The sequence below is a fragment of the Enterococcus sp. DIV1208 genome (genome assembly GCF_050530455.1).
GTDB classification, from domain to species: Bacteria; Bacillota; Bacilli; order Lactobacillales; family Enterococcaceae; genus Enterococcus_B; species Enterococcus_B hirae.
This window is the reverse complement of the sequence record NZ_CP172887.1, coordinates 2,200,172-2,315,514: the sequence shown is the minus strand read 5'-3', so window position 1 is coordinate 2,315,514 and position 115,343 is coordinate 2,200,172. Positions and strand designations below refer to the sequence as shown.

Below are 115,343 nucleotides of genomic sequence, written 5' to 3'. Positions count from 1 at the left end.
CACCTCAGCATGGATCATTTTGACGGGGCGCCTTTTTTGTAATCGGGTATATTTAGCTCCTGTCCCATGATTGTGTTCTGCTAATCTTCTTGAAAGATCCGTCGTATAGCCACCGTAAAACGTGCCATCTTTACAAGCTAAGACATAAAAATAATGCTCATTGGCCATAAAGAATTTCTCGGATTTCATTTGTATAGTTCCCATCAGGCATGTATGTGATCAACGGTGCAGCAACTTTAAAGCCATCTAACTTGCCTTCTTTGATTCCTTCGATCAACAAAATATTTGCCTCTTTCCCCATTTTTGGATAAACGAATTGAATTTTTTTAGGGGCGATACGGTGCTTTTCTAGTAACTGAATAATTTCTAAAAAGCGGTCTGGGCGATGGACCATTGCAAAGCGTCCATTGGTTTTTAATAATTTACTAGAAATTTGGATCACATCTTCAAGAGTAGTATGGATTTCATGTCGAGCAATCGCTAAATGCTCATTTGGATTTTTTTTATTGGTTGGTAATCCCTTAAAATAAGGGGGATTACAGACGACTAAATCACATGAATTATGACGAACAACGGATAAACTTTCTTTTAAATCAAGCGTATGGATGGTCATTTGGTGTGTTAGCTCGTTTAATTGGATACTACGTCTTGCCATATCCGCTAAACGTGGTTGAATTTCGATGCCATCAATCAACGCATTCGTTCGTTTGCTCAAAAAAAGACCGACTGCACCATTTCCTGCACAGAGGTCAACGATTTGTCCTTTTTTCGGTACACGTGCAAAATGAGCAAGTAAAACAGCATCTAGTGAAAAAGAAAAAACGTGAGGACTTTGAATGATTTTAATATCATTTGCATATAATTGATCGATCCGTTCATCTTCGTGAAGCATGGGTTCCCTCCAAAATGAAAAAACTAAGTGATTGTATTATACTATTTTTATAAAAAAGAACCAAGGTACCTTGTAAAGTTTCCTAAATTTAGGCATACTATGACCATACACCTAGAAAGGAAGAGACTATGTTCTATCGATTTATGAGAGGGCTAGTCCGAGTGATCTTAGCAGTGATCAACGGCAATGCCCGATATGAAAATAAAGAAGTTTTACCACAAGACGAGAATTATATTTTGGTAGCGCCACATCGAACTTGGTGGGATCCTTTATATCTTGCTGTAGCAGCTTCGCCTAAAGAATTTAGCTTTATGGCAAAAGAAGAATTATTCAAAAATCCAGTATTACGCTTTATTTTGACACATGCCCATGCGTTTCCAGTAAAAAGAGAAAATCCAGGACCTAGTGTCATCAAAACGCCTGTTAAAATTTTAAAATCTACTCATTTAGGTTTGATCATGTTCCCAAGTGGAACAAGACATGCAACGGAATTGAAAGGCGGAATGGCATTGATTTCTAAAATGTCAAAAGCAAAAATCGTTCCTGCTGTCTACCAAGGACCATTGACTTTGGGTGACTTATTCAAGCGCAAACGGGTGGTTGTGCGTTTTGGTGAACCGATCGATTTGTCTGATATCAAAAAAACAGACAAAGAAGGAATGGCAGAAATCGAACGTAGAACACAAGCCGCTTTCGATCAACTAGACAAAGAAGTCAATCCTGACTTTAAATATGAAATCAAAAATAAAAAGTAAATGATTCTTTTTCAATAAAAATCAAAGCGCAAGGTAATGATAAAAGTTGCGGTTCTTTCTAAGCATGGGACTATCTATGTTTATACGGAATCAGCAACTTTTTTTCATCGTCTATTTGTTTTAGTCCGTAATGATCCTAGGTATCATGTAATGAGGGGAAGTGTTATAATAATTAGAAGGACATTTTTTGAGGTGATGAGATGCGTTTTTTACATACAGCTGATTGGCATATTGGAAAAAAACTACAAGGATACGATCGAATCAAGGAACAAGAGCATGTTTTAACCCAGATCTTAGCAATTGCAAAAGAAGAAAATGTTGATGCAATCGTGATTGCGGGAGATCTTTATGATCGAAGTGTTCCGTCGGTGGATGCCATTGAAGTGTTCAATCAATTGATGGTCGAATGGAATCTACGGGAAGGATTTCCGATTTTTGCGATATCCGGAAATCATGATAGCGGTATTCGTCTTTCGACAGGAACACCTTGGTTCAGTCAGTCCGATTATTATTTACAAACTAGATTGGCAGAAGCCTTTCAACCAATCATATTCAAGGATACGCAATTTTTCCTTTTGCCTTATTTTGAACCAATCTCAGCGAGGATATATTTTGAAGATGAGCAGATACGCACCATTCAACAAGCAATGGAAAAAGTCATTGAGAAAATGAAAACGCAGTTTGACTCAACGAAAAAACAAGTATTAGTGAGTCACTTTTTTGTGACCGGGAGTATGAAATCAGATTCAGAAACCAAAATTGAAGTAGGCGGATTAGATGCTGTTCCAGGAGATTTACTTGAACCATTTGATTATGTCGCATTAGGACACCTCCACAATCAAGCAGCATTGAATCAAAAAAATGCCCGTTACAGTGGGTCGCCTTTAAAATTTTCATTGTCAGAAATCAATCAAAAAAAAGGTGTTTGGATCGTAGATTTAGAAGAGGACGTCTCTTTGAATTTTCGAGAACTGACCCCGTTATATGATATTGAAGAAATAACAGCAAGCTTTAAAGAGCTGTTGAATCCAGATTTTTATCAGACAATCAATCGTGAAAATTATCTCCAAATTTATTTGGAAGATCGAACGATTATCCCTAACATGATGAATCAATTAAGAAAAATCTATCCACGGATACTTGGTGTGGAACGTTCAAACGGTCGAGTAGAACTGAAACAGGGAAAACAAAAAAAGATGATGACAAAGGATCCACATAAGATCGCACAAGGCTTTTTCAAAGAAATGACCAAGGAACAGTTGACGAACAAGCAGGAAATCTGGTTAAAAGAAACGCTACAAGAACTCACGGACAGGAATGATCAGTAATGAAACCCAAGAAATTACGACTAAAAAATTTTGGTCCTTTTATTGACGAGACAATTGATTTTGCGAAATTGACCGAAGCACCACTATTTTTGATTACTGGAAAAACAGGTGCAGGAAAAACGACTCTTTTTGATGGAATGACTTATGCATTGTTTGGTGAAACTTCTGGCAGAATCAGGACTGGTAAAGAAATGCGGTCTCTTTTTGCTACGCCTGAAGAAGAAACGTGTGTCTTTTTTTCATTTGAGCATCAGCGGCTGAATTATGAGATTGAACGTAAGCCAGAACAACTCTTGGCCAAACGTAAAGGTGAAGGCAATCGAAAGCAAGCAGCAAAAGTTTCTTTGACGATCTTTGATGAAGCGGGCAAAGAAATGCGCCAATACACGAAACGTAGTGAAGTGGATCAATTAATCAAAGAATTAATGAATCTGGATGCGAAACAGTTTTCTCAGATCGTTTTACTACCTCAAGGAGAATTTCGTAATTTTTTAATTTCATCAAGTAGTGAGAAAGAAATTGTCTTACGTAATTTGTTTGGCACGCAATTTTTCCAACAACTTAATGAACAATTGAAAGAAAAAGCCAAAGAACATCAAAAAAATTTAGATCATCTTGAGCAAGAATTGAGTTTGCTGCAAAAACGGTTTATCCCTTTGGACACAGGAACGGTTCCTGAAACCTTAAGTTTTGATGCGTTATTCACTTATTGGCAGGCAGAGCAAACAACATTACAAGAAAGACTTCTCCAAGAAAAAAATAAACTGGTTCATTTACAAGAACAACAAAAGAAATTAGAAGATACCTATTATCATTCGCAAACATTGCAAACACGTCAGGAAGAAAAGCGAAAATTAGAGCAAAAACATGCAGAATTGATCCAGCAAGAAAGTGAAATCAATGAAATAAAACAATGGATCACTCATTATGAATTTGCTGAACGACTGGTCGATACGTTGACACGAAGTCAAGAATACCAGAAAGAACAAGCAGAACTGATTGATAAAGAACAGACTTGTTCTGAAACATTCGTGCAACAAGAACAAGCGTATGCACGGTGGCATAAAGAGGAACCTGAAAGAAAAAATGCCCAACAAGAAATGGAACATGCAGCGAATCGATTACAAGTCATGAAGTCATTGATCCCAATTGCGGAAGAATGGCAAAAAAAGCAAAATGAAAGTGAAGAGTTACAAAAGGCTAAGAAAAAAGCAGAAGAAAAAGAACAAAAAATTCTTCAAGAACAAGTCCAGTTAAAAGAAGAAGAACAAAGACTAGCAGAACTGCTGCTTGACCAAGATCGCTTGCACAGTGATCAATTGTGTTACGAACAACTTCGGCATGAGCAAGAAAAGTACCAAACTATCCTTACAGAAAATCACCAGAATACAGAACAGTTAAAGATGAATCAAACCAAGTTGTCCGAACTGATCACAAAACTCCAAGCTCAACAAGTAATGTTAAGCAAACAAAATAATCAAGTTGATCTTTTAAAGAGTCAATGGGCAAGCCAACAAATTGCGAAGTTACAATTGCTATTATTACCGGGGCAACCTTGTCCAGTTTGTGGGTCAACGGAGCATCCTAAACAACAAAATGAGCATGTATTGCCCAAACAAGAAGAGTTTGTCCAACTGGAAGCAAACTTAGCAGAGGCAGAAACAAACCTTGAACAAATCAATCAAGAAATAGGGCGTAGTGAAGCAGAAAAAGCACAAATAGAACAAAAAATAGCTGACTTGGAAAACTTCGGAACAGAAAAACAAGTAGAGATCCAAAAAAGCAAAGAACGATTACAACATTTGATCCAGCAATCGTTTAAATTTGCCATAGCAGATGATCCTCTTGTATCCTTAGAAAAAATCCAGCATGATTTGGATTCGCGTGCAGAGGTCATCACACAGGCAAAAATCGCTACTCAAACACTAACTGAACGTTTAAGTCTTATCGAAGATCAGCGAAAGAAGATCACCGAACAAATCAGCCAAAACAAAGAAGAGCTCCAACAAGTACAAGGGGAGCTTGTTACCTTGACGAAACAGTTAGAAGGACAAAATACTCAGACTTTGATTGAGGATGTCAACCAATTAGAAGAAAATGTTGCGATGAAAGCTCAATGGTTAGCAGAAGAAAAAACAAAAGAACTTCATTTTTCTCAAGAAATCAGTTTGTTAAAAGCGCAAATGGCTAATATTCATGAACAACAGGCAAAAATTGAAAATAAAATTCAGCGTATCCAAGAGCAAATTTCAGCAAAAATAAAAGAGCAAGCTTACTTTAAAGAAGCAGATGAGGTATTGGCATTTGCTAAACAAACAGTTGAATACCAAGAGAAGAGTCAACTGGTCAACACATATGAGAAAGAACGATTAATCGTTGAAGACCGCTTAAGCCAGTTGAACCATGTTGCTTTAGCTGAAACACTTCCTGATTTAGAACAATTGGAGCAACAACTAGATGAGCTAAAAGCTGCGGTTCAAACACAACAGGAACATTGTTATCACTTGCAAGAGCAAGAACAGCAGAATCAGCAAATCATCGAAGAATTTTCTTCGATTTATCAAGCGAGTCAAGAACAATTAGATGAATTGATCCAACTACAACAATTATCGCAAACGATGAATGGGGAAAACCCTAGAAAAACCAGCTTGGAAAGATACGTACTACAAGTGTATTTACAAGAAGTACTACAAGTGGCAAATGTGCGATTGCAACGTCTGACGAAAAATCGTTACCAATTTGAGCTTGCAGATGAAGTGGGAAGTTACCGTGGGAAAACAGGGTTGGAGATCAATATCTATGATGATGAAGCAGGTCTGACACGTGGGGCTCATACGCTATCTGGTGGCGAAAGTTTTATTGCAGCTTTATCCTTAGCGTTGGCTTTAGCTGAAGTGATCCAGACACAAGCCGGTGGTGTGTTGATCGAAGCGTTATTCATTGATGAAGGATTTGGATCGTTAGATGAAGAAGCACTTGAAATGGCGATTGAAGCATTAGAAACAATTGAAAGTGAAGGTCGTATGATCGGGATCATCAGCCATGTGAGAGAATTAAAAGAACGAGTAGTACAACAAATCAGAATCGAAACAGAAGGTAGCGGACAAAGTAAAGTACGCTATCATCTTGGATAAGAGGGGGATTAACTGATGAAATGGAGCATTCCAGAAAAAGTCATTGCAAGAGGACGTCAATATCTGCAAGAAGGACGGGTATTATCGGTTGTCCCTGACCAAGAAGAAAAAGTTTGGCATGCGGAAGTCTTAGGCAGTGAATTGTATATGGTCGATTTAGATGGGACAGCCAAAGAAGTCGATTTCTGCCAATGCCCTTATTGGGAAGAACATCATTATTGTAAGCATACAGTGGCAGTCGAACTGTACTTGCGCTCTAAGAATCTTTCACGAATAATCAAGGCAGATCAACCTACGTTAGAACCAGTCAAAAAAAGTAGCGAAGGTGAAATTTTAACGAAAGGTTTTTCAAGACTAACTGTCAAAAAAAATTCACCACGGACGCAACCATTGATTGTGGAATATCAAGTAGAAACGATTGAGACCAATCATTATCATCCGGAATTAGCTATTTTAGCCGTTTATTTGCGGATTGGCTATTTAGATCAGCCAAAGAAAACGTATATCGTTAAAAACATTTTTGATTTTTTACATTCCTATATGGAAAATGAACGCTACACTGTGAATAAACAATACCAGTTCCATCTAGATCAACGAGCTTTTCAAGGAGAAGATCAAGTAATCTTAAAAACGTTAGCTGAGTGTGCCCAAACGCAACTTCTTTTAGGTGCAAACGGCCTACAAGTCAAAGGGAAATTAGATAAACGTTATTTGTTATTACCGATCGAACAAGCAAAAACATTGTTAGAACAGATGAACCAAACGACAAAACTCCAAATGAAGATCGGAGAAGTGAATTATCAAGGGGTTCGATTTTCTGATAATGAGCCTTCCTTAGAATTTGAAGTAACAAAAAAAGAAGAGGCCTATCAATTAAGCGCACTGAATGACTTTGAGTTGTTCTTTACTCATTATCAATGGGGAATGATCCAAGGAACTTTTTATTCATTAACAAAACGTCAACAAGCAGTCTATTTAACTTGGAAACAGCTTATGAGAAGATTTGAGAAACCAGAAGTATTGTTTCTTAAGCAAGAACTATCCTCCTTATTCAAAGAAATCATTCCATTGCTATCTGAAATTGGTCAAGTGAGCATAGCGGATGAAGTGAAAGCAGAAGTTGCTGACGTGCCAGTGGAATTTATTTTCTTCTTTAGAAAATCGAAAGGCAAGATCCAGGCGCGTGTTGATTTTGTCTATGATGAAGTCGTTTTTTCAACAGATAAAAAACATGAAGTTATTGCTGAAAATGCTTCTGAAGTATTAAGAGACAAAGCCCAAGAACAACGCGTATTAGACTTGTTCAAAATGTATCGCTACCAACGAAATGATACAGGCTATGAACGTTTATTGCCGACAGGAGAAGAGTTGTATACTTTTTTCCGTACAGAGTTAGCCGTTTTTCGTCAGTTTGGTGAGGTCCGCCTTGGGAAAAAACTTCGGGAATTATATTTAGATGCACATCGACATCAACCGAAGATTGAAGTGGAAGAAACCAGTTCATGGTTAGATATTCGTTTTGATGTGACTGGGATTGAGGAACAAGAAATCAATCAGGTCTTACAAAGTTTGTTGCGAAATGATGCTTTCTATACGTTAGAAAATGGGCAAGTACTGTCCTTTGATTCCGAAGAGTTTCAGCAAACAAGTCAAATCTTGCAACAATTCCGTGAATCGATCCGTTCAGAATCTGGAACGATCCATGTGCCTAAAAACCAAGGATTGATCATTCAAGATAAGTTAGCAGGAAGTTCAGCAACTTTTGGTGACTCCTATCAAAAAATGATCCAAGATCTAATACAACCTGAACAATATCAAGTATCCTTGCCAGCAGGTCTACAAGCTGAATTGCGTGATTACCAAAAACAAGGATTTCGATGGTTGAAAATGCTGGGAAATTACCAGTTTGGCGGAATTTTAGCAGATGAAATGGGTCTAGGAAAAACCCTTCAGACAATTGCCTATTTGCTTTCAGAAAAAGAAGAAAAAGGCGAACTCTCTGCTTTGATCGTCGCTCCTGCTAGTTTGATCTATAACTGGCAAGCAGAAGTGAAAAAATTTGCTCCTTCTTTGAGCATCCAAGTAATCAACGGGAATAAAAAGGAACGAGAAGAACTATTAGCTCGTAAGGCAGATATCAGAGTCACTTCTTATGCTAGTTTAAGACAAGATTTAGCAGATTATCAAAAACATGCGATTAATTATTTGATCCTTGATGAGGCTCAGATGGTTAAAAATAGTAGTACTAAAACAGCTCAAGCGCTACGAGAATTAAGCGTACCGCAACGTTTTGCCTTAAGCGGGACGCCAATTGAGAATAATTTGGAAGAACTATGGTCGCTCTTTGCGACGATTATGCCGGGATTTTTCCCGAATAAGACCCGCTTTAGAGAGCTGGCACCTGAAGAAATTGCCCGAATGATTCGTCCGTTTGTGTTACGAAGGGATAAGCAAACCGTGTTAAGCGATCTGCCAGAAAAAACCGAGATGAATCTTTATTCTGCATTGACAGAAGAGCAAAAAACCGTGTACTTGGCTTATTTACGTCAGATGCGAGAAGAGATTTCTACTATGGACTCAGAAGCTTTTAAAAAGAATCGTATCGGTATTCTAGCTGGTTTGACACGATTACGCCAAATTTGCTGTGATCCAAGATTATTCTTGGAGGATTATGAAGGTGGCTCAGGAAAGCTAGAACAAGTCAAAGATCTACTGGTCGCAGCCAAAGAAAACAATCGGCGGGTTCTGTTGTTTTCTCAATTTACAGGTATGTTGACCATCTTACAAGAAGAACTAGCAGAATTAGGAATTTCTACTTTTTACTTAAGAGGAAGCACCAAACCGCAAGATCGTTTAACGATGGTAGATGCATTCAATGAAGGAGAACGAGATGTCTTTTTGATTTCATTGAAAGCTGGCGGAACCGGACTCAACTTAACGGGAGCAGACACGGTAATTCTGTATGATTTATGGTGGAACCCAGCCATTGAAGAACAAGCGGCAGGACGTGCGCACCGTATCGGACAAAAAAATGTGGTCGAAGTTTGGCGCATGATTGCAGAAGGAACGATTGAAGAGCGGATGGATTCGTTACAACAAGAAAAAAGAGAGTTATTCCAAAAAGTCATCCAAGGAAATGAAGACCAATTAACCAAATTAACGGAAGATGATATCCGGATGATTCTGAGTGTCGGAGACCTGGAAGACTAAAAATTTTGAAACAAAAAATAATTAAATCTTAAGACTCAATAATAAAAAACTCTCGAAACAAGATTATGTTTCGAGAGTTTTTTAGTTATTTGTTTTGCTAGGAGCTGTGCATGGATGCTTTAGCTGAAAATTACTTTCATCGTTTCTAATAATTGATCAAATGAGGTGATTTCGATATCACAGTTCAATGGACCATCAACTTTTCGCTCACGATGGTTAAACCAAAGCGCTTGCCAACCAGCTCTTTTAGCACCTAATACGTCATTGTCGTAGTTATCGCCTACATATAGAGTTTCTTCTGCAGTTAGATTGAAACGTTCTTCAGCAAGTTGAAAAATCTCTTTTTCTGGTTTCTGAAATCCTGTTGCTTGCGAAACGATCATATGCTGTGAAGGAATCCAGTTTGCTAATTGAAGTTGATTCAATTTTTTGGTTTGATGATCGGTGGGACCATTGGTAATGATTCCGAGCGGGATATTCATTTCAGTCAAGAAGTCCAATGTTTTCTTTACTTCCTCATGAAGACAGATATTATCTAATTCTTCTTCATAAACTTGTTGGAAATAAAGACCTTCTTCTTCAGTAATATGTGGATAATCTAAGTCTTTTAGTGATTGGCTGATTCGATGTGCACGCATATACTCCAAGGTCCATTTTCCTGCCATCACTTTAGGGAAATTTTCATCACTGTGATGACGGAACCGGAGATATAATGGTCCCATATCTATATCTGAAACAAGCGGCACTACTTTTTTTACCGCATTTCTAAATGGCTGTTGTTGATCGTACATCGTATCATCAACGTCAAAAACAACTGACTTAATCAAATTCTACACGCCTTTCGGTTTTCATCATTTTTTTCATAAATCCTCGACTATTGTATCAGAAAAATACCGGTTAAAACGTTGTTAAATAAAGGTTTTTATTACTATATTTCGCTTTTCTTGACAGAATAAGCTTTTTAAGTTTCAGTTTTTTTCACTAAAATAGTAAAATTGAATATCATTTGATTATCTGATGAATAAATTAATCCTCGATGAAACGAAATTCTGACTAATTTTAATAGAATAATCCTATTTTACTTGATAAAGAATGTTTTTTTTAATACAGAAAAACGAAAATGATTAAAATATAAAATAACACTTAATGATGACGATAAGGCGTTTTGTAGTGATTTTCATTTTATAACCATTGTAATATAAAAGGGTGCTTAATTAGCGGACAAAATAAGGGTTAGGTTCAATTAAAAGGACTGTTGTAATAGCAAACAAAATAAAGCAGACAGAAATAAAAAACATAATTTTTTCAAAGAAACCGTTTTTTTGTAGGATGAGTAATAAAATAATAGTACAACTTTAAAGCCTGTTTCAATGGCAGGTTATATTTGAATTAAATTTGAAAACTCTCATTTTTTAATTGCTAACTAAACGTAAAGCGTTGGTTTTACGGAATATAAATCTTAGATAACTTTCATTTTTTTGATAAAATATTATGAAAAAAGCTAGCTATTTAAAAGTTGATTATGTATAATAGAAACAGATGGAAGATTATAATGATCTTCTGTTACAAAAAAGTGACATTAGTCATGAAAAGGAGTGGTGCACGTTGTTAACACTATATACTTCCCCAAGTTGTACTTCCTGTAGAAAGGCCCGTGCGTGGTTACAAGAACATCAAATTCCATTTGTTGAACGAAATATCTTTTCTGAACCATTAAATAGTTCAGAATTAAAGGCAATCTTACAAATGACTGAAGATGGCACAGAAGAAATTATTTCAACACGTTCAAAAGTTTTCCAAAAACTAAACATGGATCTTGATGATTTACCATTGCAAGAACTGTTAGAACTCGTTCAAAATAACCCTGGATTGTTGCGTCGTCCGATTATGATCGATGACAAACGCCTACAAGTTGGTTTCAATGAAGATGAAATCCGTCGTTTCTTACCACGTGATGTACGTCAATTGGAATTGCGTCAAGCACAATTAATGGCTGGATTATAGAAAATAAACGTTAACTTAGAAAAACTATTTTTGTAGTTTTTCTAAGTTTTTTTTTACCAGAATAGAAAGTACATATAACTAGATGTAACATGTAAATGAATTTTATTCTTTTGCTGATAGCAAGATTTGAGAAGACCAAAATACTTGGTATCAAAAATTCGATTTATTGTTAAGGATTACTTTTTGAATGCCGTTTATTCGTTCTCGCATTAGGAGTGGCTTTTTGTCCTAAGCTCTTTTTTACGTTTAGCTAAGTGAAAAAAATGATGTCAAGGTTAAATTAAAAACTTATTTTGATTTTAAATGGTAATTTTTTTTCTTTACATTTAAGCTTATTTCGCTACAATGAAGTTATATTGATAGTTGTGGCAAAGTGAGGTGTAGCCAGATGGAAATGGAACATATTAATGAAAATACGATCCGAGTAATGATCGGTCATGAAGATTTAGAAGAGCGAGGCGTCTCATTTTTAGACTTGCTTGGTAACCATAGAGAGATCGAAAATTTTTTCTACAGTATTTTAGAAGAAGTTGATATTGAAGATGAGTTCCGCAGTAGCGAAGCTGTTACATTTCAAGTGCTTCCTAAAGGAGACGGTTTAGAACTTTTTATTAGTAAAAACTTACCGAATGAAGAAATGCTCCAAGAAGACGAAGACTCTTTAGATTCTGATGATGTAACTGAATTTATCCAGCAACAAATCTTAAATAATGAAGAAGAAACGACTGAACGCATTTCCGATGAAACAGAACACCAAGCGATTTTTGCTTTTGAAGACTTTGAACAAATGATTCAACTAGCCAATGATGTCGAGTTGGAATCAGCCTGGACAGATTTGTATTTACTAGATGGTATCTACTATTTAGCCGTACATTTTTGGATGGAAGATTTAAACCAAACAGATGTCGCTAATGAAGTAGCTCGAATTTTAGAGTTTGCAGAAAGAAGCGATCGGACCATTGAAACATTGAACGAATATGCGCAATTACTTATGGAACGAAATGCTTTGGAACGTACAAAATTTTATTTTGCGTAAGCAGCAAATAATCAAAGAAACAATTTGAAGAATCTGATCAATGAAAATGATCAGGTTCTTTTTTGACGTATTTTCTTTTAGAAGGGGGGCAGTTAATTTATGATGGTTGCAATCGATAAACATGGAAAAAGATTTCTGGCTACAACATGTACGAAACGGCAAAGTCTTTTCTGCCCAGCTTGTAAGGAACCAGTGATATTAAAAACTGGGCAGCAAAAAACAGCACATTTTGCTCACAAAAATTTACAGGATTGTTTTGGTTTTAGTGAGAAAGAAACAACGGAGCATCTCCAACTCAAAAAATATTTTTTTGAGTGGTGTAGACAATTTGTTACTCATCCGCCTGTCTTAGAAGCCTATTTACCAACCCTTCGACAAAGACCAGATATCCTTTGCGGGGATCTAGCCATAGAAATTCAGTGTTCAGTTCTCGCTTATGAACGGATGAAAGAACGAACAAAAGGATATCTAAGCAAAAACTATCGTGTTTGGTGGATCTTAGGTTCTGCTTTTTTCAATAATGATCGTTTAAAAACGAGAGAAAAGTACTTTTGTATGTACAATGACACTATGGGCACTCATTTATGGAAAATCGATTGGCTAGAAAAAAGATTATATTTGTTTTGTCATTTGGCAGAATTATTTTCTGGAACAGTAACCTATGAAACAATCAGCTGGCCTTTCTTTAGTGAATCTCCTGTAAGTCTATTAGAAAAACAGATGGAGAATCAAAATCGGCAAAAAGTTCTTACTAATGTTGGCTGTCAAAAATGGTTACAAAAAAAATTATACTATCGTCAGTCTAAATACGTTCATTTACAAAAACAATTCTATCTTAGAAAAAAACATTTACTTTATTTATCTCCGTGGATGTACGCAGAAAGTCGATTTTTTTTTATTTTCAAGAAAAAGTTTTCTTTTATCGTCTTTTATTTGAAGAAATCATCAGTGAACAAGCAGGCAGAAGCCAACAATGGAAGTATCTCAATTGGCTCCAAAAAATTGAACCAAATAAAACAACTTGGCTTTATCCAATGGTTGATAAGAAAAAGATTTTCCAATTGCTTTACCAGGAGTGTGAGGAGATATTCTTGATGTCATACAGAAATAAATTATGATACACTAATTAAGAGTAGCTGATTTTAGAGGCTTATTCATTTTTCTATTTTCAATATGAATTAGAAAAAAAGAGTGAAAACAATAAAGGAGTGTATGAAATGAGTAAAACAACCCAATTACCAAAACGAGAAGAATTGCCTGAAGAACTGACTTGGGATCTCACCAAAATCTTTTCTAGCGATCAAGAATTTGATGAAAAATACCAAGAATTAACAGAAGAATTAAAAAATTCCGATCAATATAAAGGAACATTAGCAAAGGGTGCGACAGAATTTCTGAATGCGCTTGAATTTGTTTTAGATGTTTACCGAAAAGTGGAACTCATTTATGTCTATGCTCATTTAAAAAATGACCAAGATACAGCAAATACGACTTATCAAGCGTTATATGCGAGAGCAGGAAGTTTATTTTCTAAAGTAAGTGAAGCAGTCTCTTGGTATGAACCAGAAGTCCTTCAACTTTCGGATGAGCAGATTTGGCAGTATTTTGAGCAAGAGCCGAAGTTAGAACTGTATCGTCATTACGTAAAACAAATGGTGGATAATCGTGCGCATATATTATCTGCAGAACAAGAATCATTACTAGCTGGAGCAGGAGAAATTTTTGGCGCTTCCAGTGATACATTTGCTGTTTTAAACAATGCCGATCTAGAGTTTCCTACGATCGTGGGAGAAGATGGGAAAAAAATCCAGCTTTCTCATGGTGTCTATGGTCAATTGATGGAAAGCACAGATCGTACAGTTAGAGAAGCTGCATTCAAAGGGCTTTATCGTGTCTATGATCAATTTAAAAATACGTTTGCTTCAACATTGAGTACCCATATCAAAGGGCACAATTACAAAGCAAAAATTCGCCATTATCATTCTGCTAGAGAAGCTTCTTTGAGCAACAATCATATCCCAGAAAGTGTTTATGATACATTGATTGAAGTAGTCAATAAAAATCTTCCGCTATTGCATCGCTATATGGAATTACGCAAACGTCTTTTAAATGTAGAAAAACTGCATATGTATGATCTATATACACCAGTATTAGGAGAAGCTCCTATCAAGTTCACTTACGAAGAAGCGAAACAGAAAGCTTTGGAAGCTTTGGCACCAATGGGGGAAGAATATCTGTCAGTGGTAGAAAAAGCTTTTGCTGACCGTTGGATCGATGTGATCGAAAATAAAGGGAAACGAAGTGGCGCTTATTCTTCAGGAAGCTATGATACCAATCCTTATATTTTAATGAACTGGCATGATACGTTGGATCAATTATTTACGCTCGTACATGAAATGGGACATAGTGTGCATAGTTACTTTACTCGTTCAAATCAACCGTTTGTTTACGGTGATTATTCCATTTTCTTAGCAGAGATTGCTTCAACAACTAATGAAAATATTTTGACAGAATACTTGCTTGAAACTGAACAAGATCCACGTGTTCGTGCATATGTCTTGAATCATTATCTTGATGGATTCAAAGGAACGATTTTCAGACAAACACAATTTGCAGAATTTGAGCATTTCATGCATGAAGAAGATGCCAAAGGTGTACCTTTGACCAGTGAATATCTAAGCGACAGTTATGGGGAATTGAATGCCAAATATTATGGATCAGCGGTAGAAAAAGATCCGGAAATCAAATATGAATGGTCTCGTATCCCACATTTCTACTATAATTATTATGTTTATCAATATGCAACAGGCTTTTCAGCTGCCTCTGCTTTGGCGCATAAAATTTGGGGTCAAGAGCCAGATGCTCTAGAAAAATACCTTACTTATTTGAAATCAGGAAATAGTGATTACCCAGTTGAAGTCATGAAAAAAGCAGGCGTCGACATGACAAAAGCTGATTATATTGAATCAGCTATGACTAAGTTTGAACAACGATTAAATGAATTAGAGGAACTAGTTGAAAAATTGTCATAAGTGTTCGAGACAAGAATGCGTTGATTATCAAGAGATAGCTTCTGTTTCTTTTATCTGATCTAAATAGCTGAAACCCACAAAAGTCCTATGTGGATTTCTGTGGGTTTTAGTTATTTACCTCATAATTAAAATAAATAAGAGCATTTTATTTTTTTATAGTTGCTTGTTTATATTGACGTAAATTTTATTTTTTCTTATGCTATAGAAAATAATTTGTCTGATAGATGTTGGGGATGCCTATCAATACTTCTAAAAATACATAGATGGTATTCAAGTGTCAACTCTATGAAATAAGCCAAAATTTTTCTTATTTGTCAGAGAAGTTGCACAATATTTTTGTACCATACACATTCAAAAAAGAAATGGAAGGATGAATATGTCTTTTTGGGGATTTGAACAAGAGTCAGATGAAGTAGTGTTAACTTATGTCAATTGTCATGTACGTTGTCTGCGAGAAGCTGCTCGCTTGGAAATGAAGAAAAGAAGAGCAAAGAACGCGAAGAATAAAAAACAGAGCTATAATAGGAAGAAGGTGAGCCAGAAATGATGGAAGTACAAATCACTAGAAAAAGTGAGTTAACAGAAGGTGGTTGTAATGCCTGTGGTATCGTAGATGCTGCGATCTATTCGCTGCAATTAGGAACGAAAACAGCAATCATTGCTGATTTGACTGTGAGTTCGTTAGTTGACAGTCTAGCACTACTAGAAGGATATGAAGGTGAGGACATCTATGAAATGTTAGGAGAAGTTCGCCAGTTGAGTAGAGCGGGCAAGACGATCAATGTTTCTGAAGAATTAGGGAATGTGACTTTTTGTACAGCTGATCAGCAACTGACCGTCAAAAATAGGATGGAGCGTCCAGCTTTATTTGAGCAAGTGAGTCAGATCCTTCAACAGTTTTTTGAATTAGGACCATACAAATTTAAAGAAATAGCCACTGTACCAAAACATGATCCTGAATGGCAAAAACGAATCGAAGATCAAACGGATCATGCGTATTTATTTCAATAATAGTAGATGTTTTATTGAAATGGATAAGGTGAGAAAATTAGCTGCAAAAAGACCGACCGCCAAAAGTTGTTTAAATGAACTTTTGGTGGTCGGTCTTTGTTTTGACACTTCAGGTAGCATTTCATGATTATTTGTTTTTTTTGAAAAGTGACGATCATAATTTTGCTTTATTCTTTTGAAACGTAACGTTGAACTACCTTACATTTCTTTCATTGGATTAAGCTGAAACACTTTCTTCCATAATCTTTGTAGTACCATTGCCGATGTGTGCCACATAAAATTCTGGGGCGTAGCCAACGACGTCTAAGTATTCATCATAGACCTTGTTTTTAAAGTTAGGGATATTTTCTTCTTTGACTAATGCGATCGCACAGCCACCGAAGCCAGCTCCTGTCATACGGGCGCCTAGGACACCTTCTTGTTTTTGAGCTGCATCGACTAATGTATCAAGCTCGATACCAGTTACTTCATAATCATGTCTCAACGAATCGTGTGAAGCATTTAATAATTGACCAAAAGCAGCCAAGTTTCCTTGTACCAGTTCAGCTTTAGCTTCTAATGTTCGTTGGTTTTCAGTAACTGCATGACGAGCACGACGAATCAATGTGTCATCACCAATCAAATCAATGTTTGCTTCAAATGTTTCTTCGTCTAAATCACCTAATGCTTGAATAGCTAATTTTTGTTGGAGACGTTTTAGTGCTTCTTCACATTCACTACGTCGTTCATTATATTTAGAATCAGCTAATTCACGACGTTTATTTGTATTCATGATTACTACTGCATAGCCATCTAATTTTACTGGAACCATTTCATATTTTAACGTATTTGTATCAAGTAGAATAGCTTTGTCTAATTCGCCAAAGCCAATCGCAAATTGGTCCATGATCCCCGAGTTGACACCGATAAATTCATTTTCTACTTTTTTACCAATTTGAACTAATTCAAGTCGATCAATGGATAAATGGAATAAGTCTTCTAAGGCAACACCGACTAACAATTCTAAGGAAGCGCTACTTGAAAGTCCTGCACCGTTCGGGATCGTCCCTTCAACTAAGAGTTCAAAACCATGTTCAATTGGGTAGCCTGCTTCGTTTAGTTTAACGATCATACCTTTGACATAGTTTGCCCATCCTGCTTGTTTGTCGTAATCAAGTTGGTCTAAAGTAAAGCTGATGACACCGTCGTCTTCAAAGTTTGTTGAGTAGACCAATACTTTATTATCCTCACGAGGTGCGGCAACTCCTTGTGTGCCATAAGTGATGGAGGCAGGGAAAACATGACCACCATTATAATCTGTATGTTCACCAATCAAGTTGATTCTGCCTGGAGAAAAATATTGTGTGGTTTTTTTAGGTCCAAAGATTTCTGCGAATTTTGTATTTAAACTGCGTTTGATTTCCATAGTTAGATACCCTCTCTTGTGTCGATTTTAAATTCTGTAGTTGTTTCAAATGGTGTGTGTGCTGCTAAATGAATATTTCCAAAAGCTGGATACTGTTCTGCTCCGGGAGCGATTTGAGTCTCAAACGTGATACCACCGTGGTTGGCTAGTTTCTTTCCATGCATTTCTGGGGTATCTTGCCCAAAGTTAGCAGTGAAGATCACAACACTAGGTGAATCGGTCATGATGCTTACTTTGATTTGTTCATCGGGACTTAATAAATAAGCCGATACATGATTCATACCTGGGTTATTTAAAAAGAAAGGATGATCGATCCCATCAACAAGTTGTTTTTGTTCAAATTGACTAGTAAAGACGGTGGCTAGTTTTTGAGGTGTTTGAAAATCAAAAGCTGTTTGAGCAACACTCGCTTTTTCGCCAGTTGGTATACTATCAGGTCGTAATGGAGCGAAAGACTCACTGTCTAGCCAAAGTGTATGCTGATCAATTGATTCTTCTACATCGCCACTTAAATTGAAATACACGTGGTTGGTCGGATTGAAAAGCGTATCCTGATCACTGATTGCTTGCGTTCTAACACGCCAAATGTTGTCTTCTGTCAAAGTATAACAAACTTCTACGGATAGATTTCCAGGAAAACCATGTTCTCCGTCGGGACTGGTAGTAGTAAATGTGACTGAACTTTCTTTGTCTGTTTCACTTAGTTGATACGTCCATTTTTTCTGTTCAAATCCTGGTGTACCTCCATGAAGTGAATGCCCTGTCTGAGGATCGACACTCAATTGATAGGTTTGATCATTCAAAGAAAATTGGCCTTTTTCAATCCTACCTGCTGTTCGTCCAATCGTTGCTCCGATATAAGCATCTTTTGTCAAATATTCTTGTGCGGAGTCAAACCCTAAAATTAATTCCCGATCATTAGCAGTTAGTTGAACGATCCGTGCACCTAAGTCAGTGACGGCTAATTTAAGTCCGTGAGTATTGGATAATGTGATCAAATGGTACCCCTGACCAAAGTCTTTTTCTGTAATCGTCATAATATAATTCCTTTCTTAATGTTGTGGAATGATAAAGTCATCTTCTAATTCAGATGCGAGTTCTTCATGTGAAGCTAATTTATTTTCTAGTTCTTTGACGATTTGCGCATGTTTTTTCTCTGTCAAAGTGATCTTCCAAGCAAAAATGATGGCAGAAAAGAACATCAATGCTGCAGGAACATAAAATGCATACGCTTTAAAAGTCATGATCCCATGATTGGTAATATCAGCAGCAGAAGCATTTCCAGTCATACCAGCTGCGATTGCGACAAACCCAACGATCCCATTAGATAAAGCACCTGCAATTTTATCGAGCAGTGGGCGAATCGATAAAGTCACAGCTTCGTTACGAATCCCATTTTTCCATTGTCCATATTCTACAGAATCAGTGATCGTCATCAAGGCAGATAAAAAGATCAACTGTTGTGGGAAGTAAAATAAAACAAGTCCAACGATCACGATCGGTAAGCTAGTGCCTGCGATAGAGAAGAAGAAGTAAGAACTGATCATCATCGCAATACCGCCGATATAGACATAGCGTCTAGAAATCAATCGTGTCAAAGCAGGGAATAAAGGCACAGCGACTAGTCCAAGTAAAGCTGCTACTAAACCGACAATCCAGAATTGAGTTGGTTGACCTAAGACATATTTGAAAAAGTAGAATAAAACGGCAGTTGTTGCTACATTGGCAATAGCATAAGCAATGTAAGAAAGTGCTAACCACATTAATTGGTCATTTTGGGCAATTGCTTTAAAGACATCTTTGATGCTTGCTTTTTCATTTTGTTGACGAATCGCCGTGTCGACTTCTTTTGTTCCTAAAGCTGTAATAATTGCAGTTCCTCCAGAGATCACAGCGGTAATCACACCGAACCAGAACCAACCTGAAGCGCCTTCAACATGATGAGCAGTGACTAAATAAGTGAAAAATGTGACGATTGGTACGACGACCAAAGTGGTCCCGTTTGCTCCTAAGGAAGAACCGAATCGAGCAAAAGTCGCGAATTTTTCTCTTTCTTTGGTTTCAGTACTTAAAGCTGGAATCATTGACCAAAAAGCAATATCTTTAAATGAATAAAAACTATCTAATAATACAAAAACAATGGTAAAAAGGATGATAAACAAAGTTGTATTGTGAGTAGCAAGGCCAAAGAAATTAGTAAAAAGAAAAATCAAAAGGAATGAACTAACTAAACCACCAATGACCAGCCATGGTTTAAATTTTCCATATTTTGTTCGAGTATTATCAATAATCCCGCCAATCAATGGATCGAAAACGATTTCAATTAAACGAATACCAACGACTAAACTGGTCACCGTAGCGATCATTCGAGCAGTAGTTGCTTTATCTGTACCTGCAAACATCTCGCTTGTTACAAAAACCATAAAATAAGTGCTGAGAGTAACATAAAAAGTATCATGACCGAATGCGCCTAAAGCATAAGAAACCCGTTGTATCATTTTGTTCTTCATAGTATCTAATCCCTTCTTTGTTAAATATACAATAAAAAGTTAACCGGTTACAATAAATAAATAAAGTTCTTTTTCTACTATTGACTTTATCAAGAAAACGATTCCTGATGAATATATTTTTGTGACTAATATTTAACTTTTTGTTGCACGTTGTAGAACAAGAAGAGTAAAGTAAAAACAAAGGAGTGAGAGCGATGGAGCAAGCAATATTTTTAAAAAAAGAACGTCAAGAATTAGCTAAAGGGTGTTATTTTGACTTTTGTGGATTTTCAAAAACTTTGCCATATCATTCTTTCGGTCCAGCAATCAGACAAGATTATGTGTTACATGTCGTGATGGAAGGTAAAGGAACTTACCATGTGAAAGAACAGCAATATCAATTGCAAAAAGGGGATCTGTTTTTGATCCGGCCAGGGGATTCTACTTTTTATTTAGCAGATGGTGAAGAGCCTTGGGTCTACTGTTGGTTGTCTTTTGGTGGGCCATTAGCGAAAGAGATCATTGAACGTTCCTTATTCAAAGAAGATCAGTATACAATGGTTTCTGCAGGTATTTCGGCATATATAGATATTATTTTGGACTGTCTTCATTATTCACAAGACGGTTTAGCAGATGAATTAGAATTGACGGCTTTGACTTATCGCTTTTTATCCGTATTACTAAAAGATGGCGGGAAAATCGGTTTGGGAAATCAAAAAGTCTCTTCGCCACTAGCAATCGAAGCGGTGAAGTATATTGAAGAACACTATCCAGAAAATTTAACAGTAGAGGAAATTGCTCGACAACTGTCAGTCAACCGGAGTCATCTATCAAGAGTCTTTAAAAATCAATTAGGAACGAGTATCAAAGAATATTTGATTGGCGTGCGAATCAACCGAGCAGCATTTTTATTATCGTTGACTGATGATTCAGTAGAGAGTATCGCTTATCAAGTTGGTTTTAATAGTTTAGTTGTATTTAGCCGAATGTTCAAAAAGACAACTGGAGAAACAGCAACAAATTATCGGAAACGGATGAAAAATGAAGCGTCCAAAAACCTTTCATTAGGTGCTTTGAAGAAAGAATTAGAAGAACAAGAGATTGTTTCCTGGTCTACTTAACCATAAGGCAGGAGACTAATGACATTTTGTGTTCTGTGCTAAACTAGGAAATAGCAAGAATGAAGAGGAGTCAAGAAATGAGAACTTTGATTATCGTTAGTCATCCTACGATTGAGACATCATTGAACCAACAGTTTTTCAAAGAAGCAACTGAAAATTTAACGGTTACTTGGCATCATTTGGAAAAACATTACCCAGATTGGACGATTGATCGTGATACAGAACTTGAATTATTAAAAACACATGACCGGATCATCTTCCAATTCCCTTTGTATTGGTATAGTGCGCCAGCTCATTTAAAACTATGGGAGGACACTGTATTGGAACACGCTGACGAATTTCTTAAAGGCAAAGAATTAGGGATTGTCGTAACAACTGGCGTTTCTGAAAAAGAATATCAAGCAGGCGGGAAAGAAGAATATACCATTTCTGAATTTTTAAGACCGTATCAGCGGATTGCCCACAAGTTTGAAATGACTTTTTTACCTCCATTTGTGATGGCGCAATTCATGTATCAAACAGAAGAAAAGCGTTGGGAGCGTTTAGTGGCGTATCAACAATACCTGACATTAGTAGGCAAACCGACCTTGATCCAGCGAATAAACTGGTTTATTGAGCGACTAAGCAGCAATCATTCTTTACAACAACTAGATCAGACCAAGCAAGCATTCTTAATCGACTATTTAGAGAATGAAAAAGAAGAGATTGAAGACCTCACATTTATCTTACAAGAATTAAAGGAGCAATAAAATGGTGGAAGAATGGTTTGTACGACAATTGGAAGAATTAAGTACATCGGTAGATTATGAAACAAAAGCTGTGTTGCATGAAACAAAAAAACTTTTACTGGAAATTTCAGAACGAAAAGTCCAATTACAAGGAGAAATCGATGGAGAATCCTGGAATCATCAAAAATGGTGAGTTTTGTTTATAAATAACACAGTTTAAAATGTTCAGAATGATGATTATTTGCTACAATGGGATTAAAGTAGGATTGAGAACGCTATTTTATATACTAATGGGTGGTGAAAGAAATGAACGAAGAAAACGAGCAAAGAGTCAATGTCCGAATGGCTCGTAGACAACAACAGAAAAAAGAAACGCAACGCCGATTGATCAAAATTGGTTCGGCTGTTGCTGTTTGCTTAGTCCTTATAGGTGCTGTTACAGCTCTTTATTTTCATGGAAAGAATAGTTCGAGTGCAGAAAGCTCGGTCGCAAAAACAAGCGAAACTACCACAAAAAAAGCTTCTTCCACAACGAAACCAAAAAATAAAGAAACTGCAAGTTCGACTCAAGAATCGAAAACAGGCACACTGATGGATCAGTTACAAACGATTATGACAGATTATACAAAGAAATTGGAAGAACAAACGCCTCGTTTGATCGAAGAATACCAAGCTGAGATTCAGAACAATCAAAACGGTGTGATGGGGTTGTCTGCGATTGCTAATCAAAAGGCTCGAGCGCTACAAGCTATTTCTGATGAAGGGATCAGCAAACTACAAGCAACGTATCAAGCAGCGCCAACCAAAGAAGGTATAGATCTTGCAAATTGGATCAACCAACTTTCAGCAGATTATACGGAACAAGTAGCTAAAATTTCTGATATCTATCTCCGAACAAGTGCTTCGGTACAAGCAGAAACGTCAAGCAGTCAAACAACTAGTGAAACGGAAACTAGTGTTTCTCAGACGACTGACTCAACGACACAATCTTCCAGTCAAGCTACCCAAGGAACCGAAGGACAGACAGCAAGCGCTACTTCAAATGAACAAGCTGCTACTACTGTCGTTCAACAAGGAGAAGGTCCCAACCAGATTGCGGAACGTACAGGGATACCAGTTGATAAGCTTTTATCATTGAATGGGATGACGATGGACAGCTATTTCTTCAGTCCTGGAGAAGTATTGAAATTGAATTAAGCCACTGACAAGATGCCTTGATCAGCAAAAATAAGCTAGCGACCAATCAATTGATTGGACACTAGCTTATTTTTTTGAATTGAAATGGTTTATTTACGTATATCGTAGTTTGGAGTAAGCCATTGACACAGAAATCATTGGGAGCATTATTCGATGAGAAATTTTCTTAATTTTAGAAAGTCGTAAACATTGAAAAAAGTCCGTCTAGCGCCCCTTAGCTTTCAAAAAAACGACTAAGTGGTTAGCTATTACAATGAACTTCTATCAATGCGTATATCAATCATTTGTCTTGCTTATTTTAAGTATGTTGAAAATCACTTATCTAATTGCTTCGCTTAAATTTCCTCGAAGTTGAACGTATAGGAAATTTAATGAAAAAAACGGAAAAATTGCTTGATTAGAAAGCTTTTTCGTTATAAAGTAATTTTATAAAAATAACAAGAAGATGATAGTCGTGTTTAAAAAAAGTAATTTTATTTGTTGCATAGCTATTTTGTTGTTGGGATTAACTCCACTAGTTACTTTTGGAACTAATGTTTATGCAAGTGGAATAGTAGATAATAGGTCGGATCCAATCGAGTTTTATAAAGAAAATTCGGATTATTTCGATGTTCAAGTAGAAGAGGACAGCACAATCGTAACGATAACAGACAATAATTTAAAAGCGTTTCTTGAAATGAAAGGATTGGATTCTTCATTTCTTTCTAAAAAGCAGCTCACACCAAGAAGTAATGGTGTCACTAAGATTGTGTGGCATGGACAAGCTAGAAAGGGGAATGTTGATATATATATATTAGTAAAACTTGGTTGAATAATATAAGTAAAGCCGGTATTGGAGCAATTATAGGAGCTCTAGGCAGTTTACTCCCAGGCGCTGGTTGGGGTTCCGCCATAGGTGGGATATCAGGTGTTATAACTGGTGGTAATTTTAAACATGGTAGAGTTTTTGTAGTAAGAGGATTTGTATATCAATACTATTATTTACAATGATATCTGAGTAGATATTATTTTTTAGGAAGTGTTTATGTATGAAGAAAAATCAGCATGAAGTTTTAAATATATTATCAGCTTTTATAGGCTATATAATTGTCGGCACAATAAAGGCATTGATTGATGGAACACTGAATTTTTTATCATTTTTTAATGATATATTTCTTTCAGGTCTACTTTTTATTGTATTTTATTCAATTAGTTATCTTCTAATCATGAGATTAAAAAAATGATTATTAAAAATGGGAGGCAATTAGGATGAAGAGTTTTGGATTAGGAATTCCACTTATTTTTATATTTTGTTTAGTTGGATTAGCTGTTCCAGTTGCAGCAGAACAAAATACAACGACAGATCATTTATTTATATACCTAGATGAAACGGAAAGTGAAATTGCAACAGATGTATATGTAGTTGAGAACAATGATAATATTGTAGAAATTACTAAATCTAATCATTTAGTGAGAGTTAGTCCAATCTTTTCAGCCCAAGTTTGGATGAAAGTAGGATCGACTTGGGGTGGGAAACCTGCACAAAGTAAATATTGGTATGTTGAATATGTAAGTGGTCGAAAGTATCAAGGGTATGTTTATTGGACAGGAGACAAAAGAGTAGCAAATTGGGGACCACCACCACAAATGGAATTTAAATTCCAAGGAACTTTAGATTTAGTATAGAAAAATTTCTATTTGTTTCAAACAATAAAAAACGCTATTTGTGCATTTAACTAAAAAAGAGTAAAAAAGCAGGGTCCCACTTGATGGGAAGCCCTGCTTTTTTGATGAAGATTAGCGACTTTTCAGTCTTCGTTCACGTAGAAAATAATGAATCGTCATGTAGCACAAAAACACGAGACCAATAATCAATGGAATTCTTGTTTCTTGATTGATAAACATAAAAATCAAGACAATGGCTAAAAATAATAAAGTAAGATAATTGGTATAAGGTGATAATGGCATTTTAAATGGATGATCTCTCATTTCTTCTGGGTGTTGTTTTTTAAATTGGATCTCACTAAGTAAGATAACCACCCAAGGAACCATCCCCGGTAAAATACTGGAACTATAGACAAAAACGAAAATATTTTCTGCATGATTCACAAACAAAGGTAACAGGTAATTTAAAACTAGGCCAATCAATATCCCGCTAGAAATCGCTACGACTGGATAAAAAGGTACGCCATGACGGGTTAGTTTTAAAAATTTCCTCGACATTTTTCCATTGATTGCTAAGGTGTAGATCATTCGACTGGCACTGAAAATACCCGAATTACACCCAGATAAGGCAGCCGTCAAGACGACGAAATTGATCAATCCGGCAGCAAATGTGATCCCGATTTTAGAAAATGTTTGAACAAATGGGGAACCTATTGTGCCTAATTGATTCCATGGATAGATACTAACGATAATAAAAATAGCACCAATGTAAAAAATCAAGATTCGTCCAATAGTTGATTGAACAGCTTCAACGATCGTTTTTTTCGGATTTGCAGCTTCTCCAGCGGCCATTCCGATCAGCTCGATTCCTTGATAAGATGCAACAACAATGGATAGCGCAAAAAAGAAACCTTTTACTCCGCCGGTAAAGAAACCGCCGTTTTTCCAAAGATTAGAGATCCCGACTGCTTGGCCTTGATTTCCTAAGCCAAATAAGATGACACCTAGCCCTACCAGAATCATCAAAACGATCGTGCCGACTTTAATCATTGAAAACCAAAATTCTAGTTCACCAAAAGCTTTAACAGAAGCTAAGTTGGCAAGCATCAAAAAGAGGATGACGACAATCCCAGGAATGATTGTTGGCAGATGAGGCCACCAATAATTCATATATTCACCGACTGCAATGACTTCACTGATCCCGACAACAATAAACTGAAAGATGTTACTCCAAGCAGTTAAATAACCAGCGACAGGATGAAGATAATTACTAGCATAATTCGCAAAAGAACCCGTTGAAGGATCGACATAAAGCATTTCGCCAAGTGCTCGCATGATCAAATAAAGAAAGAGACCTGCGACAGCATAGGCAACCATTACTGAGGGACCTGTCCAACGAATGGTTGAGGAAGCACCCATAAACAATCCTACGCCGATCGTTCCTCCTAGTGCAATCATCTGAATGTGACGGGCACTAAGGCTTCGAGTTAATTTTTCTTCTTCCATACTAAAACTCCTTTCATTTTTGAGTAAAACAAGCAAATACGAATAAATGATAGACATTAATAACAAATAAATGATCAATAAAGACAATTTGCTTTTAAAACTCTTGATGTGATTTTACAGAAAGTTCTCATAAATTGCGAGCCTTTCTTGTAAAAAAATCATGCGGGATACTTGAAAATGCTTTCGTCTTTAGTTAAACTATAGTTAAATAAAAAGTTAGGTAAACCTAAAAGGAGTGAAGAATGTGTCAGAAGCGATCATTAATATCCAGCAATTAACCGTTGCTTATCAAGGAAAGTTAGCGTTAAACGAAGTTGATGTAATGATCCAACCCAAAAAAATCACTGGGATCATCGGTCCAAATGGTGCGGGAAAATCAACTTTTATGAAAGCTATACTGGCTTTGATTCCCAAAGTATCTGGAGAAATTTCTTTTGGTGGTTCATTGCTAAAAGAAGCACGTAAAAAAATCGCTTATGTTGAACAACGAAATGAATTGGATCTCTCTTTTCCAATTGATGTGTTAGGTGTGGTCTTATTGGGGACTTATCCATCATTAAGGTTGGGACAACGTCCGGGAAAAAAAGAAAAAGAACGAGCACAGCAAGCATTAGAAAAAGTCGGTATGGCTTCGTATGGGAAGCGACAAATAAGCGAATTGTCGGGTGGACAGTTACAACGTGTTTTTATTGCCCGCGCATTGGCGCAACAAGCAGAATGGATTTTTCTTGATGAGCCATTTGTAGGGATTGATGCCGTAAGTGAGAAAAAAATTTTTTCAATATTGAAAGAATTAAAAGCAGCAGGTAAAACGATCATCATTGTTCATCACGACTTGCACAAAGTAACAGAATATTTTGATGAAGTGATTTTATTGAATCAGCAATTGATCGCTGCCGGACCTGTTGCAACGACATTTACTTCAGAAAATCTGAAGATTGCTTATGGTGAAGTGATCGGGCAATTAGTGAAAGGAGCAAAAGAAAAATGATCCAATCGTTTATTGAAGGAATGATGAACTACCAGTTTTTACAATATGCATTGTTCACATCAATGCTCGTTGGTTTGGCTTCCGGGGTGATCGGATCTTTTATCATCTTACGAGGGATGTCGTTGATGGGAGATGCTATTTCACATGCGGTCTTACCAGGAGTAGCAATTTCCTACATGTTTGGCTTTAGTTATATTTTAGGTGCCACGGTCTTCGGCATGTTGACGGCAGGACTCATTGGTTTTGTTACCCAACGAAGTCGATTAAAGAATGATACAGCAATCGGTATCGTCTTTAGTTCATTCTTTGCATTAGGAGTCATTTTGATTTCTTTTGCCCAAAGTGCTACGGATCTGTACCATATATTATTTGGAAATGTGTTAGCGGTGAGAGAAAGCGACCTGCAGATGACGGCGATCGTTAGCGGTATTGTGTTATTGTTTGTGTTCATTTTCTATAAAGAACTCAAAATTACTTCTTTTGATCCGATGATGGCTAAAGCTTATGGGCTAAATATTACCTTGATCCACTATTTGCTCATGTTTTTCCTGACGTTAGTCGCAGTGGTTAGTTTACAGACAGTAGGGACGATCTTAGTGATTGCGATGTTGATCACACCAGCTGCTACAGCTTATCTATTAACGAATAGTTTAGTGAAAATGATTGCTATCTCATCAACAGTTGGTGTATTAAGTGCAATCTTGGGGGTATTTTTTAGTTATAGCTATAACTGGCCTTCCGGTGCAACCATCGTTTTAGCTTGCGCGCTATTCTTTCTGTTGGCATTTTGCTTTTCACCTTCTAAGGGAATCTTTTTTGCTCATAAACGGGTCATAAAAAGCGAGTAAAAAGAATGATCATGTAAAAAAAATCATTTGAAAAAAGGAGTAATGAGATGAAAACCAATAACTATCGGATTTTTTGGGTAATGTTCGCAAGTTTCTTTTTGTTAGTGGGCTGTGGCAGTCAAGAAAAGCAGGAAGCTAATAAAGAAACGACTAAAGAAACATTGAATGTTGTAGCAACCAACTCTATCTTAGCGGATATGGCAAAAGAAGTAGGAAAGGAACATGTAGCTGTTCATAGTATCGTGCCTGTAGGAACAGATCCTCATGAATATGAAGTGTTACCAGAAGATATCAAAAAAGCGAGTGATGCCGATGTGATTTTATATAATGGGCTAAATCTAGAAACTGGTAATGGCTGGTTTACGAATTTAATGGAAACCACACATAAAAAAGAAGAGAAAGATTATTTTGCAGTGAGTAAAAAAGTAACACCCATTTATTTATCAGGTGGGAGTTCCAAGAGTAAAGCTGACCCTCATGCCTGGTTAGATTTATCGAATGGGATGAAGTATGTAGAAGAAATTACCCGTATTTTTTCAGAAAAAGATGCTGAAAATAAAGCAGTCTATGAAGAAAACGCAAAAAAATATATTGAAAAGTTGAGCGAATTGGATGAAAAAGCTAAAACAAACTTTCAAACAATTCCTGAAGATAAAAGATTATTAGTAACGAGTGAAGGAGCTTTCAAATATTTTTCCAAAGCTTATGGAATCCCAGCAAGTTATATTTGGGAAATCAATACAGAAAGTCAGGGAACACCTGAACAAATGAAACAAATCATCAATCAAGTAAGAGACTCTGCAGTACCCGCTTTGTTTGTCGAAACAAGTGTTGATCCTAGAAGCATGGAACGTGTAGCGAAAGAAACGGGAGTAGCTATCTATGATCGATTATATACAGACTCTATCGATAAGGAAGGCAAACCAGGAGATTCTTATTATAAGATGATGGACTGGAATATCCGAACGATCCATGATGGGTTGACTCAAGAAAAATAAATGGTACAAAATAACTTTCATTCAAAAAAACTAGAAAAGAATGCGTGCTAAATAGCCAGCCGAAGAGATCAAAATCAGTTCGTTAGATTTTGGTTTCTTCGGCTTATTTATGCTAAAAATCAAGATTCAAAAAACAAGAAGCAGGAGGATTCATTTACCCTGATTTATATGGAAAGGAGATCAAGCGAAGGCTCACTTATTTTGCAAGTAAAAAAATAAAAAAAACGTCTGCTTTTTGTTAGTTTCGGATACCTTTTTTTGTTGTTTTCCGTTATAGTTAAAGATAAGAAAGGAAGGTAAAGCTATGAATTTTACGCGTAAAGATAAACAACTAATCAAAGAAGAAATCCTTAAAGTGATCGAACAACAGGATAGCTCTGATAAAGATCAAGACCTTCAATTTCTTGAAACAGAAATGGCTAAATTATTCATAGCAAGTCCAAGTGAATCGGATGTAGAAGAACGTTATCCGGGGAAATGGCTTTTTGATGAATTTCAGCCATTAGATGAACAGACTGGAATTGGTTATTTTGTCTCGATTTCTTCTGTTGGATTTATTCCAGGAGTATTAGTGAAACAAAATAATGAAATCAATATCAAGGCATGGCCAGCATTATTTTCCACAATGGGGACAGAAGGGGTCATTGAAAAAATTCAATCGGCTTATTATAAAAGTTCGTTTATTGCAAATAGTAAACTAATGAATACATTCTATAATCGTTTGGTTTTGATTGCCCGCCCAGGAGATATTCCACAAACATTTACCTACTCGCAGCAAAAGAATCTCTACGAAGAAACATTATATTCCAGAGATTTATCCACTTTTTCCGCAGTAGAACAGGTTCGATTGCATGAATTGTTGCATACTAAGCCAGTATCGCTCAACTTTTTTCAAGCGCTAGATAACCAAAGAAAATGGTTGTCTCTCAACTATTGGGAAATCTTTGCTACTAGAAAAAGATGGATGGAAGAACGAAAGATCGCAGATCAACAGATCCAATTTGTCCAGCTAAAAAGAGATCGGCTTTATTACGGAATTTATAGTCGCTAGCAATTATTTGAATAGGTGGAAAAGATGACAAAAACCTTAAAAGAAGAAATCATTGAAGAAAGCAAACGTTTAGGTATTGATAAAATCGGATTTACGACGGCAGAACCCTTTGATTATTTAAAAGAGTCTTTAGAAGAACAAAAAGCCGCTGGACATACTTCGGGATTTGAACATCCAGTAATTGAAGAACGTTTATATTTAGAAAAAACTTTTGATCGCCCACAATCGATTATCGCTATTGCTTTAGCTTATCCAACCAAGATCCATGAAGAGGTCCCAAAAGATGAAAAAAGAGGACAATTTGCACGGGCATCTTGGGGAATCGATTACCATGATATTTTACGTGACCGTCTCAATCAATTGATTACTTTTATCCAAAGCAGAGCAAGTGTCTGGCAACAAGAAGAAGCTTGGCGGTTTGCCCCACAAGTGGATACTGGAGAATTAGTAGATGTGGCTGTTGCACAAAGAGCAGGACTAGGATTTATTGGTCGAAATGGGTTGCTGATCACAGAAGAATACGGTTCATTCGTGTATCTTGGAGAAATTGTCACCAATATCGTATTTGAACCTGATGAACCAGGTGTTTTTGGCTGTGGTGATTGTACTCGTTGTGTGACAGCTTGTCCGACAAAAGCTTTGTTAGGCGATGGCAGGATGAATGCACAAAGATGTTTATCTTATCAGACCCAAACCAAAGGGCTAATGCCAAATGAGTATCGGAAAAAAATGCGAAATGTCATTTACGGGTGCGATATCTGTCAGTTAGTCTGTCCTTATAATCAAGGGAAAGATTTCCATTTCCATGAAGAAATGGAACCAAAAGTAGAAGAAGTCTATCCGAAATTAAAACCAATGCTTTCTTTATCAAATAAAGAGTTTAAACAACAGTTTGGGCATTTAGCTGGTTCATGGCGAGGGAAAAAACCATTGCAAAGAAATGCTTTGATTGCTTTAGCAAACCTTGGGGATACTTCGGCTTTACCTGAGATCGAAAGTTGCTTAAGTGATGTTCGACCGGTTATTCGAGCAACCGCTGCTTGGTCGATTGGGCGTTTAGGTAGAAAAGAACCAGAAAAATGGTTGGAAACTTTAGAGCAAATGAAACAACGCGAAGAAGATCAAGAAGTGATCACAGAAATTATAGAAGCGCAAGAAATGTTAGCCAAGAAAACGAAGCGAAAAAAGAGGACATGAAAGAAGCGGTCAGCTCCGAGCGAATAAGAGAAAATTTTATGTACAAGATTCCTTTCACTTCTATAATAAGAAAAAAATAGAGTATTATGCTAAAACAAGCGTAGTACGACAAAGAGACTAGGACAGTTAGTTTGTTCTAGTCTTTTTATTGATTAAAGTAAAATAATGGATCATAACTAAATAATAAAAAGAATCTGTATTAGAAAATTTCAATACTTAGAGTAGTATAATCCACTGAATGTTCGACTTGTTTATAATTGAAGCAGTTCAAAAAATAGAATACTATCGTTTTTTTAGCAAAAAATCTAGAAATACCAGAAATTTCAAAAGTATTAAAAAACTTATCCTAAAATTTTTTAGTAAAGGTTGTAATAATTACTCAATTTTTTGTCGTTTTGACACATAATTACTAAAAAAAAGGATAAATTAAATAAAAAAATCAAAAAAGTTAAAAAAAAATACTAGAAATATTACAAAATATAAGATTTTCTAAACTTTATAAGAAAATGTTAAAAAACGGTTTCTTTCTTATGATATAAGGGTTCTAGGACTTTAGTCGTACTTTTTTGTCCAGAGCTATGTTACAAATGTTAAAAATTAGGATATTTTGTCATTAAATGTCATATTTCTTTTACCTATGAAATATTTCTAGATGATAAAGTTAATGACGTTGATAAATACATGGAAAAAAAAGGAGATAAACATGAATTCAATTAAGAAGATCGTTTTAGGAACAACTTTTGCTGCTGGTGCAACTGCAATGTTTGTAGGAACAACTGCTCATGCTGACGAAGTCTATACAATTAAATCAGGTGATTCACTATCAAAAATCTCACAAAAATTTGTTGGAGATAACTCATTGATCGATGCAATCGCTGAAAAAAATGGTATCAAAGACATCAACCGCATCTACGTTGGCGAAGAATTAACGATCCCGACTTCAAGTGATGCTTCAGCAAAAACAGTCGAAGCACCAAAAACAACTGAAACAGTAACGGAAGAACATACATATGTTGCTCCAGTTAAAACAGTTGAAGTAACACCTGCTGCTCCAGCTGCTCAAACAGCAACAGCTCCAAGCAATTCAAGTTCTGCAAAAGAATGGATTGCGAATAAAGAATCAGGCGGTTCTTACACAGCAACTAACGGCCGTTACATCGGACGTTACCAATTAGATGCATCATACTTAAATGGTGACTATTCTGCTGCAAACCAAGAACGCGTAGCTGATCAATATGTATCATCACGTTATGGCTCATGGGATGCTGCTCAAGCATTCTGGTTAGCAAACGGCTGGTACTAAGTCGATTATTGAATACTAATAAAAAGACAAAACCAAGAAATCGTGTCATTCGATTTCTTGGTTTTTTTGCTGTTTAGGGATGAGACGGTAATGACGAAAAATAAATGAATGAAATAGTTATCTCTTTGTTCATCTTAGGTTTTCTTGATGTAGTTATGGAGATCTTTTTGATAGTCCGTTCCATGCCACTTACCAGTGTTTATAAATTCAGCTAAGAGATAACCGATATAAGGACCAGTCGTTAAACCAGAAGAACCGAGTCCACTTGCGACGATCAGATTTGGTTCATCGAATAAAGGACCAAAAAACGGAGCAAAATCAGACGTATATGCCCTCGTTCCTACTTGTAACTGATAAGGCTGTGAAAGTAATTTTTCTGGTTGTACAAAAAAAGCTTTTGTCTGTTCAGCCAACTGTAAAAATGCTTCATTAGTAGGAGTCAGATCCCATCCTTGCTCATTTTCATGTGTAGCGCCCAATAAGATTTTTCCGTCATTGAAGGGAATGAGGTCTGCTTCTCCATCTAGCATGGCAACAGGCCATTTTTGGCTTTGGAACTGATGAGTAGTAAAAGCGATCAACTGCCCTTTTTGAGGACGAAGATCGACCTGATAGCCTAATGGTTCCAATAAAGGCTTCAAGGAAGGACCAGGAGTCAAAATGACCCGGTCAAACGGTTCTTCACCAAATTCTCCGAGGATCAGCCAATCATCACTCCTTTTTTGTAGGCGAATCTTATCGTTTATTACTGTTACACCAGCCCTTTTCAAGCGTGCCGTTAAATAATGAAGGTAAGCTTTTCCGTCTAAACGGCCACCACCAGTGATGAATAAAGAGGGGGTCGGTTTTAATAAAGGAAGTAAATCAGCTGTTTGATCCGCTTTTAATAAATGGATTTCTCCGATCTCAGGTGCCTCTTTTTTTCGTTCTTCTGCAAGATCAAGTAATTCTGCTAATTGTTCTTTTTGTCGAAGCAAGAGTGTACCGGAACGAGCATAAATGGTCGGATCAAGTGCGAAATCTTGCACTAATTTTGGGAAAAATGCCGCACCGTCTTTGGCTAAACGATACCATGTTTTATTTCTTCTTTTGGATAACCATGGAGAAATGATTCCCGCACTTGCTTTGGTTGCCTGACCGATTCCATGGTCAAATAAGGTGATGCTGTATTTTGTGGTATCTACATAATTGGCTAATGTCATACCGATGATTCCACCACCGATAATGGCGATTTTTTCCATGTTTGATTCCTCCTTTACTTACAAATTGTATTTTTGCACAAAAAAACGGCAGTTGCAAACGACTGCCGTTTCAATCAATCATGAATGTTTTGTAGTTAAACTATAACGAATAAATAAGATAAAGCTGATAACTAATAGAAGAAGTAATACACCTAAAGCAACTTGTGAACCGAATGTCGTGGCGACTTTATAGCTCAAATCAGCATGCGCTTGAATAAGGTTGATAATGATTGCCACTAATGAAGTAGCAACGGCACCAGAAAATTGTTGTAAGGTATTAAAAACAGCATTGCCATCACTTTGATAGTCATCCGTTAAAGCATTCATCCCAGTGGTCATCATATTGCTATAAGACAAACCAATCCCTATCATATAGATCACGTGGCAAGTAATCAACAATAGCAATGAAACATGTCCTAGAAGAAAGACTAGTGCGGACCAACCAACAAGAGCAAGGAGTAATCCGGCAAAAATCGGTTTTTTGGGACCGTGTTGATCAAGCAGTTTTCCAGAAAACGGCGATAATACAGCGCCAATCGTAGCTCCTGGCAACATGGCGATTCCAGCGATGAAAGGACTGTTTCCTTGAACAATCTGAACAAAATTTGGTAAGACAAAAGAAACGCCTAGCAATAAGAACTGGTAGATTAAAAAGCTAAATAAGAACAAGCGAAATGTTTTATTAGAAAAAATGGTTAGTTGTATCAATGGATAATCGGCTTTTTTTGTTCGTTGGTAAAAAAGGATCCCACCAATAATCGCTATTAGTAACGCAAACCAACTAAGCGGTTGTCCTAGCATACTCAAAAACGTTAAGCTACCGCTAAATAATAAACACAAACTAAATACACTCAACACATCCAAACGTCCACTTTTTTGAACGGGCATTGAAGGAATAGCAACCAAGCCGATGCCAAGAGAAAGAATCAAAATAGGAATCAAGAAAAGAAAGATATGATTCCAAGTGAAATTTGAAGTTAAGATTCCCCCATATGTTGGCCCGATAGCCGGAGCAATTGCTGTGGTCAGTGTTCCCACCCCCATCATCGCGCCGCGGCGGTTCATAGGCGCAAAGGTCAAAATAATATGGAACATTAGTGGTAAAGCAATCCCGGTAGCTGCCCCTTGTAAAAGCCGACCAAGTAATAAAATGAAGAAAGTCGGAGAAAAGAAGTCAACAATGATTCCTGCTAAAAAAAGCAGGTTTGAAAGTAAAAAGAGACTTCTAAGGCTGAAATTTCGTGTTAAATAAGTTGATAATGGTACGATGATCGAGATCATCAGCAGGTAAATCGTTGTCACCCATTGAACTTGTGCAGTCGTTAATTGAAACTGGTTGATCAACGTTGGAAATGTGACGTTCATTGCTGTTTCGATCAACACTCCCGCAAAAGACATCATGCCGGTTGCGATGACTGCAGGTACTAAGAGTAATTGTTTTTGTTTTGTCATGTCCTCACCTCAAAAAATTTCGTAAAAAAAGAGAGTGATTTCTATTATAAAAATAGAAACCGCCTCTCTCTCGACACGTAATATACGTGTTATCTGTACGATTTATTTCCATCGCTTATTCTAGCATAGAGGTAAAAAAAGTGTCAACCAGGTTAGCCAAGTCTTTTGAAAAGAGTTATGATAGTAGAGAATAAATCATCGCAGGAGGAAAAAATGGCTACGATTGATTGGAAAAAAACGGAACCAGGTTATAGTAGTAAAAAAAAGCCACAGATCTTAACGTTATCCCCACAGAATTTTTTTAGCATAAAAGGAGTAGGGGATCCAAATGAAGACGATTTTCAGCGACGAGTGGCAGCTTTATATGCTGTTAGTTATGCGATCCGAATGGCCCCAAAGAAAAATTGGCAGATTCCTAACTATCTTCCCTACACTGTTTATCCATTAGAAGGACATTGGGGATTACAAGAAGCTTATTTGCAAGAAAAAGTAATGAAGAAGAGTCATTTTGCTTATCAGATTATGATCAAACAACCTGGATTTGTGACGAAAGAAGTTGCACATGAGGCTCTACTACGTGTAGCGGACAAAATTCCCAATGATTTGTTCGACCAAGTAGTATTTAGTAGCATGGATGAAGGATTAGTCGCTCAGATGCTTCACGTGGGACCATATGAGGATGAGCCACAAACCTTTGAAAAATTAACAACGTTTATCGAAGAGCAGGGGTATCAACGGATAGCTAAAGAACATAAAGAAATTTATTTAGGGGATCCGCGCAGAGCCAACCCAGAAAAACTGAGAACGATTTTGCGTGTCAAGATTGCGCCAAAAAATCAACTAAAAAAATAAAAGTAAAAAATACCAAAAAAGGCAGAAAAACGATTATTTTTTTGCTATAATCAAAGACAAGAGGTGTCCGCTATGAAAAAAATCCAACGACAAGCATTGATTCGTCAAATCATCACAGAAAAACCAATCAGCACACAAGAAGAACTATTGCTTTGTCTTCAAGACGCAGGGGTGACAGCCACTCAAGCAACTATTTCTCGTGATATCCGTGAGCTGAAGTTAGTGAAGTCTACGGATGAAAATAAGCAAGTTCGTTACAATCTGTTCAGTCAGCCTGCTGAAACGTTACATGAAGAACGACTACAAGCAGCTGTTAAAAGAGAAGTTTTGAAAATACAAGTTGTTCAATTTATGATCGTGGTGCTAACAGAAAAAGATGGGGCGGATGTCGTAACCAATTGGTTAGATGAAGTCGCTTATCCAGAAGTTGTTGCAACGATTGCTGGAGTGGATACATTCATTGTGATTTGCCGTTCGGAAGAAGAAGCACAAGATTTTGCAGAAAAATTAGAAAGAATGAGGGAATAAAAGAAGGGAGAATGATTTATGTCTTTGTTGAAAGCGCTACAAAACGGATCTGATATTCGAGGGATTCCCATGACGACGGAAACACATTCAGCTAATTTGACACCAGCTGAAATCCAAGAAATAAGTTGTGGCTTGGTTAATTGGTTAAAAAGGGATCATCCACGCAAATATCAAGAAGGTAAATTAACGGTAGGAGTGGGGCGGGATAGTCGAATCAGTGGTCCAACGTTAGAAAAAGCGCTGATTGACGGATTAATCGAACAAGGCATAAATGTTCTTGATTTTGAGTTAGCTACGACACCGGCGATGTTTATGGCTACTCAGTTTTCTCAATTCCAGTGTGATGCAAGTGTGATGCTAACAGCTAGTCATTTGCCGTTTTACTTTAACGGCATGAAGTTTTTTACAGCTAATGGCGGCGCAGAAAAAGAAGATATCGCATTTATTTTATCAGAAACAACACCAAATAAAACCAATCATAAGGGGACAGTCCAAAAAGCCGATCTGTTAACACCTTATGCAGAAGACTTAGTTCAAAAAATCAAAAATGGTATTAGAAAGAAAGGAATGTCTGACACAAAACCGTTAGCTGGCTGGCGGATCATCGTAGATGCAGGAAATGGCTCCGGTGGTTTTTTTGCTGAAAAAGTACTACAACGATTAGGGGCAGATACGACAGGTTCGCAATTTTTAGACCCCGATGGTCATTTTCCGAACCATATCCCGAATCCAGATAATGCTGAAGCCATGGCAAGTATCAAGCAAGCTGTTTTGGAAAATCAAGCCGATTTAGGAGTGATCTTTGATACGGATGTTGACCGTTCGGCAGTAGTCAGTGCAAGTGGTCAAGTGATCAATCGTAACAATTTGATCGCCTTATTAAGTACGATCGTGTTAAAAGAATACCCTGGAGCGACGATCGTAACTAATTCACCAACGTCTAATCACCTAGAAACGTTTATTGAAGAAAAAGGTGGCAGACAAGATCGTTACATTTCAGGTTATCGTAATGTCATCAATCGTGCAATTGCATGCAATAAAGAAGGGATCGATGTTCCGTTAGCGATTGAAACAAGTGGACATGCAGCATTCAAGGAAAATTATTTTTTAGATGATGGTGCCTATGTCATTGCAAAAATTTTGATGCTTTTGCCAGAACTGAAACAAACAGAACAAACGTTGGAAGAGATTATCCACGACTTAAAACAGCCACAAGAAGTACAAGAAATTAGGTTAAGGCTTAGTGGAGAGGATCCGAAAAAACAAGGGGCAACAATTATTCAAGGGCTAGCGAACGAATTGAACGAAGAGGGACTGGTATTTCATCCGGAAAATGAAGAAGGAATTCGTTACGATCTAAAAGAACCATATGGGAATGGCTGGTTTTTATTACGAGCAAGTTTGCATGAGCCATTACTGGTGCTCCAGATCGAAAATGATGAAGTTGGAAAAAATCAACACGTTTTACAGCTACTTGCGGAACATTTAAAGAAATACTCAAATGTTGAACCACTGATAGTGGATACTAAGGAAGCGAAGGGAAATGAAAAGTAAAAATGGTTGCGAACATAGTAATTTTTTTGACTGTATTAGTTTATGGTGTTAATTTTTTAGTTTTTCTTTATCTTAGAATCAATCATATCAAAAATTGTGTAGAGAAATTAGCTATTTATTTGGGAACAAACATGACTTTATTATTTACGAGTGGTATTTTTCTCTTTTTTGGAAAAATCATTGAAGATGGCATCCTTGTTTTTGAATAAGTAACTTTCATGAGAAAATAAACTAAAATTCTCATGTTAATCAAGAAGTCCTCAATCGTTGCAGTATGAATCTAGGAGCAGAATTTTTGAACAAATTGCTAGATATGCTTACACTGGTAATAGACGAAGTGTCATATCGAAAGGAGCAGTACAATGAAAAAATTATACGAAACAGCGATGATTAATCATGGCGGACGAGAAGGCGAAGTAGCAGCACCAAATGGTTCGATGCAAATGAAGATCACTCCTCCAGGCATCCATGCTGAAGGAACAAATCCGGAACAACTATTTGCTGCGGGCTATGCCTCATGTTTCAATGGTGCACTGCAACATATGATCAAAGAAGCTAATTTGTCCGTAGACTCCACAGTTAAAGCACGGGTTTCACTTTACACACTTGATGAGGGTGGTTATAAAATCGGTGTGGTCTTAGAAGTACATGTTGACGATGTGAGCGAGGAACAAGCCAAGCAATTAGCGGAAGATGCCCATGATTACTGCCCTTATTCAAAAGCGACAAGAGGAAATATTGATGTTGAGGTAGTGACAGTTTAAACGATTTTTCTATCTGAGGAAGAAGTAAGTACCTTTAGATAAGTACTTTTTTATAAAAAACAGGACCGGTAGAATTTTCTATCGGTCCTAAAAATGATGGTGACGAGTCTCAAACTATTCTTGGCTTATAAATGCCAATAGAAGCTAAAAAATGATCGACCAGCAAGCATTTCTACTGTCTTTAGTAGGACAGCAATGGCTTGCAGGTCGATCATTCTTATTTTTATTCTGTTGAGTGGTAAGGACCCAAAGGATGTTGGACATAACCACTTTTGCATGTTTTATTTTTTACTTGGCGGTGTTCCATACATTTTTGGTGTAACCCGTTGTAATTTTGGTTTATCACCTTCAATTTTTGGTTCTGCTAACCATTGGTATTCGACTTCACCATCTAAGGCTTCGCCACTTGCCCAAGAGCCTTTACTACTTTCATCACCTTCTGAGAAATTATAAAAGTCATAGGCGATATCTTTTCGTTCGTTTTCACGATTGAACGTACTTGGTACAAGAATGGAGCCTTCATTTTCTTCCAATTCTTTCACGGCACTTGCCCATAAGTTTTGATGATAACTATCTCTTGCAAGCAAGACTGCCAGTAAATCTTTGACGCCACGGTCATCGATCATTTCATAGATACGAGCAACTTGTAACCGTCCTTGAGATTCAGCATTTAGATTGGCACGGAAATCAGCTAACAAGTTTCCACTTGCAACGATATAACCTCCACTCCAAGGGTTGCCAACACTATCAGCAGGGCGTGGTCCTAAGCCAGCGACAATTGCATGCTGAGGATTCATACCAGAGATGATTGCACCGATCGTAGGATCTTTTTTCATTGCTTCTTCTTGGTCTTCAACTGGCGCATCTTCTAATAATCGTGCGACCATCGTTGCTAACATTTCGACATGTCCAAGTTCTTCTGTTGCGATATCCATTAACATGTCTTTATATTTTTCTTCTCCTCGGCAGCTCCAACCTTGAAACAAGTATTGCATTGCCACACTCATTTCTCCGTATTGTCCACCGATAAGCTCTTGTAAATATTTTGCGATTAACGGATTCGGACGATCTGGTTTTGCTTCAAACTGTAATTCCTTTTGGTGTCTGAACATCAAAAATTCCTCCTAATCTTTTATTAATACATTTACATTCTGCACTTTAAAATGAGAAAATACAAAGGAAATACTTAGAAAAAATATAGTGGTAGATTTAATCTGATATATGAGTAGGCACGCCTAATAAATTGTTATTTTCTGATTAAAATGATATCGGTTGCAAATGACAAAAGATAACCTTTTTATTAAAAAACGGAGGGATAAAATGAAAAAGTTGTTAGTTACTGGGGTGCTGGCAAGTACAGCATTATTTTTGTTGGGAGGTTGTGGTTCAAGTAGTGCAAAGTCAAACGCAGCTAGTTCATCTGAAAAAACAAGTGACGGGAAGAAAACTATTGATTTCTGGTCATTTTGGGGATCAGGAGCACGTAAAGAAGTGATCGAAGAGATCATTGACGAGTACAATCAATCACAAGATAAGATCCAAGTAAATTATAAATACCAACCGTGGGGGGATATTTGGACCAAATCATTGTCAGCGATTACAGCGGGGAATGCACCAGACGTGATTGTTCAAGATATCAATTCAGTTGCTCAAAGAGCTGAAGCGCAACAGGCCACAAACTTATCTAAATATGTAGATGAAGAGACCTCAAAAGATTTTTATCCACAATTATGGGATACAGTGGAGTACAAAGGTGATCCCTATGCGATTCCGTTCAACACAGATACTCAAGTTATTTTTTATAATAAAAAATTATTTAAAGAAGCAGGAATCGCTGAAAAAGATTTACCAACTACATGGGATGAATTAGAAAAAAACGCCCATCAATTGGATAAAAAAGATAAAAAAGAATTCACACGAATTGGATTTTATCCTTTATGGAATTTAGGGGCAGATGTCTGGGCATTAAATGCAGATAATGGGACAAGCTGGTTTGATCAAGACGACAAAATCAAAATCGATACGAAGAATAAAGTTGAAGCATTAGAGTGGATCCAAGATTGGCAAGACTATTATGGGAAAGATACGATCAATAAATTAGAGGCAGAATTTGGCTCAGGTGTTTCTGATCCATTCATCTCAGGTTTAGTCGCAATGCGTGCCCAAAATATCAATTATTATTCGAGCTTGATGGAAAATGCTCCAGAAGATTTTGATTTTGGTGTCATTCCGCTTCCAGAAAAAGAAAAAGGTTCTGGTCATTGGTCATGGGGCGGCGGCTTTGTACTCGAAGTACCTTATGGGGCAAAAGATCCAGAAGCTTCTTATGACTTTATCAAGTACCTTTCTTCACCAGAAGTTCAAGAAAAATTTGGCGAAAAGAGTTTTGATATCATGGCAAGTAAAACAGCCAATGAGAACTTAGTGAAGAATGAACAGCTAAGTGACAAGGGACGAATGATCTATCAAATGGCTGATGAGAATTTCAAAAATACGGTCATTACACCTGTCCCATTAGCAGCACCAGATTATACGACACTAGTGAACGAACAAATCGATCAAATTCTCTTAGGAACAAAAACACCGAAAGAAGGTTTAGCTGATGCTCAAAAAGCGGTGGAGAATCTAGTAAAACAAAATAACTAATCAACTGTTGACTAATTGAAAGAAAAAAGGAGGCAAGAAAATGAAGCGTTTATCAATCCGAAAGAAAAAAGAGGCAAGATGGGCCTATTTATTTATCTCGCCTTTTATTATTGGCTTTGTCGTCTTTATGTTAGGGCCCATGCTTTTTTCTGTTATCGGAAGTTTCACTGATTATAATTTGACTTCTAAAATGAATTTCATTGGATTAGCTAATTTTAGACGGATGTTTCTACACGATGATCTTTTTTGGAAATCATTATACAATACAGTGTATTTCGTCCTATTCAATGTTCCTTTAACCACAATGTTTAGCGTATTTCTAGCAACGATTTTAAACCAAAAGATCAGAGGTATCAGTATTTTCCGAACGATGTTTTATTTACCTGCAGTCCTATCTGGTGTTGCTGTTTATATTTTATGGATGCAGCTGCTTTCACCTTCTGCCGGGTTGATCAATACGTTTCTAGGTTGGTTCAATATTTCTGGACCAGCCTGGTTGTTTGATCCTAACTGGACAAAGCCAGCTTTGATTTTAATGAAAATCTGGAGTTCTGGCGGAGCAATGTTGCTTTATTTAGCGACTTTGCAAAACGTTCCACGCTCTTTATACGAATCAGCAGCGATTGATGGTGCTGGCGTATGGGGGAAATTTAAAAATATCACGTTGCCATTGATCACACCGATTATCTTTTACGATGTGATTACTTCAACGATTGGTTCTTTTCAAATTTTTCAAGAGGCTTATGTGATGACTAAAAATGGAACAGGTGGACCAGCTAACTCTTTACTATTTTATAATCTTCACATGTGGAATAAAGCTTTTGTCGCATTCGACATGGGGTACGCAATGGCGATGTCAATGATCCTATTTTTGATCGTGTTAGTATTGACTTTTATTAATTTGAAACTGGCACCTAGATGGGTCTATTACTCTGGAGGTGATGGCAAATGATGGAATATTTCAAAAGAACAAGTGTTAATCGCCAAACAAAAAAATCGTTAGTTATCTCCTCATGACGGCTATCGGGCTCGTATTGATCATACCATTATTGTGGATGGTATTTACTTCTTTAAAACCAATGGAAGAGATCGTACGTTATCCTCCAACTTTTTTTCCAGAAAAAATTGTTTGGCAAAACTATCTGGATACAATTACTGCTTTCCCCTTCTGGCGTTATGCAAGGAATACTTTATTGATCACAGTCTTAGTGGTATTTGGCAATGTTCTCTCGAATTCCTTCATTGCTTATGGGTTTGCGAAATTAGATTTTCCAGGAAAAAAGCTAATGTTTGCTTTAGTCCTTTCTACGATGATGATTCCAGGTTTTGTGACCATGATCCCCCAATATGTTCTATTCTCAAAAATAGGCTGGGTAGGAACTTATTTACCATTGATCGTTCCATCATTCTTCGGCAATGCATTTAATATATTTTTGATGCGTCAATTTTATTTATCCATCAATGATGAATTAATTGAAGCGGCAGAAATCGATGGAGCAAATCATTTCTATATTTGGAGCCGTCTGATGCTGCCGCTGACTAAACCAGCGTTAATCACGATTGCGATCAATTCATTCAATGCGGCTTGGAACGATTTTTTAGGGCCGTTATTATACATCCAAGATCAAGAGAAGTATACTTTACAGATTGGGTTGCAAGTTTTCCAAAATCAGGCGACGACTCAATGGAATTATTTGATGGCAGGAGCCACACTTGTTTTGATCCCAATGATTTTGATGTTCTTCTTTGCGCAACGTTACTTTATTGAAGGAATGGATTTGACAGGAGGGTCAAAAGGCTAAATGAATAAAATTCATAGTGAAAAAATCAATCAGCATTTTTTGACAGTCATTGAATGGATTCCGTCATTGCTTATTTTGCAATTCTTATGGCTATTAACTAGCTTACCGCTGTTGACAATCGGCAGTGCTAGTCGTACGGTTATGTCTACCATTTATCACTACCACAAAAACGAAGAGAAAAAGATCCATACGTTGTTTTGGCAAGAACTTCGTCATAATTTTTTGACCTATCGTAAGCAAGACCTCATAGTCAGTTTCTATTTATTGCTTTTACTAATTGATAGTCGTATTTTTCTTTACTGGGGCGGAGCATGGGGATTGATATTGATGTATGCTTCGTTAAGTGTCCTTTTTTTAAGTATCGTGATGGTTAGCTACCGTATGTTGCTCCAACTAGAGAGAGCAAACGAAGTCCCTCTTTTTACTGCTTTTATTTTATTTTTTTATCAATGGAAAAACGCTCTCTTACATTTAGGGGGAACACTGCTACTACTGCTTTTTTTATTCTTCCTGGGACCTATTTATGTGGTTTTAGTCGGAGGAAGTTCCTTGCTTTATTTACAAACTTTTTTGTTTTTTGGACGGAAAGAAATAAAGAGCCCTTCAAAAGTTTAAGAATAGTCAAAATATTTGCGATGAAAGAATCAACTACGTGACTAAATATTGAGGAATAAACCCATCGTTTCAGATGTAAGGCGTATGGAGAGGGAAATAGTTGAAAATATGGTTACTTGTCACGTTCGGCCTTCTTTGTTATGGTTATAGCAAGAAAGAAGTAGGAGGACAACAAGATGGCAAAAATTATGGTTGTAGAAGATGAAGAAATCATCCGCCAACTCATCATGGAAGAACTGGAAAAGTGGCAGTTTGAAACGTTCGGTACCTCTGATTTTAATCAAGTATTTGCAGACTTTGAAAAAGAAGAACCTCAACTTGTTTTATTAGATATCAATCTTCCGGTCTTTGATGGCTACTACTGGTGTCAAAAAATTCGAGAAGTCTCCAAAGTGCCGATTATTTTCATCTCCAGTCGAAATACCAATATGGATATGATCATGGCGATGAATATGGGCGCAGATGATTTTGTCACCAAGCCTTTTCAAATTGATGTGCTGATTGCCAAAATCAATGCTTTATTGCGACGTTCATACAATTATGGGGAACTGTCGAGTGAAGTCATGAGTCATAATGGGATCACGTTGAATGTTGATAATGGGAGTATGGAAATCAACGGTGAAATCATCGATTTAAGTAAGAACGAATACCGATTATTATTTATCTTGATGAAGCAACATGGGAAAATCCTTAGCAGAGAAAAGTTATTGAGAGCATTATGGGATGATGAGCGGTTTGTTGATGACAATACATTGACAGTCAATATCAATCGTTTACGTCGGAAAATCGAACAAGCAGGGATCAAAGGATATATCGAAACAAAAGTCGGGCAGGGCTATATTGTTCTCTGAAAGGATGAAAATAAATAATGAATTTCTTTAAATACTTAAAGGATCAATGGTCGTTGCTCTTAGGCTGGCTCTTTTTTGTCTTGCTAACGATTTTTGTCATGTGGTTAGCACCTAATATTTTAGTCGACTGGACTATGGTTGGCTATCTGGCGCTTATTCAAGCCGTATTTTTGTTTTTTTATTTACTTGTCCGTTATTTAAGTAAACGTCATTGGTGGGAAAAACTTGCCGATCTCAAACAAATATCTCCGCTACAAAGTTATTTGAGTGGCGGTCATACAGAAGAAGAAAAATTAGTCGAAGATTATATCAATCAATTGATCCGTGAGCACCAAGAAGTCATGCAAGAGGCGATTAGTAACCAACAGGATCAAAAAGATTACATTGATTCGTGGGTCCATGAAATCAAGGTGCCTTTAGCAGCCTCTGAACTCTTGGTGCGTTCGATTGAATTTGATATTGATGATCAAAAATATACCCTACTAGAAAACGAACTAGCCAAAATCGATGAATATGTAGAACAAGTTCTTTATTATGCACGGTTGGATAGTTTTTCGAGAGATTATTTAATCCAAGAGTATGAATTAAAAAGCATCATTCAGCCAGTGATTCGCAGTCAGGCGAATTACTTTATTCAAAAAAATCTTCGGTATGAGATTATTGGGGAAGATCAAAGAGTTTTAACAGATGCCAAGTGGGTAGCTTTTATATTCAAACAAATTTTGAGCAATGCGATTAAATATACACCTGACCATCGAGAAATCATCATTTCGATCGAAAAGAACCAACAAGGGATCTCTTTAGCCATCAAAGACTCGGGCATCGGTATTCCTAAAGAAGACTTGTCGCGGATTTTTGACAAAGGATTCACAGGTTCTAATGGACGATTGAGTAAAACACATTCTACTGGTTTAGGGCTTTATTTGGCTAAATCCTTAGCTGAAAAACTTGGGATCCAACTACTTGCTGAATCAATTGTAGGAGAGGGAACAACGATGACCCTGTTTTTCCCAATCTTAAATTTCTATAATGAGAAACGTTAGAAAATAGTTAGAATCGAAAAAAACTTCTTGTGTTGTGAACGTTTTCGCTGATAAGTTTCATATCATGTGAAATAAAAGGAGATTAGTTATGGAAATTTTAATAGCATTAATCCCTATGGTAGCATGGGGAAGTATTGGTTTAGTAAGCGGGAAAATTGGTGGCGATGCCAATCAACAGACATTAGGGATGACGATTGGTGCATTTATCTTTTCATTAGTTGTCTTTTTCATCGTTAGCCCAACAATCACACCATGGATTTTCTTGATTGGATTCCTCTCTGGGTTAGCTTGGAGTGTTGGTCAAAACGGACAGTTCCATGGAATGAAATTTATGGGCGTTTCTGTTGGTTTGCCTTTATCGACTGGTTTTCAATTAATTTTGAATACGATTGCGGGAGCCGTTTTCTTTCATGAATGGACACAAACGAAAGATTATGTATACGGTATCCTAGCTTTAGCACTTCTTGTTAGCGGTGCCTATTTAACAGCACGCCAAGATGATGAAGGAAAAGTTGATACTGACAATAAAATGCTTGATTTTGGTAAAGGGTTTAGAGCATTGATCTATTCAACGATTGGTTATGGTGTTTATACGATCATTGTGAACTGGGCTAACTTGGATGCGATGTCAATCATCTTACCTCAAAGTATCGGAATGATCTTAGGTGCAAGTTTCTTTGCCTTTCGTAAAGTGAAAGTGGATCAATTTGTTTGGAAGAACATGATTTGTGGTTTGCTATGGGGAATTGGGAACGTGTGCATGCTCTTAACTGTTAAATCACTTGGTTTAGCTGTTGGATTTTCATTATCACAGATGGGGATTATCATCTCAACTTTAGGTGGTATTTTCATTTTGGGAGAAAAGAAAACGAAAAAAGAACTTGTTTACGTTATTGTCGGTTGCCTTTTAGTCATTTTAGGTGGTATCATTTTAGGGTATATGAAAACGGCTTAATGGCCGTTTTCCAACCTAAAATAGGGAGGTACTGCCATGGATTTGTTTCGTAAGAAAGAAATCAATCTCAACCACACAAGTGGGATGAAGAAAGATCTGAAAACGTCCGATTTAATTATGCTTGGAATTGGCGCAATTATCGGCACAGGAATATTTGTAGTGACAGGGGTTGCGGCCAATCAAAATGCGGGTCCAGCACTGTCACTTTCATTCGTTTTAGCTGCAATCGTTGTCATTTTATCGGGGTTAAGCTTTGCTGAGTTTGCCTCACGTGTGCCAGTCATTGGTGGCCCGTATGCGTATCTTTATGTTGTTTTTGGTGAATTTGCCGCCTGGTTAACAGGTTGGTTGTTGATTGGCGAATTTCTATTAGCAGTTTCGTCGGTTGCTTCCGGCTGGTCTGGTTATGTTCAAGGGTTCTTGGAAGGTTTTGGAGTCCATTTGCCACAAGCCTTGACCAGTGGTTATAATCCTGACAATGGCACCTATGTCGATTTGATCGCAGTGTTCGTTGTCATATTTGTGACATACATCGTTTCTTTAGAAGCCAAAAAAGCATTAAGATTGAATAATATCATGGTTTTTGTGAAATTCGGTATTATTGCATTATTTATCGTTGTAGGGATTTTCTTTGTAAAACCTGAAAACTGGCAACCATTTACACCATTTGGTTTTTCAGGCGTTTTAGATGGAGCAGCTCTAGTCTTCTTCGCTTTCTTGGGATTTGATTCAGTTGCAATGGCAGCCGAAGAAGTGAAAGAGCCACAAAAAGACGTTCCTCGAGGGATCATTGGTTCGATCTTGATTGCCACAGCTTTATACATCGTAGTTACCTTGATTTTAACGGGGATTGTTCCGTTTACTGAATTAGGGGTCAGTGACCCAGTTGCCTTTGCGATGCGTTACGTTGGTCATGGAACAATCGGAGCTGTGATTGCAGTCGGTGCCATTTTGACGCTCTTGACCGTAACGATTTCTATGATGTATTCGCTAGCTCGGTTATTGTTTGCTGTAAGTAAAGACGGTCTTTTACCTAAATTTATGACAGAGATCGATGAAAAGCATCGGACGCCTAGAAAGGCGACTTTTGTAGCTGGGGTAGCGGCTTTATTTTTCGCTGGTTTCTTCCCATTGAATATTCTCGCTGAACTAACAAACATCATGGCGTTGACCTATTTGATGTTAGTCAGCTTAGGATTACTTAAACTAAGAAAAATGTTTGGTAAACCAAAAGCCGGTGAATTTAAAGTGCCATTTGTACCGATATTACCGATTATATCTATCGGTACATGCTTGGTATTGATGCTTCGTTTACAACCAGTCACATGGATCGTCTTCGGTATCGTGACGGCGATTGGATTAGTGATTTACTTTGGTTATGGGTACCAACATAGTAAAATGAATCAACAAAATTGATGCTTCGTTCTATTCGATTAACCTAAGCTTAAAATAGTTAAAATATCTTTGATAAGACGAGTGTAAGACATCTTGAGTCCTTCGATGAATTGGTTAGCCAAATTCATTTTGAAGGATTTCGGGGTGTCTTTTCTATCCTTTTAAAGCATAAAAAAGATGTTGGCGAATTTCACCAACATCAAAAATCTAGAGCTTTTTTGATTGATCCATATAGATCATTCTTATTGTGTTAAATCGAGTAATTTTTGTTTCAAGTCGTCTTCCATATGACCAAGTTCGACTTCTGCATGACGACGTTTTTCTTTTCCTTCTTTTTGGATGCGTAATGTTTCTTGGATCGTTTCGATCAAATCATTTTGAGTTGTTTGTAAGGTTTCAATATCAACGATCCCACGTTCATTTTCTTTTGCTGTTTCAATAGCAGAGATTTTCAACATTTCTGAATTTTTCTTCAAAAGGTCATTAGTTGTCTCAGAAACTTGACGTTGGGCAGTTACCGCATCTTTTTGGCGAAGTAACGTCAAGGCGATCACTACTTGATTTTTCCATAGAGGGATCGCTGTTGCGATTGATGCTTGGATTTTTTCTGCTAACGCTTGGTTAGTATTTTGGATTAAACGGATCTGTGGTGCTTGCTGGATAGTGATCTGTCTTGCCAAACGTAAATCATGGGTTCGTTTGTCTAAACGATCTAGAAATTGAGTATAATCATTTGCAATTTGAATATCCATTTGATCGCCTGTTTCTTCGGCTTTTTTCATTGCTTTAGGAATGATCGTTGTTTGAAGTTCTTCCATCTTCAATTCGCCAGCTGCGATATAAATATTCAGTGCATCAAAATAATCTTTGTTTTTTTGATAGAGTTGTTCGAGCATCAAATTATCTTTTAAAAGCCCGTCTTTTTCTTTTTCTAGTTTAACAGAGATTTTATCGATTTGGGCACCGATCTTTTGATATTTTGCAGTCACTTCATAGATCGATTGTTTTACTTTGCCAAACATCCGTTGGAAAATATTGCCTTCGCCAGCTCGCAATTCATCAGGATTTGCTTCTTGCAGACGATACATCAATTCAGTCAATGAATCTCCGACAGGACCAATATCTTGTGCCTGTACATGATTTAACATGGATTGTGAAAATTCACTTAACTTCGTTTGAGCAGCAGAACCGTAGCTGATCACCGACTGTGCATCTGAAACATCGATTTTAGCTGCTAGCTCTTTGGCTTGCTCTTGTCGTTCAGCAGGTAGTTTATCAATCAAGCGTGCAGCGGTTTGTTGTTCTTGCAAAGCATTGATTTCTGACTGTTGTGTTTGGGTTAATTTATCTGTTGGGGTAGAGAACGGATTATTTAACAAATCATCTAACGTGTCATTTACAGGTGTTACCTCTTTAGGTTTATTATCCATTTAAAACTCCTCCTCGTGGTTCAATGTGATGCGATAGGTTCAATGTTATCATTTTTGTAAAAAAACAGTTGTTCATCTTATTCATCTATTATAAAGGATAAACAAAAGAAAGGATAAGCAAAAGGAGTGTCTAAGAAACAAAACACTCCTTTATGATTCTATTAACCGATCATTGCGATTGATTGTTATCATCAGATAGATTCTCTCGTTTTAAGCTTTGTTTCGCAACTGATATTTCTACATCTAGATCATCTAAATCTTCAGAGACAAATTGTTGATAGTCTTGAGCAATCAGATGTGCTAGTTGATCAATGATTTGTGAACTTTCTTCGAGCTTTTCGTAAGTCTGTTTGTTTTTGATTTCATGGTCGTTGATCTCAATATATTTATTGGTCAAATCGACTAAGTTTGGTAAGTGAGTATAAAGAAATTGACTTGCTTCGTGTAATCGGTTGGGCTCTTTCACCAATGCTTTGAAGAGTGCTTTGGCCGCCTTCACTGTATCGTGACGAAGATCGACAGCTTTTAGTTTGGCTGTTTGTTGCATGTTTTGTTGCAATTGTTCAATTTCGACTTTCGTTTGATTCATTGTCTGTCTAAAGAAAGTAATCTCACTAGGTGTCATCCCGCTTTTTGTATAATGTGATTCAAGTTCATCAGATAAATCGGGCATTTCATTTTTTGCTGATTTTTTCTTGCCAGAGCCAAAGATTCCCCAAATCACTAAAGCTGCACCGATAATCAAAATGACTGTTACTAAAGAAAAGTGACCTTGACGAATCAAAAGAAACACCAACAATAGACCTAAGATCCATCGCCAATTTAATTTTCGCATAATAAGCCCTCCATATATATTCCATCCATTTTAAGTAATGAAGCGTTGTTCTCATTTCCACCCTTATTTTAGCACACTCAACCTAAGAAAGAGTATGGGACTAAAGGAGGATTTTGTAGATTTAGAGAATTTCTAAGGTTTAGTTATGGTAAACTAAAAGAAAACTCTAGAAAAATTGAAAAGTAAACGAAAAGCGGGTATTATTACAAAGAAAGTGGGAGAAAGATGCTTGAATATGAGCAATTTGAAGAAAAAACGATCGAACGAAAGGAAATCTATCACGGAGCAATCATCGATGTTGCAGTAGATGACGTCCGCCTGCCAGATGGAAAACTTGCCAAACGTGAATTAGTGTTTCATCCGGGTGGTGTAGGGATCATCGCATTTGATGATCAGAATCGTTTATTATTAGTGAAACAGTTTCGGAAACCATTAGAAAAAGTGATTTTGGAGATCCCTGCTGGGAAAATCGATCCAGAAGAAAGCCAAACACCGGAACGTACCGCTGCAAGAGAACTGGAAGAAGAGACTGGGTATCGGGCAAGAAAGCTCAAACATGTTTCATCTATGTATCTTTCACCAGGATTTGCAAATGAGATCATGCATATTTATCATGCGATTGATTTACAGAAAGTAGAGAATCCGTTGGCTCAAGATGAAGATGAGGTGCTTGAATTATATGCACTGACTTTCGCAGAAGCTAAACAAGCAATAGATGATCAACTGATCTGTGATGCGAAAACCATGTATGCGATCCAATATTGGGAGCTATTGATTAAAGGAAAGTAGAGGGATCGGCTGATGGCCAAAGGACCGCTGATTACGAGAAGTGAATTACGTAAACGACAGCAGGCGCAAGCCCAAGAGTCATTAAAACGGCAAAGAAAAGAAGAGGCTGCTTATCAGCAAGAAGAAAAGAAAATTGCTAGTTTTTATCGAAAGGAACAAAAACGGAACAAACCTATCACAAAAACAAGAATCGGTGAACGTGAAAAAACGACGAAGTGGAATTCATTTTTGATGAAATCCTTGATTATTGTTATTCTATTATTGTGTGTCGTATTTTTTGCGGTCGCATTTATTTAGAAAGAAGGAAAAAGCTATGAAAATCGGTATTATCGGTGCAATGGAAGAAGAAATCAAAATTTTAAGAGAAAAGCTAAGTGAACCCTTGTCATGGGAACGAGCAGGAGCATTGTTCATTTCAGGCTCTTTAGGAAGACATGAAGTAATTGTGGTTCGTTCAGGGATCGGTAAAGTTTTGGCATCAGTCACTACTAGTTTATTGATCCAACAATATGGTGTGAATATGGTCATCAATACAGGTTCAGCGGGTGGTATCGGACAAGGGCTACAAGTAGGCGATATCGTAATCTCTGATAAAGTAGCTTATTTCGATGCAGATGCAACCGGATTTGGCTATAAGCCAGGACAAATACCAGGGATGCCGCTTTATTATGAAGCAAGTACGTATCTTCGCACAGAGATGGCAAGAGCAGCCAAAGCGATAGATCTGAATGTGAAAGAAGGCTTGATCGTTACTGGAGATACGTTTGTTGATTCTTCCGAAAAAGTAGAAGAGATTTTAACAAACTTTCCAGATGCGTTGGCTTGTGAAATGGAAGGAGCGGCTGTTGGACAAACGGCTCGTCAGTTCAATATTCCTTTCTTGATCGTTCGTGCGATGAGTGATACTGCTGATCATGCAGCGACACAAACCTTTGATGAGTTTATTGAAGATGCAGGGAAACGTTCTGCTGAGATGGTAATCGAATTTGTCAAACATCTTGTATAAGGAGCCCATTAATGAAAGCATTGATCTCGATTGATTACACGTATGATTTTGTGGCAGATGACGGGAAATTAACGACAGGTAAAGCTGGTCAAGTGATTGAACAAGCAGTGACGACTCACACGAAAAAGTTTATCGAAGAGGGAGACTTTGTGGTGTTTGCGATTGATGCGCATGACCCATCGGATAACTTCCATCCTGAAAATAAACTATTTCCTCCGCATAACGTGATTGGCACCAATGGTCGTGCCCTTTATGGTTCGCTACAAGCTGTTTACGAAAGAGCTCAAGAACAAGCCAATGTCTATTGGATTGATAAGCGGCATTACTCTGCTTTTAGTGGAACAGATCTAGATATTCGGCTCCGTGAGCGGGGGATCACTGAACTCTATTTGACTGGCGTATGTACGGACATTTGTGTGTTGCACACAGCTATTGATGCATATAATTTAGGCTATCAACTGTTTATTTTTGAAGATGCTGTAGCTAGCTTTGATCCAGTCGGTCATGACTGGGCACTACGTCATTTTGAAACAGTCCTCGGGGCAACGTTGATCAAGTAAATATATAATAAGCTTGTTAATGATTTGTGGGCCTAACTGGTTCATGAAGTAACCAGATCATTCTGTTGTACATTCTGTCGTACGATAGAGTAAGTCAATACGGAAAAATAAACCGAAGGGGGACTGGGATAAAGTTGTCTCAACCTCTTCTTCGGTTTATTTTCTTTCATAATTTTGTAAGATTTTTTAAGTCAATCAATCAGTATCCATTTTAAGCCGATGGTTCGATTCTTTTCCAATCGCTGAAATAGCGGCTTTTATTAGGAGATAAAGAGTTGGTTTGCTAGTTTGTGCTTATGAATGAGTGGCAATAACTTATAGGTAAGCAAACTAGCTACGAACACAAGTAAGATATCGCAACTTAAATCAATCAATGTCGAAACTGCTAGCACACTGTAAAGAACATTCGTTTCTTTAAGGTAAAAGAATAAAATCAAGCATTTATACAACAGACCGATTAAATAGAGATAAAGTAATCCTGAATAGTTAATGATCAGGATTTTTTTTAATGGGAGCCATTTTCTGCGCCAGAACAATTTTGACAGTGTAGCTTGAATCAGTGGGAAAGTTGCAAAAGATAGTAGAAAGCCAAAACTAGGTTTAAAAATATAAAAAATACCTCCGCCACTAGCAAAAATCGGTAATCCAATGAGCCCTAGGATCAAATAACTGAATGTGACAATGAGCCCGTATTTTGTTCCTAATAAAGGATAAATCAGATAAATCGTTATAATTTGTAAAGATAAATAATCGAATAGTGGTAACGGAATCACTAGTTTTGCTGTGATGATCAATAATGCCATCATCATCGCCATCATGGTGATATCTTGCCTATTTGTATACATTTAAATGCCACTCCTTACTAAGTTCTCTTTTTTTTGTTCTCGATTTTAACCAATGAGTTAAATCCTCTAAATAGGGTAATTTGCCAATTTGTGTGATTCCTGTCTTATCTGTCATCCATTGGCTTAAATCTTCCATGTCATTCTTTTCATTTGCTTTACTTGAATTAAAAACCAGACCTGCTATTGGAATGCTTTCGCTTTGTAATAAACTAGTCGTTAGCAACGTATGATTGATTGCACCTAAATAATTATCCGCAACGAGAATAACCGGTAATTGCAAAAGTTTGATCATGTCTAACATGGTTTGCGAGTCATTAATGGGAGAAAGCAGACCACCTGCTAATTCAAAAATCGTGGGTCGATTTTTTTTCAAGACAACATTTGCTTTTTCCTTCAAGACAAGTAGATCGATCCATTGATGTTCTTTTCTGCTAGCGATATGTGGAGAAGCTTCTAATGACATTGAATAGAAATGAACAATATTTTGTTTCTCAATATGGCAGGCTTGATAAAAATCTGTATCAGGAAACGGTCCTGTTTGGATCGGTTTCACGAGTAACGGTTCCTGATTTGTCAGATCACGTAAATATTCATAGAGTAAGACACTGATCACTGATTTTCCACAATCGGTATGAATCCCGCAAATAATATAATTATTCTTCATCACAGACACCAGCCACAACTAAACCTAAACGATCAAGCATTTTTTGATCTTCAGAAATAGGTGCTCCTTTCTCTGTCAAATAGTTGCCTAAAAAAATAGAATCCACGATCAATAAAGCAAATGGTTGGAGTTCTCCTAAATGAAACTCTCTTCCGGCACTTACCCTAAGTTCTGTAGCAGGGAATAGTAACCTCAGCATGGTTAAGATTTTTAAACATTTCATAGGGGTTAATTCATTGTGTTCCTCAAACATTGTTCCAGCAATTGGAAGTAAAAAATTGACTGGAACGGAATAAGGCTCTTGATCTTTTAAGTCAAAAGCCAGATCGACTAATTGTTCATCTGTTTCTCCCATGCCACAAATAAAACCAGAGCAAATATTCATTTCGTGCTGACGAAGTTTGTTTAATGTTTCTAACCGATCATCATAGGAATGGGTTGTTGTGATGTTTGGGTAATTATCTCGACTAGTATTAAGATTATGATTCAACCGATCTACTCCACACGATTTTAAATAATCAATTTGTTCCTCAGTAACTAAGCCAATGGATAAACAAATCTCAATCGACATTATGCTTTTGATCGTTTGAATTGCCTCACCTAAAAGGTGTATTTCTTTTTTTGATGGGCGTGTTCCGCTTAACGCAATGCAAAACACACTGGAATGATTCTTTTTAGCAATCAACGCTTTACGAATGATTTCTTTTTTGGGTAATAATCCATATGTTTCAATCGTTGCAGAACTTTTTTTTGATTGCGCACAATAACCACAATCTTCTCTACACAAGCCGCTCTTAGCATTCAGCAATGTATTCAGACGGATGATATTTTGTGACTTGTTTGTTTTGAGCTGAAGGGCTTGTGCATAATACCCCCATAAATTAGTTTTGTCTTTTAGTATCTCCAGACATGTTGTTTTTGTTAGCGGAACACAAGGTTCGAATAGATTTTCCATAAAAACACCTCTTTACTTTCGTTAACTAATTTTATTACAAAGGTTAACGAAAATAAAGAGGTAAATGAAATGATGTAGTTTTATGACTATTTATGGTCGGAAAGAGTAGATAACAGTAGAGAACAGTGAAGGAAGATGGAAGAATTTATTTTTCTTTATTAAGTGGAGTTGGTTTGTGGGTAGTCAAAATGAGCTTGGTAGAAAAGTAAAGGATAATATTAAGAGAGGTTGAGAAAAAAGTGTTCAGCATCAAGAAATAAGAAGGAATTTCCGAAAATTGACAAGAAACGCAAAAACTCGTTTTTGATGTTGATTGTTACCTACTTGGTGCTTCTCAAATTTTTGGTAAATTTCGGCAAATTTTCCGAAGATGCTACTTTTGTCTCACCGTGAACAAGAGGTCGTGAAAAGAGTGTTTTGACCTGAGCGCTCACCAAGTAAAAACTACGACGAGTAATCGCAGGAGCATTAAGGATGGAAATCTCGAAACAGCTTCCCATGTTTTGAGATTTTTTGACTTATCGCCGAAGGTCAGCTCTTTGAACACCGTGAATTAGAGGTCGTGAAAACATCGGGTAGCTCTGATGACAATAAGAAAGAATTTTTTGAAACAGCTCCTCATGTTTTGAAAAATTCAGGCTTATTTCAAGGAGCTGATGTTTGAACACCGTTTAGCAAGAGGCTGTGAAAGAAGCGTTTAGCTCCGAGCGAATAAGAGAGGATTTTTTAAAATAGCTCCTCATATTTTAGAAAATCATCGCTTATTGTTGAGGAGTTGCTTCTTGAACGCCGTTTATTCGCTTTTAGAGATACTAGAAAAGACTGAGACAACTTTTGTCTCAGTCCCTCGTAAAGAGAAAATAGTGTTCAAACAACCGCTCCTTGAAATAAGTCAATTTTTTTATATGAGAGGTTGTTTCAAAAAATTTTCTTATTGCCATTGGAGCGTTTTTTAACTGTATTACCAGATATGCACTCGTTTTTCAGGTGGAAGATACATCGCGTCTTTTTCAGTGATCGCAAATGTTTCATAAAATTCCATCAAGTTTTGGGGTTGGATATTGGCACGTAATTTAGCAGGGGCATGAACGTCGATTTGTAACAACAATTGTTGGTATTCTTTTTTTGCTTTTGTCCGCCAAATCGTCGCCCAGCTGACGAAAAAGTCTGCTAGTGAGTGATCTGCTTCGGTTTTTGCTGCTTCTAAAGCACAACTTAGACCGCCCGCATCTGCGATATTTTCTGAAACAGTAAGCTTACCATTAACAGTACCATCAGCAAATGATAAGCCATCAAATTCTTCGATCATTGCTTGGGCTTTTTCTTGGAAGTGTGCTAGATCTTCTTCCGTCCACCAGTTATTTAAATTACCATATTCATCGAATAAGGCACCATTATTATCGAAGGCATGAGAGATTTCATGGGCGATGACAGCGCCGATCCCACCGTAGTTTGCTGAACTTGATTGTTCTAAACTGTAAAATGGTGCTTGTAAAATAGCAGCTGGAAAAACAATGACATTTCTGAAAGGGTGGTAATAGGCGTTGACTGTATCAGCGCTCATTTCCCATTCCGTCCGATCAACAGGTTGATTCCAGCGACCAAAACGTTCTTTCAATTCGATTTTGCTGAAGGCTAAAGCGTTGGAAAGCAGGGTTCCGCCTTCTTCTTGTGTCACTGTGTGGTACTTCGTATATAAAGCAGGGATTTGGTCTGGATAGCCGACCTGAACTCCTAGTTTATCTAATTTGATGATCGCTTTTTTTCGAGTAGTATCGCTTAACCAGTTGTTTTTTTCTAAACGATCTTTATAGACAGAGATCATTTTTTCGATCATATGCTCAACATCTTTTTTGGCCGCTTCACCAAAGTATTTTTTGCCATAATAATCGCCAACGACTTGGTCAAATTGACCTGAAGCTAAGTAATAGGCAGCTTTTTTCTGCGGCATGGCTTCATCTGTGCCTGAGAGTGTCCGTGAGAAGATTCCGCTGATTTGTCTAAAGTCTTCTGATAGATAGCTACTCAACGAACGAATCGTTCGGACGATCATCCAGCTTTTGATCAATTGAAAATGTTCTGTGGTTAGTAGTTCGCCTAACTGTTCAAAATAAACAGGATCCGTCACGATTACTTTATCCGGTGTGGTACCAATCAATCCCACTGTCAACTTTTCTAGATCCAGTTTATCGGTATAGTGGATGAAGGTGTCAAATGACCGGGGATTGTACATTTTGCTGTAATCCGCTTTTTCTTCCGCACTTTTAACATGAGGCGCAACCAATCGATCAAATTGGATAGCTTGTTCAACGATTGCCTCTGCTTGGCTTTTTTCTTTTCCGGTTAATTCAACGAGTTGGACCATCATATCAAAGAAAACGCCTAATAGTTGCGCACCATTTGGATGTTCTGCAGTATAGTAAGTTTTGTCAGGTAAAAATAATGAAGGGGGATAAGCAAATAATGCGTTTGTTTGTGCATTTTTCATATCCGCATCGACATCTAAGCTAAACGGTAAAGGTAAACTATCCAATGTCCAAGTAGGAAATTGTTGGTTCAAGTCTTCAAAAGAATCGATTTTTTCAATTCGTTCAATTAAAGGAAGCAATGGTTTAGCAGCTAACTGATTTCTTCGATCATAATCATTAGCTAATTGATAAAAATGAAGAAAGTGACGCATCATATCTGATTGGACTTTATCAGGTTCAGCCAGCATATGATCAATGTCTGTCATCAAAAGATCATCGATACCGTCAACTAAGTCCTGGAAACCGCCAGTGGCTGGTTTATCAGCGGGGATCTTGGCTGTTTTTAGCCATTCTTCATTCACAGCTTCAAAAAAGTCTTGCTTTATAAGTTCTTTGTTCATTCGGTTATCGCTCCTTTTTATCTAATGTTCCTATTATCATATAAAAACAGCGAATAAACAAATAGAAAGAGGAAAGAAGCACTTGTGGGGTCTTGCCGTAGTCACAGCAGAACTAGTCTATCTGATTTGTTTTTCTCCTTATTTCACTTATAATAAAAAAGACGGAGGTGATTCGTTCTTGAAAACTGTATTTGAACAATCAATCGAATGGAATCTCGATGGTATCAAGAAACGGTTAAGCGCTGTGGAACAGTTGGCGATGAAGGATGAAGAAAAGGGTTACGCTTTAATTTTTGAAGATGGTAGTTATGTCATCCTAGATCAAAACAAACAACCAATAGAATACGGTCCTGCGAGCCACTCCTACCCAGATGCAAGAAAAGCTTATCAACTCGTACCGATGACTGAAGCAGAAGTCACCAATATTTCTCGTTGGCTTGCAGATGATCGTGAAAAAGCTTTGATTGCGCCAAAGGAAAACGGACAAGAACTTTTGGATTGTTGGGTGGGATTGCTTGAACAACGGTTTTTAAACTATAAAAATTGGCGGACACCGTCTGGCTATCTTTGTGGGACCTATGCTGCAACTGTCCTTATTGCTTATTACCAAGATTTTCAAAACGAATTGTTTTTCTCTCCAACGTTACGTGAAAAAGGAACGAAAGACCATGTGCAACTAAGTGAAGCATTACGCCAAGCGATCCAGCCGCTAGGACTTCCGACGGTTCCCGGTCAAGTCAGTCATGGTATCACGAAGTTTTTAAAACATACAGGAAATCGAGTGTCTGCTAGAAGTACGATGCTTGGTTCTTGGCAGCGAGCGACTAAACGGATTCGCCAAGGAAAACCTGTGATCTTAGGGGTGTTGAAAGTATTAGGGAGCACCTATGGCAATCATTGGGTCACTGCATATGCATATTATCAATCCTCTTCTGGAGAACGCTTTTACAAAGTTCATGACAACTGGGGCAACACGGATCAATTGATTCCTGCTAGTTGGTGTAATGGAACTGTTTCGCTGCCTTAAAAATTATTTACAGAAATTACCAGAAAAACTGGAAAAAATATGTTAAACTATCGAAGAAGAGAGAACAATAGGGAGGACAACATGAGTAAAAAGTATCAGGATGACACATTGAAAATCTTTAGCTTGAATGGAAATCGACCACTGGCAGAAAAAATTGCCAAGGTGTTTGGAACGGAGCTAGGAAAAAGTGTCGTAAAACAATTTAGTGATGGAGAGATCTCGATCAATATCGAAGAAAGTATTCGTGGGGATCATGTTTATATCGTGCAATCAACCAATCAGCCAGTTAATGATTATTATATGGAATTATTGATCATGATCGATGCGATGAAACGTGCCAGTGCAAAAACGATCAATGTTGTGTTACCTTATTACGGTTATGCCAGACAAGACCGTACAGCAAAACCACATGAACCGATCACAGCTAAATTGATTGCTAATTTGATCCAAGAAGCTGGCGCAACTCGTGTGCTGACATTGGATTTGCATACAGTTCAAGTCCAAGGATTCTTTGATATCCCTGTAGATAACTTATTCACAATGCCATTGTTTGCTCACTATTACCGAGAACTTGGTTTAACAGGTGACGATATTGTTGTCGTTTCACCAAAAAATAGTGGTGTCCAACGTGCAAGAAGTCTTTCTGAATATTTGAATAGTACATTGGCGATCGTGGATCACGCCGATGATGCAGATGAAAATAGTGGATATGTGATTGGTGATGTCCAAGGAAAAACATGTATCATGGTCGATGACATCTTGAATACTGGTGCAACGCTTGCTCGAGCTGCTAATGTTTTGAAAGAAAACGGAGCAAAAGAGGTTTATGCTTGTGCTTCACACGGCTTGTTGTCTGTTCCTGCAAAACAAATTTTAGATGATGCACCGATTAAAGATATCTGCATCACTGATTCTGTATTTACTCAAGAAGAACGTCATCCTAACAATTTAACGATTGTTACTTGTTCAGAGCTGATGGGAGAAGCGGTTAAACGAATTCATGAAAATACACCAATGAGTCCATTGTTCCGTCTAGAAGAAAAAGTATTTGATTAATCATTTTTTGTTAAGTGATGAAATAAAATTCGTTCGACAATCGTGGTAGCACGAATTGTCGAACGAATTTTTTTCTAAAAGTTGGGAAACTATCCTGGTTTAGTGATTGTTTCTTTGGTAACTTGCTTATTTTATGCTAGAATGTGCCTAGTTCTATTTGGAAGGGATGAAAGAAGTTGGAAAAAATCTATTTGGATCATGCAGCGACGACGCCCATGCATCCCTACGTCATTCAAGAAATGACCACAATGATGCAAGAAACCTTTGGGAATCCTTCGAGTATCCATGGCTTCGGCCGAATTGCCCATGAAAAGTTAGAAACAGCAAGACAACTTATTGCTGATAGTTTACAAGTCAATGATCATGAAATCATTTTTAATAGTGGAGGGACAGAAGGCGATAATACAGCGATCCTTGAAACGGCTTTTTCACGAAAAAAAGACGGGAATCATTTGATCACTACCGCTATCGAACATCCTGCTGTCTTGAATACAATGAAATATCTGGAAACACAAGGCTTTGAAGTCACGTATTTACCAGTAGATGAAAAAGGCAATATCTCACTAACTGACTTTGATGAAGCATTAAGTGATGAAACGATTTTAGTCTCGATCATGTTTGGGAATAATGAAATCGGGAATTTGATGCCAATCAAAGAAATCGGCGAACGGTTGCGGGAACACCCTGCTTATTTTCATACCGATGCGGTTCAAGCTTATGGGAATCAGACGATTCATCCAAGGGAGTTAGGTGTTGATTTACTTAGCATCTCTGCCCATAAAATCAATGGACCAAAAGGCGTAGGATTTTTATATAAAAAAGATGGCATAAATATTCCTTCACTACTTTTAGGTGGAGAACAGGAAGAGAAGCGGCGAGCAGGTACTGAAAATCTCGCAGGTATCTGGGGAATGGCGCAAGCGGTCAAGCTTCTAACCGCTGAAGAACGTGAAGCTCGAAGTGAAAAATATGCTGGATTCCAAGAGTTGATTTTGAATACCTTGGAAAAAGAAGGAATTTCTTATCAAGTCAATGGTGATTTAAACAACAAATTACCACATGTGTTAAACCTTCGATTACCTGGTGTTGCGAATGACTTACTTTTGATGAAGTTGGATCTTAATGGGATTGCGATATCTACTGGGTCAGCATGTACAGCTGGTAATATCGAACCTTCGCATGTGCTGGAGGCAATGTATGGGGAAGAGACACCAATCCTTAAAGAATCCATACGAATCAGTTTTGGTTACGGCAATACCAAAGAAGAAGTCCAACGTTTTCTTGATGTATTGATCCAATCAATCTAAGTTGGAAAAAACCTAGTAAATGATGCAAGAAACTTTTATAATAAAAGTAGAAATCAATTTACCGAGGTGAAAATCATGGCATTTGAAAAAACAGCCACAGTTTTAGGAGCAAAAACAAGTTATCGTTTACATCCAGATGCAAAACGTTACACTTTGAGAGACAATGGGTTTACCGAAACAAATGGCGGAAACTATCAGTTGATTCGTCCGCTAGATGCAACCCCACAAAGCAAAGAAGGGTTTAAACTAAAAATCACTGTTTCAAAGGATATCCAAACACTAAAAATGTCTATTACGACAGCTAACGGATTGAAAGCAGTCAATATTTTTAAAGACGACCGGCAAAAAATGAGTCAAGATAAATTTTATTTTTTGATGGATGGTATGATCAGCCGAGGATTATTTGAAAAAGTCTAAGGAAGTCGAACGTATCTATCATTGTTGCCAGTAAAAAAAGCAAAGAGAACAGCTAGTAAAGCTGATTTCTTTGCTTTTTTACTATCTATTGAAACGGGACAATCGCTAGAGAATAACCATTACTCTATTCTACTTTTGTCCACTCATCTAAGGATTTACCATTTTCATCAATGATTTCTAACCAGCTGTTTGTTCCACCGAAGTAGAGTAACAGACTTGCTTCATTGACGCTTTTGACGATAATATCTTTGCTCGTTTTATTTCCTACAATGCTATCTTTATAATCATCACGTAATTTATCCCCATATTTTGCCGCATAACTGACGGAACCGTCTTTATTTAAAGGAGCTTCCGCTAATAGTATAGCCCCCTTTTTGATCAATAATTCATTTCGACTGATCCAATAAAGCGTTGCCTGACTGTTTCTAAAATTAACGGTAAAAGGGATCTCACTAACTTCCTTTGTCCAACGATGTCTTGCTTTTGCCGGCTTTTTCTTTTGAGGACTGCTTTTTTCTAAAGAGTAACCAAATACTGCCAAGATTTTTGTGATTTCTTCGACTGGTTCCGCTAACTTTTTGACTTGTACTTGAGGGATCGTTTCTTTTGCGGAATCATCGATTTCTACTGTCAATCCCGTTGATTCTGCCTGTTCTTGAAGTAGGTAGCTTAGATGACTGGCTTCAAGATCCCAAGGAAGTTGAACCAATACGATGTGATCCCAACTTTTAGGTACCACGGTTTGACCGATTGCGATACATTGTTTGTTTTTGAAAAATAGATAAAGTGAATGATCAGGTAGAGCTGGTTTTTCTTTTGTGATAGTCATCTTCCCATGTTCATTTGGTAACGTAATCTCGATTGCTGAAGGAGTCAGAGTAGTATGAAAGCTGATAGGCATAATCAATACCTCCTGTTTTTCCTTAAGTTTACCATGATTTACTTGTGATTACTTTTTTCTAGCATTGTACACAATAGGCAATGAGAACAATGAATAACCGCTTTTTAGTTAAACAGACAATCACTTTTGCTAGAAAAAGAGCTAACATTTGTTTAATTCTTTGATGTTGTTTATTCTAAAAGAAAAAGACGTAAGAAGGGGTCAATATGAATTTTTTTATTAGTGATATGCACTTTTTTCATAAAAACTTATTAGGCAAAAATGATTTTGCCCCTCGTTTATTTGCTAGTGTGGAAGAAATGAATCAGCAACTAATCAATAGCTGGAATAAAGTTGTCAAAGAAACCGATCATGTGTATCACTTAGGCGATCTGGCGATGCACCCACAATATGAAAAAGGTAGCCAAGACATACTGGAGTTGGTGCAACAACTCAATGGGACAATCCATTTGATCAAGGGGAACCATGACAGCCGTGCTTTTTTCAGGTATTTAGAAAAACATCATCCAGGAAACAAGGTTGGTTCAAAAAAGTTTTATTTTTATGATGTCGGAACTATCATCAAATTCAATCATCAGCAATACTATTTGACTCATTATCCAATGTTGCTGGGATCAAACGATAGTATCCGTAATCTTCATGGACATATCCATCATTATAGTGTACCGATCGGTAATGATGTGAATGTCGGTGTAGATGCGCCAGAAAGAGAACTGTTGAAAGTGCAACAACCCTTTGGCACACCGTTATCAGAAGATGACATTGAAGAAATTTACGAAGCCAAACAACAAGAATTAGCACGTCTTCAACAAAAATAAGGACGTAAAACATTTCTGCTAGTCTAGAAAAAATAATCCTCTTAAGTTCGCTGTTAAAGCGAACTTAAGAGGATTTTTAATCATATGATGGATAGTGATTTTTTTGTTCAGTCTAGTCCTTATAAAATGCAATAGACATATTGACCATTGTCATTATACCCTTTAGCGACTGTGGCGGTACCTTGATTTAGTTTGCTCACGTCTTGCGCGATATCTTTTGAATAAACGATCAAAGTTTTTTCTGTCGTATGTTGATTCAACCAATCGATCCCGTAATCAACAGTTTGGTTCTTGATGATATTGTTGTAATATTTGCCATATTTTTCTTTAGCTTCTGCGGTCATATGGTAATCATAATTCAGACCGTAGCCATTTCGGTAAGCGACGGCGGTTGAAAAAGAACCATGGAATCGCAAATACGTCGCATAACGATAGGTGCCATTTTCTAGTTTAACTAAGGCGTAAAAATGATTGTAGAAATAATACCAACCACCCGCCATTTTATTATGAGCAACATCGGCATTTAAAGGATTGGGGTTGCTCAAGTTATATAGTTCATAGATCGACAAGTTCTCCGTATAATCAAATCGTTGTTGAGTAAAAGCCGGTGGCGTATGAATGATTTGATTGACTTGATACCCTTTGATTGGGTGGGCTTTTTTATCGATCTTCGTATAACTCAGATTGTAACTTAAGTGATTGAAATCAGTCGTGATATCTGAAGAATAGACGATCTCGAAGGAACAGTGTGTGTAGGTATTGATCCAGTTCATCACATAGTTTGGGATGTCTTCGGTCGCAATCATTTTTGGAATCACCGGGATTTTGGGATCTGCATATTTTTGTTCGGCTTCTTTAGTTAACTGGAAGTTGGCAAAAGCATTTAATTGCGCCACCACTTTCCCAAAAACATTACGACCTAAAGTTAATTCCGTGCTTCGGTAAGGTTTCTGGGTGTTTTGGTCGATGGCGATGAAGTAATAGTCATTTCTTAGGTTGTATATATTTGAATTGGATCTGAAAGTAAAGTCGGCTACTTTTTTTCATCGGGTCCTCCGATTGGTGAGCTAATAACATTTTGCAAGTAATATTGATAATCTACAAAGGAAGGGCTGGTTTTTTCAACTTTATCCGAACGTAAGATATCATTTGGTGTTACACCAGGTTCATTAAGTAAATCATCAGTTTCTAAATCAATCCCTTGAAAATTAGGATAATATTCTGGGGTTCTATCATCAATTCTACCATCTGGGGTCGCATTCATGTAAGCAGCCCAAACAAGTGTGGAACAATACCAATTTTCTCTGGAAGATAAACGATTCTTATGTTGAAGAAAATCTATTGATATATGATAAGGCTTGCCTAATTGACTGCGCATAAATTGAATGGCTGCATTTTTTTGCAAAGCAGTAGCTTCCGGGACTCGTAAAATTGTTGCTTCAGTATAATCAAATCGTTGATCATCTAATACTCCATAGACCACTCCACCTGCCTTATCTGGAAGATCATCACTTTTACTAGTCGCTTCGATAGTTCTAATATATCGGGAAGTTTCTGCTTTCCCATTAATCATATGGGTTTCTTCATAAATTCCTTCGACAATCATCACATGATGAAGAAAGTAGGGAGTTGCTGGGACTTCAGCCCGATTTTTCTCAAAAATAATGTCCCCTGGTTGCACGGTATTCAATAAATCATAGGTTCCGTAAGTTGGCTTTTCTTCAAAAGTAATATTGTCTAATGAATTGCCGATATTAAAGGACCACAACGGAGCAATTTTCGCTAAACGTTCTGCTTCTGCTGGTAAATATTGGTCGTTGACGGATTGCAGATACTCTTTTAATTGGTCTTCGTCTGACAAGGTATCTTTCAAGGTGGTTTGCTGATAATAATTAGCGGTGAATTCTTCAAAGGTTCGATCAAAGGAAGCGTATTCATTTTTGAAAAAATCATAGTATTCAGTCAGTTGTTCATCAGTTGTGGTATCGCCATGGGCGTCGGTGACAGGAACAGCAAACAAAAGTGTCCATAAAAAGGTGACAATAAAAAATAATTTAAATTTCACGGGTATTCCTCCTAATTTTTATGATAAAATAATAACATATGAAAAATAATCTAGCATCTATAAATACTTGTTATTTTTGTTTTTTATTGACGTGAAATACGAAGACATAACAGCTAGAATGGAATAAATTAAAATAAGATTGTAAGCGTTGTTATTTTGTTTTTATGATAAATACAGAGTATTTTTGTTGTTTTTTTAGCTTTTATTTAGGGTTTTATAGAAGGGGGTAATAAAAAAAGTGTAACCTAGTTAATGTGTATAATGATTATTTGTTATTAAATTTTAGGTTTTATTTAATTTAAGATAACATTTTTTAAACAAATGAGTTTAACCTTTTTGCTGAATCTAGATTTTGTAATCGATTATTTCTAGAAAAAATGGTAAAAGGGTAGTTTTTTTAATAAATGTTTTTTTCACAGATTATGATAATTCTATTTTACTTTGTTCATTAATATAAAAGGAGAAGATGAGAATGAAGGCTTATCTAGTTGGTTTGGTGCTATCCATGTCAGTGTCTCTTGGGTGTGTGATAGCGCTTTACATGTATTATCTTGTTCTTAAAACTTTGGTTCCGTTCTTTCTTATCATGGTGTCAGGATTGATCGGTCTATTTTTTGCTACATTTTTAAAAAATTAGTTAGGAAAATAAAAAAGGAGTGGTACAAATGCTATCGCTAGACAGTAAAACGTGTATAAAGGTTTCAAGAAATTTCTTAATCGGTAGTTTTTTCTTAATGATGTTGATGATTGTTGGTTTGCTTGGTAAAGTTAATGGATTTATTCCGTTAAGTGATCTTCCAGAAGGAAGTCTGATGATTTTCTATTATCTTAGCTGTTTGCTCAGTGGTCTCAGTTTGATTTTTTCTACAGGTACGCATTCAAAAATTTTAAAACGGACAGCGGCGATTATTCATTTTAGTAGTGTTTATTGGTTTTCTCTCTTTATTTTTGCTTTTCTTTTCCATGTACTTTTTTTAATCGTTCTTTATTTGTTCCTAGCTATCGTTTTACTGACAGCAAGCAAGCAGAAATGGCTAGCGATCACTTTCTTCGGGATACCGATGATTATTTCAATTGGCTTTTTTATCAAGCTCAATTACGAACTAATCCTTTATGGGGGGGAATGGTCATGGGACACCATTGGATACATAGTCATTCTTCATTTATCAGGTTTAAGTGGTCTGATTCTTTCAACGCAACTCGATAAGGGAAAAGCCAAGTGGATACTTTTGGGTATTAATTATTTATTTGCAACTTATTACCATATCTACATCTTTCTTCAGTGAGACGTCTTACATACATATCGAGTACTGGAAAGGGAAGTGGCTTGCTAGAATATAAAAAGGTTTTTTGTTAGAAAGGAGTAGTGTGGATGTTGTCGCTAACAAGTAAGACCTGTACGAAGTATTCCATGATTTTCTTCGTCTGTAGCATTTTTCTAGGTACATTATTAGTAATGAGGGGCTCTGTTGGGATAATTGTGAAATCTTTTCACAATCTTTCAGAAGTAAGTTTAGTGTTAATCTATTGTCTTTGCTTTTTACTCAGTGGACTTAGTTTGTTGTTTTCTACCGGAGTGTATGCCACCCCTTTAAAAAAATGGACAGCTATCGTTCATTTTGGCTGTCTTTATTGGGTTTTATATATTTTTATCGGTTTTATTGGCATTCAAAGATATGATTTAATTGCCTATTTGCTACTAACAATTTGGCTACTGAAAAAAAAGGATCAGAAACGCGAGGCGATCATTTGTTTGGGATTGCCAATGGCTTTGTCAGTCGGACTTTTTATAGAGATCAGTCTTGTGTTCATCTATTATCTTTGTTGTTTACTCAGTGGACTCAGTTTGCTTTTTTCTACTGGTGTACATTCAAAACTTTTAAAAAGATGGGCAGCTTTCATTCATTTTGCTTGTATTTTTGGAGTCGTATTTATTTTTATCGGCTTTGTTAGTATTGCAAGATTTGATTGGCTTATTGCGCTAATTGTTTATTTGCTACTATCTATCTGGTTACTGAAAACAAAAGATCAGAAACGAGTAGCGATCATTTGTTTAGGATTACCAATGATCTTGTCAGCTGGCTTTTTTATCAGGGTCCACTACAGTTACCTTACCTCTGGGGATTATTTGCGTACGCTTGGATTTTTGATTTTACTAAGTTTGTCTGGGGTGGTTGGTCTTATTCTTGCGGCGAACCTCAAGAACGAGAATAGAAAAGTCAAGTGGGTTCTCTTAGGGATCAATTATTTTTTTGCAACCTATTTCCATATCGTCGTTTGGATTTTTGGTCTATAACTATCAGGTATTTGACAAAGGCAAGTGTTTAGGAGAGATGAGTATTCTTATTAAAAATACTAAAAAATGTGTTTGAAGAATGAAAAGGAGAGAAGAAAATGATCCCATTAAAAAGTAAAACCTGTACCATCATTTCATTTGTTTTGTTAGCGTTATCTTTTAGTGTTGCTTATGTTGGCTATATCCAAACAGATGAGCTTAATTTTCTATTGTTAGTGAGGATTACGTGTTGGTTATTAGGTGGCGCTAGCCTTTTCTTTGCTACCAAGATCAAATCTAATTATCTAAAAATAGTAGTGATCCTTCTAAATTTTATCAGTCTCTATAATTGGCTGTATAGCTGGCTTGATAACTGGTTTGATATTTGGCGAAGATTTAATTGAATCGGTTTGGCATTTTTAAAAATTATTGAAGGAGAAAAGATGAAAAAAATAGTTGACCATAAAGGGCTATGTCTTGCTATGATTCTATCGACTAGTTGTTTCCTAACGCTGTACCATATTTATGATTTTTACTTAGATATCGAAGGGTTATTTTTAGAATTATTGATGATTATTCTTGGTATTACAGGAATTTACTTATCAATGAAGATCCGACAGACACGTTGGCGATGGTTCTTATTAGGGATCAATTACTTCTTTGCTACTTATTTTCACGTGGTCTTTCTGCTCTACATAATTTTTGATTTATAAGGATAAATTGACGAATGAAAACGGTTGAAATGGATCAACTGTTTGTATAAAAAGTGAGAAAAATAAATGTAAACGAAAAAAGTCTAGACGATAAAAAAGGAGATGTATGAATGTTTCTAGAAAAAAGTAAAACCTGTATGATTGTTTCGTTAAGTTTATTAGGCATTTGTATTATTTTAATTGCTATGCCCGTCGTTAGAAAAGAACAAGCAATATGGTTGGTCTTATTCTTGTTGCACAACTCGAGGATGGAAAAATCAAGTGTGCATTAGTAGGCATTAGTTACTTCTTTGCTACTTATTTTCACGTGGTTCTTTTGATTAACGAAATTTTTTGGCTATAAGGAATAAGTTAGGAGTGGGGAAAAAGCAAAAAATTAATTGGCTAACAGGTAGTAATTAGTTCTTCACCACCTACTTTAAGCAATTTATTAATAGAAGGCTATATTTTTTAGGAATATTCCTTGGTTTTATTATGCTTATTGTACAAGATACAACGTTGATTTTCTTATGCGATCGATTGTTGCTTGTTGGAGATGGAGTAGAGGGAGCTTGCTTTTTTTGAAAGTATTGCTTCTCAAGGATTAAAAAGATTAGTGATTATACTTAATCTTATTTGTATCTATGGTTGGATTTGGCTTTATTGTCATAGCGGATGAAAGGAGGAAAAAAGTGAATAAAAAATTTTATTTAATATGTCTAGGTTTGTCTATGTTTTGGTCAATTAGTAGCTTAGTATGTGTGCATTTTTATTATGGAGTAAATAGCCCCCAAGGACTGTTTTTAATCATGAGTATGATTATACCTGGAATAATTGGGCTCTACTGCTCCACCAAGGTTAGCCATCAAAAAATAAGAGGGATCTTACTTTTTACCAACTATCTATTTTTTACATATTTCAATTTTATGCAACTTATGGAAATTATAGGTTATTTACTTAACTTTTTACAAAACAAATAAACAAAAAACATCACTTTTATTTCAAAGGAGAAAAAAGATGCCATCATTAAAATTAAAAAAAGCTACAATGCTAACATCGTTTTTGTTACTTAGTCCGATTGTTTTGACTAGTTTGTACTTCATTCCACGTATCAACAACTATCATTACGTCTTTTTTATATTCGTGATGATGAGTTGTTGGATCATCGGAGGGGTTAACTTGTTTTTATCCACAAAAATTGAATCCAAATTCTTAAAAAGAATCATTATTTTCCTTAACCTAATCTGTATTTTGGGCTGGCTTTTTTTTGGGGGGTGAAAAAAATGATACAAATTGAAAAGAAGAAAAATCATTTTATTTAACGTATCAGGTATATCTTTTAACAAAGATGGTGCTATTAATCCTCAATTATTTGTTTGCTACTTATATTCTTTCCTTACGCTTATTTTCTTCATGTGGATAGTCTTTAACTATGATCAATCGACTGAACAAAAGCAAATGATAGAAAGACGATTCCAATTTTCTTTTTTTAAAAGTGATTAAAAGGCTATACTGATACTTTGATAAATAAGGGATGAAATTTTCAAGAATATATCGTATAATGTAAAGCACTGAAAAGTTGCGACCTTCAACTCGTAGATGATTTCAGAAAATCTAATTGAAATGATGGTGATACCATGAAAGACAACAGCAAGACACGTGTTGTCGTTGGGATGAGTGGCGGTGTCGACTCATCTGTAACAGCACTTTTACTAAAGGAACAAGGCTACGACGTCATTGGGATCTTTATGAAAAACTGGGATGACACGGATGAAAATGGTGTATGTACAGCTACGGAAGATTATAAGGATGTAGCGAAAGTTGCTTCACAAATCGGGATTCCTTATTATTCTGTCAATTTTGAAAAAGAATATTGGGATCGTGTATTTGAATATTTCTTAGCTGAATACCGAGCAGGACGGACACCTAATCCAGATGTGATGTGTAATAAAGAAATCAAATTTAAAGCATTTTTAGATTATGCGATGGATCTAGGTGCTGAATACGTAGCGACTGGGCATTATGCGCAAGTAGTGCGTGACGAAAATGGCGTAGCACATATGCTTCGTGGTGTAGATAACAACAAAGATCAAACTTATTTCTTAAGCCAATTGTCACAAGAACAATTAGCGAAAACAATGTTCCCACTAGGTGGTATGGAAAAAACACAAGTACGTGAAATTGCGGAACGTGCAGGTTTAGCAACTGCTAAAAAGAAAGATTCCACTGGGATTTGTTTTATAGGCGAAAAGAATTTTAAACAATTTTTAAGTAATTATTTACCAGCTAAAAAAGGAAATATGGTGACACTTGATGGAGAAGTCAAAGGTCAACATGCTGGATTGATGTATTACACGATCGGTCAAAGACAAGGCCTAGGGATTGGTGGTGGCGGTGCATCACAAGAACCTTGGTTTGTAGTCGGAAAAGATCTTGCAACGAATACGTTATATGTAGGACAAGGATTTCATCATCCTGCCTTATATGCAACAAGCCTTGATGCGAGCGAAATCCATTTTACAACGAATGAACCAATGCCAAAGGAATTTAAATGTACAGCTAAATTCCGCTACCGCCAACAAGATGTGCCGGTAACGGTTCGGTTATTAGAAGGCGATCGTGCCGAAGTGATTTTTGATGAACCTGTACGGGCGATCACACCAGGTCAAGCTGTCGTCTTTTATGATGGAATGGAGTGCCTTGGTGGTGGCTTGATTGATCATGCCTACAATAAAGAAAAAGTCTTGCAATATGTGTAAATCTTGCTTGCGAACAGCTCTTTGAACAACTTTCTTTTGTTAGAAGAACAAGAAAAGAGTTAAGACAAGTTTAGTTCTGAGAAATAAGCCGAAGAATCCGAAAATAGTTTCGCCTATTTTTGGTATTCCTCGGTTTTTTTTGCTAGAGTGTCTTCTGAAATATCAGTAAGGGGTTTTTGAAGCAAAGAGTTTTCAGATTTTTGTCTAATAATTTTTTCTGAAGAAAACAGTGTCAGGCGACTTTTTCAACAGGCGGTTCTATCTATTTGAAAGCGTTATTTTTAAAAAGAGAGTATAATAAAATCGGAAACCGACCGTTTATCTCATTTACATGGCATCTAGGAGCGACGAGTGTTTCTTGGTTTGTTTGAGTATCGATGAATAGAAAGTAGTGAATCAAAAATATTGAAGAAAGCAAAAGGAGCGAAAAAGATGGAAATCACACATTTTGGACTGGAAGAATGGTTGAATAAGTGGGAAAAAGAAGCAGTATATGACCTTGCACAAAGTTCCATCGAAGCACTGACGTTAGAAGAACTGATTGGGTTAGACGGAACGACAGTTACTGATTTTTTTCAATCTTTGAGTAAAACGTCGTTGGATTATGGGTGGAGCGAGGGGACGGCAACTTTCAAAAAAGAAGTCGCTTCTTTGTATCAATCGCTTTCTTCAGAAAACATTATTCAAACCAATGGGGCGACTGGGGCGAACCTTTTGGCGCTGTATGGATTGATTGAACCAGGAGATCATGTGGTCTCCATGTTGCCAACCTATCAGCAATTGTATGACTTACCCAAATCTTTAGGTGCAACTGTTGATTTCGTACCACTCACAGAAGAAGAGGAATGGCGTTTTGATAGTGTGAAATTAGTTGATGTGATCCAACCAAATACTAAAATGATTTGTTTAAACAGTGCCAATAATCCAACGGGTACATTGTTGGATCGCCAAACATTGGAAGAAATTATCGAAATTGCCGAAAAAGTCGATGCGTATATTTTGATGGATGAGGTGTATGCCCCATTAGCAGGGGGAGATTTTGTCTCAATCGTGGATCTGTATGACAAGGGGATCACGACTAATTCATTGTCAAAGACTTATTCTGTTCCTGGTATACGCATCGGCTGGGTAGCAGCGAATCAAGAAATCATTGAGCGTTTAAGAAAATACCATACCTATTTAGTACTTAGCGGTGGTGTTTTGTCAGATGCATTAGCGGTTCACGCACTGAGGAATAAAGAAAAGATCCTTGCACGAAATAAAAAAATCGTTTCGGAGAATTTAGCCATCGTTGAAAAATGGCTGGCTGATGAACCAAATGTCCAATTAGTGTTACCGAATCACGTGTCAACGTCATTCATTCGCTTGAACATAACAGAAGATGATGAGCAATTTTGTATTGATCTTCTGAGAGAAACTGGTGTCTTACTGGTCCCAGGTAGTGCCTATGGGGTGCCTCAGCATGCGCGCTTAGGGTATTGTTGCAAGAAAGAAACATTAGAAAAAGGGTTAGCGTTACTTTCAGAATATCTAAAAGAATGTGGAAAAAACAAAGTATGAGAAATTTAAGAGACCCCCAAAAGCTAGACTAAAAAATCTAACTTTTGGGGGCCTCTTCAATCTTAAATATGACGATAGTTCTTGTTTATTCAGATTGACTATTATTAAGCGATCAATGTCCATGAGGTTGTGTGTGTTTGTCTGAAGAAAGGACAGGTGTATCGGATGTTTCTGATGAGTCAACAAGCTCATTGTCATGGATTTCTTGTGTGTTACGACGTACTAGTAAGAAGTTCACTAAAACAAGTAAAGAAGTGGAAAGAAAGACTCCTCGGTAACCAAACACGCTTGAAACGCTCGAACCAATCATTGGACCAACGACATTCCCAGTTGCTTGGAAGGATTGATTGTAGCTAAAAATCCGACCGGCGGCGTGATGTGGGGAATATTTGGTGATCAAAGCTTGGACAGCTGGAAGCAAACAAGCATCTGAAATACCGATCAAAAAACGCAACGCAGCCAGTTCCCAGACATTCGTGACAAAGGCCATTGGGATATAAACTAAAATTGCAAATCCTAAGCCAATAGCTAAAATACGTTCACTCCCGATTTTATCGCCTAAGCGACCAAAACGAGGAGCGGCGATCAATGTGGCAATTCCTGGGATCGAAGCAATGATCCCACTAATCAGTGTGACACTTCCATGTCCATTTAGTAACTGACGAATATATAAACTAATGATTGGGCTAATAGAATTATTCGAAGCTTGAATAATCATTGTTGTGACGAACATACCAATCACGACATGAGGATATTTCAATTCTTTGAATATTTGTTTGGCAGAAGCCATATTTTCCTTTTTAATAGGTACAAATGTTTCATGAACAAAGAAAAGACTTAATAAAAAGACGAAAAATAAAATGATTCCTGTGATGAAGAAAGTTGGACGATAACCAAATGCTGAGGCTGAAATCCCCCCAAGTAAAGGACCAAGCAATGTTCCTGTGACGGAACCAGTAGCCAATGTTCCTAAGACTTGACCACTTTTTTCTTTCGGCGTACCAGTAGCGACAAGGGCAGTGGCATTACTGATGTAACCAGAAAAGATCCCTTGTAACAACCGCAGTGCAACGAGTTGATACACACTGGTCACACAACCCATCAAGGCAATAACGACAGCCATCCCTAAGGAAGCACGCAAGAGCATCAATTTTCTGCCTTTCTGATCGGCTAATTTGCCCCACCAAGGAGAAATCAATGTGGTGACGAAAAACGTAGAAGAAAAGGTCAACCCACTCCAAAAATTCAATTGCGACGTACTATAGTTACCTAACGTATCTATGTATAGTGACATAAACGGCATGACTAAGCTAAACCCAATCCCTGCCATAAAAGTCCCAAACCATAAGACAAATAAGTTTTGTTCCCAAGTTTCTCTTTTCCTAAATAATTTTTCTTTGATGCGTGTGGTCACTGTTATGTCCTTCTTTCTGAAAATTTTCATTTACATTCATTTATTATAAACTACAATGTGTAGTTTATCAATGGAAGCCTCTTTTTTAAGTTCGTTTTTCATGGTAAACTAAAGTTGTTAAGTAGTTAACATACGAGAGGAACAACGAAATGAAAAAAAGAAATCTATCTCAAGAAAAAATCATCGCTTGCTTTCGTGGACTAGCGGAAGAGATGGATGTTCAACAAGTCACTTTTCAACACCTGGCTAAGGCGCTAGACGTCAAGTCTCCTTCCCTCTATAATCATTTTAAAAATATGCGTGATGTAAAGACCGCATTGACTGCAAAATTATTACAAGAGTTAAACGAAGCGTTGCGTCGTTCTTTGGTTGGAAAAAGTGGGGCAGAGGCGCTGCGTGTCTATGCACAAGTCTATCAGTCTTTTGCTTTTGCGAACCAGGCCGTTTACGAGTTGCTGATCAGTGTCCCTCACACCAATGAGGAGATTTTGTTAGAAGGAATCTATGAAACGAATCAGATCATTCTACAATTATTTGATGCCTTTGATTTGACTCGAAAAGAAAAAACGCATCGCAGCAGAGAATTGCGAAGTATCATCCATGGCTATTTGTCTTTACGATTTTTAGGCTATTTCACAAAGGAAGCAACTGTGTCTCCTGAAGAGAGTTATTCTTGGATGATCAATGACTTTATTGCCACTTTACCAAGTAAATAAGTAGTACGTTTCTTTAAAATAGACAAATTCATAAAATGTCCCTTTTATAAGAGGAATTTCTTGCAACTTTCTTGAAAAGTGTCTAAGATGAGTCTAGTAAAATCGTAGAGAAGGAGCACGAGTATGTATCAAGTAGTGACAATGTTCGGAGATAATGAGCCTTGGTGGTTCTTTGAGAATTGGGAAGAGGATATCGAAGTAGAAGAAACATTTGATTCTTTTGAAGAAGCACAGGTTAATTATGAACAAAAATGGCTTGCAATCAAAAATAAATACGAATATATCCATGCAAAAAGCAACTTTCTAAGTGCCTTCTGGAATGACGGAGACGAGCGCTGGTGTGAAGAATGTGATGATGATCTTCAACAATATAAAGGGTTAGCCTTATTGAAAAATCATCAGCCAATCACTTTAGAAAGCAGAAAGGAATTTTATGAAACAACTAATTCTAGCGGAAAAACCAAGCGTTGCGAAAGACCTAAGCAAGGTGCTTGGTGCTAATCAAAAACACAAAAATTATTACGAAGGACCCAAGGTGATCGTTACTTGGGCCCTTGGTCATTTGTTAGGGCTGAAAATGCCTGAAGACCTCAATAAAGAATGGCAAAGTTGGCAAATGGAAACGTTGCCGATGATTCCTAAAAATTTAGGAATCAAACCACTGCCTAAAACAGGTCACCAATTAAAAACAATCAAGCAATTGGCGCAACGTAAAGATGTGTCAGAGGCTGTGATCGCTACGGATGCCGGAAGAGAAGGGGAATTGGTTGCTCGGTGGATCTTGGAATATGTCCGCTTCAATAAACCAGTGAAACGTCTTTGGATTTCTTCCCAAACAGATAAAGCAATCAAGACAGGATTCAAACAATTGAAGCCCGCAAAAGACTATGATGCACTTTACTATTCGGCGCTAGCTAGAGCAAAGGCTGACTGGTTAGTAGGATTGAACGTGACACGGGCGCTGACTGTGAAGTATCAAGATAATCTATCCGCTGGTCGAGTTCAAACTCCAACACTCGCCTTGGTTAGAACACAAGAACGGAAAATTGAAACATTTAGACCACAAACCTATTTTTCAATTTTATTAGATGTACAAAAACAACAAGCAAAGATGGTTCAAAAAAATCAATTCGCATTGAAATCTCATGAAGAAGCTCAATCATTAGTGAAAGAGTTAGCTAAAAATAAAGGGACTGTGACAGCCATCCAAGAAAAAGTAAAAGTGGAGCCGGCACCATTGCCTTATGATCTAACGGAAATCCAGCGAGAAGCAAACCAACGTTATGGCTACTCTGCTAAAAAAACTTTGGGACTGGTCCAAAGTTTATATGAAACGCATAAAATCGTGACGTACCCTCGTACAGATAGCAAATATCTGACGAGTGATATGAAAAGTACGATGAAAGAGCGTTTACAGGCGGTCAGCGATTTTTCTCCAGAAGTGAAACAGTATTTAAAAAATGGGGCAGTTGTTCGACAAACAAAAGTCTTCCAAGACAGTAAAGTTACTGATCACCATGCGTTATTACCAACTGAAAATCGTCCACGCTATGAGAAACTTAGCAACGAAGAACAAAAAATCTATCAAATGATTGTTACTCGATTCTTAGGATTATTCGCTGAGCCACACAAAATCAGTCAAACAAAAGTGACTGTGACATTTGGCAAGGAACAATTTGTGTTCCATCAAAATCAAGTCCTTCAAGCTGGTTGGAAAGATGTCAGTCAAAAGGAGAGCAATGAAGTGGACTGGGTGGAGGGAATGCGTATCCAACCAGAATTTACGATCAAGAAAGAACTATCGGCACCGCCTAAGCCTTTGACAGAGGCGAGTTTACTAGGACTTATGGAAAAACATAGTTTAGGAACACCGGCAACTCGCGCCGAAATCATTGAAAAGTTGATCAAATCGGAATTGATGGAACGAACACCGCAAGGCTTGCAAGTCTCACCAAAAGGGAAGCAATTATTGGAATTAGTCAATCCTTCCTTAGTGACCCCTGATTTAACAGAAAGCTGGGAGAAAGACTTAGAAGCAATTGCAGCGGGGCAAAAACAAGCCAGCCAATTTTTAATGGGCATTGAAAAAGAAACAAAACGATTGGTACAAGAAATCAAAACAAGTAAACAATCTTACCAAGATTTCTCGATCACACAGAAAAAATGTCCAGACTGCGGTTCCAATCTTAGAGAAAAAAATACTCGAGATGGCAAAATCTATGTCTGCACGAATCAAGATTGTCATTACCGTAGAAGAAAAGATCCAAAAGTCTCGAACCACCGTTGTCCGCAATGTCATCGGAAAATGGAGATCATCGAAGGCAAAAATGGCGCTTATTTCCGTTGTAAATATGATGGGACGACCGAAAAAATGTTAGATAAAAAAGAACAAAAGAAAAAAATGACGAAGCATGAAGAACGTCGTTTATTGAAAAAGTACACGCAAGCAGAAGAACCGGAAGAAAGCCCACTTGCTGCAGCTTTAAAAGCAGCAATGAAGAAATAGCGTGTCGTTTGTTGAAAATCAGCAATGGTTTTTGAGACCACTATTGTATGTTAAAAAATGGTGATTGGTTTCAAGTGATTGCTGTTTATGTAACATGGTTTAGAATGTGAAAGAAGCTTAGTCTGAGACATAAGTCATGAGGTTCCTCTTAGAAATTGTTGTTTTTACGTACAATTTTAGGAGGAACCTCATTTTTTGTATGTTGGGCTTTTTATCACAAATAGCCGTGCTTATAAATCTTCGTAGATAGGTGGATGTTCAAGGTATTCTAAAATCTTGATGAAATCTAAAAATGATAAGATCAATGTTGTCGTGTTGACATTTGGATGAAATCCTACGGTAGAGGTTTGATCAATGGCTGAGTCAATGACTACTTGAATCGCTTTTTCTTGATCATGCATCAATGCAAAAGGTGTAACAGTACCGGGAGCTACCCCTAATAAATCAAGGAGCTGTTCTTCTGAAAGAAAAGACAAACGCTTCTCATTCAGCTGTTCTGCAAGTTGTTTCAAATTTGCCTGCTTTTCATCAGGTAAGATAACAAGATAAATTTGTTTCCCTTTTTTTGCTTTTAACACGAGATTCTTCACTTGAGGTCCTGGTAGTGTAAATGGCAGATTTTTGACAGAAGTAATCGGTGGATGATCCACCTTTTGATAGGGAATGCCTAGTAAATCAAGTAATTGATAGGCTTCTTTTTCAGTAGCAAAAACCATCGATTGATCGCTTCCTTTCTTTTTCTTTCATTCATTATAAAAAAATAATTGACAAAAGAAAAATAATCGTGTAAATTACACGTAAGTTAAAATCAACGACATCGAAAAGAAGAGTAGCGATTAAATGTTTGAAGAGAGTCTCTGGCAGGTGGAAAGAGATAGCAGTTAATGGTGAAACACATCTTGGAGTCGATTTTCTGAAATACAGTAGGAAAATCCGGGAAGCCCGTTACAGCTGCGGTCATTGTTTGATGACCAGATAAGGTTAGTTTCCGTGAGGGACTAGCAAAAAAAGGTGGAACCACGTAATTTACGTCCTTTGGTCATTTGACCGAAGGACGTTTTTTTATTTTCGTGTGAAGTAAATGTCCAACAACAATTACTTTTGTTTTACCTCATTTTCTGGAATGACTGCGTGAGGTTTCTTTTGTGAAAAAGAAACAAACAGAGGTGGGAACACGTGTGATGCGTCCTCTTGACGAGAGTCAAGGGGATTTTTTTATTTAAAAGGAGGAAGAAAGAAATGAATTATTTGCTGGAAGTCATGCCACAACTATTAGTAGGGGCTCTTACAACGTTGAAATTATTTATTTTTACCTTGATTGGATCATTGCCATTAGGGATCATTTTAGCATTAGGGTTGTCTTTACATTTTAAACCAATTCGTTATATCTTGCAGACCTATGTCTGGGTCATGCGTGGTACACCGTTATTACTACAATTGATTTTTGTTTTTTATGGATTGCCAACGATCGGGATCGTCTTTGACCGTTTTGAGGCAGCATTATTGGCTTTTGTTTTAAATTATGCCGCTTATTTTGCTGAGATTTTTCGTGGGGGGATTCAATCGATTCCCCAAGGACAATATGAAGCTGCGCAAGTGTTACAGTTGAGTCCTTTTCAAACCGTCACAAAAATCATTATCCCACAAGTGACAAAAATCGTTTTACCATCGGTTGGGAACGAAGTGATTAACTTAGTGAAAGACTCTTCATTGATCTATATCTTAGGACTAGGAGACGTTATGCGAGCAGGGAAGATTGCGATGGAACGTGATGCAACATTGCTACCATTACTAGGTGTGGCTTTCATCTACCTAGCACTAACTGGTATCTTAACGATCATCATGAAACAAGTAGAAGGAAAATTAAACTATTATCGCTAGGAGGAATGGACATGATTGAATTAAAGAAAGTAAGTAAAGCATTTGGAGAAAAGAAAGTAATCAACGCGTTAGATCTAGTCATTCCAGATGGTCAAACCATGGCGATCGTCGGTCCTTCTGGTGGAGGGAAAACGACACTTTTGAGAATCTTAGCAGGATTGGAAAAAGCAGACAGTGGGGAATTTTATCTGGATGGTGTAGACTTTGACCCATTTGAATTGAAAACGAAAGAGCAAGTCGTAGGTGTTGTTTTCCAAGATTTTCAACTGTTTCCACACTTAAGTATTTTTGACAATATCACTTTAGCGCCTAAAATGGTGTTGAAGCAATCGAAAGAAACGTATACGAAAAAAGCACAGGAATTAGCCGATTCACTTGGGATCAGTGATTTACTCAACAACTATCCTTATCAATTATCTGGCGGTCAAAAACAACGGGTAGCGATCGCACGTGCCTTGGCAATGAATCCTCGAGTTCTTGCTTATGATGAACCGACAAGTGCCTTAGACCCTGAGCTGCGACAACAAGTAGAAAACTTGATCGTCTCATTGAAGGCAGAAGGTGTGACACAAATCATCGTAACCCATGATTTAGTGTTTGCGGAAAATGTGGGAGATCAACTCGTGAAGGTCATCCCAAACAAGTAAGAAGGAGGGACACTTGATGAAAAAAATCAGTTTGCTACTTGCGATAGTTGCAGGGATCGTCTTTCTTTCTGGTTGTAGGAATGAAAAGACAGATAAAGATAATTGGTCAACGATTCAATCAGAAAAAAAAATCATCATCGGGTTAGATGACACCTTTGTACCGATGGGGTTTCGTGATAAAGAAGGAAAACTAACAGGTTTTGATATTGACCTTGCTAGAGCAGTTTTTAGAGAATATGACATCAAAGTCGTTTTCCAACCCATTGACTGGTCCATGAAAGAGTTTGAATTGAATAATGGGACGATTGATCTCATTTGGAATGGGTATACTAAAACAGCTGAAAGAGCCAAAAAAGTCCAATTTTCAAAACCTTATATGCAAAACGAACAAGTCCTGATCACTACGAAAAAATCAGGGATCACCAGCTTTGCTCAAATGAAGGACAAAATCCTAGGAGCTCAAAATGGTTCTTCTGGTTATGATGCCTTTATCAAACAACCAAAAATATTAAAAGATATTGTAAAAAATCAGGATGCTGTTTTATATGATAGCTTTAATGAAGCATTGATCGATTTGAAGAGTGGACGGATCGATGGGTTATTGATGGATAAAGTATATGCTGGTTATTACTTGAAGCAAAAAAATGAGTTGGATCAGTTCAATATGATCAAAGGGGATTATCAAAGCGAAGATTTTGTCGTGGGTGCCCGAAAGAAAGACAAGGAATTAGTGAAGAAAATCAATGAAGGGATTGCGGAATTAGAAAAAACAGGAGAATTCCAACAAATCTCAGACAAATGGTTTGGTGAAGATGTGACACCCGTTCAGAAGTAAACAGGCAATCTAACATCATTGAGTGTCTTAAAAAGAAGCGTGGTAATTTGAGTGTCTCTCAGTTCACACGATAAAACCTATGAAATTAACCTGCGCCAAATGAATAAGCAAGAATTTTTGAAACACATATTTTAAAAAATTCTTGCTTATTTTTTGTCTGAAAAATTCCAATGATCATAAAATTGTTCAATGATTGATTTCTCCTTTTGTATTGAAAGGGGTTTCGTGTTATCCTTTTTTAGTAAGGATTGAAGCAAGAAAGGAAGAGATTGATGGAACACCAAAAATTAACTGAATTTCCCCAAGATTTTCTTTGGGGATCAGCCTCAGCGGCTTATCAAGTTGAAGGAGCCTGGCAAGAAGACGGCAAAGGAGAATCGGTCTGGGATCGTTTTGTCCGTATTCCAGGGAAAACTTTTAAAGGAACAAACGGCGATCTAGCGGTTGATCACTATCATCGCTTTAAAGAAGATATTGCTTTAATGAAAGAACAAGGATTGAAAGCGTATCGTTTTTCAGTTGCTTGGACTCGCATTTTTCCTAATGGTCGTGGGGAAATCAATCAAGCAGGGTTAGCTTTTTATGAAGAGCTGATCGACGAGTTGATTGAAAACGGGATTGAACCAATGTTGACATTGTATCATTGGGATCTTCCACAAGCCTTGCAAGATGAGTATGCAGGTTGGGAATCACGCCAAATCATTGAAGATTTCACTAATTATGCTGAAACATTATTTAATGCTTTTCGAGGAAAAGTCCATTATTGGATCAGCTTGAATGAACAAAATATTTTTACTTCACTAGGCTATTTATTAGCTGCTCATCCACCAGGTGTTACTGATCCGAAACGGATGTATCAAGTGAACCATATTGCTAACTTAGCAAATGCAACAGTGATCAATAAGTTTCATGAATTAGGAATGCCAGGTAAAATCGGTCCAAGTTTTGCTTACACACCTAATTATCCAATCAACAGCGATCCTAAAAATATTTTAGCTGCAGAAAATGCGGAAGATTTGATGGCTCATTACTGGATGGATGTCTACATGTGGGGCAAGTACCCGATCGCCGCTATGAAATTTTTAGAAGAACGTGGCTGGGCACCTGAAATGGTTGAAGGAGACGCAGAACTGCTTGAATCTGCTAAACCAGACTTCTTGGGGATCAACTATTATCAAACAGCTACTAATGCCTTTAATCCGTTGGATGGTGTAGGAGCTGGAAAAATGAATACCACTGGGAAAAAAGGATCTTCTGAAGAAACAGGCGTCCCAGGAATGTACAAAAAAGTCGACAATCCTTTCGTTGAACGTACGAATTGGGATTGGGAGATCGACCCAGAAGGATTGAGAATCGCATTAAGACGGATTACGAGTCGCTACCGAATGCCTGTATTGATTACTGAAAATGGTTTAGGGGAATACGATGAATTGACAGAGGACAAAAAGATCCACGATGAGTATCGTATCGCTTACCTTTCAAGTCATGTCAAAGCGATTAAAGAAGCGATCTCAGATGGTGCTGAAGTCCTTGGTTATTGTACTTGGTCTTACACTGATCTGTTAAGTTGGTTGAATGGCTACCAAAAACGTTATGGATTTGTTTATGTCGATCAAGATGAAACTCAAGCAGGATCATTGGATCGCTACAAGAAAGATAGTTACTATTGGTACCAACAAGTGATCAAAGAAAATGGCTCAACGATCTGACCTTTTTAATAGTAAACGTTCAGGGAAATAAAGCGTAATCGCTTTTTTCTAAAAATAGAAGCAGTGAGGATAAAACTTTCCAGCTTCATTGAGTTCACTGAATGAACCAAATGAATTGAATGAACCGAAATTCCCAAAAACTTTCTTGGTTTTTGTGGAATTTCGGTTTTTTTATCATAGTTTCTCGATAGGGGTGCAGGATCTAGCCATTGGTTATTTGAAAAAGTTTCTTAAAGTATTTGGCATAAATACAGTGTTCGAAAAGAAAAACTTTAAACTTAGAAACAAAACTTTTGTTCCCTCGCTTTTTTTTGTATAATGGAACTTGATGAAATGAGGGATAAAAATGGCAAAGAAAAAACGTCCTGCAAAGAAAAAGAAAAAGACGAAAAAGCAACAACAGCAGCAGGAACAACTTCTTGCGATCAGTATCGGATTTGCATTGATCTTATTTGCCGTATTTGGCTTTTTAAAACTAGGTTTTTTAGGTATTTTAGTGGCAAATGGTTTTCGGATCATTGCAGGGAACACTTATCAGCTTCTCTGTATATTATTAGCTATTTTAGGTTTTTGGGTCGTTGTAAAAAATACCGATTTTAAAATCGGTAAAAGCCGTCGGTGGTTTGGAGGCATTCTTTTTTACTTAGGAATTCTTCTCTTTTTACATGCCCATCTATTCGGAAAACTCCATAGTGGCGAACCAAACATTCTAGGAACCACTTGGGATCTGTTAGCAAGTGACATCCAGCATGCTCGAGTCAGCAGTAATGTTGGTGGTGGGATGGTTGGAGCAGCACTCTATAATTTTACGTATTTCTTGATTGCTCAACCTGGTAGTTACTTTGTTGCCATTTTATTATTAATAAGTGGTGCCATTTTATTTAGCAATATCGAAGGCTATCAATTAGTCAATAGCTTGCAAGTGATGGGAGAACGAATGCAAGAACTGCTGGAAGGAGATCCTGCAAAGCAAGCGAAGAAACAAGCGGCGAAAGAAGAACGGCAAAAGCAACGAGCGAAAGCACGAGAAGAGAAAAAATTAGCAGCAAAAGAAGCGGCAGAAGCTGAGATTGCTGAGCTGGAAAAACGTCGTTCCGCTGAACAACAAGCAAAGTCTGCGCCTTCTTATGAAAAAATAGCAGATGATGAACCCGAACAACTCAGTTTTGTACCGATCGATAGTTTTCAAGGAACTGTCCCATCTGCGACAATGGATATGCCAAAAACAGAGCCAACGGTCACAACGCCTACTGCATCTGAACCGTTAGAAGCAGAGAGCTTAGAAGATGATGGGACAGCATTAGAATTTGAAATCGAAGCAGAGCAGGAAAATCAAGATTATGAATTACCGTCAATCGATTTACTCGATTCAGTAAAAACGACGGATCAAAGTGACGAGTATAAAAAAATCGAGAAAAATATCGGAGTCTTGGAACAAACTTTTCAAAGTTTTGGCGTAGATGCGAAAGTCGTCAAAGCAAGTTTAGGACCCTCTGTGACAAAATTTGAAGTCCAACCAGCAGTGGGTGTCAAAGTAAGTAAAATCGTCAGTTTAACGGATGACATTGCATTAGCATTAGCGGCTAAAGATGTTCGGATGGAAGCACCGATCCCAGGTAAATCATTGATCGGAATCGAAGTACCGAATAGCAAGATCAGCATGGTGTCATTTAGAGAAATCATCGAAGCGCAACCCAATCATCCAGATAAGCTGTTAGAAGTGCCATTAGGAAGAGATGTTTCTGGGCGAGTCCAAACCGCAGACCTTTCTAAAATGCCTCACTTATTAGTAGCCGGATCGACAGGTAGTGGGAAATCGGTAGCAATCAATGGGATCATTACCAGCATTTTGATGCGAGCAAAACCCCATGAAGTCAAATTGATGATGATTGACCCCAAAATGGTGGAATTGAACATGTACAATGGGATTCCTCATCTTTTGACGCCAGTTGTGACTAACCCGAGAAAAGCTGCTCAAGCGTTGCAGAAAGTCGTTCAAGAAATGGAAGAACGTTATGAAAAATTCGCTGCTACTGGTGTTAGAAATATCACTGGTTATAATGAATTTGTCCAACAAAAAAACTTGGAAAATGGAACGAAACATCCTACCTTACCATTTATCGTGGTGATCGTGGATGAATTAGCTGACTTGATGATGGTTGCCAGCAATGAAGTCGAAGATGCTATTATTCGTTTGGCCCAAATGGCACGGGCAGCGGGAATCCATATGATTTTAGCGACCCAACGTCCAAGTGTGGATGTTATCACAGGGATCATCAAAGCAAATGTTCCTTCTCGTATGGCATTTGCAGTCTCTAGTGGAACGGACTCACGTACGATCATTGACTCCAATGGTGCGGAAAAGCTTCTCGGACGTGGGGATATGCTCTTCTTGCCAATGGGTGAAAACAAACCGATACGGGTTCAAGGTGCGTTTATTTCTGACCACGAAGTAGAACGAGTGGTCAACTTTGTAACAGATCAACAAGAAGCACATTATGAAGAAAAAATGATGCCTTCTGATGAAGTAGAATCAGGCGGTACCGCAGAACAACCACAAGATGAATTATTTGAAGAAGCTAAAGCACTTGTCATTGAAATGCAGACAGCAAGTATTTCATTATTGCAAAGAAGATTTAGAATTGGTTATAATCGGGCAGCACGCTTAGTCGATGAATTAGAAGCACATGGCGTAGTAGGACCTTCAGAAGGAAGTAAGCCAAGAAAAGTCTTCATTGAGCAAGTCGAAGAACCAATGGATATGATGCCAACGGATCACGAAACATAGAAAAAGTGCGTATGTGCTTGTCAGTTCTAACAATGAAACCGAAGAAACGCCAAAAGTAATTTTGGGTGTTCTTCGGTTTTTTTATGAGATTGATCACTTATTCATAAAAATCAAAAAAACGATAGCTAAAAAAGGAGGAGCATTCATAAACAGCCTAAGATTTGGTATCTTTGCTTTGTGAACTATTGCATTAGTTGTTAGAATCAGTTATAGTATGTAGCGATACTTTGAAAAAAAGAGGGAAACGATTTTGGAAAAACAATCCATTTATGGTTTAACAATCGAAGAATTAACCAATTGGTTTTTAGAAAACGGCGAAAAAAAATTCCGTGCCGCCCAAGTGTGGGAATGGCTTTATCAAAAGCGTGTCAAAGACTTCTCCGAAATGACCAACTTGTCAAAAAACTTGATAACAAAGTTAACGGATCAGTTTGTGATCAATCCGTTAAAACAAATAGTGGTTCAAGAAGCAACGGATGGCACAGTCAAATATCTATTTGAATTACCAGATAAAAATATGATCGAAACAGTCTTGATGAGACAAGAATATGGATTATCTGTATGTGTGACGACACAAGTCGGCTGTAATATTGGTTGTACTTTTTGTGCAAGTGGTCTGTTAAAAAAGAATCGAGATTTGACAGCTGGAGAAATCGTGGCACAGATCATGATGGTTCAACACTATTTTGATGAACGACAAGAAGGAGAAAGAGTGTCCCATGTGGTTGTGATGGGCATTGGCGAACCGTTCGACAATTATGATAATGTCATGAACTTCTTACACATCATCAATGATGCCAAAGGGTTGGCAATTGGCGCACGACACATTACTGTTTCAACAAGTGGTTTGGCAAATAAGATCAAAGAATTTGCTGATAATGGGTTGCAAGTCAATTTAGCGATCTCATTACATGCACCAAATAACGAGATTCGGACCTCCATCATGCGGATCAATCGGAGTTTCCCAATTGAGAAATTGATGGCTGCAGTAGATGAATATCTTGAAAAAACCAATCGACGAATCACGTTTGAATACATCATGTTGAATCAAGTCAATGATCGTCCGGAGCATGCACAACAATTAGCGGATCTACTAAAGGACAAAAAGAAATTAACGTATGTGAATTTGATCCCTTATAATCCAGTCAGTGAACATGACCAATACTCTCGAAGTCCTAAAGCAGATGTGCTGAAATTTTATGATGTATTGAAAAAGAATGGTATCAATTGCGTGATCCGTAAAGAACACGGTACAGATATCGACGCTGCGTGTGGTCAATTACGGAGTAAACAAATGAAAAAAGAAAAAGCAACGACTAAATAGCATTAGCTAATATCCAGCATCCATGGAGAAGAAACAACAAAGACGACAAAGCCTTGTGCTTTGTCGTCTTTTGCTGATTTTTCTTAGAACCTCAATTTACTGTTTGTTCTTGCGGTTCATCCCAATGCCATACAATATCCATGAGAGAACGAAACAAGATAATCCATACAGAATATCTTTTGTCACGTTCAAGACAGCAAGACTTGAGATGATTGATAATGATAAAAATAGTAATAGTTTCCGATCTTTCATAAGACTTCTCCATTATTTAGTAATTCTGCATACATTCTGATACGTTTAATCATTGAATCCTTTTTTATGCAAGTGAGGGGATTGAATGGAAACTAATGTTCCTAATCTGTCCCATTCGTTAGTGACTCATTGCATGATTGTTTGTAAAGGGTTGTTATTGATCCTAATCATAATACTATTTATTTAGCCATGGATGAAAAAGCTATTTGTTAACGATTGGAGTCTATTAGTAAATTAATAATTTTTATAAGAAATGATAGTTCATCAATTTATTCTTGAAATGTCAGTTAGCACAGCTGTTTCAAAAAATTCTTTCTTATTGTCATCGGAGCTACCCGATGTTTTCACAACCTCTGATTCACGGCGTTCAAGAAGCAACTCCTCAGCAATAAGCGATGATTTTCTAAAATATGAGAAGCTATTTTAAAAAATCCTCTCTTATTCGCTCGGAGCTGAACGCTTCTTTCACGACCTTATCCACGGCGTTCAAAGAGCTGCCCTTCGGTATTAAGTCAAAAAATCTCAAAACATGAAAAGCTGTTTCGAGATTTTCATCCTTAATACTCAGGGCAAACCGCTCTTTTCACGACCTCTTTCTCTAAACGGTGTTCAAACATCAGCTCCTTGAAATAAGCCTGAATTTTTCAAAATATGAGAAGCTATTTTAAAAAATTCTTTCTTATTGTCATCGGAGCTACCCGATGTTTTCACGACCTCTGATTCACGGCGTTCAAAAAGCAACTCCTCAGCAATAAGCGATGATTTTCTAAAATATGAGAAGCTATTTTAAAAAATCCTCTCTTATTCGCTCGGAGCTGAACGCTTCTTTCACGACCTTACCCACGGCGTTCAAAGAGCTGCCCTTCGGTATTAAGTCAAAAAATCTCAAAACATGAAAAGCTGTTTCGAGATTTTCATCCTTAATACTCAGGGCAGACCGCTCTTTTCACGACCTTAAGCATAAACTTTTCTTTTTTCTTTCTAGTACTGCTAAAATAGGCAGAAAAGGGAGGGATAGCGATGATTATCAGTGAGTTTGATCGTGAGAATATTGTCTTGCGAGATCAGCTTGCAGATCTTTTAAGATTGACTTGGCCTGATGAGTATGGAACAGAGCCGATGAAAGAAGTCGAACAGTTGATGGCTCCAGAACGGATTGCTGTATCGGCGATTGAAGGGGAGGAATTGGTCGGTTTTGTTGGAGCGATCCCTCAATATGGCAAAACAGGGTGGGAGTTACATCCTTTGGTAGTAGCAAGCACACATCGCAAACAACAAATCGGGACACGATTGGTTTCCTACCTGGAAAAAGAAGTCGCTTCATATGGTGGCCTGGTCATCTATCTAGGGACAGATGATGTTGAAGGACAAACAAATTTAGTTGAAACGGATTTATTTGAAGATACCTTTGCAAAGTTACAAGAAATCAAAAATATCAATCATCATCCCTATACATTTTATGAGAAACTTGGCTATCAGATCATCGGTGTGATCCCAGATGCGAATGGGTGGAACCAGCCTGATATTTGGTTAGCAAAACGAGTGGCCAAACGAGAGCCAACGGAATAAATTAAGACACTAATATTAGAGAAATGAACGATCCATTTTGTTCTCTAGTATTAGTGTTTTTTTGTTAGAATAAAAAATTATAATCTTTTTATGAGCTAAATCCGAACATTATAGCTGTTTTTACGATTTATTTTTTTTTGATGAAAATTATTTTATTTTTTTATCAAGTAGAAATAAAACCTTATAAAATAAGTGTATTTTCAGAAAAGAACAATAAATATTTCACTATAATGACATTATTTTAAAAAAAACCGAGAAAAAAGTATTGCTTTTTTAATAATTATTCATTAAACTCTTAAACAACTCAGAAAAAACTAATTATTCTGAAAATTTCGACAAAAGGGGTACGGGAAATGAAAAAGAAATGGGCATTTAGTGTTGTAGCCTTGAGTGGGCTGGTACTTGCAGGCTGTTATGGCGGAAGTGCAAATACAAAAAGTAGTAATTCAGCGAGTGGCAACTCTACAGATGGAGGCGGAGTATTCAATTTAGTCGTACCTCAAGAAATGCCAACAGCAGATTTATCGTTAGCAACGGATACAATTAGTTTCACTGCACTAAATAATGTGTATGAGGGAATCTATCGTTTAGATAAGGATAGTAAACCACAACCAGCTGGAGCGAGTGAACTGGCAGAAGTCAGTGAAGATGGGTTGACTTACAAGATCAAATTGCGTGAAGACGCTAAATGGTCCAATGGTGATCCAGTAGTTGCGGCTGATTATGTCTATGGTTGGCAACGTACAGTGGATGCTGCCACAGCTTCTGAATATGCGTATCTTTTTGCTCCAGTAGCGAATGCAGAAGAAATCACAGCAGGCAAAAAAGATAAATCAGAATTAGGAATCAAAGCAGTAGGCGATCATGAATTAGAAATCACATTAACGAAACAAACGCCATACTTCCAATATTTACTTGCTTTCCCATCATTCTTCCCGCAAAAACAATCAGTGGTGGAAGAAAACGGTGATGCTTACGCTTCAGCAAGCGATAAAGCAGTATACAATGGACCGTTTACCTTAACAGATTTTGACGGACCAGGGACAGATACTGAATGGTCATACAAGAAAAATGATAATTATTGGGATAAAGATGCAGTGAAGTTATCTGAAATCAAAGTTAGCGTGGTCAAAGAATCTTCTACAGCGTTGAATCTCTTTAAAGACGGACAAGCAGATGACGTCATCCTTTCAGGGGAACTCGCTCAACAAAATGCGAATGATCCAGCTTATACGTCAGTCAAAGAAGCACGTACGAGCTATATTGAGTTGAACCAACGTGAAGCTGATTCACCATTTAAAAATGTCAACTTAAGAAAAGCTATTTCATACTCAATCAATCGTGATGCGTTAGTGAAACAAGTTCTAGGAGATGGCTCGGTTGTGTCAACTGGCTTGATCCCAGCGGACATGTCTAAAAATCCAGAAACAAATGAAGATTTTGCGAAAGAAGCAGGCAAACTTGTTTCTTACGATAAAGATAAAGCAAAAGAATATTGGGAAAAAGCGAAAAAAGAACTTGGCATTGATTCCCTTGAATTCAATTTGATGGCTTCAGATGATGATGCATCGAAAAAAGTGATCGAGTATATCCAAAACTCAATCCAAGAAAATTTAGATGGCGTAAAAGTTAAACCAACACCAGTCCCATTCTCCGTTCGTTTAGACCGTTCGTCTTCAGGTGATTTTGATACTGTATTAGGCGGTTGGGCAGCGGACTATGCTGATCCAAGCAGCTTTACGGACCTATTTGTTGCAGGTAACTCTTATAACCGTGGGCAATGGAGTAATGCGGACTACGACAAAGTAGTAGATGACTCAGGGAATAAAGATGCGGGCGATGAGCAAGCACGTTGGGCGGATCTACAAGAAGCAACTAAAATCATGGCAGATGATATGGGTGTGATCCCAGTTTATCAAAAAGCTGAAGGACACTTAGTCAATGAAAAAATCAAAGGAATTGTCCATCACGCTGCAGGAGCTTCATGGGATTACAAATGGACTTATGTAGAAGAATAGGCAAACATTAAGACAAAAAAAGCGGACTAGAGATTAAGGCAGTTGTCTTAATCTCTCTCCACTTTTTAAAGGTTACGTATCATAGAAACGAAAAAATCACCAGCACGATAGAAAGAGCAAGCAAGATTCCGGCAATGATCAGCCAAAAGGTATACATACCATAGCTGGCAGACGAGAGTGAAGAAAATTCTGGTTTTTTCTTGCGGTTTCTTGTTCGGGCTAAATAGATCGATCGTTGAAAATGATCAAAGAAACCCGAGGAAAAAACCCATAAAAATCCGCCGATAATCAAAAACGGCATCGCACATAAAAATAAATCATTTGATAATTGAGTGAGTGTTAGTTGATGATTCAAACTATTTTTTACAATAATCAGGAGAATCAAGACACCAGCAATCAGGTAGGGAAGAGACTTCTTTTTCATCAGTTTGCTCCTTTATCTTTGGTTCATTCATTAATAATGTAGCGAAACATTTGTCAGAAGTCAAAAGCTAGGGGGAAACATTAGTGAATAGTTATCTAAAATATGTATTGAAACGTGTCTTCTTTATGGCCATTACGCTTTGGTTGATTGCCACAATCACGTTCTTCTTAATGCAATTATTACCAGGAACACCTTATACCAACCAAGAGCGCTTGAGTCCTGAAACGATCGCTATGTTGAATCAACAAGTTGGACTGGATAAACCTGTGATCGTCCAATATGGTATTTACTTGTCAAATTTACTTCAAGGAGATTTCGGTATCTCTTTCCAATTTAAAAATCAGCCTGTTGCTCATTTATTAGCTGGTAGAGTAGGTCCTTCATTACAACTAGGACTACAAGCGATTATTTTTGGAACAGTGATCGGTACGATCTTAGGAACGATTTCAGCAATGAAGCAAAACACTTGGGCAGACACTTCTTCCACGTTGGTTGCTATTTTGGGTCGCTCGATCCCTAACTTTGTTTTTGCAGTCTTATTACAATATATTTTTGCGATCCGTTTGCATGTACTGCCGATTGCTAAATGGGACGGCTTCATTTATACGATCCTTCCAACCATTGCATTGGCTATGTCACCTTTAGCCGATTCAGCTCGTTTTATCCGAACAGAAATGGTCGAAGTATTACACAGCGATTATGTGGAATTAGCGAGAGCCAAAGGATTAAGCCGTTGGGAGATCGCCTTTAAACATGGTCTTCGTAATAGTTTGATCCCGTTAATGACATTGTTAGGACCGTTAGCAGTTGCTTTGATGACTGGTTCGTTAGTAGTCGAAAACATTTTTGCCATCCCCGGTATTGGTGAGCAATTCGTTAAATCGATCACGACGAATGATTATCCAACGATCATGGCAGTAACGATCCTTTACTCATTTATGTTGATCTTTGTGATTTTAGTCGTTGACCTGCTGTATGGTTTAGTTGATCCAAGAATCCGTGTTTCAGAAGGGAGTCGAAGCTAGATGGAACTGATACCAAAACGTTATGAAACAATAGCAGATATTCCTGCAGATAAATTTCTTCCGCTACAAAAAAACACTGAAGAAGAACGAGAACAAATTGCAGCTCCATCGCTAAATTTCATTCAAGATTCTTGGCGACGTTTAAAGAAAAACAAAGCTGCAGTCGTTTCGATGATTTTACTATCAGTGATCATTTTGATCTCGATCGTTACGATCTTTGTTTCGCCACACAACCCAACAGCACAAAATATTGATTACATCAATCTACCCCCACGTATTCCAGGGTTAAATATCGATGGATTGAATGGAAAAGCGATGGTTGGTGGTGAGTTAGTCGATAAATATGCCCAAGCAAATGTTCCAGCAAATGTGAATTTCTTTTTAGGAACGGATGGTCTAGGACGTGATGTATTAAGTCGTCTATTCATGGGAACACGAATTTCCTTACTGATCGCTTTTATTGCTGCATTATTAGATGTGACGATCGGTGTTGCTTATGGGCTGATTTCTGGTCTGCTAGGCGGACGAATCGACAACGGGATGCAACGTTTCTTAGAGATCTTATCTGGGATTCCTAATCTGGTAGTCATGATTTTAATGTTGGTTGTTTTTGAACCAGGTATTTTTTCCATCGTGGCAGCAATGGCGATCACGAACTGGATTCCGATGGCTCGTATCGTTCGAGCGCAAACCCTGAAACTGAAAGATCAAGAATATGTGTTAGCTGGTATGACATTAGGTGAATCGAAATTGAAAATTGCCTTCAAACACATTTTACCGAACATTTCCAGTGTAATCATTATTCAAATGATGTTTAGTATTCCATCGGCAATTTTCTTTGAAGCCTTTTTAAGTTTCATTGGTTTGGGGCTAACGCCACCATCTGCTTCATTGGGAACAATGCTGAGTGATGGCTATAAAACTTTCTTGTACCTGCCATATCTATTATGGATCCCTGCGGCAACGTTGTCTGTTATCATGATCGGCTTCAATTTACTAGCGGACGGATTACGTGATGCCTTTGACCCTAAAATGAAAGAGTGAGGAATATGACAAAAGTTCTTGAAGTTAAAAATTTGCAAATCTCATTTGATACGTACGCTGGGAAAGTCCGAGCGATCCGCGGTGTCAATTTTCATTTAAACAAAGGCGAGACTCTAGCAATTGTTGGAGAATCTGGTAGTGGGAAATCAGTCACTACCAGAAGTATCATGAGATTGTTATCAAGTAATGCTACGATCGATTCGGGCGAGATTTTATTCAAAGGAAAAAATATTGTCGATCAATCAGAAAAAGCCATGCAAAAAATTCGTGGGAAAGAAATCGCAATGATTTTCCAAGATCCAATGACTTCTCTCGATCCTACGATGACGATTGGGAAACAAGTGGCGGAATCCTTGCGAAAACACAATAAAGTTTCGAAAAAAGAAGGACAAAAAGCAGCATTGGAATTACTAAACTTAGTCGGGATTCCTGAGGCTGAAAAACGGATCAACAGTTATCCTCACCAATTTTCAGGAGGACAACGGCAACGGATCGTCATTGCGATTGCGTTGATCTGTTACCCGGAGATCTTGATCGCTGATGAACCAACAACTGCATTAGATGTTACGATTCAAGCCCAGATTTTAGAACTGCTAAAAGAAATCCAAACGAAAATCGATACCTCGATTATCTTCATCACACATGACTTAGGTGTAGTAGCAAATGTAGCGGATCGGGTAGCGGTGATGTATGGCGGAAAGATCGTTGAAGTGGGTACCTCGGAAGAAATTTTTTATCATCCGCAACATCCTTACACTTGGGGCTTGTTAGGTTCGATGCCAACCTTAGATAGTGCGAATGAACGACTTTATGCGATCCCAGGTTCACCACCTGATTTATTGAATCCACCTAAAGGCGATGCCTTTTATCCACGGAATGAATATGCCTTGCAGATTGATGCAGAAGAAGAACCACCATTTTTTGAATTATCAAAAACACATCAAGCAGCAACTTGGCTTTTAGCACCTCAAGCACCAAAAGTAGAGCCACCTGAAGAAATCAAACGTCGTTGGGCGATTTTTGAAGAAAAGCAAAAAGCGAATGGAGGGATGACGAATGCCAAAAAAACTGCTAGAGGTTAATGGTCTAAAACAATATTTCAATATTGGAAAGAAAAATGAAGTTCATGCAGTCAATGATATTAGCTTTCATATTTATGAAGGAGAAACCTTTGGCTTAGTTGGTGAATCAGGTAGTGGTAAATCAACCACTGGGCGGACAGTCATTCGCTTAAATGAACCGACCGATGGCGAGATTTTCTTTGATGGAAAAGATGTCACCAAGCTAAAAGGAAAACAAGAAATGGCTAAGTTTCGCCGTGAGGTTCAGATGATCTTCCAAGACCCTTATGCATCATTGAATCCCCGAATGAAAGTTCGTGACATCATTGCAGAAGGGATCGATGTCAATGGATTGGTCAAGTCTCCTGAAGAACGTTCAGAAAAAGTAGATGAGCTTCTTCGAACGGTAGGATTGAATCCGAGCCATGGTACACGTTACCCTCATGAATTTTCAGGAGGACAACGACAACGGATCGGTATTGCACGTGCCTTAGCAGTTAATCCTCGTTTTATTATTTGTGATGAGCCGATTTCGGCTTTAGACGTATCGATTCAAGCGCAAGTGGTCAATTTATTACAGGATCTGCAAAAACAACAACAACTAACGTACTTATTCATTGCTCATGATTTATCCATGGTCAAACATATCAGTGATCGGATCGGTGTCATGCACAACGGTCGTTTATTGGAAATGGGAACAAGTGATGAGATTTACCATCATGGCGTTCATCCTTATACGGAAAGTTTATTATCTGCAATTCCACTACCAGATCCCGATCATGAAAGACAGCGGAAAAGAATCAAGTATCAACCAGAACCAGAAGATGGGCAAAAACGGACATTAAGAGAAATTGCCCCAGAGCATTTTGTCTATGCGACAGAGCAAGAAGTGGCTTATTACGCAAAAAAATTGAAACGGCAAAAAGAAGCGAGCTTACTTGTGACGTCTTAGGAGGTAAGTGCTGATGCTAAAAGCCTTTAAATTCCGAATTTATCCCACGGCTTCACAAAAGCAATGGTTTGTTCAAAATTTTGGCTGTGTTCGTTTTACGTATAACCACTTACTAAAAGCCCGTCAGGAAAGCTATGCTAAAACAGGTGTCATCGATTATACACTGACTCCTGCTTCTTTAAAAAAGCAATATGATTTTTTAAAAAAAGCAGACAGCTTAGCGCTTGCGAATGCACAACTAAATCTAGATCGTGCGTTTCGTAATTATTTTAAAAAACGTGCCAGTTTTCCAAAATTGAAAAATAAAAAAAGTATGTGGCAGTCTTATACAACAAATAATCAAAAAGGCACAATTTATTTGAAAGATAAGTATCTAAAACTGCCAAAACAGAAAGAACTCATTCAGGTAAACCTCCATCGACCAATCGAAGGAGAGATTCGTTCAGCGACGATCTCCTCACGTTATAATGAAGCTTTTTATGTTTCTTTACTCTGTGAGGTTTCAGCGAAAGAAATAACAGAGTCTCGTCGTTGGATCGGTGTGGCTTATGATCCGCAAAAACTAATCGAGACATCCTCTCCAGTTGATGTACCATTACCATTGTTGAAAAAAACTGAAAAAGAAATGCAGCTGGCTAAGAGAAAATTAGGGATTAAGGGACGGGCAGCTCAGAAACGAAAAGCTCGTTTGGAACGATCGAAGAACTATCAAAAACAAAAGCGTAAAGTAATGGATCTTTATTTAAAACAAAAATTTCAAAAAGAAAATTATTTGGAACAGTTATCTGGCAAATTGATTCGTTATTATGATTATTTGTTTGTAGAAGCTGTCCCTAATGAAACTTTCTTGTCAGACTTCTCACTTCAAGATTGGTATAAATTAGTGACTAAGCTGAGGTATAAAGCAAACTGGTATAATAAAACGTTGATTTTGATCAATATGAATGAACAAACCGATCCTTTAGTGATTAAAAAAAGTCTAGAACTAGAAAAAATCGGGAAACAAGTGGTTTTTGAATAAATGAACTGGTAGGAGCGCTAGGGATCGCCTTGTTGATAAAAAACACTTGCTGTTTTTGTTTCTAGGAATTTTCTTCTCAAGAAAAGCTCACTAATTATGATAAACCAAACAAGGAGGTAATGACCTTTCTGGCTAACCTCTAAAATAAGCCGAAGAATACCAAAAGCATTGCTTTTGTGTAATTCTTCGGCTTATTTATGAGAAGTATTTATCTATCAGATGGTCATTAATGGGTGATTGCTCAGGTATTAATGATTGCAGAAAAATCCAATAAAAATCTTTGGTATTTCAGGTTTCTGAAATCTTCACCTTATTCATAGTTTCCAGGTTTCAACTGATAAATCTTGGATGGACGCCCGATTCCTACTGGTCGTTCACCAATTTCATCAAAGTATTGCAGCATCGCTTTTTTGAAATTTGAATGATCAATCATTTTAAAATCGATCCCTAAAAATTTGGCAAATACTTTTCGGGCTTCTGTGATCGTAAAATCTTTACCTAATACTTGTAAGACTTGTGGTTCATGTTCCATTTTATTTGTCACTCGATTAAATGCTTTCGTAATGATCTCACTATGGTCAAATGCTAAAGTATCTTTGCCAGAAGATTCACTTGTCAGTAAATCTAAAGAAATAGCAACTTCATCACTCGTTAGATGGATTTTGTTTCCTTGGCGTGTCAAGGTAAACCATCGGACTTCTTCTGCATCGTCACCAGCAATCAACGGTTCTTCACCAATAAAAGCCAAGTAACTGACAGTTACGACCCAGCCTCGAGGGTCTCGGTTCGGTGTGCTGAAGGTGTGTAGCTGCTCAATATTTTCCTGAGAAATCACGACACCCGTTTCCTCTTTGGTTTCACGTAAGACACTTTCACCAGTGGATTCATTCTTTTGGACAAAACCACCTGGTAAAGCCCATGAATTTCGGTAGGGATGCCCTTTTCTTTGGATCAGTAAAATTTTTAACTGGTCTTCTTCCTTGTTGTAACACATCAACACGATATCAACAGTCAAAGAAGGTTTGTCATATTCTGGGCGTTCTTGCTTTTGATACCAGTCAAGAAAATCAGCTTCACTTGCTTCATGTTCATAATATAACTTTTCCTCTTCTTTAGAAGCAAATTGTTTCATCTTTTAACCTCCTGATGACGTTCTTGTTTAAATATACTTTTATCTTATTTTAGCAGACTCCAAAAAAAAACCAAAGTTTTCCTTGGAGAAAGACTTCTACACTTAGATAGGGAATAAAAACGGTAGGAGTAAATTGAACAAGAAGAAAAGTAAATAGATCAGTAACAGTTTTCTATTTTCTTCACGAAGCGTTACATATCCACAAAAAATGATATAAAAATTGAGAACAAAACGAAAAACTTGGGTAAATAAAAGAAACTGATTCAAGCTTCCTTGGAGGTTAAAATAACCATATAATCGTATATAAAAATAGCTGAACAGCCAGTGTAACACTGAAAGCAGTGCGATACTGATTGTAAAATAAAGATGTTTTTTTTGCATAAAATTTCAGCCTTTCTTGGACAATGAACTGTCTATTAGTCGTAAACATAAACAACCTATTTCAGATCCACTTGCTTTTGGGTTGTTATAAAAAGGTTTATTTAGAAGGGAGAACGATGTATTCTTCCTATAAGCAGCTATTAAGTCGAAGCTATGTTTCGTCAAAATAAAACAACGGAACTGCTACAAGATTCCGTGACATTGTGAGAGATAACCTACATGTAAACATGCTGCTTACTAAAAACGAAACTTACTGATTCCTAGGTTTCTTTTCACACACTATTAATTATTATAGCATGTTTTACTAGGAAAATAATAAAGAGGAAAGGCATTTGTTAGAGGGTAGCGAAAAAATCGTCGCAGTCTTTTTGATTTATGGTATACTAGCAAGGAAATGAATTCGCATCATGCGATAAAGGAGGAAGAGCCCCATGGCAGAAAAGGAAACTTTTTATATTACGACGCCAATCTATTATCCAAGTGGCAAACTGCATATTGGTAATTCGTATACAACGATTGCCTGTGATGCAGTTGCACGTTATAAGCGATTGATGGGCTTTGATGTGTTTTATCTAACTGGGGTGGATGAACACGGTCAAAAAATAGAAAAAAAAGCAGCAGAATTAGGTGTTGAACCACAAGCCTATGTCGATAAGATGGCTGCGGATGTGAAAAAACTTTGGAAAACGCTGGATATCAGTTATGACAAATTCATTCGAACAACGGATGATTATCATAAAGCGGCTGTTCAAAAAATCTTTGATCGTCTAGTTGAACAAGGCGATATTTATCTTGGCGAATATGAAGGCTGGTATTCTGTTTCGGATGAAGAATTTTTCACTGAAACACAATTAGCAGAAGTTTATAAAGACGAAGAAGGAAATGTAATCGGTGGGAAAGCTCCAAGTGGGCATGAAGTCGAATTAGTCAAAGAAGAATCTTATTTCTTCCGTATGAGCAAATATGCCGATCGTCTTTTAGAATATTACCAAGAACATCCTGAATTTATCCAACCAGAATCTCGTAAGAAAGAAATGATCAATAACTTTATCAAACCAGGGTTAGAAGATCTTGCTGTTTCCAGAACGACATTTAGTTGGGGAATCCCTGTGAAAGACGACCCTAAACATGTCATTTATGTTTGGATCGATGCGTTATCCAACTATATTACTGCATTAGGTTACGGCTCTGATGATGATAGCTTATTCCAAAAATATTGGCCGGCAGATGTCCATATGGTTGGAAAAGAAATTGTCCGTTTCCATACGATCTATTGGCCAATCATGTTGATGGCATTAGATTTACCGTTACCGAAAAAAGTCTTTGGTCACGGTTGGTTGTTGATGAAAGACGGAAAAATGTCTAAGTCAAAAGGAAACGTGGTTTATCCAGAGATGCTAGTTGAACGTTATGGTCTCGATGCGCTGCGTTACTATTTACTTCGTGCTGTTCCATTTGGTTCAGATGGCGTATTTACACCAGAAGATTTTGTTTCTCGGGTCAACTATGACTTGGCGAACGATCTTGGAAACCTATTGAATCGTACCGTTGCAATGATCAATAAATATTGTGATGGAATCGTTCCTGACTATGCTTCTTTAGTGACGCCTTTTGATAGTGAATTATCAACAACAGCTGCAAATGTCGTCGGACGATATCATGATGCGATGGAAAAAATGGAGTTCAATACGGCATTAGCTGAAATTTGGGTCTTGATTTCTCGTGCAAATAAATATATCGATGAAACAGAGCCATGGGTTTTAGTCAAAGACGAGGACAAGAAAAAAGAATTAGCGAGTGTAATGATCCATCTAGCAGAATCATTACGGATCACTGCGATCTTATTGCAACCGATCATGACAGAAACGCCAATTAAAATCTTTAATCAATTAGGACTAGACCCAGAAACGATGAATCTTCAAGGCTTGCACTTTGGCGAATTTCCTTCTGGAACAAAAGTAGTTGCTAAAGGTATGCCAATTTTCCCACGGTTGGACATGGAAGAAGAAATCAGCTATATCCAAGCGAAAATGTCTGAAGGAACCCAAACGAATGAAGAATCAGTGAAATGGGACCCAGAAGAAACTGAGCTTGTTTCAACTAAAGACAAACAAATCAAATTTGATGTATTTGAAAAAGTGGAATTAAAAGTAGCTGAAGTCATCAACTGTCAAAAAGTTGAAGGAGCAGATAAGCTATTGCAATTCCGTTTAGATGCGGGAGATAACCAAGACCGCCAAATTTTATCAGGTATCGCTGAATTTTATCCTGATCCAAGTGAATTGATCGGCAAAAAACTAGTGATCGTAGCGAATTTGAAACCACGTAAGATGCGTGGACAAATCAGTCAAGGGATGATTCTTTCTGCAGAAGCACCAGATGGCACGTTACAAGTAGTCGAAGCGCCAAAATCAATGCCAAATGGTTCAGAAATTGGGTAAGATGAACATCCATATGATTTAGGTCAATAATCAGTAAGCGTGAATGGTGAGCCAATCATCATAAAAAGTAGTGTAGTCAAATGATGTTGGTAAAGAATAATCTTAGAATAATTTGGACAGAAAGAAGAAATACTTCTTTCTGTCTTTTTTATTTGGTTGGTTTTAATAGGACGAATCATAAATCGTCGCAATAATTGTCCTTCTAACAAATGATCCTAGAGGAGACGACAAATGACAATGTGGATATTCTTCGGGCGTGTATTGAAGAGTATCTTTGCCAATCAATTAAATTTGCCATTATATTTTTTTGGTTAAATCATTTTCCTCGGAATAGATAGTTAGGTTTAGAATATTTAAAGTCCTTCGATAAGCTGAGTATAAGCCATTTTGAGTCCTCCTATGAATTGATTCGTCAAATTAATTCTAAAGGATTCCAGGTGTCTTTTTTCCCCTTTTACATCATAAAAAAGATGTTGGCGAATTTCATCGACATCAAAGTTCATCTTGTTACAATTAAACTACCATGATATAATTTAAGTAGTGTATTTGTAACGAAAGAAGAGGTAAGTAAATGCAAGATAAATTGAAAGAATTGTTGGCTATTCGCGATGGAAATTTATCTATGAAGGAAGCCAGAAAATTTGGAATCGCAGCAACTACTGTACAAAGATTGGTGAATAAAGGAAAATTGATCAAAGTTGATCGTGGTTATTATGTAGAGGATGGTCATGGAATAGATGATTTATTTTGGCTTCAGCAACGATTTTCCAGGGGAATCTTTTCTCATGAAACGACTTTAGATATTTACCAGCTTTCTACGAATATGCCGAAATTCATTCATTTAACTTTTCCCCATGGATACAATGTTGATCGTTCAATTACAAAAGAGCAGCAGTTACAATTTCATTTCGTGAAGAAAGAAGTTTATGAGCTAGGAAAAGTAGAGGGAACTTCCTTCCAAGGGAATCCTATTACTATGTATGATAAAGAGCGTACACTTTGTGATATTTGGAATCCGAGATATGAAATTGAATACGAAATGAAATTAGCAGCATTAAAAGAGTACATGGAAGATCCATTGAGAGATCCGAGCAAATTAAGAGATTATATGACAAAACTACATGTAGAAAAAGAAATGAAATACCACATGCAAAGCTTATATTAATGGAGGGAAAAGATGACACCGACACAATTTGCATCAAAAACCAGAAATTTAGCAAAGAGTACAGGGCTAAATGCACAGTTAGTACAACGGCATTTTATGATGGATCGTTTAATTGAACAAATTTCTGAATCAAAGTACAAAAATGACTTCATTTTGAAAGGTGGCTTTTTATTAGGATCAAAATATAGAATCGATAGAAGGACAACAATTGATATCGACACGACATTTAGAAATAGCAAATTAACTGAAGAAAAATTGAAGAATATTTTTAATGATTTGATTAGGAAGCCCACGAAAGAAGGTATTGTTTTCTCTATTCAAGGAATGAAGGAAACAAGAGAAGCCGATTTTTATCCTGGATTTCAAATTAAATTGGTGGCTAATTTAGAGAAAGTGCGTGTGCCGTTTAAAATGGACGTGACAACAGGAGATTCTATTTATCCTGAAGTAGATACACACTATCACCAATTAATGTTTGAAGATAAAAAAGTGGAGATTCCAGCTTATCCAACAGAACAAATTATTGAAGAAAAGCTAAGTGCTACGTTCAGCTTTGGTACAGATAATTCGAGAGTAAAAGATTACTATGACTTATTTACCATACCAAAATTAGAAAATATTGATACGAAAGAGTTATATAAAAGTGTTCGAAATACATTCACAAAACGTGGAGATACCGAATCTTTGTCTTTTTATTATGAAAGAGAAATGGAAAAGATCAGAGGAAACGACTACTTGGAAGAACAGTGGGAAAAATATCGTTCAGTTAACACGTTTGCGAAATCCATTTCATTTACAGATACAGTCAACGAAATTGAGCACCTAATGAAAAGCATGATTAAAATTGAAAATTGAGAAACGAAGAGATTAAGCTGATAAATAATGTAACTTTAGAACGTATAGTACCATAACTAAGTTGAGCAATAGGAAATAAATCGCTAGTTAGTATTAGTACCAAATTGTGCTAAATTCTTATTTGGCAGCTATGTGAATCGCAAACTATTTTTACTATATATAATTCTAATGAACTGAAATATATTAAAAAAGATACACTTGGGAAATTTATTTCTTAGGAGGGGATTGTCATAAAGCAAATAGAGTTAGAAAGAATTGATACTACAGAAGCAGTAAAAATGTTTTCAAAATTAATTAAAGCAAAAAAGACATTTTTTTTAAATGGAACTTGGAGATCTGGAAAAACTGAATGTTTAAATATGGTAAGCAATCAAGCAGAAGAAAAAAATTTTATATTTTTAAAATTGTGGGAGTTGAAAGATGAGATTGTCGATAGTCATTATCAAAATTAGGACTTATTAACTTGATTTTAAACTGACGAAATTAATAATAAATTAATTAGGAGAATAAGCGATATAAATATTTTTTAAGCGAGGGTATTCGATTAAATCGATAGTAAACACTCCATCGTATGGGATAAGTTTATTTGATTTCAAAGATTTATTTTTTGTTTTATAGAGGCTAACTGTCATTTCGTCAGCACCACTTTCTACATAATACCCAGCTTCATTTCCTGTGATATGTAAAATAATTTTTAATTGATGGTCTTCAAGAAAAACTTCCTTTATTTCATGTTTCTTTAAGGTGGAAATTTCAGAATTTTTTGGAAGAACATCCTTAATAAAAATTATCGTAGGTTTTTTTGGATATAAAAGAAAAATGATAGTCCCAATAGCCACTAATAGTAATCCAGCCAAAATAACAGAGATCTTTTTTATCTTTTTTTTCTTTGTTAAATCATTATCCACGGCTTCCATTATTTTTTGATCTTTATTCAAAAGATAATCAAGAGATACACCTAAAACATTAGATATATCAATAATTGTTTGAATATCGGGATAATTTCTACCAATTTCCCAATTTGAAATCGCTGAACGACTTACATTTAACTGTTCAGCCAAATCCGCTTGGGTCAAATTCATTTTCTTCCTTTCTTGTTTTAACAGTTTTCCAAATTCCATAAAAACCTCCTATATTTCTTTTTCCTTTTTAATTATATTTAAACATAAAAAGAGGTACAATTAGTCAGAAATTGTGGAATATGACTATTATCATGATGTCACAGATTGTGACTTCATACAATCGAGATAACTAAGTTTTTGTAAACGATTTCAAAAGACAAAAAATAACAAAGCTGATATTTAGGTAAAATGAATCAATTTTTAGGAGACTATTTTATAAATATGTAATACTTGTTCTAATCATATGATTAGCATTAAATAAACGAGGACGTCCATACGCCATTTTCTCTCTATTTTTTAGGTTGACACAATTAAGTTTTAAGAATATACTCTAAACGAATTGAATATTTCTTCGGGGCAGGGTGTAATTCCCGACCGACGGTGACGAGTTTACTCGAAGTCCGTGACCCACATTTTTGTGGTTGAGCCAGTGAGAATCTGGCACCGACAGTTAAAGTCTGGATGGGAGAAGAAAAATCGACTGAAGATCGGTTTTATTTGTATTAAAATCGATTATCTTTAGGTTTATTTAGTTATGCCCTGTGATTAATTTCGCAGGGCTTTTTTTGTTGAAAGGGGGAATTGATATGCACCAGTCTTTCATGATGGCTGCGATTGAAGAGGCAAAAAAAGGAAAGGGAAATACCTTTACCAATCCATTAGTTGGAGCAGCGATTGTAAAAGAAGGAAAGCTACTCTCACTAGGTGCCCATTTACAATATGGCGAGTCCCACGCTGAAGTAAATGCTATTCAAAATTGTGATTCCCCCGAAGAACTGTTTAATTCAACTCTATATGTTACCTTAGAACCTTGTAACCACCAAGGGAAACAGCCGCCTTGTACGCAAGCTATTATTCAGTCTGGTATCTCAACGGTAGTCATAGGTCAACTTGACCCAAATCCTTTAGTAGCAGGAAAAGGGAAAGAATTTTTACAAAATCATGGGATCAAAGTAATTGTAGGTGTGGAAGAAGAGAAATGTAGAGCACTGAACCCTTTTTATAACCATTTTTTTGAAAGGGATCGTCCCTATATCACATTAAAACAAGCTATTACACTAGATGGAAAGATTTCTTTAAAGGAAGGTTCGCGGTACTCAATAACAGGTACAGAGGCAATCTCAAGAGTACGGAAAGAACGAGGAGAACATCAAGGAATTGTAGTGGGAAGCGAAACCGTTCTAGTTGATAACCCTATTTTGTTGCCTGATATCGTAACTAACTTTCCACCAGTGCGCATTGTTTTGGATCGTAGAGGGCGGATTCTTAAAAATCCTAAACTCAATCTTTTTCAAACGACAACAAATCCAGTCTGGATATTTACGGAAAACCCTAAGCTAAAGGAGCTGTTTCCCCATGTAACTATTTTTTATACGCCTAAGTTTTCTTTTACCTTCTTTATTGAGACCATGAGAAAAAGAGGTGTTCAGTCGCTGTATATAGAAGGTGGAGCGAAAATTCATGATGCTTTTTTAGCAGAAAATCTCTGGGATGAAGTCATCAGTTATATTGCGCCCAAACTTTTTGGTGGAAACAGTCCGATGTCCTTTCATAGTGAACGTTTAGTTTCTAAAGAACAACAATTAGTATTTTTGGAAGTTGAACAGCTTGGAAAAGACATTCGAGTTAGGGGGAAACGAAAGCAATGTTCACAGGATTAATCGCCGAGCAAGGAAAAGTCAAAGAAATTAGACGAAACCAACAAATGATCCAACTCACTTTCCAAGCTTCAAACAGTATACTAAGTGATTACAAAATTGGAGATAGCATGGCAGTCAATGGCGTGTGTTTAACTGCTATTGAGGTTTCAAGCACATTTTTTAAAGCTGAAATAATGCCTGAAACTTTTAAACGGACTACTTTCTCCACCGTAAAAGTTGGAGAGAGGGTAAATCTAGAACGAGCAGTTTTGATGACACAACGCTTTGAAGGACATTTTATTTCGGGACATATTGATACTATTACAAGATTGATCAAGAAAATAGAGAATCAAAACGCATTAATTTTGACGTTTGCTTATCCAACCAAATATGCAGGTGAAATCATTCCGCAAGGATCAATTGCAATTAATGGAGTAAGTTTAACGGTTACGGAAACAACAACAGCAAGCTTTTCTGTTAGCCTGATTCCACATTCTAAATCCTTAACAAATCTGGGGAATTTAGGTGTAGGACATCTTGTGAATATAGAAACGGATATCGTTGGGAAATATGTAAAGGCACAGAGAAATAAATTTGAGATGTACAAGGAGAAGGACTTATTATGAGGAATATTACTGAAGCAATAAAGACCTTGAAAAAGGGCGGATTAATCATTGTAGCTGATGATGAAGATAGAGAATCAGAAGGAGATTTGGTTGGTTTAGCCGAATATGTGACACCTGAGGCAGTAAATTTCATGACCAAATTTGGTCGAGGATTAATCTGTGTGCCGATTTCTAATGACATTGCGCAACGCTTATCTTTAGGAGAAATGACAACGCATAATACTGATGCGTTTGGTACAGCTTTTACGATTAGTGTGGATCATAAACATACGAAGACTGGTATTTCAGTATTTGATCGAGCTACTTCCATTAAAGCATTGGCTGATCCTCATTCGAAAACAAGTGATTTTCTTAGACCAGGACATATTTTTCCTTTGATTAGTGTAGATGGCGGAACGCTTATACGTCGAGGACACACCGAAGCTGCAATTGATTTAGCCAAATTAGCTAATAGTGTAGAGGCTGCTTATATTTGTGAGATTCTGAAAGAAGATGGAACGATGGCAAGAATGAAAGATCTGACCCGTTTATCTGAAGAATGGCAATTACCCTTAATTACGATTGATGAGTTGGTAAATTATTTAGAAGAAAATAGTCATATAACCGTAAATTTACCAACAGATTATGGTGATTTCAAATTGACTATTTATGAAGACGGAGAAAAACGGGAGCATCTATTGTTAACAAAGGGAGATATTCAAAATAGTCAGTTTCCTACATTAGTCCGAGTTCATTCGGAATGTCTAACTGGTGATGTCTTCGGGTCTCAGCGTTGCGATTGTGGGGAACAGTTACATGAAGCGATGAGAATGATCGAGGAAGAGGGGACTGGAGCTATTCTTTATCTTCGTCAAGAAGGTCGCGGAATCGGATTGAGGAATAAGTTAAAAGCGTATCAATTGCAGGAAAAAGGATTGGATACTTATGAAGCAAATACTGAATTGGGCTTTGCTCCGGATGAACGGGATTATCACTTTGCAGCAGAAATTTTAAAATCAATTGGTGTAACGTCCATTCGTTTACTTACAAACAATCCCGATAAAGTAATAGAGTTACAACAAGATGGAATTACGATTGTCGATAGGGTACCAATTGAAACTGTTCCGAAAAAGGAAAACCAAGCCTATTTAAAAACAAAAAAAGATAAGTTTCACCATTACTTATCAGTATAAAAATAAAGGAGCAAGAAAATGACAATTTTTGAAGGAAATTATTCTCCAAAGGATCTTCGAATCGGAATTGTAGTCGCGCGTTTTAATGAATTTATCAATCAAAAATTATTACAAGGAGCATTGGATAATTTAAAAAGGCACGGCGTGAAAGAAGAACAAATTGATATTTATTGGGTACCAGGAGCTTTTGAAATTCCTTTTATTACCAAAAAGCTCAGCAAAAAGGACAGTTACGATGGGTTGATTACGTTGGGGACAGTTATCAGAGGTGCAACTACTCATTATGAATTGGTTTCCAATGAGGTAGCCAAAGGAGTCGCACATATTAACCTGGAGTCCAATATTCCAGTGATGTTCGGGGTATTAACCACGGAATCCATTGAACAAGCAATTGAACGAGCAGGGACGAAAGCAGGGAATAAAGGCAGTGAAGCTGCGCAAGGGTTAATTGAGATGATTTCTCTTTCACAACAAATTTAAGAATTCCTATTTTTTAGAGTATGATGAGTTTACTGTGTAAATAGCATCCTTCAGATTACTAAATGTAACAAACGTAAATATTAATCTTAGTATGTTTTGCCTGGAATAGATACATTAAAGCGACCACCTAAAGTTAGAGCAAAAAATCTAACTTTAGGTGGTCGCTTTACAAATTGACACTATTTTTTTGAGGGTATTTTTTTGAATCGCTCTTTTAAACGAGTTGGTAACAAGAAACTTAAAAGAGTAAAAGGTATCGATACAATGTACCAAAAAATCGTTCGGCCAATCCCATAGCGTTGGTAAAGTTTTTTCAACATCAAATGGAGTAGCACTAACCCAGCGAATAAACTGCTATAAAGGAACCAAGGATTATCGAGATGTGAGAGCGTTCTTAACGACATGATCGTTGCAGGGTAAAAATAAAAGAAACCAGCAACTAAAGTGACTCGCCAATTTTTGGTGAAAGTACTGAGATTCAATAGAAAGAAAAGCGCAGATAAAATGATACCTAGAGGAGGAAAAAGGCTGATTAAAAAAGCATAAATGGCTCCCCATAGAATCATTCCGGGACCTTTGATCAGTGCAACTAGCAGAATCAAGCTAAACAACAAAAGCAACTGTTGAGTGAAAGTAGCAAGAATAAATGTCCCGAACAAAATCAGCGTGAACCAATGCCAAAGTGATTGTTGTTGTGATTTTCTGGAAATGGCAAAATGATCCTTTAGGAAAGATGCCAGTTTTGGGTAAGAACGATTAAATTCCATAATTGGTCCTCCTTTATCTAACCTACATTAATTATAATTGAGGTGAATGGAGGATTCATAGGTCTAAGGTGGTATCTTTCAATAAATTTACTGAAAAAAATGATGGTAAAACAAAATATTCTCCGTTATACTGAAAATTATATTAAAAACTGCGGGGAAAAGGGGAATGTGAATGAAAGGCAAGTTAAAACGAGAGATCAACTTATTTGGCGCATTAGCAACTGTTATGGGAACTGTAATTGGGGCAGGAGTTTTCTTTAAAACAGCGGCTGTTACGGCAAGTACACAATCGACTAGTTTGACCTTATTGGCATGGCTATTAGGAGGATTTTTAACGATCTGTGCTGGTCTAACGGTAGCTGAGTTGGCAACTGCGATCCCAGAAACGGGTGGTGCAGTCAAATATATTGAAGCCGCTTATGGAAAATTACCGAGCTTTTTACTGGGTTGGTCCCAAAGCTTGATTTATTTTCCAGCGAATATTGCGGCGCTTTCGATTATTTTTGCGACACAAATGACGAACTTATTACAAATATCTACGGATTATCTTCTATTAATTGCGATTATTACTGCTATTTCTGTTACTGGTTTGAATTTACTAGGAACAAAAGTGGGTACGACTGTCCAGTCTGCGACACTGATTATCAAATTGATTCCATTAGCTGTCATCGTTATTTGGGGACTGTTGACACCAGGTAGTGGAACGATCCAACTATTCCCATTCGAAGCAGGGAAAGATGTCTCTTTTGCAGAAGGCTTGAGTAGTGCTTTGTTAGCGACTTTATTCGCTTATGATGGCTGGCTTGGTGTCGGTGCAATGGCGGGAGAAATGAAACGTCCCGAAAAAGATTTACCTAAAGCAATTATTTTAGGGTTAAGTTTTGTAACAGTGGTTTACTTATTGATCAACTTTGTTTTCTTAAAAACTCTGCCAATTGATCAGATTGCAGGTAACCTTAATGCAGCATCTGATGCATCAGCGGTTATTTTTGGAAATATCGGTGGAAAGATCGTGACGATCGGTATCTTGATTTCTGTTTATGGGGCACTGAATGGGTACACGTTGACCGGAATCCGTATTCCTTATGCGATGGCTTTGGAAGGTGAGTTACCTTTTAGTAAACAGTTAACGAAATTATCAAAAAAATTCACAGTGCCATATGTTCCAGCACTTTTTCAATTAGTGATTGCGTGCATTATGATGAGTTTAGGTTCATTCGACTTTTTAACTGATATGCTAATTTTTGTTATGTGGCTGTTTAGCTTATTGATATTTATCGGTGTATTTGTTTTAAGAAAAAAACAACCAGACTTACCAAGACCATACAAAGTACCTTTGTATCCCGTGATTCCATTGATTGCAATCTTTGGCGCTGTCTTTATTTTAGGGATGACTTTATTTACTCAAACAGCTTTGGCAATGATCGGGATCGTTGTCACATTACTAGGTATCCCAGTGTATTATTACAAGAAAAAACAAGACGAGCGTTAATTTAATAGTCATGTAAAAGGACTTAAGAGAGGAAACTTGCTTAAGTCCTTTTATTTACAACTAGAAATTTGCATTTCAATAAATTTGACCTGATTTTCGTCTTTCCTACTTCTGCCATAGCCACTTATATGCTAAAGTAATGAAGAAAAGGAGCGATAAAAAATGATATTTGATTCTCATACCCATTTGAATGCGGAACAATTTAATGATGATATTCCTGAAACTATTGAACGGGCCAAAGAGTTGGGCGTGACAAAAATGGCGGTAGTAGGTTTCGATACCCCAACGATCGAAAAATCATTACAGCTTAGTCACGATTATTCAAACATATATAGTATTATTGGTTGGCATCCTACTGAAGCAGGAAGTTATACTAAAGACATTGAGAAAAAATTACAAGAGCAATTAACGATGCCGAAAGTGGTAGCGTTAGGTGAAATCGGCTTAGATTATTACTGGATGGAAGATCCGAAAGAAGTGCAAGCTGAAGTTTTTCGTAGACAAATTGCGATTGCGAAAGAAATGAATCTGCCGATCAGTATCCATACCAGAGAAGCGTTAGCAGATACTTATCAAATTTTAAAAGAAGAAGATATTCGTGATATTGGTGGAATCATGCACAGTTTTAGTGGCGATTTTGAATGGGCCAAACGATTTCTTGATTTAGGGATGCACATTTCATTTAGTGGGGTCGTGACTTTCAAAAAAGCGCAAGATGTTCAAGAAGCAGCCACTCATGTTCCACTCGATCGATTGCTAGTAGAAACGGATGCGCCTTACTTAGCTCCAGTACCTTATCGTGGGAAACGAAACGAGCCAGGTTATACCCGTTATACAGTTGAAAAAATTGCCGAATTACGTAATCTTCCGATAGAAGAAGTGGCGCTCCAAACTTGGAAAAATGCTCATCGTCTATTTAGGATCGCTGAAAATGACTAAATTAAAAATCCAAGAAATTGTAGTCGTTGAGGGAAAAGACGATACTAGAAGACTCCAAGAAGTAGTCGACGTCGACACGATCGAAACGATTGGTTCAGCGATCAATGATGAAATACTCATGCAGATTGAACATGCGCAGGAAACACGTGGTGTAATCATCTTTACTGATCCTGATTTTTCGGGTGAGAAAATCCGCAAGACGATCATGGAAGTCGTTCCTCAGGCAAAACATGCTTTCTTACCTCGTCAACAAGCACGTCCCAAAAAACAAGGAAGTCTTGGCGTTGAACATGCTAGTGATGAGGCCATCTTAGAAGCATTGAAAAAAGTAATCACCCCATCTTTTGAGGAAGACGAAACGGAAATTACTAGACAAGTGCTGATTTCTCATGGTTTAATAGCGGGAGCGCAAGCAAAAGAAAAACGTGAAAAACTAGGGGACGAATTAAGAATTGGTTATACCAATGGGAAACAACTGGAGAAGCGTTTGAAAATGTTTCGAATCACACCAGAGGAATTTGCCCAAGCAATGAAAAAAGTGGAGGAACAACATGAGTGAACAGCGTGATATTGCGACACCTTCTAGAACAAAAGAAATCTTATTGAAACATGGATTTTCATTTAAAAAAAGTTTAGGTCAAAATTTTTTGACTGAGCCAAATATCTTAAGAAAAATCGTGGAAACTGGCGAAATCGATCAACAAACAAATGTCATCGAAGTTGGTCCAGGTATTGGAGCGTTGACGGAACAACTAGCACGTAATGCCAATCAAGTCGTTGCCTTTGAAATCGATGATCGCTTGATTCCTGTGTTAAAAGATACGTTAGCTCCTTATCCTAATGTGACTGTTGTTCATCAAGATATTTTAAAAACCAATTTAGATCAGGCAGCAACAACCTATTTTGAACAAGCTTTACCGATCAAAGTTGTTGCAAATTTACCTTATTATATTACGACACCGATCATGATGCATTTCTTAGAATCAGATCTGCAAGTAGAAGAAATGGTTGTGATGATGCAAAAAGAAGTCGCTGACCGTATTTCTGCTAAGCCTGGTACAAAAGCATATGGCTCATTATCAATCGCTGTACAGTATTTTATGGAAGCATCTGTTGCTTTCATCGTACCTAAGACTGTTTTTGTTCCACAACCGAATGTCGATTCAGCTATCTTGAAACTAACCAGAAGAAAGCAACCAGCTGTAGCGGTTACTGATGAAAAGGCATTTTTCCGATTGACAAAAGCAGCGTTTCAGCAACGAAGAAAAACATTATGGAATAACTTACAATCTTCATATGGCAAAGATGAAGCAACGAAAGCTTGGTTAACGACTAGTTTAGAAAAAGCTAACATCGATCCTAAACGTCGTGGAGAAACTCTCTCATTAGCCGAATTTGCTGCATTAAGTAATGCAATGGAAGAGCTGAGCGAGAAAAACTAAGTTCTAATCTAATTCAATAAAGAAAGCAAAACGCCTAAAAGTCTAGCATGCTAGCTTTTAGGCGTTTTGTTTATCTAAGTCCAATAAAATGAGTTGGATGGTCATCACTAATTGAAAAATAAGTAAATGACTACTGTAACCCGATTCCTGTAATCTCAGTTTAAGATCATAATCGTTCATGTATTTAAGAATGGCTAACGGTTTAGACCGAAAAATAGTTTCTTATGAAAATAAATTTTTTTAGAATAAAACGATACTATAATCATAAATGAACACGATGAATTTTTAGAACTTATTTTGATTACTAAGGAGAAAGAAGGGTGAGTTAATGAACAAAATGAACCAATCGATTGTTTTGGGGTTAACATTGATTACCGTTGGCGGATCAATTGTCCCTGTTACCAATGTATTTGCTTCAGAAAAAGCTACGAACTTTACCGCCACAAACGAATTTGATAAATACTACAACGATTTATCAAATGAAAAGAAAGCAGAATTTGAACGATTAGTATCCGGTGCTCACTTATCCCAAGTGGAGCAATTACAAATATTAAAAGAAAAATACGAGTCCGATAGACAACCAACTCCTCGCTGGAAAATTGCCGTCATTAAAAAGATAGCCAAATGGTTAGTAGCTAAAACAGGTGAAAAAACGGTAAGTGATGTTACTAATTACTTATTCGAATGGCAAGATAATTTAGAACAAGGTGCAGAAAATTGGTTAGTGAATCATGGGTGGAATAGAACCGCAGCTCATTGGATTGTTAAGACTGCTAGCTTCATTTTCTTATAGGATGAGTGTAAGAAAATGAAAGGAACAAAGAGACTGATTTTTTGGGGACTGACACTATTTTTTTGTGTATCTAATTTCATTAGATTATTCATTCATGATGATTTTGGAAAAACAATAAGAGTTTATTTCAGGGATGTTCCTGTCTATTTAAAAGTAATTTTTTTTATCGTGTTCATACTGTTGTTTTGGTGGAGCTATCCTTATAAAAAAGAAAAAAATTTTTTTGATTGAAGTAAAACAACCAAAAATAAACCTGTCATAAACTTCAGTGAGGGTGGACGGGTTTATTTTTGTATTAAAATCAGCAACCATTAAAATGGACTATACTTCAAGAGGGTGAGCCCAGTGTATCTCGTTGTTTTAGTGTGTATACCTTAGGGTAGGGAATTAGAATGATACTGGGGCTAAATAGGGTTCCAGGAAATATTGTTGTTGATATGTACATAGGGCGTACTTCTTTTTTGTATTTATCTTTCATCTATATAGACAAAAATTGAAGGAGAGGATGTAGCTAGCAGAGACTGTAGTTTAAAACATATTTCTTGTATAAGCTTCATTCAAAATTTACTTTATCTGGTGTCGGATAATTGAATACATGAAAAAGGCTCATTCAACATTTTTCTGATTGATGTGTCTTGACACATCTTGTTGTTAAAGTTAAAATAAGACATCATAAAGGTGTCAAGACACATTAGGAGAGAAAAAAATGAAAAAAAAATCAGTACGATCCCTGACTATTTCTGCCTTGTTGATAGCTATGGGGGTTATTATTCCAATGGTTATGCCAAAAATCATGATTCCACCTGCTTCTTTTACTTTGGCTTCTCATGTACCAATATTTATTGCGATGTTTTTTTCACCAGGAATTGCGATTACCGTTGCTTTGGGTACAACATTTGGCTTCTTTTTGACCACACCAGTAATTATTGCGCTGCGTGCATTATCTCATTTGATTTTTGCTGTGATTGGTTCTTGGTATTTGCAAAAGAAACCAGAAATCGTTTTAAAAAATGGCCAATTTACTTTAGCCAACTGGCGCTTCCAAAGTTTCAATTTTGTGATAGGTATCATTCATTCGATTGCGGAAATGTTAGTGGTTAGTGTCTTTTTCTTTGTAGGGAACATGCCAGAAACTTATTATTCTGAAGGCTATTTTTATACAGTCTTTATCCTAATGGGAATTGGTGGATTGATCCATAGTTTAGTCGATTACAATATTGCTTATTTTGTAGCCGGAACATTGAGCAAATACTTTGATATTCCAGTTTTCACTAAAGCTAAGCAAGTAAGTCAGAAGACACCTTCAACGAAATCAATCAAGAAAATGGCTTGAAAAAAGTACCATTATCAATCAGTTTTTCCTCTTTAACTAGAGATAACTCCTTTAAAATGAATAAGCCGAAAGTGCTGTGTATGAACACAGCATTTTCGGCTTATTTGTTATAGTTCTAGCTTTTGGCATAGTTTCTGCCAAAATTTACATCAAAAGCTGATTTTTTAATTTTTATGGCAATCCGATCACTTCTTCAGTTGATTTGTCAAAGAAATGTCCTTTGCTGATATTGAATGCTAAGTCGACCATTTCCCCTGGTTTATGGAAGTCACGTGCATCGACTTTTGAAATAAATTCAGTTGTACCTGTTCGGGTATAAAGCATGGTTTCTGCACCTAACAATTCTGATACAACAACTTCTGAATGAACAACTGCTTCGGGTTGTGCTTCTAACACCACTTGTTCACTGTGGATATCTTCTGGGCGAATACCAAAAACAACTTCTTTTCCTTCATAGCCTTTTTCAACTAAGACTTTGTTTTTTCCTTCAGGGATTTTTAATTTTAAGCCATGACCGTCACTGATTACCCCATTGTTTAAAGTGACATTGAAGAAGTTCATTGCGGGTGAACCGATAAAGCCTGCGACGAACATATTGACTGGTGTGTCATACACTTCTTTTGGCGTACCGATCTGTTGGATAAAGCCATCTTTCATGATAACGATACGATCTGCCATCGTCATTGCTTCTGTTTGGTCATGGGTTACATAGATGGTTGTCGTTTCTAAACGTTGATGGAGTTTGGCAATCTCAGCACGCATCGCTACCCGTAATTTTGCATCTAAGTTTGATAATGGTTCATCCATCAAGAAAACTTTTGCATCACGAACGATGGCACGTCCTAAAGCAACCCGTTGACGTTGGCCACCTGAGAGAGCAGCAGGTTTACGTTTCAAATATTCAGTAAGCCCTAAAATTTCAGCAGCATTTTCTACCCGTTTTTTGATATCTGCTTTGTCATACTTTCTC

General features: G+C 37.1%; 108 protein-coding genes, 1 riboswitch and 1 other annotated feature (2 of these 110 running past the window's edge). Of the genes, 80 read left to right on the top strand and 28 right to left on the bottom strand.

Annotated elements, in window-relative coordinates; all coding sequences use genetic code 11:
• Together IGK91_RS10670 and IGK91_RS10665 are read right to left on the bottom strand one after the other, a co-directional pair.
• On the bottom strand, window positions 1-168 hold the 5' portion of the coding sequence (locus tag IGK91_RS10670; RefSeq protein WP_010737093.1) for a GIY-YIG nuclease family protein. The gene continues 114 nt to the left of window position 1, outside the view; 168 of the gene's 282 nt are visible here — the first part of the coding sequence; its start codon is at window positions 166-168; its stop codon lies beyond the left edge, outside the window.
• A complete protein-coding gene (locus IGK91_RS10665; protein ID WP_010737094.1) occupies window positions 158-892 on the bottom strand; it encodes a tRNA1(Val) (adenine(37)-N6)-methyltransferase in 735 nt (244 codons plus the stop codon). The genes IGK91_RS10670 and IGK91_RS10665 overlap by 11 nt, the downstream gene beginning before the upstream one ends.
• 128 nt (window positions 893-1,020) lie before the next feature.
• Between IGK91_RS10665 and IGK91_RS10660 the strand changes: the two genes are divergently transcribed.
• The 4 genes from IGK91_RS10660 to IGK91_RS10645 all read left to right on the top strand — a co-directional run bounded on the left by IGK91_RS10660 (window position 1,021) and on the right by IGK91_RS10645 (window position 9,319).
• Entirely contained in the window at window positions 1,021-1,647 is a 627-nt protein-coding gene (locus tag IGK91_RS10660; RefSeq protein WP_010720870.1) for a lysophospholipid acyltransferase family protein, read from the top strand.
• A gap of 200 nt (window positions 1,648-1,847) precedes the next feature.
• Complete coding sequence (locus IGK91_RS10655) at window positions 1,848-2,975, top strand: exonuclease SbcCD subunit D (RefSeq protein WP_010737095.1); 1,128 nt, start codon at window positions 1,848-1,850, stop codon at window positions 2,973-2,975.
• Window positions 2,975-6,109, top strand: coding sequence for an AAA family ATPase (locus IGK91_RS10650; RefSeq protein ID WP_081123384.1), 3,135 nt, complete (start codon window positions 2,975-2,977; stop codon window positions 6,107-6,109). The genes IGK91_RS10655 and IGK91_RS10650 overlap by 1 nt, the downstream gene beginning before the upstream one ends.
• A gap of 15 nt (window positions 6,110-6,124) precedes the next feature.
• Complete coding sequence (locus IGK91_RS10645; RefSeq protein ID WP_053766277.1) at window positions 6,125-9,319, top strand: DEAD/DEAH box helicase; 3,195 nt, start codon at window positions 6,125-6,127, stop codon at window positions 9,317-9,319.
• Window positions 9,320-9,438: 119 nt separating this feature from the next.
• Here the strand turns inward: IGK91_RS10645 and IGK91_RS10640 are convergent, their stop codons facing one another.
• Window positions 9,439-10,146 carry an HAD family hydrolase gene (locus IGK91_RS10640; RefSeq protein ID WP_010720866.1) on the bottom strand — a complete coding sequence of 236 codons (708 nt, stop codon included), beginning with the start codon at window positions 10,144-10,146 and terminating at the stop codon, window positions 9,439-9,441.
• Between the two features lie 778 nt (window positions 10,147-10,924).
• Here IGK91_RS10640 and spxA point away from each other — a divergent pair.
• The 5 genes from spxA (at window position 10,925) to IGK91_RS10615 (ending at window position 16,402) form a co-directional block, all read left to right on the top strand.
• A complete protein-coding gene (spxA, locus tag IGK91_RS10635; protein ID WP_002296384.1) occupies window positions 10,925-11,323 on the top strand; it encodes a transcriptional regulator SpxA in 399 nt (132 codons plus the stop codon).
• A gap of 388 nt (window positions 11,324-11,711) precedes the next feature.
• Window positions 11,712-12,359, top strand: coding sequence for an adaptor protein MecA (locus IGK91_RS10630; RefSeq protein ID WP_010720865.1), 648 nt, complete (start codon window positions 11,712-11,714; stop codon window positions 12,357-12,359).
• A gap of 99 nt (window positions 12,360-12,458) precedes the next feature.
• Window positions 12,459-13,454, top strand: a complete 996-nt coding sequence (locus tag IGK91_RS10625) for a competence protein CoiA (RefSeq protein ID WP_010737098.1) — start codon at window positions 12,459-12,461, stop codon at window positions 13,452-13,454.
• Between the two features lie 122 nt (window positions 13,455-13,576).
• Window positions 13,577-15,391 carry an oligoendopeptidase F gene (pepF, locus tag IGK91_RS10620; RefSeq protein WP_181934397.1) on the top strand — a complete coding sequence of 605 codons (1,815 nt, stop codon included), beginning with the start codon at window positions 13,577-13,579 and terminating at the stop codon, window positions 15,389-15,391.
• Between the two features lie 543 nt (window positions 15,392-15,934).
• Window positions 15,935-16,402 (top strand): DUF4809 family protein, encoded by a 468-nt coding sequence (locus IGK91_RS10615; protein WP_034867740.1) that lies wholly within the window; start codon window positions 15,935-15,937, stop codon window positions 16,400-16,402.
• Between the two features lie 217 nt (window positions 16,403-16,619).
• On the opposite strand, the gene IGK91_RS10610 is transcribed toward IGK91_RS10615, so the two are convergent.
• The 3 genes from IGK91_RS10610 to IGK91_RS10600 are packed head-to-tail and all read right to left on the bottom strand — an operon-like array spanning window position 16,620 to window position 20,317.
• Window positions 16,620-17,807 (bottom strand): galactokinase, encoded by a 1,188-nt coding sequence (locus IGK91_RS10610; protein WP_010720860.1) that lies wholly within the window; start codon window positions 17,805-17,807, stop codon window positions 16,620-16,622.
• A 2-nt stretch (window positions 17,808-17,809) separates the two neighbouring features.
• Window positions 17,810-18,844, bottom strand: a complete 1,035-nt coding sequence (locus tag IGK91_RS10605) for an aldose epimerase family protein (RefSeq protein WP_010737102.1) — start codon at window positions 18,842-18,844, stop codon at window positions 17,810-17,812.
• 15 nt (window positions 18,845-18,859) lie between these two features.
• On the bottom strand, window positions 18,860-20,317 hold the full coding sequence (locus IGK91_RS10600; RefSeq protein ID WP_034699920.1) for a glycoside-pentoside-hexuronide (GPH):cation symporter: 1,458 nt from the start codon (window positions 20,315-20,317) through the stop codon (window positions 18,860-18,862).
• A gap of 194 nt (window positions 20,318-20,511) precedes the next feature.
• Here IGK91_RS10600 and IGK91_RS10595 point away from each other — a divergent pair, with 194 nt between their 5' ends.
• The 7 genes from IGK91_RS10595 to IGK91_RS10565 all read left to right on the top strand — a co-directional run bounded on the left by IGK91_RS10595 (window position 20,512) and on the right by IGK91_RS10565 (window position 25,007).
• Window positions 20,512-21,417: an AraC family transcriptional regulator gene (locus tag IGK91_RS10595; protein WP_010737104.1), complete on the top strand. Its 906-nt coding sequence runs from the start codon at window positions 20,512-20,514 to the stop codon at window positions 21,415-21,417.
• 77 nt (window positions 21,418-21,494) lie between these two features.
• Complete coding sequence (locus IGK91_RS10590) at window positions 21,495-22,166, top strand: NAD(P)H-dependent oxidoreductase (protein WP_010737105.1); 672 nt, start codon at window positions 21,495-21,497, stop codon at window positions 22,164-22,166.
• 1 nt (window position 22,167) lies between these two features.
• Window positions 22,168-22,338, top strand: coding sequence for a hypothetical protein (locus IGK91_RS10585; protein ID WP_010737106.1), 171 nt, complete (start codon window positions 22,168-22,170; stop codon window positions 22,336-22,338).
• Window positions 22,339-22,451: 113 nt separating this feature from the next.
• On the top strand, window positions 22,452-23,342 hold the full coding sequence (locus IGK91_RS10580; RefSeq protein ID WP_430605298.1) for a LysM peptidoglycan-binding domain-containing protein: 891 nt from the start codon (window positions 22,452-22,454) through the stop codon (window positions 23,340-23,342).
• Window positions 23,343-23,787: 445 nt separating this feature from the next.
• Window positions 23,788-24,153 (top strand): hypothetical protein, encoded by a 366-nt coding sequence (locus IGK91_RS10575; RefSeq protein WP_016249914.1) that lies wholly within the window; start codon window positions 23,788-23,790, stop codon window positions 24,151-24,153.
• A 217-nt stretch (window positions 24,154-24,370) separates the two neighbouring features.
• Complete coding sequence (locus IGK91_RS10570) at window positions 24,371-24,565, top strand: hypothetical protein (protein WP_010737109.1); 195 nt, start codon at window positions 24,371-24,373, stop codon at window positions 24,563-24,565.
• Between the two features lie 25 nt (window positions 24,566-24,590).
• Window positions 24,591-25,007, top strand: a complete 417-nt coding sequence (locus tag IGK91_RS10565) for a hypothetical protein (RefSeq protein ID WP_010737110.1) — start codon at window positions 24,591-24,593, stop codon at window positions 25,005-25,007.
• Window positions 25,008-25,118: 111 nt separating this feature from the next.
• Here IGK91_RS10565 and IGK91_RS10560 read toward each other — a convergent pair whose 3' ends face one another.
• Window positions 25,119-26,492 (bottom strand): amino acid permease, encoded by a 1,374-nt coding sequence (locus tag IGK91_RS10560; RefSeq protein ID WP_010737111.1) that lies wholly within the window; start codon window positions 26,490-26,492, stop codon window positions 25,119-25,121.
• A 244-nt stretch (window positions 26,493-26,736) separates the two neighbouring features.
• On the opposite strand from IGK91_RS10560, the gene IGK91_RS10555 reads away from it, so the two are divergent.
• The 6 genes from IGK91_RS10555 to IGK91_RS10530 all read left to right on the top strand — a co-directional run bounded on the left by IGK91_RS10555 (window position 26,737) and on the right by IGK91_RS10530 (window position 32,880).
• Window positions 26,737-27,483: a metal ABC transporter ATP-binding protein gene (locus IGK91_RS10555; protein ID WP_010737112.1), complete on the top strand. Its 747-nt coding sequence runs from the start codon at window positions 26,737-26,739 to the stop codon at window positions 27,481-27,483.
• Complete coding sequence (locus IGK91_RS10550) at window positions 27,480-28,331, top strand: metal ABC transporter permease (protein WP_010720851.1); 852 nt, start codon at window positions 27,480-27,482, stop codon at window positions 28,329-28,331. Before IGK91_RS10555 ends, IGK91_RS10550 begins: the two co-directional genes overlap by 4 nt.
• A 47-nt stretch (window positions 28,332-28,378) precedes the next feature.
• A complete protein-coding gene (locus IGK91_RS10545; protein WP_010737114.1) occupies window positions 28,379-29,329 on the top strand; it encodes a metal ABC transporter substrate-binding protein in 951 nt (316 codons plus the stop codon).
• Between the two features lie 304 nt (window positions 29,330-29,633).
• A complete protein-coding gene (locus IGK91_RS10540) occupies window positions 29,634-30,380 on the top strand; it encodes a hypothetical protein (RefSeq protein ID WP_010720849.1) in 747 nt (248 codons plus the stop codon).
• 24 nt (window positions 30,381-30,404) lie between these two features.
• Window positions 30,405-31,577, top strand: coding sequence for a tRNA epoxyqueuosine(34) reductase QueG (gene queG, locus IGK91_RS10535; protein ID WP_010720848.1), 1,173 nt, complete (start codon window positions 30,405-30,407; stop codon window positions 31,575-31,577).
• Window positions 31,578-32,280: 703 nt separating this feature from the next.
• Window positions 32,281-32,880 carry a LysM peptidoglycan-binding domain-containing protein gene (locus IGK91_RS10530; protein WP_010737115.1) on the top strand — a complete coding sequence of 200 codons (600 nt, stop codon included), beginning with the start codon at window positions 32,281-32,283 and terminating at the stop codon, window positions 32,878-32,880.
• Window positions 32,881-33,014: 134 nt separating this feature from the next.
• Here the strand turns inward: IGK91_RS10530 and IGK91_RS10525 are convergent, their stop codons facing one another.
• Both IGK91_RS10525 and IGK91_RS10520 read right to left on the bottom strand, forming a co-directional pair.
• Window positions 33,015-34,121, bottom strand: coding sequence for an NAD(P)/FAD-dependent oxidoreductase (locus IGK91_RS10525; RefSeq protein WP_010737116.1), 1,107 nt, complete (start codon window positions 34,119-34,121; stop codon window positions 33,015-33,017).
• Window positions 34,122-34,199: 78 nt separating this feature from the next.
• Entirely contained in the window at window positions 34,200-35,573 is a 1,374-nt protein-coding gene (locus tag IGK91_RS10520; protein ID WP_010737117.1) for an MFS transporter, read from the bottom strand.
• A gap of 213 nt (window positions 35,574-35,786) precedes the next feature.
• Between IGK91_RS10520 and IGK91_RS10515 the strand changes: the two genes are divergently transcribed.
• The 5 genes from IGK91_RS10515 (at window position 35,787) to IGK91_RS10495 (ending at window position 39,271) form a co-directional block, all read left to right on the top strand.
• Window positions 35,787-36,425, top strand: coding sequence for a GyrI-like domain-containing protein (locus tag IGK91_RS10515; RefSeq protein ID WP_010737118.1), 639 nt, complete (start codon window positions 35,787-35,789; stop codon window positions 36,423-36,425).
• A gap of 72 nt (window positions 36,426-36,497) precedes the next feature.
• Entirely contained in the window at window positions 36,498-36,953 is a 456-nt protein-coding gene (locus IGK91_RS10510; RefSeq protein ID WP_010737119.1) for an arginine repressor, read from the top strand.
• 18 nt (window positions 36,954-36,971) lie between these two features.
• Window positions 36,972-38,507 (top strand): phosphomannomutase/phosphoglucomutase, encoded by a 1,536-nt coding sequence (locus tag IGK91_RS10505; protein WP_081123376.1) that lies wholly within the window; start codon window positions 36,972-36,974, stop codon window positions 38,505-38,507.
• 2 nt (window positions 38,508-38,509) lie between these two features.
• Complete coding sequence (locus tag IGK91_RS10500; RefSeq protein ID WP_010720841.1) at window positions 38,510-38,716, top strand: hypothetical protein; 207 nt, start codon at window positions 38,510-38,512, stop codon at window positions 38,714-38,716.
• 153 nt (window positions 38,717-38,869) lie between these two features.
• The gene (locus IGK91_RS10495; RefSeq protein ID WP_010720840.1) at window positions 38,870-39,271 is read left to right on the top strand and encodes an organic hydroperoxide resistance protein; all 402 of its coding nucleotides are present in this window, start codon (window positions 38,870-38,872) and stop codon (window positions 39,269-39,271) included.
• 281 nt (window positions 39,272-39,552) lie between these two features.
• On the opposite strand, the gene IGK91_RS10490 is transcribed toward IGK91_RS10495, so the two are convergent.
• Window positions 39,553-40,383: a manganese catalase family protein gene (locus IGK91_RS10490; RefSeq protein WP_181934396.1), complete on the bottom strand. Its 831-nt coding sequence runs from the start codon at window positions 40,381-40,383 to the stop codon at window positions 39,553-39,555.
• A gap of 208 nt (window positions 40,384-40,591) precedes the next feature.
• On the opposite strand from IGK91_RS10490, the gene IGK91_RS10485 reads away from it, so the two are divergent.
• From IGK91_RS10485 to IGK91_RS10450, 8 genes are all read left to right on the top strand, one after another.
• Window positions 40,592-41,917: an ABC transporter substrate-binding protein gene (locus tag IGK91_RS10485; protein WP_034867748.1), complete on the top strand. Its 1,326-nt coding sequence runs from the start codon at window positions 40,592-40,594 to the stop codon at window positions 41,915-41,917.
• 40 nt (window positions 41,918-41,957) lie between these two features.
• Complete coding sequence (locus IGK91_RS10480; RefSeq protein ID WP_010737122.1) at window positions 41,958-42,869, top strand: carbohydrate ABC transporter permease; 912 nt, start codon at window positions 41,958-41,960, stop codon at window positions 42,867-42,869.
• 43 nt (window positions 42,870-42,912) lie between these two features.
• Entirely contained in the window at window positions 42,913-43,719 is an 807-nt protein-coding gene (locus tag IGK91_RS10475; RefSeq protein ID WP_181934438.1) for a carbohydrate ABC transporter permease, read from the top strand.
• The gene (locus tag IGK91_RS10470; protein WP_010737124.1) at window positions 43,720-44,334 is read left to right on the top strand and encodes a DUF624 domain-containing protein; all 615 of its coding nucleotides are present in this window, start codon (window positions 43,720-43,722) and stop codon (window positions 44,332-44,334) included. It begins immediately after the preceding gene.
• Window positions 44,335-44,510: 176 nt separating this feature from the next.
• Entirely contained in the window at window positions 44,511-45,185 is a 675-nt protein-coding gene (gene sapR, locus IGK91_RS10465) for a two-component system response regulator SapR (RefSeq protein ID WP_181934395.1), read from the top strand.
• A gap of 17 nt (window positions 45,186-45,202) precedes the next feature.
• A complete protein-coding gene (gene sapS, locus IGK91_RS10460; RefSeq protein ID WP_010720832.1) occupies window positions 45,203-46,228 on the top strand; it encodes a two-component system sensor histidine kinase SapS in 1,026 nt (341 codons plus the stop codon).
• An 88-nt stretch (window positions 46,229-46,316) separates the two neighbouring features.
• Window positions 46,317-47,183 carry a GRP family sugar transporter gene (locus tag IGK91_RS10455; protein WP_010720831.1) on the top strand — a complete coding sequence of 289 codons (867 nt, stop codon included), beginning with the start codon at window positions 46,317-46,319 and terminating at the stop codon, window positions 47,181-47,183.
• A gap of 36 nt (window positions 47,184-47,219) precedes the next feature.
• Complete coding sequence (locus tag IGK91_RS10450) at window positions 47,220-48,599, top strand: APC family permease (RefSeq protein ID WP_081123373.1); 1,380 nt, start codon at window positions 47,220-47,222, stop codon at window positions 48,597-48,599.
• 221 nt (window positions 48,600-48,820) lie between these two features.
• On the opposite strand, the gene IGK91_RS10445 is transcribed toward IGK91_RS10450, so the two are convergent.
• Window positions 48,821-50,008, bottom strand: a complete 1,188-nt coding sequence (locus tag IGK91_RS10445) for a toxic anion resistance protein (protein ID WP_081123372.1) — start codon at window positions 50,006-50,008, stop codon at window positions 48,821-48,823.
• A gap of 169 nt (window positions 50,009-50,177) precedes the next feature.
• Window positions 50,178-50,843, bottom strand: coding sequence for a 5-bromo-4-chloroindolyl phosphate hydrolysis family protein (locus tag IGK91_RS10440; RefSeq protein WP_010737126.1), 666 nt, complete (start codon window positions 50,841-50,843; stop codon window positions 50,178-50,180).
• Window positions 50,844-51,068: 225 nt separating this feature from the next.
• Here IGK91_RS10440 and IGK91_RS10435 point away from each other — a divergent pair, with 225 nt between their 5' ends.
• The 4 genes from IGK91_RS10435 to IGK91_RS10420 are packed head-to-tail and all read left to right on the top strand — an operon-like array spanning window position 51,069 to window position 53,198.
• Window positions 51,069-51,632, top strand: coding sequence for an NUDIX hydrolase (locus tag IGK91_RS10435; protein WP_010737127.1), 564 nt, complete (start codon window positions 51,069-51,071; stop codon window positions 51,630-51,632).
• A 12-nt stretch (window positions 51,633-51,644) separates the two neighbouring features.
• Window positions 51,645-51,929, top strand: a complete 285-nt coding sequence (macP, locus tag IGK91_RS10430) for a cell wall synthase accessory phosphoprotein MacP (RefSeq protein ID WP_010720826.1) — start codon at window positions 51,645-51,647, stop codon at window positions 51,927-51,929.
• 16 nt (window positions 51,930-51,945) lie between these two features.
• Window positions 51,946-52,638, top strand: coding sequence for a 5'-methylthioadenosine/adenosylhomocysteine nucleosidase (locus IGK91_RS10425; protein WP_010737128.1), 693 nt, complete (start codon window positions 51,946-51,948; stop codon window positions 52,636-52,638).
• Window positions 52,639-52,649: 11 nt separating this feature from the next.
• Complete coding sequence (locus IGK91_RS10420) at window positions 52,650-53,198, top strand: cysteine hydrolase family protein (RefSeq protein ID WP_010737129.1); 549 nt, start codon at window positions 52,650-52,652, stop codon at window positions 53,196-53,198.
• 260 nt (window positions 53,199-53,458) lie between these two features.
• On the opposite strand, the gene IGK91_RS10415 is transcribed toward IGK91_RS10420, so the two are convergent.
• The 4 genes from IGK91_RS10415 to IGK91_RS10400 form a co-directional block, all read right to left on the bottom strand.
• Window positions 53,459-54,043 (bottom strand): biotin transporter BioY, encoded by a 585-nt coding sequence (locus IGK91_RS10415; protein ID WP_081123371.1) that lies wholly within the window; start codon window positions 54,041-54,043, stop codon window positions 53,459-53,461.
• Complete coding sequence (gene bioD, locus IGK91_RS10410) at window positions 54,030-54,707, bottom strand: dethiobiotin synthase (RefSeq protein ID WP_014834453.1); 678 nt, start codon at window positions 54,705-54,707, stop codon at window positions 54,030-54,032. The genes IGK91_RS10415 and bioD overlap by 14 nt, the downstream gene beginning before the upstream one ends.
• Complete coding sequence (gene bioB / locus IGK91_RS10405; RefSeq protein ID WP_010737132.1) at window positions 54,697-55,662, bottom strand: biotin synthase BioB; 966 nt, start codon at window positions 55,660-55,662, stop codon at window positions 54,697-54,699. Before bioB ends, bioD begins: the two co-directional genes overlap by 11 nt.
• 961 nt (window positions 55,663-56,623) lie before the next feature.
• The gene (locus IGK91_RS10400; RefSeq protein ID WP_010737133.1) at window positions 56,624-58,531 is read right to left on the bottom strand and encodes a M13 family metallopeptidase; all 1,908 of its coding nucleotides are present in this window, start codon (window positions 58,529-58,531) and stop codon (window positions 56,624-56,626) included.
• A 178-nt stretch (window positions 58,532-58,709) separates the two neighbouring features.
• On the opposite strand from IGK91_RS10400, the gene IGK91_RS10395 reads away from it, so the two are divergent.
• From IGK91_RS10395 to IGK91_RS10380, 4 genes are all read left to right on the top strand, one after another.
• Complete coding sequence (locus IGK91_RS10395) at window positions 58,710-59,558, top strand: dihydrolipoamide dehydrogenase (RefSeq protein ID WP_179133082.1); 849 nt, start codon at window positions 58,710-58,712, stop codon at window positions 59,556-59,558.
• 81 nt (window positions 59,559-59,639) lie between these two features.
• Window positions 59,640-60,614, top strand: coding sequence for a ribose-phosphate diphosphokinase (locus tag IGK91_RS10390; protein ID WP_010720818.1), 975 nt, complete (start codon window positions 59,640-59,642; stop codon window positions 60,612-60,614).
• Between the two features lie 176 nt (window positions 60,615-60,790).
• The gene (locus tag IGK91_RS10385) at window positions 60,791-61,921 is read left to right on the top strand and encodes a cysteine desulfurase family protein (protein WP_010737135.1); all 1,131 of its coding nucleotides are present in this window, start codon (window positions 60,791-60,793) and stop codon (window positions 61,919-61,921) included.
• Between the two features lie 75 nt (window positions 61,922-61,996).
• Window positions 61,997-62,338 carry a DUF1831 domain-containing protein gene (locus tag IGK91_RS10380; protein WP_010720816.1) on the top strand — a complete coding sequence of 114 codons (342 nt, stop codon included), beginning with the start codon at window positions 61,997-61,999 and terminating at the stop codon, window positions 62,336-62,338.
• Between the two features lie 124 nt (window positions 62,339-62,462).
• Here IGK91_RS10380 and IGK91_RS10375 read toward each other — a convergent pair whose 3' ends face one another.
• Window positions 62,463-63,239, bottom strand: a complete 777-nt coding sequence (locus IGK91_RS10375) for a hypothetical protein (RefSeq protein ID WP_010720815.1) — start codon at window positions 63,237-63,239, stop codon at window positions 62,463-62,465.
• 206 nt (window positions 63,240-63,445) lie between these two features.
• On the opposite strand from IGK91_RS10375, the gene IGK91_RS10370 reads away from it, so the two are divergent.
• Complete coding sequence (locus IGK91_RS10370; protein WP_081123368.1) at window positions 63,446-64,057, top strand: metallophosphoesterase; 612 nt, start codon at window positions 63,446-63,448, stop codon at window positions 64,055-64,057.
• A gap of 119 nt (window positions 64,058-64,176) precedes the next feature.
• On the opposite strand, the gene IGK91_RS10365 is transcribed toward IGK91_RS10370, so the two are convergent.
• Window positions 64,177-64,953 (bottom strand): hypothetical protein, encoded by a 777-nt coding sequence (locus tag IGK91_RS10365; protein ID WP_258924976.1) that lies wholly within the window; start codon window positions 64,951-64,953, stop codon window positions 64,177-64,179.
• Between the two features lie 137 nt (window positions 64,954-65,090).
• The gene (locus tag IGK91_RS10360) at window positions 65,091-66,122 is read right to left on the bottom strand and encodes a YiiX/YebB-like N1pC/P60 family cysteine hydrolase (protein ID WP_325810360.1); all 1,032 of its coding nucleotides are present in this window, start codon (window positions 66,120-66,122) and stop codon (window positions 65,091-65,093) included.
• A 734-nt stretch (window positions 66,123-66,856) separates the two neighbouring features.
• On the opposite strand from IGK91_RS10360, the gene IGK91_RS10355 reads away from it, so the two are divergent.
• The 6 genes from IGK91_RS10355 to IGK91_RS10330 all read left to right on the top strand — a co-directional run bounded on the left by IGK91_RS10355 (window position 66,857) and on the right by IGK91_RS10330 (window position 73,408).
• Window positions 66,857-67,408 carry a hypothetical protein gene (locus tag IGK91_RS10355; protein ID WP_237558630.1) on the top strand — a complete coding sequence of 184 codons (552 nt, stop codon included), beginning with the start codon at window positions 66,857-66,859 and terminating at the stop codon, window positions 67,406-67,408.
• 230 nt (window positions 67,409-67,638) lie between these two features.
• A complete protein-coding gene (locus IGK91_RS10350; protein WP_080292488.1) occupies window positions 67,639-68,418 on the top strand; it encodes a hypothetical protein in 780 nt (259 codons plus the stop codon).
• Between the two features lie 98 nt (window positions 68,419-68,516).
• On the top strand, window positions 68,517-68,801 hold the full coding sequence (locus IGK91_RS10345; RefSeq protein ID WP_010720808.1) for a hypothetical protein: 285 nt from the start codon (window positions 68,517-68,519) through the stop codon (window positions 68,799-68,801).
• A gap of 39 nt (window positions 68,802-68,840) precedes the next feature.
• Window positions 68,841-69,110 carry a hypothetical protein gene (locus IGK91_RS10340; RefSeq protein WP_010737141.1) on the top strand — a complete coding sequence of 90 codons (270 nt, stop codon included), beginning with the start codon at window positions 68,841-68,843 and terminating at the stop codon, window positions 69,108-69,110.
• Between the two features lie 1,616 nt (window positions 69,111-70,726).
• Window positions 70,727-71,848 carry a tRNA 2-thiouridine(34) synthase MnmA gene (mnmA, locus tag IGK91_RS10335; protein ID WP_010720804.1) on the top strand — a complete coding sequence of 374 codons (1,122 nt, stop codon included), beginning with the start codon at window positions 70,727-70,729 and terminating at the stop codon, window positions 71,846-71,848.
• A 432-nt stretch (window positions 71,849-72,280) separates the two neighbouring features.
• Complete coding sequence (locus tag IGK91_RS10330; RefSeq protein ID WP_010737144.1) at window positions 72,281-73,408, top strand: aminotransferase; 1,128 nt, start codon at window positions 72,281-72,283, stop codon at window positions 73,406-73,408.
• Between the two features lie 112 nt (window positions 73,409-73,520).
• Here IGK91_RS10330 and IGK91_RS10325 read toward each other — a convergent pair whose 3' ends face one another.
• Window positions 73,521-74,822, bottom strand: a complete 1,302-nt coding sequence (locus IGK91_RS10325; RefSeq protein ID WP_010737145.1) for a multidrug efflux MFS transporter — start codon at window positions 74,820-74,822, stop codon at window positions 73,521-73,523.
• A gap of 149 nt (window positions 74,823-74,971) precedes the next feature.
• Here IGK91_RS10325 and IGK91_RS10320 point away from each other — a divergent pair, with 149 nt between their 5' ends.
• The 3 genes from IGK91_RS10320 to IGK91_RS10310 all read left to right on the top strand — a co-directional run bounded on the left by IGK91_RS10320 (window position 74,972) and on the right by IGK91_RS10310 (window position 78,044).
• On the top strand, window positions 74,972-75,538 hold the full coding sequence (locus IGK91_RS10320; RefSeq protein ID WP_010720801.1) for a TetR/AcrR family transcriptional regulator: 567 nt from the start codon (window positions 74,972-74,974) through the stop codon (window positions 75,536-75,538).
• A 123-nt stretch (window positions 75,539-75,661) separates the two neighbouring features.
• Entirely contained in the window at window positions 75,662-76,039 is a 378-nt protein-coding gene (locus IGK91_RS10315; protein WP_010720800.1) for a DUF1033 family protein, read from the top strand.
• Window positions 75,972-78,044, top strand: coding sequence for a DNA topoisomerase III (locus IGK91_RS10310; RefSeq protein WP_071859342.1), 2,073 nt, complete (start codon window positions 75,972-75,974; stop codon window positions 78,042-78,044). Before IGK91_RS10315 ends, IGK91_RS10310 begins: the two co-directional genes overlap by 68 nt.
• 230 nt (window positions 78,045-78,274) lie before the next feature.
• On the opposite strand, the gene IGK91_RS10305 is transcribed toward IGK91_RS10310, so the two are convergent.
• Window positions 78,275-78,760 (bottom strand): prolyl-tRNA synthetase associated domain-containing protein, encoded by a 486-nt coding sequence (locus IGK91_RS10305; RefSeq protein WP_010737147.1) that lies wholly within the window; start codon window positions 78,758-78,760, stop codon window positions 78,275-78,277.
• A 92-nt stretch (window positions 78,761-78,852) separates the two neighbouring features.
• Window positions 78,853-79,083: a binding site (T-box leader), on the top strand.
• A gap of 200 nt (window positions 79,084-79,283) precedes the next feature.
• On the opposite strand from IGK91_RS10305, the gene IGK91_RS10300 reads away from it, so the two are divergent.
• The 6 genes from IGK91_RS10300 to rlmN all read left to right on the top strand — a co-directional run bounded on the left by IGK91_RS10300 (window position 79,284) and on the right by rlmN (window position 87,228).
• On the top strand, window positions 79,284-79,925 hold the full coding sequence (locus tag IGK91_RS10300; protein ID WP_010720797.1) for an amino acid ABC transporter permease: 642 nt from the start codon (window positions 79,284-79,286) through the stop codon (window positions 79,923-79,925).
• 11 nt (window positions 79,926-79,936) lie between these two features.
• Window positions 79,937-80,572 carry an amino acid ABC transporter ATP-binding protein gene (locus tag IGK91_RS10295; protein ID WP_430605297.1) on the top strand — a complete coding sequence of 212 codons (636 nt, stop codon included), beginning with the start codon at window positions 79,937-79,939 and terminating at the stop codon, window positions 80,570-80,572.
• A gap of 16 nt (window positions 80,573-80,588) precedes the next feature.
• Window positions 80,589-81,407, top strand: a complete 819-nt coding sequence (locus IGK91_RS10290) for an amino acid ABC transporter substrate-binding protein (RefSeq protein ID WP_010720795.1) — start codon at window positions 80,589-80,591, stop codon at window positions 81,405-81,407.
• 272 nt (window positions 81,408-81,679) lie between these two features.
• Entirely contained in the window at window positions 81,680-83,116 is a 1,437-nt protein-coding gene (locus tag IGK91_RS10285; protein WP_010737149.1) for a glycoside hydrolase family 1 protein, read from the top strand.
• Between the two features lie 346 nt (window positions 83,117-83,462).
• Window positions 83,463-85,904 carry a DNA translocase FtsK gene (locus IGK91_RS10280; RefSeq protein WP_034867767.1) on the top strand — a complete coding sequence of 814 codons (2,442 nt, stop codon included), beginning with the start codon at window positions 83,463-83,465 and terminating at the stop codon, window positions 85,902-85,904.
• 250 nt (window positions 85,905-86,154) lie between these two features.
• Window positions 86,155-87,228, top strand: coding sequence for a 23S rRNA (adenine(2503)-C(2))-methyltransferase RlmN (gene rlmN / locus IGK91_RS10275; RefSeq protein WP_010737151.1), 1,074 nt, complete (start codon window positions 86,155-86,157; stop codon window positions 87,226-87,228).
• 96 nt (window positions 87,229-87,324) lie between these two features.
• Here rlmN and IGK91_RS10270 read toward each other — a convergent pair whose 3' ends face one another.
• Window positions 87,325-87,480 carry a hypothetical protein gene (locus tag IGK91_RS10270; protein ID WP_010737152.1) on the bottom strand — a complete coding sequence of 52 codons (156 nt, stop codon included), beginning with the start codon at window positions 87,478-87,480 and terminating at the stop codon, window positions 87,325-87,327.
• A gap of 1,020 nt (window positions 87,481-88,500) precedes the next feature.
• On the opposite strand from IGK91_RS10270, the gene IGK91_RS10265 reads away from it, so the two are divergent.
• Window positions 88,501-89,049, top strand: coding sequence for an aminoglycoside N-acetyltransferase AAC(6')-Iid (locus IGK91_RS10265; RefSeq protein ID WP_010720790.1), 549 nt, complete (start codon window positions 88,501-88,503; stop codon window positions 89,047-89,049).
• 353 nt (window positions 89,050-89,402) lie between these two features.
• On the top strand, window positions 89,403-91,067 hold the full coding sequence (locus tag IGK91_RS10260; protein ID WP_010737154.1) for a peptide ABC transporter substrate-binding protein: 1,665 nt from the start codon (window positions 89,403-89,405) through the stop codon (window positions 91,065-91,067).
• A 79-nt stretch (window positions 91,068-91,146) separates the two neighbouring features.
• On the opposite strand, the gene IGK91_RS10255 is transcribed toward IGK91_RS10260, so the two are convergent.
• Window positions 91,147-91,491 (bottom strand): DUF3899 domain-containing protein, encoded by a 345-nt coding sequence (locus IGK91_RS10255; protein ID WP_010720788.1) that lies wholly within the window; start codon window positions 91,489-91,491, stop codon window positions 91,147-91,149.
• An 83-nt stretch (window positions 91,492-91,574) separates the two neighbouring features.
• Here IGK91_RS10255 and opp3b point away from each other — a divergent pair, with 83 nt between their 5' ends.
• From opp3b to IGK91_RS10230, 5 genes are read left to right on the top strand one after another with little or no spacing between them, the layout of a single operon-like run.
• Complete coding sequence (gene opp3b / locus IGK91_RS10250) at window positions 91,575-92,516, top strand: oligopeptide ABC transporter permease (RefSeq protein WP_010720787.1); 942 nt, start codon at window positions 91,575-91,577, stop codon at window positions 92,514-92,516.
• Complete coding sequence (locus IGK91_RS10245; RefSeq protein ID WP_010737155.1) at window positions 92,517-93,560, top strand: ABC transporter permease; 1,044 nt, start codon at window positions 92,517-92,519, stop codon at window positions 93,558-93,560.
• A 5-nt stretch (window positions 93,561-93,565) separates the two neighbouring features.
• Complete coding sequence (locus tag IGK91_RS10240) at window positions 93,566-94,642, top strand: ABC transporter ATP-binding protein (RefSeq protein ID WP_010737156.1); 1,077 nt, start codon at window positions 93,566-93,568, stop codon at window positions 94,640-94,642.
• Window positions 94,617-95,573 (top strand): ABC transporter ATP-binding protein, encoded by a 957-nt coding sequence (locus IGK91_RS10235; protein WP_010720784.1) that lies wholly within the window; start codon window positions 94,617-94,619, stop codon window positions 95,571-95,573. The genes IGK91_RS10240 and IGK91_RS10235 overlap by 26 nt, the downstream gene beginning before the upstream one ends.
• A 13-nt stretch (window positions 95,574-95,586) precedes the next feature.
• Window positions 95,587-96,594 carry an RNA-guided endonuclease TnpB family protein gene (locus IGK91_RS10230; protein WP_034867441.1) on the top strand — a complete coding sequence of 336 codons (1,008 nt, stop codon included), beginning with the start codon at window positions 95,587-95,589 and terminating at the stop codon, window positions 96,592-96,594.
• Between the two features lie 310 nt (window positions 96,595-96,904).
• On the opposite strand, the gene IGK91_RS10225 is transcribed toward IGK91_RS10230, so the two are convergent.
• Together IGK91_RS10225 and IGK91_RS10220 are read right to left on the bottom strand one after the other, a co-directional pair.
• Window positions 96,905-97,726, bottom strand: coding sequence for an NUDIX domain-containing protein (locus IGK91_RS10225; protein WP_010737158.1), 822 nt, complete (start codon window positions 97,724-97,726; stop codon window positions 96,905-96,907).
• A gap of 102 nt (window positions 97,727-97,828) precedes the next feature.
• Window positions 97,829-98,107 carry a hypothetical protein gene (locus IGK91_RS10220; protein WP_010720781.1) on the bottom strand — a complete coding sequence of 93 codons (279 nt, stop codon included), beginning with the start codon at window positions 98,105-98,107 and terminating at the stop codon, window positions 97,829-97,831.
• Window positions 98,108-98,538: 431 nt separating this feature from the next.
• Between IGK91_RS10220 and metG the strand changes: the two genes are divergently transcribed.
• From metG to IGK91_RS10200, 4 genes are all read left to right on the top strand, one after another.
• Window positions 98,539-100,548: a methionine--tRNA ligase gene (gene metG, locus IGK91_RS10215; protein WP_181934393.1), complete on the top strand. Its 2,010-nt coding sequence runs from the start codon at window positions 98,539-98,541 to the stop codon at window positions 100,546-100,548.
• A gap of 571 nt (window positions 100,549-101,119) precedes the next feature.
• Complete coding sequence (locus tag IGK91_RS10210) at window positions 101,120-101,713, top strand: type IV toxin-antitoxin system AbiEi family antitoxin domain-containing protein (protein ID WP_010737159.1); 594 nt, start codon at window positions 101,120-101,122, stop codon at window positions 101,711-101,713.
• A gap of 12 nt (window positions 101,714-101,725) precedes the next feature.
• Entirely contained in the window at window positions 101,726-102,568 is an 843-nt protein-coding gene (locus IGK91_RS10205; RefSeq protein WP_010737160.1) for a nucleotidyl transferase AbiEii/AbiGii toxin family protein, read from the top strand.
• 278 nt (window positions 102,569-102,846) lie between these two features.
• Window positions 102,847-103,020 (top strand): hypothetical protein, encoded by a 174-nt coding sequence (locus IGK91_RS10200; protein WP_181934392.1) that lies wholly within the window; start codon window positions 102,847-102,849, stop codon window positions 103,018-103,020.
• A 42-nt stretch (window positions 103,021-103,062) separates the two neighbouring features.
• Here IGK91_RS10200 and IGK91_RS10195 read toward each other — a convergent pair whose 3' ends face one another.
• Window positions 103,063-103,689 carry a helix-turn-helix domain-containing protein gene (locus tag IGK91_RS10195; protein WP_258924975.1) on the bottom strand — a complete coding sequence of 209 codons (627 nt, stop codon included), beginning with the start codon at window positions 103,687-103,689 and terminating at the stop codon, window positions 103,063-103,065.
• Between the two features lie 344 nt (window positions 103,690-104,033).
• A riboswitch (FMN riboswitch) is annotated at window positions 104,034-104,167 on the top strand.
• A 109-nt stretch (window positions 104,168-104,276) separates the two neighbouring features.
• Between IGK91_RS10195 and ribD the strand changes: the two genes are divergently transcribed.
• From ribD to ribH, 4 genes are read left to right on the top strand one after another with little or no spacing between them, the layout of a single operon-like run.
• Window positions 104,277-105,350 (top strand): bifunctional diaminohydroxyphosphoribosylaminopyrimidine deaminase/5-amino-6-(5-phosphoribosylamino)uracil reductase RibD, encoded by a 1,074-nt coding sequence (gene ribD / locus IGK91_RS10190; RefSeq protein ID WP_010737162.1) that lies wholly within the window; start codon window positions 104,277-104,279, stop codon window positions 105,348-105,350.
• A complete protein-coding gene (gene ribE / locus IGK91_RS10185; RefSeq protein WP_034867445.1) occupies window positions 105,335-105,955 on the top strand; it encodes a riboflavin synthase in 621 nt (206 codons plus the stop codon). Before ribD ends, ribE begins: the two co-directional genes overlap by 16 nt.
• Window positions 105,952-107,127, top strand: coding sequence for a bifunctional 3,4-dihydroxy-2-butanone-4-phosphate synthase/GTP cyclohydrolase II (locus tag IGK91_RS10180; protein WP_010737164.1), 1,176 nt, complete (start codon window positions 105,952-105,954; stop codon window positions 107,125-107,127). Before ribE ends, IGK91_RS10180 begins: the two co-directional genes overlap by 4 nt.
• 18 nt (window positions 107,128-107,145) lie before the next feature.
• A complete protein-coding gene (gene ribH / locus IGK91_RS10175; protein WP_010720773.1) occupies window positions 107,146-107,607 on the top strand; it encodes a 6,7-dimethyl-8-ribityllumazine synthase in 462 nt (153 codons plus the stop codon).
• Between the two features lie 179 nt (window positions 107,608-107,786).
• On the opposite strand, the gene IGK91_RS10170 is transcribed toward ribH, so the two are convergent.
• Window positions 107,787-108,374: a hypothetical protein gene (locus IGK91_RS10170; RefSeq protein ID WP_010737165.1), complete on the bottom strand. Its 588-nt coding sequence runs from the start codon at window positions 108,372-108,374 to the stop codon at window positions 107,787-107,789.
• A gap of 172 nt (window positions 108,375-108,546) precedes the next feature.
• Between IGK91_RS10170 and IGK91_RS10165 the strand changes: the two genes are divergently transcribed.
• The 6 genes from IGK91_RS10165 (at window position 108,547) to IGK91_RS10140 (ending at window position 114,373) form a co-directional block, all read left to right on the top strand.
• Complete coding sequence (locus IGK91_RS10165) at window positions 108,547-109,866, top strand: APC family permease (RefSeq protein ID WP_010720771.1); 1,320 nt, start codon at window positions 108,547-108,549, stop codon at window positions 109,864-109,866.
• 162 nt (window positions 109,867-110,028) lie between these two features.
• Window positions 110,029-110,805, top strand: coding sequence for a TatD family hydrolase (locus IGK91_RS10160; protein WP_010737166.1), 777 nt, complete (start codon window positions 110,029-110,031; stop codon window positions 110,803-110,805).
• Window positions 110,798-111,364: a ribonuclease M5 gene (gene rnmV / locus IGK91_RS10155; protein WP_010720769.1), complete on the top strand. Its 567-nt coding sequence runs from the start codon at window positions 110,798-110,800 to the stop codon at window positions 111,362-111,364. Before IGK91_RS10160 ends, rnmV begins: the two co-directional genes overlap by 8 nt.
• Window positions 111,357-112,247: a 16S rRNA (adenine(1518)-N(6)/adenine(1519)-N(6))-dimethyltransferase RsmA gene (gene rsmA / locus IGK91_RS10150; RefSeq protein ID WP_010737167.1), complete on the top strand. Its 891-nt coding sequence runs from the start codon at window positions 111,357-111,359 to the stop codon at window positions 112,245-112,247. Before rnmV ends, rsmA begins: the two co-directional genes overlap by 8 nt.
• A 328-nt stretch (window positions 112,248-112,575) precedes the next feature.
• Window positions 112,576-113,040, top strand: a complete 465-nt coding sequence (locus IGK91_RS10145) for a hypothetical protein (RefSeq protein ID WP_010737168.1) — start codon at window positions 112,576-112,578, stop codon at window positions 113,038-113,040.
• A gap of 706 nt (window positions 113,041-113,746) precedes the next feature.
• Window positions 113,747-114,373 carry a hypothetical protein gene (locus tag IGK91_RS10140; RefSeq protein WP_010720766.1) on the top strand — a complete coding sequence of 209 codons (627 nt, stop codon included), beginning with the start codon at window positions 113,747-113,749 and terminating at the stop codon, window positions 114,371-114,373.
• 171 nt (window positions 114,374-114,544) lie between these two features.
• Here IGK91_RS10140 and IGK91_RS10135 read toward each other — a convergent pair whose 3' ends face one another.
• A protein-coding gene (locus IGK91_RS10135) for an ABC transporter ATP-binding protein (protein WP_010720765.1) crosses the window boundary here: on the bottom strand, window positions 114,545-115,343 show its 3' portion. 311 nt of this gene lie beyond the right edge of the window; only the last 799 of its 1,110 coding nucleotides appear in the window; its start codon lies beyond the right edge, outside the window; the stop codon is at window positions 114,545-114,547.

Excerpts from the sequence above, each read along its gene's own strand:
- IGK91_RS10665 (WP_010737094.1), bottom strand. The coding sequence starts at position 892 with ATGCTTCACGAAGATGAACGGATCGATCAATTATATGCAAATGATATT.
- IGK91_RS10660 (WP_010720870.1), top strand. The coding sequence starts at position 1,021 with ATGTTCTATCGATTTATGAGAGGGCTAGTCCGAGTGATCTTAGCAGTG.
- IGK91_RS10655 (WP_010737095.1), top strand. The coding sequence starts at position 1,848 with ATGCGTTTTTTACATACAGCTGATTGGCATATTGGAAAAAAACTACAA.
- IGK91_RS10650 (WP_081123384.1), top strand. The coding sequence starts at position 2,975 with ATGAAACCCAAGAAATTACGACTAAAAAATTTTGGTCCTTTTATTGAC.
- IGK91_RS10645 (WP_053766277.1), top strand. The coding sequence starts at position 6,125 with ATGAAATGGAGCATTCCAGAAAAAGTCATTGCAAGAGGACGTCAATAT.
- IGK91_RS10630 (WP_010720865.1), top strand. The coding sequence starts at position 11,712 with ATGGAAATGGAACATATTAATGAAAATACGATCCGAGTAATGATCGGT.
- IGK91_RS10625 (WP_010737098.1), top strand. The coding sequence starts at position 12,459 with ATGATGGTTGCAATCGATAAACATGGAAAAAGATTTCTGGCTACAACA.
- pepF (WP_181934397.1), top strand. The coding sequence starts at position 13,577 with ATGAGTAAAACAACCCAATTACCAAAACGAGAAGAATTGCCTGAAGAA.
- IGK91_RS10615 (WP_034867740.1), top strand. The coding sequence starts at position 15,935 with ATGATGGAAGTACAAATCACTAGAAAAAGTGAGTTAACAGAAGGTGGT.
- IGK91_RS10610 (WP_010720860.1), bottom strand. The coding sequence starts at position 17,807 with ATGGAAATCAAACGCAGTTTAAATACAAAATTCGCAGAAATCTTTGGA.
- IGK91_RS10605 (WP_010737102.1), bottom strand. The coding sequence starts at position 18,844 with ATGACGATTACAGAAAAAGACTTTGGTCAGGGGTACCATTTGATCACA.
- IGK91_RS10600 (WP_034699920.1), bottom strand. The coding sequence starts at position 20,317 with ATGAAGAACAAAATGATACAACGGGTTTCTTATGCTTTAGGCGCATTC.
- IGK91_RS10595 (WP_010737104.1), top strand. The coding sequence starts at position 20,512 with ATGGAGCAAGCAATATTTTTAAAAAAAGAACGTCAAGAATTAGCTAAA.
- IGK91_RS10590 (WP_010737105.1), top strand. The coding sequence starts at position 21,495 with ATGAGAACTTTGATTATCGTTAGTCATCCTACGATTGAGACATCATTG.
- IGK91_RS10585 (WP_010737106.1), top strand. The coding sequence starts at position 22,168 with ATGGTGGAAGAATGGTTTGTACGACAATTGGAAGAATTAAGTACATCG.
- IGK91_RS10580 (WP_430605298.1), top strand. The coding sequence starts at position 22,452 with ATGAACGAAGAAAACGAGCAAAGAGTCAATGTCCGAATGGCTCGTAGA.
- IGK91_RS10575 (WP_016249914.1), top strand. The coding sequence starts at position 23,788 with ATGATAGTCGTGTTTAAAAAAAGTAATTTTATTTGTTGCATAGCTATT.
- IGK91_RS10570 (WP_010737109.1), top strand. The coding sequence starts at position 24,371 with ATGAAGAAAAATCAGCATGAAGTTTTAAATATATTATCAGCTTTTATA.
- IGK91_RS10565 (WP_010737110.1), top strand. The coding sequence starts at position 24,591 with ATGAAGAGTTTTGGATTAGGAATTCCACTTATTTTTATATTTTGTTTA.
- IGK91_RS10560 (WP_010737111.1), bottom strand. The coding sequence starts at position 26,492 with ATGGAAGAAGAAAAATTAACTCGAAGCCTTAGTGCCCGTCACATTCAG.
- IGK91_RS10550 (WP_010720851.1), top strand. The coding sequence starts at position 27,480 with ATGATCCAATCGTTTATTGAAGGAATGATGAACTACCAGTTTTTACAA.
- IGK91_RS10545 (WP_010737114.1), top strand. The coding sequence starts at position 28,379 with ATGAAAACCAATAACTATCGGATTTTTTGGGTAATGTTCGCAAGTTTC.
- IGK91_RS10540 (WP_010720849.1), top strand. The coding sequence starts at position 29,634 with ATGAATTTTACGCGTAAAGATAAACAACTAATCAAAGAAGAAATCCTT.
- queG (WP_010720848.1), top strand. The coding sequence starts at position 30,405 with ATGACAAAAACCTTAAAAGAAGAAATCATTGAAGAAAGCAAACGTTTA.
- IGK91_RS10530 (WP_010737115.1), top strand. The coding sequence starts at position 32,281 with ATGAATTCAATTAAGAAGATCGTTTTAGGAACAACTTTTGCTGCTGGT.
- IGK91_RS10525 (WP_010737116.1), bottom strand. The coding sequence starts at position 34,121 with ATGGAAAAAATCGCCATTATCGGTGGTGGAATCATCGGTATGACATTA.
- IGK91_RS10520 (WP_010737117.1), bottom strand. The coding sequence starts at position 35,573 with ATGACAAAACAAAAACAATTACTCTTAGTACCTGCAGTCATCGCAACC.
- IGK91_RS10515 (WP_010737118.1), top strand. The coding sequence starts at position 35,787 with ATGGCTACGATTGATTGGAAAAAAACGGAACCAGGTTATAGTAGTAAA.
- IGK91_RS10510 (WP_010737119.1), top strand. The coding sequence starts at position 36,498 with ATGAAAAAAATCCAACGACAAGCATTGATTCGTCAAATCATCACAGAA.
- IGK91_RS10505 (WP_081123376.1), top strand. The coding sequence starts at position 36,972 with ATGTCTTTGTTGAAAGCGCTACAAAACGGATCTGATATTCGAGGGATT.
- IGK91_RS10500 (WP_010720841.1), top strand. The coding sequence starts at position 38,510 with ATGGTTGCGAACATAGTAATTTTTTTGACTGTATTAGTTTATGGTGTT.
- IGK91_RS10495 (WP_010720840.1), top strand. The coding sequence starts at position 38,870 with ATGAAAAAATTATACGAAACAGCGATGATTAATCATGGCGGACGAGAA.
- IGK91_RS10490 (WP_181934396.1), bottom strand. The coding sequence starts at position 40,383 with ATGTTCAGACACCAAAAGGAATTACAGTTTGAAGCAAAACCAGATCGT.
- IGK91_RS10485 (WP_034867748.1), top strand. The coding sequence starts at position 40,592 with ATGAAAAAGTTGTTAGTTACTGGGGTGCTGGCAAGTACAGCATTATTT.
- IGK91_RS10480 (WP_010737122.1), top strand. The coding sequence starts at position 41,958 with ATGAAGCGTTTATCAATCCGAAAGAAAAAAGAGGCAAGATGGGCCTAT.
- IGK91_RS10470 (WP_010737124.1), top strand. The coding sequence starts at position 43,720 with ATGAATAAAATTCATAGTGAAAAAATCAATCAGCATTTTTTGACAGTC.
- sapR (WP_181934395.1), top strand. The coding sequence starts at position 44,511 with ATGGCAAAAATTATGGTTGTAGAAGATGAAGAAATCATCCGCCAACTC.
- sapS (WP_010720832.1), top strand. The coding sequence starts at position 45,203 with ATGAATTTCTTTAAATACTTAAAGGATCAATGGTCGTTGCTCTTAGGC.
- IGK91_RS10455 (WP_010720831.1), top strand. The coding sequence starts at position 46,317 with ATGGAAATTTTAATAGCATTAATCCCTATGGTAGCATGGGGAAGTATT.
- IGK91_RS10450 (WP_081123373.1), top strand. The coding sequence starts at position 47,220 with ATGGATTTGTTTCGTAAGAAAGAAATCAATCTCAACCACACAAGTGGG.
- IGK91_RS10445 (WP_081123372.1), bottom strand. The coding sequence starts at position 50,008 with ATGGATAATAAACCTAAAGAGGTAACACCTGTAAATGACACGTTAGAT.
- IGK91_RS10440 (WP_010737126.1), bottom strand. The coding sequence starts at position 50,843 with ATGCGAAAATTAAATTGGCGATGGATCTTAGGTCTATTGTTGGTGTTT.
- IGK91_RS10435 (WP_010737127.1), top strand. The coding sequence starts at position 51,069 with ATGCTTGAATATGAGCAATTTGAAGAAAAAACGATCGAACGAAAGGAA.
- macP (WP_010720826.1), top strand. The coding sequence starts at position 51,645 with ATGGCCAAAGGACCGCTGATTACGAGAAGTGAATTACGTAAACGACAG.
- IGK91_RS10425 (WP_010737128.1), top strand. The coding sequence starts at position 51,946 with ATGAAAATCGGTATTATCGGTGCAATGGAAGAAGAAATCAAAATTTTA.
- IGK91_RS10420 (WP_010737129.1), top strand. The coding sequence starts at position 52,650 with ATGAAAGCATTGATCTCGATTGATTACACGTATGATTTTGTGGCAGAT.
- IGK91_RS10415 (WP_081123371.1), bottom strand. The coding sequence starts at position 54,043 with ATGTATACAAATAGGCAAGATATCACCATGATGGCGATGATGATGGCA.
- bioD (WP_014834453.1), bottom strand. The coding sequence starts at position 54,707 with ATGAAGAATAATTATATTATTTGCGGGATTCATACCGATTGTGGAAAA.
- bioB (WP_010737132.1), bottom strand. The coding sequence starts at position 55,662 with ATGGAAAATCTATTCGAACCTTGTGTTCCGCTAACAAAAACAACATGT.
- IGK91_RS10400 (WP_010737133.1), bottom strand. The coding sequence starts at position 58,531 with ATGAACAAAGAACTTATAAAGCAAGACTTTTTTGAAGCTGTGAATGAA.
- IGK91_RS10390 (WP_010720818.1), top strand. The coding sequence starts at position 59,640 with ATGAGTAAAAAGTATCAGGATGACACATTGAAAATCTTTAGCTTGAAT.
- IGK91_RS10380 (WP_010720816.1), top strand. The coding sequence starts at position 61,997 with ATGGCATTTGAAAAAACAGCCACAGTTTTAGGAGCAAAAACAAGTTAT.
- IGK91_RS10375 (WP_010720815.1), bottom strand. The coding sequence starts at position 63,239 with ATGCCTATCAGCTTTCATACTACTCTGACTCCTTCAGCAATCGAGATT.
- IGK91_RS10370 (WP_081123368.1), top strand. The coding sequence starts at position 63,446 with ATGAATTTTTTTATTAGTGATATGCACTTTTTTCATAAAAACTTATTA.
- IGK91_RS10355 (WP_237558630.1), top strand. The coding sequence starts at position 66,857 with ATGATGTTGATGATTGTTGGTTTGCTTGGTAAAGTTAATGGATTTATT.
- IGK91_RS10345 (WP_010720808.1), top strand. The coding sequence starts at position 68,517 with ATGATCCCATTAAAAAGTAAAACCTGTACCATCATTTCATTTGTTTTG.
- IGK91_RS10340 (WP_010737141.1), top strand. The coding sequence starts at position 68,841 with ATGAAAAAAATAGTTGACCATAAAGGGCTATGTCTTGCTATGATTCTA.
- mnmA (WP_010720804.1), top strand. The coding sequence starts at position 70,727 with ATGAAAGACAACAGCAAGACACGTGTTGTCGTTGGGATGAGTGGCGGT.
- IGK91_RS10330 (WP_010737144.1), top strand. The coding sequence starts at position 72,281 with ATGGAAATCACACATTTTGGACTGGAAGAATGGTTGAATAAGTGGGAA.
- IGK91_RS10320 (WP_010720801.1), top strand. The coding sequence starts at position 74,972 with ATGAAAAAAAGAAATCTATCTCAAGAAAAAATCATCGCTTGCTTTCGT.
- IGK91_RS10315 (WP_010720800.1), top strand. The coding sequence starts at position 75,662 with ATGTATCAAGTAGTGACAATGTTCGGAGATAATGAGCCTTGGTGGTTC.
- IGK91_RS10310 (WP_071859342.1), top strand. The coding sequence starts at position 75,972 with ATGAAACAACTAATTCTAGCGGAAAAACCAAGCGTTGCGAAAGACCTA.
- IGK91_RS10305 (WP_010737147.1), bottom strand. The coding sequence starts at position 78,760 with ATGGTTTTTGCTACTGAAAAAGAAGCCTATCAATTACTTGATTTACTA.
- IGK91_RS10300 (WP_010720797.1), top strand. The coding sequence starts at position 79,284 with ATGAATTATTTGCTGGAAGTCATGCCACAACTATTAGTAGGGGCTCTT.
- IGK91_RS10295 (WP_430605297.1), top strand. The coding sequence starts at position 79,937 with ATGATTGAATTAAAGAAAGTAAGTAAAGCATTTGGAGAAAAGAAAGTA.
- IGK91_RS10290 (WP_010720795.1), top strand. The coding sequence starts at position 80,589 with ATGAAAAAAATCAGTTTGCTACTTGCGATAGTTGCAGGGATCGTCTTT.
- IGK91_RS10285 (WP_010737149.1), top strand. The coding sequence starts at position 81,680 with ATGGAACACCAAAAATTAACTGAATTTCCCCAAGATTTTCTTTGGGGA.
- IGK91_RS10280 (WP_034867767.1), top strand. The coding sequence starts at position 83,463 with ATGGCAAAGAAAAAACGTCCTGCAAAGAAAAAGAAAAAGACGAAAAAG.
- IGK91_RS10270 (WP_010737152.1), bottom strand. The coding sequence starts at position 87,480 with ATGAAAGATCGGAAACTATTACTATTTTTATCATTATCAATCATCTCA.
- IGK91_RS10265 (WP_010720790.1), top strand. The coding sequence starts at position 88,501 with ATGATTATCAGTGAGTTTGATCGTGAGAATATTGTCTTGCGAGATCAG.
- IGK91_RS10260 (WP_010737154.1), top strand. The coding sequence starts at position 89,403 with ATGAAAAAGAAATGGGCATTTAGTGTTGTAGCCTTGAGTGGGCTGGTA.
- IGK91_RS10255 (WP_010720788.1), bottom strand. The coding sequence starts at position 91,491 with ATGAAAAAGAAGTCTCTTCCCTACCTGATTGCTGGTGTCTTGATTCTC.
- IGK91_RS10245 (WP_010737155.1), top strand. The coding sequence starts at position 92,517 with ATGGAACTGATACCAAAACGTTATGAAACAATAGCAGATATTCCTGCA.
- IGK91_RS10240 (WP_010737156.1), top strand. The coding sequence starts at position 93,566 with ATGACAAAAGTTCTTGAAGTTAAAAATTTGCAAATCTCATTTGATACG.
- IGK91_RS10235 (WP_010720784.1), top strand. The coding sequence starts at position 94,617 with ATGCCAAAAAAACTGCTAGAGGTTAATGGTCTAAAACAATATTTCAAT.
- IGK91_RS10230 (WP_034867441.1), top strand. The coding sequence starts at position 95,587 with ATGCTAAAAGCCTTTAAATTCCGAATTTATCCCACGGCTTCACAAAAG.
- IGK91_RS10225 (WP_010737158.1), bottom strand. The coding sequence starts at position 97,726 with ATGAAACAATTTGCTTCTAAAGAAGAGGAAAAGTTATATTATGAACAT.
- IGK91_RS10220 (WP_010720781.1), bottom strand. The coding sequence starts at position 98,107 with ATGCAAAAAAAACATCTTTATTTTACAATCAGTATCGCACTGCTTTCA.
- metG (WP_181934393.1), top strand. The coding sequence starts at position 98,539 with ATGGCAGAAAAGGAAACTTTTTATATTACGACGCCAATCTATTATCCA.
- IGK91_RS10210 (WP_010737159.1), top strand. The coding sequence starts at position 101,120 with ATGCAAGATAAATTGAAAGAATTGTTGGCTATTCGCGATGGAAATTTA.
- IGK91_RS10205 (WP_010737160.1), top strand. The coding sequence starts at position 101,726 with ATGACACCGACACAATTTGCATCAAAAACCAGAAATTTAGCAAAGAGT.
- IGK91_RS10200 (WP_181934392.1), top strand. The coding sequence starts at position 102,847 with ATGTTTTCAAAATTAATTAAAGCAAAAAAGACATTTTTTTTAAATGGA.
- IGK91_RS10195 (WP_258924975.1), bottom strand. The coding sequence starts at position 103,689 with ATGGAATTTGGAAAACTGTTAAAACAAGAAAGGAAGAAAATGAATTTG.
- ribD (WP_010737162.1), top strand. The coding sequence starts at position 104,277 with ATGCACCAGTCTTTCATGATGGCTGCGATTGAAGAGGCAAAAAAAGGA.
- ribE (WP_034867445.1), top strand. The coding sequence starts at position 105,335 with ATGTTCACAGGATTAATCGCCGAGCAAGGAAAAGTCAAAGAAATTAGA.
- IGK91_RS10180 (WP_010737164.1), top strand. The coding sequence starts at position 105,952 with ATGAGGAATATTACTGAAGCAATAAAGACCTTGAAAAAGGGCGGATTA.
- ribH (WP_010720773.1), top strand. The coding sequence starts at position 107,146 with ATGACAATTTTTGAAGGAAATTATTCTCCAAAGGATCTTCGAATCGGA.
- IGK91_RS10170 (WP_010737165.1), bottom strand. The coding sequence starts at position 108,374 with ATGGAATTTAATCGTTCTTACCCAAAACTGGCATCTTTCCTAAAGGAT.
- IGK91_RS10165 (WP_010720771.1), top strand. The coding sequence starts at position 108,547 with ATGAAAGGCAAGTTAAAACGAGAGATCAACTTATTTGGCGCATTAGCA.
- IGK91_RS10160 (WP_010737166.1), top strand. The coding sequence starts at position 110,029 with ATGATATTTGATTCTCATACCCATTTGAATGCGGAACAATTTAATGAT.
- rnmV (WP_010720769.1), top strand. The coding sequence starts at position 110,798 with ATGACTAAATTAAAAATCCAAGAAATTGTAGTCGTTGAGGGAAAAGAC.
- rsmA (WP_010737167.1), top strand. The coding sequence starts at position 111,357 with ATGAGTGAACAGCGTGATATTGCGACACCTTCTAGAACAAAAGAAATC.
- IGK91_RS10145 (WP_010737168.1), top strand. The coding sequence starts at position 112,576 with ATGAACAAAATGAACCAATCGATTGTTTTGGGGTTAACATTGATTACC.
- IGK91_RS10140 (WP_010720766.1), top strand. The coding sequence starts at position 113,747 with ATGAAAAAAAAATCAGTACGATCCCTGACTATTTCTGCCTTGTTGATA.